General features: G+C 59.8%; 95 protein-coding genes, 3 tRNA genes, 1 other RNA gene and 4 pseudogenes (1 of these 103 running past the window's edge). 66 read left to right on the top strand and 37 right to left on the bottom strand.

Annotated features, from left to right (window positions below; genetic code table 11):
* The 6 genes from recC to yfiB form a co-directional block, all read left to right on the top strand.
* Positions 1-792, top strand: partial view of an exodeoxyribonuclease V subunit gamma gene (recC, locus tag HU806_RS15535; RefSeq protein WP_186612221.1) — the 3' end only. 2,661 nt of this gene lie to the left of the window's left edge; the window shows 792 of its 3,453 coding nt (coding positions 2,662-3,453); its start codon lies off the left edge, out of view; its stop codon occupies positions 790-792.
* A complete protein-coding gene (gene recB / locus HU806_RS15530; RefSeq protein WP_186612220.1) occupies positions 789-4,478 on the top strand; it encodes an exodeoxyribonuclease V subunit beta in 3,690 nt (1,229 codons plus the stop codon). The genes recC and recB overlap by 4 nt, the downstream gene beginning before the upstream one ends.
* Positions 4,475-6,571, top strand: a complete 2,097-nt coding sequence (gene recD / locus HU806_RS15525) for an exodeoxyribonuclease V subunit alpha (protein ID WP_186612219.1) — start codon at positions 4,475-4,477, stop codon at positions 6,569-6,571. The genes recB and recD overlap by 4 nt, the downstream gene beginning before the upstream one ends.
* Positions 6,572-6,705: 134 nt before the next feature.
* Positions 6,706-7,281 (top strand): regulatory sequestration protein YfiR, encoded by a 576-nt coding sequence (gene yfiR, locus HU806_RS15520; protein ID WP_186612218.1) that lies wholly within the window; start codon positions 6,706-6,708, stop codon positions 7,279-7,281.
* The gene (gene dgcN / locus HU806_RS15515) at positions 7,278-8,546 is read left to right on the top strand and encodes a diguanylate cyclase DgcN/YfiN (RefSeq protein WP_186612217.1); all 1,269 of its coding nucleotides are present in this window, start codon (positions 7,278-7,280) and stop codon (positions 8,544-8,546) included. Before yfiR ends, dgcN begins: the two co-directional genes overlap by 4 nt.
* A 4-nt stretch (positions 8,547-8,550) precedes the next feature.
* A complete protein-coding gene (gene yfiB / locus HU806_RS15510; RefSeq protein ID WP_186612216.1) occupies positions 8,551-9,054 on the top strand; it encodes an outer membrane lipoprotein YfiB in 504 nt (167 codons plus the stop codon).
* Here the strand turns inward: yfiB and HU806_RS15505 are convergent.
* Positions 9,051-9,998 carry a LysR family transcriptional regulator gene (locus HU806_RS15505; RefSeq protein ID WP_186612215.1) on the bottom strand — a complete coding sequence of 316 codons (948 nt, stop codon included), beginning with the start codon at positions 9,996-9,998 and terminating at the stop codon, positions 9,051-9,053. The genes yfiB and HU806_RS15505 overlap by 4 nt on opposite strands.
* Before the next feature lie 136 nt (positions 9,999-10,134).
* Between HU806_RS15505 and HU806_RS15500 the strand changes: the two genes are divergently transcribed.
* Complete coding sequence (locus HU806_RS15500; RefSeq protein ID WP_186612214.1) at positions 10,135-11,661, top strand: CoA-acylating methylmalonate-semialdehyde dehydrogenase; 1,527 nt, start codon at positions 10,135-10,137, stop codon at positions 11,659-11,661.
* A gap of 10 nt (positions 11,662-11,671) precedes the next feature.
* Positions 11,672-12,568 (top strand): 3-hydroxyisobutyrate dehydrogenase, encoded by an 897-nt coding sequence (mmsB, locus tag HU806_RS15495; protein WP_186612213.1) that lies wholly within the window; start codon positions 11,672-11,674, stop codon positions 12,566-12,568.
* 67 nt (positions 12,569-12,635) lie between these two features.
* On the opposite strand, the gene HU806_RS15490 is transcribed toward mmsB, so the two are convergent.
* Both HU806_RS15490 and HU806_RS15485 read right to left on the bottom strand, forming a co-directional pair.
* Positions 12,636-12,980 carry a cupin domain-containing protein gene (locus HU806_RS15490; RefSeq protein WP_003177747.1) on the bottom strand — a complete coding sequence of 115 codons (345 nt, stop codon included), beginning with the start codon at positions 12,978-12,980 and terminating at the stop codon, positions 12,636-12,638.
* 97 nt (positions 12,981-13,077) lie between these two features.
* On the bottom strand, positions 13,078-13,959 hold the full coding sequence (locus tag HU806_RS15485; protein ID WP_186612212.1) for a LysR substrate-binding domain-containing protein: 882 nt from the start codon (positions 13,957-13,959) through the stop codon (positions 13,078-13,080).
* Positions 13,960-14,045: 86 nt separating this feature from the next.
* On the opposite strand from HU806_RS15485, the gene HU806_RS15480 reads away from it, so the two are divergent.
* The gene (locus tag HU806_RS15480) at positions 14,046-14,810 is read left to right on the top strand and encodes a sulfite exporter TauE/SafE family protein (protein WP_186612211.1); all 765 of its coding nucleotides are present in this window, start codon (positions 14,046-14,048) and stop codon (positions 14,808-14,810) included.
* Here HU806_RS15480 and HU806_RS15475 read toward each other — a convergent pair.
* The gene (locus tag HU806_RS15475) at positions 14,800-15,114 is read right to left on the bottom strand and encodes a putative quinol monooxygenase (protein ID WP_186612210.1); all 315 of its coding nucleotides are present in this window, start codon (positions 15,112-15,114) and stop codon (positions 14,800-14,802) included. The genes HU806_RS15480 and HU806_RS15475 overlap by 11 nt on opposite strands.
* Before the next feature lie 199 nt (positions 15,115-15,313).
* Between HU806_RS15475 and mdaB the strand changes: the two genes are divergently transcribed.
* Both mdaB and HU806_RS15465 read left to right on the top strand, forming a co-directional pair.
* Positions 15,314-15,904 (top strand): NADPH:quinone oxidoreductase MdaB, encoded by a 591-nt coding sequence (mdaB, locus tag HU806_RS15470; RefSeq protein ID WP_186612209.1) that lies wholly within the window; start codon positions 15,314-15,316, stop codon positions 15,902-15,904.
* Between the two features lie 195 nt (positions 15,905-16,099).
* Positions 16,100-17,011 carry a LysR substrate-binding domain-containing protein gene (locus HU806_RS15465; RefSeq protein ID WP_186612208.1) on the top strand — a complete coding sequence of 304 codons (912 nt, stop codon included), beginning with the start codon at positions 16,100-16,102 and terminating at the stop codon, positions 17,009-17,011.
* 40 nt (positions 17,012-17,051) lie between these two features.
* Here HU806_RS15465 and HU806_RS15460 read toward each other — a convergent pair whose 3' ends face one another.
* Positions 17,052-18,497: a SulP family inorganic anion transporter gene (locus HU806_RS15460; RefSeq protein WP_186612207.1), complete on the bottom strand. Its 1,446-nt coding sequence runs from the start codon at positions 18,495-18,497 to the stop codon at positions 17,052-17,054.
* 302 nt (positions 18,498-18,799) lie between these two features.
* On the opposite strand from HU806_RS15460, the gene HU806_RS15455 reads away from it, so the two are divergent.
* From HU806_RS15455 to HU806_RS15440, 4 genes are all read left to right on the top strand, one after another.
* Entirely contained in the window at positions 18,800-20,149 is a 1,350-nt protein-coding gene (locus HU806_RS15455) for a GntT/GntP/DsdX family permease (protein WP_186612206.1), read from the top strand.
* Positions 20,150-20,173: 24 nt separating this feature from the next.
* Positions 20,174-21,034 (top strand): MurR/RpiR family transcriptional regulator, encoded by an 861-nt coding sequence (locus HU806_RS15450; RefSeq protein ID WP_186612205.1) that lies wholly within the window; start codon positions 20,174-20,176, stop codon positions 21,032-21,034.
* 1 nt (position 21,035) lies between these two features.
* A complete protein-coding gene (locus HU806_RS15445) occupies positions 21,036-22,502 on the top strand; it encodes an N-acyl-D-amino-acid deacylase family protein (RefSeq protein ID WP_186612204.1) in 1,467 nt (488 codons plus the stop codon).
* A 142-nt stretch (positions 22,503-22,644) separates the two neighbouring features.
* A complete protein-coding gene (locus tag HU806_RS15440; protein WP_186612203.1) occupies positions 22,645-23,013 on the top strand; it encodes a glyoxalase superfamily protein in 369 nt (122 codons plus the stop codon).
* 332 nt (positions 23,014-23,345) lie between these two features.
* Here the strand turns inward: HU806_RS15440 and HU806_RS26860 are convergent, their stop codons facing one another.
* From HU806_RS26860 to HU806_RS15415, 6 genes and pseudogenes are all read right to left on the bottom strand, one after another.
* Entirely contained in the window at positions 23,346-24,050 is a 705-nt protein-coding gene (locus HU806_RS26860; RefSeq protein ID WP_527251154.1) for a methyl-accepting chemotaxis protein, read from the bottom strand.
* A 201-nt stretch (positions 24,051-24,251) separates the two neighbouring features.
* Positions 24,252-25,130, bottom strand: a pseudogene (locus tag HU806_RS26855) (methyl-accepting chemotaxis protein); the annotation flags it as partial.
* Positions 25,131-25,444: 314 nt separating this feature from the next.
* Positions 25,445-26,386 (bottom strand): LysR family transcriptional regulator, encoded by a 942-nt coding sequence (locus tag HU806_RS15430; protein WP_186612201.1) that lies wholly within the window; start codon positions 26,384-26,386, stop codon positions 25,445-25,447.
* A 69-nt stretch (positions 26,387-26,455) separates the two neighbouring features.
* Complete coding sequence (locus tag HU806_RS15425; protein WP_186612200.1) at positions 26,456-27,985, bottom strand: tripartite tricarboxylate transporter permease; 1,530 nt, start codon at positions 27,983-27,985, stop codon at positions 26,456-26,458.
* Positions 27,982-28,515, bottom strand: a complete 534-nt coding sequence (locus HU806_RS15420; protein ID WP_186612199.1) for a tripartite tricarboxylate transporter TctB family protein — start codon at positions 28,513-28,515, stop codon at positions 27,982-27,984. The genes HU806_RS15425 and HU806_RS15420 overlap by 4 nt, the downstream gene beginning before the upstream one ends.
* A 52-nt stretch (positions 28,516-28,567) precedes the next feature.
* On the bottom strand, positions 28,568-29,584 hold the full coding sequence (locus HU806_RS15415; RefSeq protein ID WP_186612198.1) for a Bug family tripartite tricarboxylate transporter substrate binding protein: 1,017 nt from the start codon (positions 29,582-29,584) through the stop codon (positions 28,568-28,570).
* A gap of 415 nt (positions 29,585-29,999) precedes the next feature.
* Here HU806_RS15415 and HU806_RS15410 point away from each other — a divergent pair, with 415 nt between their 5' ends.
* From HU806_RS15410 to HU806_RS15385, 6 genes are all read left to right on the top strand, one after another.
* Positions 30,000-31,004: a 4-hydroxythreonine-4-phosphate dehydrogenase PdxA gene (locus tag HU806_RS15410; protein WP_186612197.1), complete on the top strand. Its 1,005-nt coding sequence runs from the start codon at positions 30,000-30,002 to the stop codon at positions 31,002-31,004.
* Between the two features lie 307 nt (positions 31,005-31,311).
* Positions 31,312-32,487 carry an L-rhamnonate dehydratase gene (locus HU806_RS15405; RefSeq protein WP_186612196.1) on the top strand — a complete coding sequence of 392 codons (1,176 nt, stop codon included), beginning with the start codon at positions 31,312-31,314 and terminating at the stop codon, positions 32,485-32,487.
* Positions 32,488-32,764: 277 nt separating this feature from the next.
* Positions 32,765-33,760, top strand: a complete 996-nt coding sequence (gene araD1 / locus HU806_RS15400; protein WP_186612195.1) for an AraD1 family protein — start codon at positions 32,765-32,767, stop codon at positions 33,758-33,760.
* Between the two features lie 21 nt (positions 33,761-33,781).
* Positions 33,782-35,362, top strand: a complete 1,581-nt coding sequence (locus tag HU806_RS15395; protein WP_186612194.1) for an aldehyde dehydrogenase (NADP(+)) — start codon at positions 33,782-33,784, stop codon at positions 35,360-35,362.
* 720 nt (positions 35,363-36,082) lie between these two features.
* Positions 36,083-36,916: an oxidoreductase gene (locus tag HU806_RS15390; RefSeq protein ID WP_186612193.1), complete on the top strand. Its 834-nt coding sequence runs from the start codon at positions 36,083-36,085 to the stop codon at positions 36,914-36,916.
* A gap of 22 nt (positions 36,917-36,938) precedes the next feature.
* The gene (locus HU806_RS15385) at positions 36,939-37,877 is read left to right on the top strand and encodes an AraC family transcriptional regulator (RefSeq protein WP_186612192.1); all 939 of its coding nucleotides are present in this window, start codon (positions 36,939-36,941) and stop codon (positions 37,875-37,877) included.
* A 191-nt stretch (positions 37,878-38,068) separates the two neighbouring features.
* On the opposite strand, the gene ssrA is transcribed toward HU806_RS15385, so the two are convergent.
* The 7 genes from ssrA to HU806_RS15350 form a co-directional block, all read right to left on the bottom strand.
* Positions 38,069-38,462: a transfer-messenger RNA gene (ssrA, locus tag HU806_RS15380) on the bottom strand.
* A 93-nt stretch (positions 38,463-38,555) separates the two neighbouring features.
* Entirely contained in the window at positions 38,556-38,846 is a 291-nt protein-coding gene (locus HU806_RS15375; protein ID WP_186612191.1) for a PA2433 domain-containing protein, read from the bottom strand.
* A 120-nt stretch (positions 38,847-38,966) separates the two neighbouring features.
* Positions 38,967-41,777, bottom strand: coding sequence for an FAD-binding and (Fe-S)-binding domain-containing protein (locus tag HU806_RS15370; protein ID WP_186612190.1), 2,811 nt, complete (start codon positions 41,775-41,777; stop codon positions 38,967-38,969).
* Positions 41,774-42,445 carry a LutC/YkgG family protein gene (locus HU806_RS15365; RefSeq protein WP_186612189.1) on the bottom strand — a complete coding sequence of 224 codons (672 nt, stop codon included), beginning with the start codon at positions 42,443-42,445 and terminating at the stop codon, positions 41,774-41,776. The genes HU806_RS15370 and HU806_RS15365 overlap by 4 nt, the downstream gene beginning before the upstream one ends.
* Complete coding sequence (locus tag HU806_RS15360; protein WP_186612188.1) at positions 42,445-43,899, bottom strand: LutB/LldF family L-lactate oxidation iron-sulfur protein; 1,455 nt, start codon at positions 43,897-43,899, stop codon at positions 42,445-42,447. Before HU806_RS15360 ends, HU806_RS15365 begins: the two co-directional genes overlap by 1 nt.
* The gene (locus tag HU806_RS15355) at positions 43,896-44,720 is read right to left on the bottom strand and encodes a (Fe-S)-binding protein (protein WP_186612187.1); all 825 of its coding nucleotides are present in this window, start codon (positions 44,718-44,720) and stop codon (positions 43,896-43,898) included. Before HU806_RS15355 ends, HU806_RS15360 begins: the two co-directional genes overlap by 4 nt.
* Positions 44,721-44,870: 150 nt before the next feature.
* A complete protein-coding gene (locus HU806_RS15350; RefSeq protein WP_186612186.1) occupies positions 44,871-46,565 on the bottom strand; it encodes a lactate permease LctP family transporter in 1,695 nt (564 codons plus the stop codon).
* A 262-nt stretch (positions 46,566-46,827) separates the two neighbouring features.
* Here HU806_RS15350 and HU806_RS15345 point away from each other — a divergent pair, with 262 nt between their 5' ends.
* Complete coding sequence (locus HU806_RS15345) at positions 46,828-47,595, top strand: FCD domain-containing protein (RefSeq protein WP_186612185.1); 768 nt, start codon at positions 46,828-46,830, stop codon at positions 47,593-47,595.
* 51 nt (positions 47,596-47,646) lie between these two features.
* Here the strand turns inward: HU806_RS15345 and smpB are convergent, their stop codons facing one another.
* Positions 47,647-48,129, bottom strand: coding sequence for an SsrA-binding protein SmpB (smpB, locus tag HU806_RS15340; RefSeq protein ID WP_047229073.1), 483 nt, complete (start codon positions 48,127-48,129; stop codon positions 47,647-47,649).
* Positions 48,130-48,247: 118 nt separating this feature from the next.
* Between smpB and HU806_RS15335 the strand changes: the two genes are divergently transcribed.
* The 3 genes from HU806_RS15335 to HU806_RS15325 are packed head-to-tail and all read left to right on the top strand — an operon-like array spanning position 48,248 to position 50,401.
* Positions 48,248-49,651 (top strand): sodium-dependent transporter, encoded by a 1,404-nt coding sequence (locus tag HU806_RS15335; RefSeq protein WP_186612184.1) that lies wholly within the window; start codon positions 48,248-48,250, stop codon positions 49,649-49,651.
* A gap of 7 nt (positions 49,652-49,658) precedes the next feature.
* Entirely contained in the window at positions 49,659-50,102 is a 444-nt protein-coding gene (locus HU806_RS15330; RefSeq protein WP_186612183.1) for a type II toxin-antitoxin system RatA family toxin, read from the top strand.
* Positions 50,099-50,401: an RnfH family protein gene (locus HU806_RS15325; RefSeq protein ID WP_186612182.1), complete on the top strand. Its 303-nt coding sequence runs from the start codon at positions 50,099-50,101 to the stop codon at positions 50,399-50,401. Before HU806_RS15330 ends, HU806_RS15325 begins: the two co-directional genes overlap by 4 nt.
* Before the next feature lie 60 nt (positions 50,402-50,461).
* On the opposite strand, the gene HU806_RS15320 is transcribed toward HU806_RS15325, so the two are convergent.
* Positions 50,462-50,989 (bottom strand): outer membrane protein assembly factor BamE, encoded by a 528-nt coding sequence (locus HU806_RS15320; protein ID WP_186612181.1) that lies wholly within the window; start codon positions 50,987-50,989, stop codon positions 50,462-50,464.
* A gap of 97 nt (positions 50,990-51,086) precedes the next feature.
* Here HU806_RS15320 and fur point away from each other — a divergent pair, with 97 nt between their 5' ends.
* A complete protein-coding gene (gene fur, locus HU806_RS15315; protein WP_186612180.1) occupies positions 51,087-51,491 on the top strand; it encodes a ferric iron uptake transcriptional regulator in 405 nt (134 codons plus the stop codon).
* 75 nt (positions 51,492-51,566) lie between these two features.
* On the opposite strand, the gene recN is transcribed toward fur, so the two are convergent.
* Positions 51,567-53,240: a DNA repair protein RecN gene (recN, locus tag HU806_RS15310; protein ID WP_186612179.1), complete on the bottom strand. Its 1,674-nt coding sequence runs from the start codon at positions 53,238-53,240 to the stop codon at positions 51,567-51,569.
* A gap of 240 nt (positions 53,241-53,480) precedes the next feature.
* Here recN and grpE point away from each other — a divergent pair, with 240 nt between their 5' ends.
* From grpE to HU806_RS15270, 8 genes are all read left to right on the top strand, one after another.
* Positions 53,481-54,047, top strand: a complete 567-nt coding sequence (grpE, locus tag HU806_RS15305) for a nucleotide exchange factor GrpE (protein WP_186612178.1) — start codon at positions 53,481-53,483, stop codon at positions 54,045-54,047.
* Positions 54,048-54,148: 101 nt separating this feature from the next.
* Positions 54,149-56,065 carry a molecular chaperone DnaK gene (gene dnaK, locus HU806_RS15300; RefSeq protein WP_186612177.1) on the top strand — a complete coding sequence of 639 codons (1,917 nt, stop codon included), beginning with the start codon at positions 54,149-54,151 and terminating at the stop codon, positions 56,063-56,065.
* A gap of 321 nt (positions 56,066-56,386) precedes the next feature.
* On the top strand, positions 56,387-57,511 hold the full coding sequence (gene dnaJ, locus HU806_RS15295; protein ID WP_030139779.1) for a molecular chaperone DnaJ: 1,125 nt from the start codon (positions 56,387-56,389) through the stop codon (positions 57,509-57,511).
* A gap of 9 nt (positions 57,512-57,520) precedes the next feature.
* Positions 57,521-58,327 carry a 4-hydroxy-tetrahydrodipicolinate reductase gene (dapB, locus tag HU806_RS15290; RefSeq protein ID WP_186612176.1) on the top strand — a complete coding sequence of 269 codons (807 nt, stop codon included), beginning with the start codon at positions 57,521-57,523 and terminating at the stop codon, positions 58,325-58,327.
* A 255-nt stretch (positions 58,328-58,582) separates the two neighbouring features.
* Positions 58,583-59,719, top strand: a complete 1,137-nt coding sequence (gene carA, locus HU806_RS15285) for a glutamine-hydrolyzing carbamoyl-phosphate synthase small subunit (RefSeq protein ID WP_186612175.1) — start codon at positions 58,583-58,585, stop codon at positions 59,717-59,719.
* 105 nt (positions 59,720-59,824) lie between these two features.
* On the top strand, positions 59,825-63,046 hold the full coding sequence (carB, locus tag HU806_RS15280; RefSeq protein ID WP_186612174.1) for a carbamoyl-phosphate synthase large subunit: 3,222 nt from the start codon (positions 59,825-59,827) through the stop codon (positions 63,044-63,046).
* 2 nt (positions 63,047-63,048) lie between these two features.
* Complete coding sequence (gene greA / locus HU806_RS15275) at positions 63,049-63,525, top strand: transcription elongation factor GreA (RefSeq protein ID WP_030139783.1); 477 nt, start codon at positions 63,049-63,051, stop codon at positions 63,523-63,525.
* Between the two features lie 28 nt (positions 63,526-63,553).
* Positions 63,554-63,958 (top strand): MFS transporter, encoded by a 405-nt coding sequence (locus HU806_RS15270; RefSeq protein WP_186612173.1) that lies wholly within the window; start codon positions 63,554-63,556, stop codon positions 63,956-63,958.
* 9 nt (positions 63,959-63,967) lie between these two features.
* Here HU806_RS15270 and HU806_RS15265 read toward each other — a convergent pair whose 3' ends face one another.
* Positions 63,968-64,276, bottom strand: coding sequence for a YhbY family RNA-binding protein (locus HU806_RS15265; protein ID WP_186612172.1), 309 nt, complete (start codon positions 64,274-64,276; stop codon positions 63,968-63,970).
* 108 nt (positions 64,277-64,384) lie between these two features.
* Here HU806_RS15265 and rlmE point away from each other — a divergent pair, with 108 nt between their 5' ends.
* The 16 genes from rlmE to HU806_RS15185 all read left to right on the top strand — a co-directional run bounded on the left by rlmE (position 64,385) and on the right by HU806_RS15185 (position 79,915).
* Positions 64,385-65,017 carry a 23S rRNA (uridine(2552)-2'-O)-methyltransferase RlmE gene (gene rlmE, locus HU806_RS15260; protein ID WP_186612171.1) on the top strand — a complete coding sequence of 211 codons (633 nt, stop codon included), beginning with the start codon at positions 64,385-64,387 and terminating at the stop codon, positions 65,015-65,017.
* A 199-nt stretch (positions 65,018-65,216) separates the two neighbouring features.
* Positions 65,217-67,127 carry an ATP-dependent zinc metalloprotease FtsH gene (ftsH, locus tag HU806_RS15255; RefSeq protein ID WP_186612170.1) on the top strand — a complete coding sequence of 637 codons (1,911 nt, stop codon included), beginning with the start codon at positions 65,217-65,219 and terminating at the stop codon, positions 67,125-67,127.
* An 8-nt stretch (positions 67,128-67,135) separates the two neighbouring features.
* Positions 67,136-67,987, top strand: coding sequence for a dihydropteroate synthase (gene folP / locus HU806_RS15250; RefSeq protein WP_186612169.1), 852 nt, complete (start codon positions 67,136-67,138; stop codon positions 67,985-67,987).
* 16 nt (positions 67,988-68,003) lie between these two features.
* A complete protein-coding gene (glmM, locus tag HU806_RS15245; protein WP_186612168.1) occupies positions 68,004-69,341 on the top strand; it encodes a phosphoglucosamine mutase in 1,338 nt (445 codons plus the stop codon).
* 66 nt (positions 69,342-69,407) lie between these two features.
* Positions 69,408-70,163, top strand: a complete 756-nt coding sequence (tpiA, locus tag HU806_RS15240; RefSeq protein WP_186612167.1) for a triose-phosphate isomerase — start codon at positions 69,408-69,410, stop codon at positions 70,161-70,163.
* 4 nt (positions 70,164-70,167) lie between these two features.
* The gene (gene secG, locus HU806_RS15235; protein WP_025211789.1) at positions 70,168-70,551 is read left to right on the top strand and encodes a preprotein translocase subunit SecG; all 384 of its coding nucleotides are present in this window, start codon (positions 70,168-70,170) and stop codon (positions 70,549-70,551) included.
* Positions 70,552-70,572: 21 nt separating this feature from the next.
* A tRNA-Leu gene (locus HU806_RS15230) sits at positions 70,573-70,658 on the top strand.
* A gap of 97 nt (positions 70,659-70,755) precedes the next feature.
* Positions 70,756-70,832 (top strand) — tRNA-Met (locus HU806_RS15225).
* 139 nt (positions 70,833-70,971) lie between these two features.
* Positions 70,972-71,430 carry a ribosome maturation factor RimP gene (rimP, locus tag HU806_RS15220; protein ID WP_025211790.1) on the top strand — a complete coding sequence of 153 codons (459 nt, stop codon included), beginning with the start codon at positions 70,972-70,974 and terminating at the stop codon, positions 71,428-71,430.
* 59 nt (positions 71,431-71,489) lie between these two features.
* Positions 71,490-72,971 (top strand): transcription termination factor NusA, encoded by a 1,482-nt coding sequence (gene nusA, locus HU806_RS15215; RefSeq protein ID WP_003177868.1) that lies wholly within the window; start codon positions 71,490-71,492, stop codon positions 72,969-72,971.
* A 27-nt stretch (positions 72,972-72,998) separates the two neighbouring features.
* Positions 72,999-75,518, top strand: a complete 2,520-nt coding sequence (gene infB / locus HU806_RS15210) for a translation initiation factor IF-2 (protein WP_186612166.1) — start codon at positions 72,999-73,001, stop codon at positions 75,516-75,518.
* A gap of 159 nt (positions 75,519-75,677) precedes the next feature.
* Positions 75,678-76,079, top strand: coding sequence for a 30S ribosome-binding factor RbfA (gene rbfA, locus HU806_RS15205; RefSeq protein ID WP_186612165.1), 402 nt, complete (start codon positions 75,678-75,680; stop codon positions 76,077-76,079).
* Between the two features lie 3 nt (positions 76,080-76,082).
* A complete protein-coding gene (truB, locus tag HU806_RS15200) occupies positions 76,083-77,000 on the top strand; it encodes a tRNA pseudouridine(55) synthase TruB (RefSeq protein WP_186612164.1) in 918 nt (305 codons plus the stop codon).
* Positions 77,001-77,144: 144 nt separating this feature from the next.
* Entirely contained in the window at positions 77,145-77,414 is a 270-nt protein-coding gene (gene rpsO / locus HU806_RS15195; RefSeq protein WP_003177875.1) for a 30S ribosomal protein S15, read from the top strand.
* A 194-nt stretch (positions 77,415-77,608) separates the two neighbouring features.
* Complete coding sequence (pnp, locus tag HU806_RS15190) at positions 77,609-79,714, top strand: polyribonucleotide nucleotidyltransferase (RefSeq protein ID WP_030139794.1); 2,106 nt, start codon at positions 77,609-77,611, stop codon at positions 79,712-79,714.
* Positions 79,715-79,842: 128 nt separating this feature from the next.
* Positions 79,843-79,915 (top strand) — tRNA-Thr (locus HU806_RS15185).
* Positions 79,916-79,937: 22 nt separating this feature from the next.
* Here the strand turns inward: HU806_RS15185 and HU806_RS15180 are convergent.
* Complete coding sequence (locus HU806_RS15180) at positions 79,938-80,279, bottom strand: type II toxin-antitoxin system HicB family antitoxin (RefSeq protein WP_053118365.1); 342 nt, start codon at positions 80,277-80,279, stop codon at positions 79,938-79,940.
* An 18-nt stretch (positions 80,280-80,297) separates the two neighbouring features.
* Positions 80,298-80,522, bottom strand: a pseudogene (locus HU806_RS15175) (type II toxin-antitoxin system HicA family toxin); the annotation flags it as partial.
* A gap of 353 nt (positions 80,523-80,875) precedes the next feature.
* On the opposite strand from HU806_RS15175, the gene HU806_RS15170 reads away from it, so the two are divergent.
* Complete coding sequence (locus HU806_RS15170; RefSeq protein ID WP_186612163.1) at positions 80,876-81,181, top strand: DUF6388 family protein; 306 nt, start codon at positions 80,876-80,878, stop codon at positions 81,179-81,181.
* 72 nt (positions 81,182-81,253) lie between these two features.
* Here HU806_RS15170 and nadC read toward each other — a convergent pair whose 3' ends face one another.
* Complete coding sequence (nadC, locus tag HU806_RS15165) at positions 81,254-82,102, bottom strand: carboxylating nicotinate-nucleotide diphosphorylase (protein ID WP_186612162.1); 849 nt, start codon at positions 82,100-82,102, stop codon at positions 81,254-81,256.
* A 234-nt stretch (positions 82,103-82,336) separates the two neighbouring features.
* Here nadC and HU806_RS15160 point away from each other — a divergent pair, with 234 nt between their 5' ends.
* From HU806_RS15160 to HU806_RS26845, 5 genes and pseudogenes are all read left to right on the top strand, one after another.
* On the top strand, positions 82,337-84,547 hold the full coding sequence (locus HU806_RS15160; protein WP_186612161.1) for a DUF1631 domain-containing protein: 2,211 nt from the start codon (positions 82,337-82,339) through the stop codon (positions 84,545-84,547).
* Positions 84,548-84,611: 64 nt separating this feature from the next.
* The gene (gene ampD, locus HU806_RS15155) at positions 84,612-85,172 is read left to right on the top strand and encodes a 1,6-anhydro-N-acetylmuramyl-L-alanine amidase AmpD (RefSeq protein WP_186612160.1); all 561 of its coding nucleotides are present in this window, start codon (positions 84,612-84,614) and stop codon (positions 85,170-85,172) included.
* The gene (gene ampE / locus HU806_RS15150) at positions 85,169-86,005 is read left to right on the top strand and encodes a regulatory signaling modulator protein AmpE (protein WP_186612159.1); all 837 of its coding nucleotides are present in this window, start codon (positions 85,169-85,171) and stop codon (positions 86,003-86,005) included. The genes ampD and ampE overlap by 4 nt, the downstream gene beginning before the upstream one ends.
* A gap of 332 nt (positions 86,006-86,337) precedes the next feature.
* A pseudogene (locus HU806_RS26850) lies at positions 86,338-87,477 on the top strand (HAMP domain-containing protein); the annotation flags it as partial.
* Between the two features lie 144 nt (positions 87,478-87,621).
* Positions 87,622-88,335: a methyl-accepting chemotaxis protein gene (locus tag HU806_RS26845; RefSeq protein ID WP_527251153.1), complete on the top strand. Its 714-nt coding sequence runs from the start codon at positions 87,622-87,624 to the stop codon at positions 88,333-88,335.
* Positions 88,336-88,360: 25 nt separating this feature from the next.
* Here HU806_RS26845 and HU806_RS15140 read toward each other — a convergent pair whose 3' ends face one another.
* Complete coding sequence (locus HU806_RS15140; protein ID WP_186612157.1) at positions 88,361-89,137, bottom strand: TatD family hydrolase; 777 nt, start codon at positions 89,135-89,137, stop codon at positions 88,361-88,363.
* Between the two features lie 20 nt (positions 89,138-89,157).
* Positions 89,158-90,153, bottom strand: coding sequence for a catabolite repressor/activator (cra, locus tag HU806_RS15135; protein ID WP_186612156.1), 996 nt, complete (start codon positions 90,151-90,153; stop codon positions 89,158-89,160).
* 289 nt (positions 90,154-90,442) lie between these two features.
* Between cra and ptsP the strand changes: the two genes are divergently transcribed.
* The 4 genes from ptsP to HU806_RS15115 all read left to right on the top strand — a co-directional run bounded on the left by ptsP (position 90,443) and on the right by HU806_RS15115 (position 97,656).
* Positions 90,443-93,307: a phosphoenolpyruvate--protein phosphotransferase gene (gene ptsP / locus HU806_RS15130; protein WP_186612155.1), complete on the top strand. Its 2,865-nt coding sequence runs from the start codon at positions 90,443-90,445 to the stop codon at positions 93,305-93,307.
* Positions 93,307-94,248 carry a 1-phosphofructokinase gene (pfkB, locus tag HU806_RS15125; RefSeq protein WP_186612154.1) on the top strand — a complete coding sequence of 314 codons (942 nt, stop codon included), beginning with the start codon at positions 93,307-93,309 and terminating at the stop codon, positions 94,246-94,248. The genes ptsP and pfkB overlap by 1 nt, the downstream gene beginning before the upstream one ends.
* A 13-nt stretch (positions 94,249-94,261) precedes the next feature.
* Entirely contained in the window at positions 94,262-96,007 is a 1,746-nt protein-coding gene (locus HU806_RS15120) for a PTS fructose-like transporter subunit IIB (RefSeq protein WP_186612153.1), read from the top strand.
* 107 nt (positions 96,008-96,114) lie between these two features.
* A complete protein-coding gene (locus tag HU806_RS15115; protein ID WP_186612152.1) occupies positions 96,115-97,656 on the top strand; it encodes an alkaline phosphatase D family protein in 1,542 nt (513 codons plus the stop codon).
* A gap of 55 nt (positions 97,657-97,711) precedes the next feature.
* Here the strand turns inward: HU806_RS15115 and HU806_RS15110 are convergent, their stop codons facing one another.
* Entirely contained in the window at positions 97,712-100,237 is a 2,526-nt protein-coding gene (locus tag HU806_RS15110; protein ID WP_186612223.1) for a PepSY domain-containing protein, read from the bottom strand.
* A gap of 594 nt (positions 100,238-100,831) precedes the next feature.
* Here HU806_RS15110 and HU806_RS15105 point away from each other — a divergent pair.
* Both HU806_RS15105 and HU806_RS15100 read left to right on the top strand, forming a co-directional pair.
* Positions 100,832-103,075, top strand: a complete 2,244-nt coding sequence (locus tag HU806_RS15105; protein ID WP_238350187.1) for an alpha-xenorhabdolysin family binary toxin subunit A — start codon at positions 100,832-100,834, stop codon at positions 103,073-103,075.
* 82 nt (positions 103,076-103,157) lie between these two features.
* Positions 103,158-104,036, top strand: coding sequence for a hypothetical protein (locus HU806_RS15100; RefSeq protein WP_186612151.1), 879 nt, complete (start codon positions 103,158-103,160; stop codon positions 104,034-104,036).
* A gap of 44 nt (positions 104,037-104,080) precedes the next feature.
* On the opposite strand, the gene HU806_RS15095 is transcribed toward HU806_RS15100, so the two are convergent.
* The 5 genes from HU806_RS15095 to HU806_RS15075 form a co-directional block, all read right to left on the bottom strand.
* On the bottom strand, positions 104,081-105,244 hold the full coding sequence (locus HU806_RS15095; protein ID WP_186612150.1) for a type III PLP-dependent enzyme: 1,164 nt from the start codon (positions 105,242-105,244) through the stop codon (positions 104,081-104,083).
* 422 nt (positions 105,245-105,666) lie between these two features.
* Positions 105,667-106,824, bottom strand: coding sequence for an osmoprotectant ABC transporter ATP-binding protein OsmV (locus tag HU806_RS15090; RefSeq protein WP_186612149.1), 1,158 nt, complete (start codon positions 106,822-106,824; stop codon positions 105,667-105,669).
* Complete coding sequence (locus HU806_RS15085; protein ID WP_186612148.1) at positions 106,821-107,474, bottom strand: ABC transporter permease; 654 nt, start codon at positions 107,472-107,474, stop codon at positions 106,821-106,823. Before HU806_RS15085 ends, HU806_RS15090 begins: the two co-directional genes overlap by 4 nt.
* Positions 107,475-107,489: 15 nt before the next feature.
* Positions 107,490-108,392, bottom strand: coding sequence for a glycine betaine ABC transporter substrate-binding protein (locus tag HU806_RS15080; RefSeq protein WP_186612147.1), 903 nt, complete (start codon positions 108,390-108,392; stop codon positions 107,490-107,492).
* 26 nt (positions 108,393-108,418) lie between these two features.
* Positions 108,419-109,135, bottom strand: coding sequence for an ABC transporter permease (locus HU806_RS15075; RefSeq protein ID WP_186612146.1), 717 nt, complete (start codon positions 109,133-109,135; stop codon positions 108,419-108,421).
* A gap of 421 nt (positions 109,136-109,556) precedes the next feature.
* On the opposite strand from HU806_RS15075, the gene HU806_RS15070 reads away from it, so the two are divergent.
* The 3 genes from HU806_RS15070 to HU806_RS15060 all read left to right on the top strand — a co-directional run bounded on the left by HU806_RS15070 (position 109,557) and on the right by HU806_RS15060 (position 112,049).
* Positions 109,557-109,913, top strand: coding sequence for a type II toxin-antitoxin system RelE/ParE family toxin (locus HU806_RS15070; RefSeq protein ID WP_186612145.1), 357 nt, complete (start codon positions 109,557-109,559; stop codon positions 109,911-109,913).
* Between the two features lie 4 nt (positions 109,914-109,917).
* Complete coding sequence (gene relB / locus HU806_RS15065) at positions 109,918-110,247, top strand: type II toxin-antitoxin system RelB family anti-toxin (protein WP_186612144.1); 330 nt, start codon at positions 109,918-109,920, stop codon at positions 110,245-110,247.
* Positions 110,248-110,459: 212 nt separating this feature from the next.
* Positions 110,460-112,049: a peptide chain release factor 3 gene (locus HU806_RS15060; protein ID WP_186612143.1), complete on the top strand. Its 1,590-nt coding sequence runs from the start codon at positions 110,460-110,462 to the stop codon at positions 112,047-112,049.
* A gap of 144 nt (positions 112,050-112,193) precedes the next feature.
* Here HU806_RS15060 and HU806_RS15055 read toward each other — a convergent pair whose 3' ends face one another.
* Both HU806_RS15055 and HU806_RS15050 read right to left on the bottom strand, forming a co-directional pair.
* Positions 112,194-112,553, bottom strand: a complete 360-nt coding sequence (locus HU806_RS15055; RefSeq protein WP_186612142.1) for a DUF6124 family protein — start codon at positions 112,551-112,553, stop codon at positions 112,194-112,196.
* A 615-nt stretch (positions 112,554-113,168) separates the two neighbouring features.
* On the bottom strand, positions 113,169-113,903 hold the full coding sequence (locus HU806_RS15050) for a hypothetical protein (RefSeq protein ID WP_186612141.1): 735 nt from the start codon (positions 113,901-113,903) through the stop codon (positions 113,169-113,171).
* Between the two features lie 447 nt (positions 113,904-114,350).
* On the opposite strand from HU806_RS15050, the gene HU806_RS15045 reads away from it, so the two are divergent.
* Entirely contained in the window at positions 114,351-114,602 is a 252-nt protein-coding gene (locus tag HU806_RS15045; protein WP_186612140.1) for a hypothetical protein, read from the top strand.
* 276 nt (positions 114,603-114,878) lie between these two features.
* On the opposite strand, the pseudogene HU806_RS15040 reads toward HU806_RS15045, so the two are convergent.
* Positions 114,879-115,063 (bottom strand): annotated as a pseudogene (locus HU806_RS15040) (oligopeptide/dipeptide ABC transporter ATP-binding protein); the annotation flags it as partial.
* Between the two features lie 34 nt (positions 115,064-115,097).
* Positions 115,098-115,343, bottom strand: a 246-nt coding sequence (locus HU806_RS15035; protein ID WP_186612139.1) for a hypothetical protein, incomplete at its 5' end; no start/stop codon positions are given.

The following is a 115,343-nucleotide window of genomic DNA, read 5'->3' as shown; positions in this document are numbered from 1 at the left end:
AGCTTGAGTGACAGCCTGCTCGAGGCCGCGCTCGTTCGCCTCGATCAACCGGATCTGGCCCTGGAGGCTCATGCCAGGAGGTTACAGAACAGCGGCCTGTTACCCATGGCTGGTTTTGGTGAATGCATGCAGCGTGAGTTGGTCGAGCCGCTGCCTGACCTGCTCCAGCGTTACCAGCAGCTCCTGGCGTTATGGCCAACCCCGCTGACAAGCGCGTTGCCTGTCAGCCTGCAACTGAACGATGTCAGCGTAGAAGGCTGGCTCAGCGGCTTGCACCAGCGATCCGATGGTGAAGTCCTGGCCATCACCGCGATCCCGAACAGCATTGGCTCTGCCAAGACCCGCAAATGGCATCGCCTGATACGCCCCTGGGTCAACCATCTCGTAGCCTGCGCCAGCGGACTTTCGATGACGACGGCATTGGTCGCCAGCGACGATAGTTTACTACTGGCGCCTTTTGAGGAGACGGTTGCGCGAAAGCTGCTCGGCGATCTGTTGCAAGCCTGGCAGAGCGGTATGCGCCAGCCTTTACCGATAGCGGTGAAGACGGCTTTCGCCTGGCTCGGCCAGGGCGACCCGGACAAAGCCGAGGCGGCGGCTCGAAAAGCCTATGAAGGCGACGGGTTGACGTTTGAAGGTGAGCGACGCGAAAGCCCGGCGCTAGCTCGACAATATGCCGACTTCGATGCCTTGATGGCTGACGAAACATTTCCCGATTGGTGCGATGCGCTTTACCGACCGCTAATCGAAGCCGCGTGGCGTTCATTGGCCGCCGAGGAAGGACGTTCATGAGCCGGCAAATCCCTTTGGCCCTGGCCTTTCCGCTACGTGGCAGCCAGTTGATCGAAGCCAGCGCCGGGACTGGCAAGACCTTTACCATCTCGGCGCTGTACCTGCGCCTGGTGTTGGGGCATGGCGGTCCGCAGAACCGGTTTGGTCGCGAGCTCCTGCCTCCGCAAATCCTGGTGGTGACTTTTACCGACGCCGCCACCAAGGAACTGCGTGAGCGTATCCGCACGCGCCTGGCAGAGGCGGCGCGGTTTTTTCGCGACGAAATTCCTGCCCCGGACTCGTTGATCGCGGCGTTGCGCGACGAGTTCGATGCAGAGCAATGGGCAGCCTGTGCGAACCGACTCGATATTGCCGCGCAGTGGATGGACGAAGCGGCTGTTTCGACTATCCATAGCTGGTGCCAGCGGATGCTGCGCGAGCACGCTTTCGACAGCGGCAGCCTGTTTACCCAGACCTTGGAAACCGATCACAGTGAACTGCTCGGCGAGGTGCTGCGCGACTACTGGCGACTGTTCTGCTACTCGATGCAGGGCGAAGCGTTGAGCTGGGTGCGCACTCATTGGGGCGGGCCCGCCGCGCTACTGCCGCGAGTTAGAGGGTTGTTTGCCAGCGCGCGCGGCAATGGCGATGGACTTGCCCCTGCAGAACTCATCGCCGCGTCCCTGCAGGAGCGCAGCGCCGCCTTGCTCGATCTCAAGGCGCCTTGGCGCCAATGGGCCGTGGAGCTATTAGAGATCTGCCGGCAGGGCGTTGCCAATAAAAGCGTCGACGGGCGCAAGATGCAGGCCCGTTACTTCGAGCCGTGGTTTCAGAAAATCACCGCCTGGGTGGAAGACGAAAGCCTCGAACTCCTGGATATCGGCACCGGCTTCACGCGATTGACGCCCGAGGGCATGGCAGAGGCCTGGAAAGGCGAGGTGCCCAATCATCCCGGACTGGACGCCATGTCGGGCCTCAAGGCCAGCCTGGATGCGTTGCCTACCCCGGAGGCCGCAGTGTTGCAGCATGCCGCGCAGTGGGTCGGGGCGCGCTTCGAAGCGGAGAAACGTCGCCGGGCGGAGATGGGCTTCGACGACATGCTGTTGCGCCTGGACGCGGCTTTGCAGGCTGAGGGCGGGGAGCGCCTGGCGAGCTTGATTCGCGAGCAGTTTCCAGTCGCTTTGATCGACGAGTTCCAGGACACCGATCCGGTCCAGTACCGCATCTTCGAGAGCATCTACCGCATTGAGGATAATGATCCCGAGACGGGGCTTTTCCTGATCGGTGATCCAAAACAAGCCATCTATGCTTTTCGCGGTGCCGACATCTATACCTACCTGCGCGCCCGGCAAGCCACGGCTGGTCGGTTGCATACGCTGGGAACGAACTTCCGCTCCAGTCATGCCATGGTCAGCGCGGTGAACCATGTTTTCCAGAGCGCCGAGTCGCGTCCGCAGGGGCGCGGAGCTTTCTTGTTCCGTGAGCCATCGGGTAGCAATCCAGTGCCGTTCCTGCCTGTCGAGTCCCAAGGACGCAAGGAGTCTTTGCGGGTCGCGGGACAGGCCGTGGCAGCCCTGAATATCTGGCACCTGGCTTCGGACCAGCCCATTTCCGGCGCGGTGTATCGACAGCATATGGCCGCTGCTTGCGCCAGTGAAATCACGGCGCTGCTGAACGGTGGCCAGTCGGGGCGTGACGGATTTGTCCTGGATGAAACAATGCGTCGCGGGATTCTGCCCGCCGATATCGCCATTCTGGTACGCGATGGCAAGGAAGCGCAGGCCGTGCGGGGCGAGTTGTCTGCTCGCGGTGTGCGCAGTGTGTATCTGTCGGACAAGGACTCGGTCTTCGCCTCGCAGGAAGCACGGGACCTGCTGACCTGGCTCAAGGCTTGCGCCGAGCCGGATGTCGAGCGACCGCTGCGGGCAGCGCTGGCCAGTATCACCTTGAATTTGCCACTGACAGAGTTGGAACGCCTCAACCAGGATGAGCTGGCCTGGGAAAGTCGTGTCATGCAATTCCGTGGCTATCGGATGGTCTGGCGCACACAAGGCGTGCTTCCCATGCTGAGGCGTCTGCTGCACGATTTCAAACTGCCCCAGGCGCTGATGACGCGCGATGACGGTGAGCGCGTGCTAACCAACTTGTTGCACTTGTGCGAGCTGTTGCAACAGGCGGCGGTCGAGCTGGATGGCGAACAAGCGCTGATTCGATATCTTTGCGAACACCTGGCATTGACCGGGCAAGCGGGAGAAGAACAAATCCTGCGCCTGGAAAGCGACGAGCAGTTGGTCAAAGTGGTTACGATCCATAAATCCAAGGGACTCGAATATCCGTTGGTTTTCTTGCCGTTCATTTGCTCGACGAAACCGGTCGACGGCAGTCGGTTGCCTTTGCATTACCACGATGAAACCGGCCAGGCGCAGATAAGTCTCTCGCCTACCCCCGAGCTGATTATCAAGTCCGATGACGAGCGTCTGGCCGAGGATCTGCGCCTCTTGTACGTAGCGCTCACGCGCGCGCAGCATGCGTGTTGGCTGGGTGTCGCCGATCTCAAGCGCGGCAGCAACAATCGTTCGATCCTGCATCTGTCTGCCCTGGGTTATCTGCTCGGCGCAGGCGCGCCGTTGACCGAGTCGATGGGACTGGGACGGTGGCTGGAAGATCTGCAACAAGGCAGCCAGGCGGTGAACTGCCTGGAGATGCCGCAGCCCAGCGCCGAACACTACCGGCCTGCCCGCAACGACGCGTTACTGCTCGAGCCCTTGCTGCCCGAGCGTAAGGCCAGTGAAAACTGGTGGATCGCGTCCTACAGCGCATTACGCTTCGGTGACAGCCTCAATGCGGGTAGCGACACCGCACCGGAGAATCCGCAGGCGCAGAAGCTGTTCGATGACGAGCGACTCGACCCGGACGCGCCGAGGGAAGCTGTCGCTGCCGGCGGCGATATCCACCGCTTTCCCCGCGGTCCCAACCCTGGCACTTTTCTTCACGGACTTCTGGAGTGGGCCGCCGGCGAAGGCTTTCCAACGACGCCGGCGATCATCGAGGACGCCATTGCCCGGCGCTGCAATCGTCGGGGCTGGAACGGCTGGATCAATACGCTTGGCGATTGGTTGTTGCACCTGATCACAACGCCTTTGCCGAGCGGTGCGGACCAGACTCCGGTGGTGTTGGGGCAGTTGGAACGATTCCAGGTCGAGATGGAGTTCTGGTTCGCCAGCCATAAGGTCGACGTGCTCAAGCTCGATAACCTGGTCTGCCGATCGACCCATGGTGGCGTGGCTCGCATCGCTGCGGAGCCGGTGTTGCTCAACGGTATGTTCAAGGGCTTCATCGACTTGACCTTCGAGCACGACGGTCGTTATTACGTGGCCGATTACAAATCCAATTGGTTGGGTATCGATGATGCGGCCTACACCGAGCAGGCCATGGAGCAATCGATCCTGGACAATCGTTACGATCTGCAATACGTGTTGTACCTGCTGGCCCTGCATCGCCAGCTCAAGGCGCGCTTGCCCAACTATGAATACGACCGGCACGTGGGTGGCGCGTTATACATCTTCCTTCGCGGAACGCGCGCAGCCAGCCAGGGCGTTTACTTCACCAAACCCCCACGAATCCTTATCGAGCAACTCGATCGCCTGTTCCAAGGGGCGCCCGAACCCAAGGCCGAGCCGGCGTGGGTGCAGGGAGAATTGTTATGAGTCGTTCTTTTGCCGATCTGCTGCCCAAGGCGTCCGATGACGAGAGCCTGATGAAACTGGCGCCCTTGGGCCACGCCAATGACCTTTTACTGTTGCTCACGCGGTGGGTGGAGCGCGGTTGGCTGCGGGCACTGGACAAGGCTTTTGTCGCGTTTCTCCATGAATTGGCGCCTGATGACGACCCGTTGGTCTTGCTTGCCGCGGCACTCACCAGCCATCAACTGGGCCACGGGCATGTCTGCCTGGACTTGTTCGAGACACTCAAGGAGCCGGATTTTGCACTGTCATTGCCCCCGGAAGGTGACCTGCAAAGCGGGGCACTGCTGCCGTCCCAGGTGTTGCGAACCCTGGAGGGGGCCCATTGGTGCAAGGTCCTGGCATCGAGCCGGCTGGTAGCCCTGGCTGTCGATAAGGGCGAGGAGGCGCAGCAACGCCCGTTGGTACTGTCCGGCAAGCGCCTTTACTTGCGTCGTTACTGGGGATACGAACGACGGATCGATGAGGCGTTGCGCCAGCGACTGGCCGAACATGAAACTGCTCCCGCTGACCTGGGCGAGCGCCTGGCCGGGTTGTTCGGGCCGGCCAGCAAGACAGCACCGATCGACTGGCAGAAACTGGCCTGTGCGTTGGCGACACGGAGCGCCTTCAGCATCGTCACCGGTGGCCCGGGCACCGGCAAGACCACTACGGTCGTGCGCCTGCTCGCCTTGCTGCAGGCACCGGCCGTCGAGGCTGGAAAACCGCTGCGCATTCGCCTGGCCGCGCCCACCGGCAAGGCAGCGGCACGCCTGACCGAGTCCATCAGCCAGCAGGTCCGCACGCTGGATGTGACCGATGCCGTGCGCGAACGCATTCCCTGCGAAGTCACCACGGTCCACCGGTTACTGGGCAGCCGTCCCGGTACCCGACATTTTCGTCATCATCGGGGCAATCGATTGCCACTGGATGTATTGGTGGTCGATGAAGCGTCGATGATCGACTTGGAAATGATGGCGAATTTGCTGGATGCGCTGCCGGCTCATGCGCGGTTGGTATTGCTGGGGGACAAGGACCAGTTGGCTTCGGTAGAGGCCGGTGCGGTACTGGGGGATTTGTGCCGGGATGCCGAGGAAGGCTGGTACAGCCCGCAGACCCTGGCCTGGCTCGAGTCCGTCAGCGGGGAAAACCTGACGGCCAGCGACCTGAAGCAGGACCTCGATGGTGCTCACCCCTTGGCCCAGCAAGTGGTAATGCTCAGGCATTCGCGGCGTTTTGGCGAGGGCAGTGGTATCGGCCAACTGGCTCGCAGGGTCAATGCGCAACAGCCTGAGCAAGCCCGTCAGTTGTTGTCGCAAGGCCAATATGACGACCTGTTTACCCTGGCCTTGAAAGGTGAGCACGACGGGACGCTTGAGCGTTTGTTGCTCGACGGCCTGCCAGCCGGGCCACAAGGATATCGGCATTATTTGAGCGTAATGCGGCAACTGCGCCCGGCCATTTCTCGCCCGTTGGAAGATCACTGTTGGGCCGATTGGGCGCGGGATGTCCTGTCGGCATTCGACGAGTTCCAGCTGCTTTGCGCCGTACGCAAAGGTCCGTGGGGCGTCGAAGGGCTGAATCTGCGAATCACCGCCGCACTGCTCAGGGCTCGCCTGATCGAAAATGATCACCTGTGGTACGAGGGGCGTCCGGTTTTGATGACCCGCAACGACTATGGGCTCGGATTGATGAACGGCGATATCGGCATTGCCCTCAAGCTGCCCGAGCGTGACGGGCCTGACGCGGGCAAACAGGTCTTGCGGGTCGCCTTCCCGCGTAACGATGGCCAGGGTGGCGTACGTTTCGTACTGCCCAGTCGCTTGAATGATGTGGAAACCGTGTACGCCATGACCGTACACAAGTCCCAGGGCTCGGAATTCACCCACACGGCATTGATTCTTCCCGATGCGTTGAATCCGGTATTGACCAAGGAACTGGTGTATACAGCCATTACCCGGGGCAAGCGCTGGTTCAGCCTGATAGAGCCGCGGGCGGAAATATTCGAGGAAGCGGTCCGGCGCAAGGTCAAGCGCTTGAGCGGATTGATGTTGGAATGGGAGCAGCTGAATGAATGATCAAGCTATAGCGGTGCAAAGTCTCGACCATGAAACGCCTGTTTCTTGTCGGAAGCCTCTATAGGTCATCGTCTCGCTGGCTTTTTGACACTGTGTTATCGTTCCGGCTCGTATCGACAGCCAAGAGATTGTCCATGACAACGACGCTATGGGAGACAGTTCGCAGGAAGCGATGCCGGCATTATTTGCCTGCTGCTCTCTTGTGTTTGCTGTCGCCTGTTGCTGTCGCTCAGGATCCACCGTCCACGACCCGAGCCGACCTGCGAGCCGAGGCGGTTGCGCAAGTCGTGATGGGCATTCTCAGCTACGCTCGCTGGCCTGTGGAGCCAACGCAGCTGCAACTGTGCATCGTCGGGCCGACCCAATACACGGACGATCTCGTCAAAGGCAACATCCAGGCCACCGGTCGGCCGGTGGTCGTGCAGCGAGTGCTGGCGGACCATCCAAGCATTCCCACCGACTGCAACGCCGTCTACATCGGCCAACTGACCGGCGATGAACGCGCCCGCCTGTTTGCCTCTTTGATCGGTAAACCGGTGTTGAGCATCAGCGAGGGCGGCGATCAATGCACTGTCGGCAGCCTGTTCTGCCTGCGGGTCGGTGATGAACAAGTGTCGTTCGAGGTCAATCTCGATTCGGTGGCCCGCAGTGGCGTGCGTATCCATCCGAGCGTGCTGCAGCTATCACGCCGCAGGCCTGCCGCACCATGAATTCGTCCAAACCACGGATTCGTCCTACGTTGGGCTCGGTCATCGGCCGCGGTCATTTGATCGTCGCGCTGGTGGCGATCACCATGGCCAGCGTTTCCCTGACGTTGCTGGGTGTACTTGCCTTGCGTGTCTATGCCGATCACAACTTGCACCTCATCGCCCGTTCCATCAACTACACCGTGGAAGCCGCCGTGGTGTTCGATGACGCGGCTGCCGCCACCGAAGCGCTTGCCTTGATTGCCAACACCGAAGAAGTGGCCGATGCCCAGGTGTTCAACGAGCACGGTCGATTGTTGGCCCACTGGCAGCGACCGGAAACCGGCCTGTTGTCGGAGCTGGAAATGCATATCGCCAAGGCCTTCCTGGAAAAGCCCATCAGCCTGCCCATCGTCCATCAAGGGCAGAATGTCGGCAGGATCCTGCTGGCAGGACATGGCGGCAGCCTGTTGCGTTTTCTGCTCAGCGGCCTGGCGGGGATCATTTTATGCACGGCGATCAGCGCCTGGGTCGCGCTGTTTCTGGCGCGACGTCAGTTGCGGGCGATCACCGGGCCTCTGCGCAGCCTGGCTGAAGTGGCTCACGCCGCGCGCTGCGAACGCGTCCTGGACCGTCGGGTGCCGCCGGCAGATATCGCCGAGCTGGACAATCTGGGCAATGACTTCAACGCGTTGCTCGCTGAACTTGAATCCTGGCAGACCCATTTACAAAGCGAGAACGAAACCCTGGCCCACCAGGCCAGCCACGACAGTCTGACGGGGTTGCCGAACCGGGCGTTTTTCGAGGGCCGGCTGATCCGTGCGTTGCGTAATGCCAACAAGCTCGACGAGCAAGTGGCCGTCCTGTATTTGGACAGTGATCGTTTCAAGGGCATCAATGACAACTTTGGTCACGCCGCCGGTGACGCGGTATTGACCGCCGTCGCGACCCGGGTCCGCGCGCAGCTGCGAGAGGATGACCTGGTGGCGCGCCTGGGCGGTGATGAGTTCGCCGTGCTGTTGTCGCCCTTGCACAAGATCGAGGACGCCGAACGTATCGCGGAAAAAATCATCGCCAGCATGGAGATGCCAATTCAATTGCCCGGCAATGCCTCGGTCCTGACTTCCCTCAGTATCGGCATTGCCGTTTACCCAGAGCATGGCGCCACGCCCGGCGCCCTGCTCAGTGCCGCCGATGCGGCGATGTATCAGGCCAAACGTCTCGCCCGAGGCGGCCAACACACGGCGGGGTCGGAGCACTCGGTCGCGGATCTTCAAACCAGGAGCTGATTGCATGCTTACAAATTCTCGTTTTCCTCTGCTGCGTTGCGCGGCATTTCTATGCATCGCGATTTTTACCCTGACTGCATGCCAGACGGCACCGCAGAAAGGGCTTTCCCCGGCACAGATAGCGGTCCTCAAGGAGCAGGGGTTCAAATTGACTGACGAAGGCTGGGCCTTCGGTCTTTCCGGCAAGGTGCTGTTTGGTAGCGACGTGGAAAGCCTCAACCCGGCCAGTACCGAGATCGTCGAGCGGATCGGCAAGGCGCTGCTGGGTGCAGGTATCGAGCGCGTACGCGTCGATGGCCATACCGACGCATCAGGCTCCCAGGCCTACAACGAACAATTGTCGATACGACGGGCCAACAGTGTCGGCAAAGTGTTGATCGGCGTCGGCATGCGCGAAGAAAACGTTCAATTACGCGGCCTCGGCAGCAGCCAGCCAGTCGCCTCCAACGACACCGCCAACGGTCGCACTGAGAATCGTCGCGTCGCCATCGTGGTCATCGCCGACTAGTCGGCGAACACCATCTCTCGGCTGGCGCCCATCAGCAATGGCTGGTTCTGTTCGGTCACCTCGCGGATGTAATCCCACAACAGGGTGATCCGCTTGAGCTTCCTCAGGTCTTCTCTACAGTACATCCAGAACTGCCGGGTCACGGTGATTTCCTCTGGCAGTACCGGCAGCAAACGCGGGTCTTGGGCGGCCAAAAAACACGGCAGGATTGCCAGCGACCGGCCTTGCTGCGCCGCCACGTATTGCGCGATCACGCTGGTGCTGCGCAGATGCGCATGCGCGCCGGGAAGCACGTTGGCCAGGTAGAGCAGCTCGGAACTGAACGCCAAATCGTCCACATAGCTGATGAACGAATGCTTGCCCAAGTCTGCCGGACGGTGAATGGGCGGGTGGTTGTCCAGGTATTGCTGGGTGGCGTAGAGCTGCAGCCGGTAGTCGCACAGTTTGCAGCATACATACGGGCCGTGTTCGGGGCGTTCCAGGGCGATGACGATGTCGGCTTCGCGCTTGGACAGGCTGATGAAGTGTGGCAGCGGCAGGATATCTACGGAGATCGCCGGATAGGCATCGACGAAGTGGCTCAACTGCGGCGTGACGAAGAAGCTGCCGAAGCCTTCGGTACAGCCCATGCGCACATGACCGGACAGCGCCACTCCTGAACCCGACACTTGCTCGCAAGCCATGTGCAGCGTGCTTTCGATCGACTCCGCGTAACCCAGTAATCGTTGGCCTTCGGCGGTCAGGACAAAACCGTTGGTCCGGGACTTCTCAAACAGCAGTGTACCCAGTGATGTTTCCAGCGAGCTGATGCGTCGGGACACGGTGGTGTAATCGACAGCCAGCCGTTTCGCCGCCGTACTGGCCTTGCGGGTGCGTGCCACTTCGAGGAAAAACTTGAGGTCGTCCCAGTTCAGCGACCCCAGGGAGGTGATGTTTTTTTGCATGATGGACCGGTTTTTATGTGCGTTCTTATTAGAAGTTTGCACATCTATACTCCAAAAACCGTCTCGTCACCAAGGTGTCTGTGTACCTTGGTCTTTGAACCAGCGCTCTCTTATAAGAACAATCCCGGAGGCCGGCATGAACGTTTCCCTTACGCCCAGCGATACCACTCTGCAAACCGTCAAGTTGTTGATCAATGGCGAGTGGGTTGAATCCCAGTCCAGCGAATGGCATGACATCGTCAACCCGGCCACCCAACAGGTGCTGGCGCGGGTCCCGTTTGCCACTGCGCCGGAAGTCGACGCTGCCATCGCCGCCGCTCAGCAAGCGTTCCAGACCTGGAAACTGACGCCCATCGGTGCGCGGATGCGCATCATGCTCAAGCTCCAGGCGTTGATCCGTGAGCACTCCAAGCGCATCGCCGCGGTGCTCAGCGCCGAGCAGGGCAAGACCATTGCTGACGCCGAGGGCGATATTTTCCGCGGCCTGGAAGTGGTCGAGCACGCCTGTTCCATCGGCACCCTGCAAATGGGCGAGTTTGCCGAGAACGTCGCCGGTGGCGTGGACACCTACACGCTGCGCCAGCCGATCGGTGTGTGCGCGGGCATCACCCCGTTCAACTTCCCGGCAATGATCCCGCTGTGGATGTTCCCAATGGCCATCGCCTGCGGTAATACCTTCGTGCTCAAGCCGTCCGAGCAGGATCCGCTGTCGACCATGTTGCTGGTAGAGCTGGCCATCGAGGCCGGCGTGCCGGCGGGCGTGCTCAACGTGGTGCATGGCGGCAAGGACGTGGTGGATGCGCTCTGCACCCACAAGGACATCAAGGCGGTTTCCTTCGTCGGTTCGACAGCGGTCGGCACCCATGTCTATGACTTGGCGGGCCGTCACGGCAAACGCGTGCAATCGATGATGGGCGCCAAGAACCACGCGGTCGTGCTGCCGGATGCCAATCGCGAGCAGACCCTCAATGCTTTGGTTGGCGCGGGGTTCGGCGCGGCGGGCCAGCGCTGCATGGCGACCTCGGTCGTGGTGATGGTGGGCGCGGCCAAGCAATGGTTGCCGGAGCTCAAGGCCCTGGCGCAAAAGCTCAAGGTCAACGCGGGCAGCGAGCCGGGTACCGACGTCGGCCCGGTGATTTCCAAGCGGGCCAAGGCACGCATCCTCGAATTGATCGAAAGCGGCGTGCAGCAAGGCGCGAAGCTTGAACTGGACGGTCGCGACATCAGCGTACCGGGCTTCGAGCAGGGCAACTTCGTTGGCCCGACGCTGTTTTCCGGCGTAACCACCGACATGCGCATCTACACCGAAGAAATCTTCGGCCCGGTGCTGGTGGTGTTGGAAGTCGACACCCTGGATCAGGCGATTGCCCTGGTCAATGCCAATCCCTTCGGCAACGGCACCGGCCTGTTCACCCAGAGCGGGGCGGCGGCGCGCAAGTTCCAGAGCGAAATCGACGTCGGCCAAGTGGGCATCAATATTCCAATCCCGGTGCCGGTGCCGTTCTTCAGCTTCACCGGTTCCCGCGGTTCGAAACTCGGTGACCTCGGTCCGTACGGCAAACAAGTGGTGCAGTTCTACACTCAGACCAAGACTGTTACCGCGCGCTGGTTCGATGATGACAGCGTCAACGACGGTGTGAACACCACCATCAATTTGCGTTGAGGAGCCGGACATGAATATCGCATTTATCGGCCTGGGCAACATGGGCGCGCCGATGGCGCGCAACCTGCTCAAGGCCGGCCATTCGCTGAATCTGTTCGACCTGAACCAGACCGTGCTGGCCGAGCTCGCGGCATTGGGCGGCACCATCAGCGCCTCGCCTCGTGATGCGGCGCAAGGCGCGGCGCTGGTCATTACCATGCTTCCGGCTGCCGCTCATGTGCGCAGTGTCTGGCTCGGTGAGGACGGCGTGCTCGCTGGCATCGCCGCCGGCACGCCGGCGGTGGATTGCAGCACCATCGATCCGCAAACCGCCCGCGACGTAGCGGCTGCCGCTGCCAGGCAAGGCGTGGCCATGGCCGATGCGCCTGTCTCGGGCGGCACCGGCGGCGCGGCGGCGGGCACCCTGACCTTCATGGTGGGCGCCACGCCTGAATTGTTCGCGACCTTGCAGCCTGTGCTGGGGCAAATGGGCCGCAACATCGTGCACTGCGGCGACGTCGGCACCGGGCAGATCGCCAAGATCTGCAACAACCTGCTGCTGGGGATTTCCATGGTCGGCGTCAGCGAAGCCATGGCGCTCGGTGATGCCTTGGGGATCGACACGCAAGTGCTGGCCGGCATCATCAACAGCTCGACGGGTCGTTGCTGGAGCTCGGACACCTATAACCCATGGCCCGGCGTGATCGAGACAGCTCCGGCGACGCGAGGTTACACCGGCGGTTTCGGTGCCGACCTGATGCTCAAAGACCTGGGCCTGGCCACCGAGGCCGCACGGCAGGCCCGTCAGCCAGTGATCCTGGGGGCGGTGGCGCAGCAGTTGTATCAGGCAATGAGCCAACGGGGCGAAGGCGGAAAGGATTTTTCGGCGATTGTGAACAGCTATCGCAAGCCGCAACAGGATCATTGATATCGAGAGGCTTTTGTGGCGAGGGAGCGGGCTCCCTCGCCACAGGTGGTCTCTCGTTTTTTTTGTTTCAGGCAAACACGAAGTATTTGCGCACGGTCTCGACCACTTCCCAGGTGCCTTTCATGCCTGGCTCAACGACAAAAATGTCACCGGCCCGCAGGTGAATCGGCGCCATCCCGTCCGGGGTAATCACGCAGTAGCCTTCCTGGAAATGGCAGTATTCCCACTTCACGTAATCCACACGCCATTTGCCAGGTGTGCAGATCCAGGTGCCCATGATCTTGCTGCCGTCTTCGCTGGTGTAGGCATTGAGGTTGACGGTATGTGGGTCGCCTTCGAGTTTTTCCCATTTGCAAGCATCGAGTACGGGCAGCGGATGGGTGTCGCGCAGGACGGTGATGGGGGCGGTCATGTGAGCTCCGAAAGGGGCAGAAAAGAACCTGCACCCTAGCGTGGCGCGAGACCTGGCAGATGCCTGTGCTCGACACCGGGCTGTCCAGAAGCGCGCGTCACTCGGCCAAATGTCTGGCCATGGCTTTGGCATACGCGGGCAAACGTTCGAAATTGCGCGCGCATAACAACAATGCCCGGTGTGCCCAGGCTTCCTGCAGCGGGACGCAATGAAACGCAGGCTCGCGCGGGCGGCGCTCAATTGCGGCGTTCGGCACGATGGCAATGCCAGCACCATGGGCCACCATGCGGATCACCCCGTCGAAACCGTCGGCGCGAATGCGGATCTGCATGCGTGAGCCGAGGTGCAGTGCTTGTTCTTCCAGGTGGATCGCCAGGGCGCTCGATGCGTTCAGACCGACATAATCGTGGCTGAGGGTTTCGCTGAAGCTCGGCGTGCGACCGTCCGCCAAGGGATGTCCGGCCGGTAGGATCAAAACCAATGGGTCGTCGCGAAAAGGCCAGGTCTGAAGGCCGCTGGTATCCACCGCGTCGGAAACGATACCCAGGTCCGCCGCGCCTTGGCGCAGTGCATGAGTGATTCGGGCGCTGGGCAATTCCTGTTGATCGATGTCGAGGTTCGCATGGGCCTTGAGGAAGCTCGCCAGCAACTCCGGCAGGTATTCGGTCATGGCGCTGGTGTTGCACAACAGCCGCACCCGCCCTTTGACGCCTTTGGCGTATTCGCCCAAGTCCTGCTGCAGATGCTCGGCGTGTTGCAGCAGGACCCGGGCATGCTGCGCCAAGGCTTTGCCCGCCGGCGTCGGGGTGACGCCGCGCCGCCCGCGTTCGAGCAAGGCGATGCCCAGGGAGGCTTCCATGGCTCGGACACGCGCGCTCGCCGCCGCCAGGGATAAATGGCTGTTGGCAGCGCCGGCGGTGATATTGCCGGTATCGAGGATGTTCAGGTAGAGCCGCAAGTCAATGAGGTCGAAGTGCATGGAAAGCTCCAGCCTCTTGCAGGGAGAGAGGCTGCCTGAGTATATGGCAGATTTTCAAGCAAACGCTCGCGGCGCAGGATACGCCCATGAATACACTTATCGCGTTTTATCAGAACCTCGGCCCGGCGCTGTCTCTATTGGTCATTGGCACCTTCCTGCTGGCCGGCACGATCAAGGGCGTGATTGGCCTTGGGCTGCCGACCATCTCGATGGGTTTGCTCGGGCTGGCTATGGCGCCAACGCAGGCTGCGGCGTTGCTGATCATTCCGGCAACGCTGACCAACGTTTGGCAATTGGCGTTTGGCGGGCATCTGCGAGCGCTTATCCGGCGTTTATGGCCGCTGCTGCTGGCGATTTTCATCGGCACCGGTCTCGGCACGCTGTGGATCGGCATGGTAGGCGGCGCCTGGGCGGTGCGGGCGCTCGGTGCCGCGCTGGTGTTGTATGCATTGAGTGGGCTGTTGTTGCCAACGCTGCGGGTCAACGCCAGCAGCGAACACTGGCTCGCTGCGCTCTGCGGCCTGCTTACCGGTGTGATCACTTCGGCGACTGGCGTGTTCGTCATCCCGGCGGTTCCATACCTGCAAGCGTTGGGCTTGAGCAAGGATGAGCTGGTGCAAGCCCTCGGCCTGTCATTCACCGTCTCGACACTGGCCTTGGCGACCGGCCTGCTATGGCGTGGCGCCCTGGGCGGCGGCGAGTTGAGCGCTTCGCTGCTGGCGTTGGTGCCGGCGCTGTTGGGGATGTGGCTGGGGCAATGGCTGCGCCAGCGAATCAGCGCCGTGCTGTTCAAACGGGTCTTTTTCGTCGGCCTCGGCGTGCTTGGCGGCCATCTGTTGATCAGCGGCTAGCCGAGGATCGACTGAGCATGTCGACGCGGCGGATATCGAAGTCGCGTTCCAGATAGTCCATGCGCTGCTCAAAGAACTGCTTCATATGCGGCAAGTCCGAATGCACGTCCAGGTCGGCCTCGGACGCCCAGATCTCATAGAAGATGAACAGCGTCGGGTCCTGCTGGTCGCGCAGCATGTGGTACTCGATACAACCGGGCTCGGCGCGGCTCGGTTCGACGTAGGCGCGAAACAGCGCTTCGAAGGCTTCGGCTTGTTCGGGACGGGTCTTGGCGTACAGGATAAAACCGTGCTGCTGGCTCATCGGAGGAGTCCTGAAATGACTGTTTGAGCGGATTTTACGGCAACAATCAGCGGCTCATTTTTGCGTATTGGTCAAATCAGTTTTGCTGTTGCAGTGCTTATTCCGCGCGTAAGTCCCCGATACTCTGCCGCCATCATTTTCAACCGTCCCTTCGCCACCCGCTCAATGGCGCACGCCAGGGGACCTGATGAGGCTCTTCATGAAAAAAGTCCTGCTGCTCAACGGCGGTAAACAATTCGCCCACTCAGACGGTCGTTACAACGCCACTCTTCATGACACGGCGGTCAGCGTATTGGACCGCGGCGGTTTTGATGTGAAAACCACCTTTATCGACGGCGGCTATGACATCAAGGAGGAAGTCGCCAAGTTTCTCTGGGCCGACGTGATCATCTACCAGATGCCGGGCTGGTGGATGGGCGCGCCATGGACCGTGAAGAAATACATCGACGAGGTCTTCACCGAAGGCCACGGCAGCCTCTATGCCAGCGACGGTCGCACCCGTTCCGACGCATCGCAAAAATACGGCAGCGGCGGCCTGGTGCAGGGCAAGCAATACATGCTGTCGCTGACCTGGAACGCCCCGCAACAAGCCTTCGACGACCCGACTGATTTCTTCGAAGCCAAGGGCGTGGACGCCGTCTATTTCCCCTTTCACAAAGCCAACCAGTTTCTCGGCATGACCGGCCTGCCGACGTTCCTCTGCGTGGACGTGATGAAGCGTCCCAACATCGAAGAGGATGTGGCGCGGTATGAGCGGCATTTGATTGAGGTTTTCGGCCTTTCGCGGTAATCCGGCTACTATCGGGACTTACCCGAAAGCAATCCCGCACCCAAGGCGAGCGGGCTTCTGTGGCGAGGGAGCTTGCTCCCGCTCGGGCGCGCAGCGGCCGCCTTTTTAGGGCTGCTACGCAGCCCAGCGGGAGCAAGCTCCCTCGCCACAAAAGCATCCTTCACACTGGATGTGCATTCCAACAAGAGGACGTCTGTGAAAGCCAGATCCGACGAGTTGCAGATCTTCGTCTGCGTGATCGAATGCGGATCCATCTCCGCCGCCGCCGAGCAGGTCGGACAGACGCCATCGGCGGTCAGCCGCACGTTGTCGCGCCTGGAAGCCAAGCTCGATACCACGCTGATCAACCGCACCACACGCCGCATGGACCTGACCGAGGAGGGGAAATATTTCTTCGAACAGGCCAAGGGCATTCTCGACCAGATGGAAGAGCTGGAAGAGCGTCTATCGTCCCGCCAGAAGAACCCTGCCGGGCGCTTGCGGATCAATGCCGCCTCGCCGTTCATGCTGCACGCCATCGTTCCGCACATCGAAGAGTTCCGCACGCTCTACCCGGACATCCAGCTCGAGCTCAACAGCAACGACCTGATCATCGATTTGCTGGAGCAAAGCACCGACGTTGCCATCCGCATCGGCACCCTCACCGACTCGACGCTGCACGCGCGGTCGCTGGGTTGCAGTCCGTTGCACATCCTGGCCAGCCCGGCGTACCTCAAGCGGCACGGCACACCTACAAGCGTCGCCGAGCTGGCCGAGCATTCGCTGCTGGGTTTCGCCCAGAACGACGGCCTCAACCAGTGGCCGCTGCGCCACGTTCACGGGGACCGCTGGCCGATCCAGCCGGCTATCAGCGCGTCCAGCGGCGAAACGGTGCGTCACCTGGCGCTGCAAGGGCAGGGCGTCGCCTGCTTGTCGGACTTCATGACCCGCGACGACATCAGCGCCGGCCGTCTCAAGGTATTGCTGGCCGATGCTAACAGCGGCTACCGCCAGCCGATCAACGCGGTGTACTACCGCAACTCCCAACTGGCATTGCGGATCCAGTGCTTTTTGGACTTCATCCAAGGCAAACTCGCCGGGTACGCTTCGCGAGAACTCCATGGCTGACTCGTGACTTCCAGGTCAATCAACCAACCAGGTGTTGGACTCAGTCGTGATGCACGCCCGCGCGCTTGAGCATCTGCTTGCAACGCTCCGACAGATGAAATACCCGCAGGTGCTTGCCTGCTTTGCTGTACCGCTCACGCAAGGTCTTCAGCGCGGCGATGGCCGAGTAATCGACGAAGCTCAGATGACGGCAATCCAGGGTCACCAGGTCCGGGTCGTTGGCCGGGTCGAACTGGTTGAGGAACGGCGTCGTCGAGGCGAAGAACAGCGTGCCGTGCAGGCGATAGAGCTTGCTGCCGTCTGCTTCCAGGTGCGCGTCGGCGTACAGCTCCCGAGCTTGTTGCCAGGCGAAATTGAGCGCCGCGATGACGATCCCGCACAGTACGGCCATCGCCAGGTCGGTGAACACGGTGATGGTCGTGACCGCAACGATTACCAGCACATCATTCTTTGGCACTTTGTTGATCACCCGCAGTGAGGCCCAGGCGAAGGTCTGTTGCGACACCACGAACATCACTCCCACCAGCGCGGCCAACGGAATGCGCTCGATCAGTGGCGACAGGAACAGCACGAACAGCAACACCATCACCCCAGCCACCACGCCGGATAACCGGCCGCGACCGCCGGAGCTGAGGTTGATCACGGTCTGGCCGATCATCGCGCAACCGCCCATCCCGCCGAACAGGCCGGACGCCAGGTTTGCCGCACCCAACGCCACGCACTCGCGGTCCGGGTAGCCACGGCTTTGAGTAATTTCGTCGGTCAGGTTCAGGGTCAGCAGCGTTTCCAGCAGGCCGACCATGGCCATCACCACGGCATAGGGCGCGATGATTTGCAGGGTTTCCAGGTTCCAGGGAATGTCCGGCAAGGCAAAGACCGGCAAGCCGCCGGCGATGTGCGCCATGTCGCCCAGGGTGCGGGTCGGCAGGCCGAGCAAGTACACCGCCAGGCCAACGCCGAGGATCGCCACCAGGGCCGGCGGCACGCTGCGGGTCAGGCGCGGCAGCAGGTAGACAATAACCATCGTCAGCGCCACGAGACCGGCCATCAGGTACAGCGGAGTACCGCTCAGCCAACTTCCGTCACTTTTGAAATGCTCCAATTGAGCCAGGGCGATGACGATGGCGAGGCCGTTGACGAACCCGAGCATCACCGGGTGCGGGACCATGCGCACCAGTTTGCCCAATCGCAACAGTCCGAACGCCATCATGATCAGCCCGCCCAACAGGATCGTGGCCAGCAAGTATTGCGCGCCGTGTTGCACCACCAGCGCGACGATCACCACCGCCATCGACCCCGCTGCGCCCGACACCATGCCGGGGCGTCCGCCGAACAGGGCGGTCAGCGTGCAGATGATAAACGCGCCATACAGCCCCATCAGCGGATTGAGGTGGGCCACCAAGGCGAAGGCGATGCATTCGGGCAGCAAGGCGAAAGAAGTGGTGAGGCCGGCAAGGGCGTCGGCGCGAAGACGTGCTGGTTTCATGGTTTACCTGACTGGGCGCCGGTTGAGAGTCGGCTGCCTGGAATGGAGCAAAAAAGCAGGGGGGCGATGGTACGGAATTGAGGGGCGGGCGGCCAGCCATCTGTGGCGAGGGGATAGATTTCCTCGCCACACGGGCAATGAAAGTCTCGCGAGGAATTTTCATCCACGCCGCGTCGCGATATCCGTCAGCGACATTTCTTGTCTGCGTACGAAAATTACTTTCAATGGGTTTGAAGAATCGTCGTCGAAATGATTTATGAGTTTCACAACACATCGACGTGACCCCATTCGAGGAGTAACGCATGGCACCTGCTTTCGGTTATTGGCTGTTGGTCTATGCGGCCATCGCGATCATTGCGTTGATCGTCCTGATCGCCCGCTATCGGTTGAATCCCTTCATCGTGATTACCCTGGTTTCCATCGGCCTGGCGCTGCTGGCAGGGATGCCGCCGTCCAGCGTCGTCGGCGCCTACGAGGCGGGCGTGGGCAAAACGTTGGGGCACATCGCGTTGGTGGTCGCATTGGGCACGATGCTCGGCAAGATGATGGCCGAGTCCGGCGGAGCGGAGCGGATGGCGCAGACGCTGATCGAGCGCTTCGGCGAGCGTAACGCTCACTGGGCAATGGTCTGCATCGCGTTCCTGGTGGGCTTGCCATTATTTTTCGAGGTCGGCTTCGTGCTGCTGGTGCCCATCGCCTTTACTATCGCCAGGCGTGTCGGTGTGTCGATCCTGATGGTGGGGCTGCCGATGGTCGCCGGGCTCTCGGTGGTTCATGCGCTGGTGCCGCCGCATCCGGCGGCGATGCTGGCGGTGCAGGCGTTCCAGGCCTCGGTGGGACAGACCTTGCTGTACGCGATTCTGATCGGCATTCCCACCGCGATCATCGCAGGTCCCCTGTACGCCAAATTCATCGTGCCACGTATCCAACTGCCGGCGGATAACCCGCTGGAGCGGCAATTCCTTGAGCGCGAACCCCGAGCCAACCTGCCAGGTTTTGGTCTGACGCTTGGCACGATTTTGCTGCCGGTGGTCCTGATGCTGATCGGCGGCTGGGCCAACCTGATCTCCACACCGGGCAGCGGCTTCAACCAATTTTTGCTGTTCATCGGCAACTCGGTGATCGCCTTGCTGCTAGCGACGATCCTAAGCTTCTGGACCCTGGGCCTGGCCCAGGGCTTCAACCGCGAATCGATCCTCAAATTCACCAACGAATGCCTGGCGCCGACGGCCAGCATCACCTTGCTGGTCGGCGCGGGCGGTGGTTTGAACCGGATCCTGGTGGACGCCGGGGTGACCCAGCAAATCGTTGGCCTGGCCCAGGAGTTCCAATTGTCACCGCTGGTCATGGGCTGGTTGTTCGCCGCGTTGATGCGCGTCGCCACGGGCTCGGCCACGGTGGCAATGACTACGGCGTCGGGCATCGTCGCCCCCGTGGCGATCGGCCTGGGTTACCCCCATCCCGAGTTGCTGGTGCTGGCGACCGGCGCTGGGTCGGTTATCTTTTCCCACGTCAACGACGGTGGCTTCTGGCTGATCAAGGAATACTTCAATATGACCGTCACGCAAACCTTCAAGACCTGGACCGTGCTCGAAACGCTGATCTCCCTGGTCGCGTTCGGCCTGACCCTCGGGCTTGCGCGCGTGCTCTGAGCGCGCTCCAACAGAGGTGCCGTCATGGACATTCTTTATCAGATCCGCTCCCGTCAGGATTCCTTCAGCGCCGGGGAAGGACGAATCGCCCGGCTGATGCTCGACGACGTCGGCTTTGCCGCCTCCGCCAGCCTGGATGAACTGGCCCAGCGCGCCGACGTCAGCAGCGCCACGCTGTCGCGCTTTGCCCGGACGGTCGGCTGCCGGGACCTGCGCGATCTACGCCTGCAACTGGCCCAGGCCAGCGGCGTTGGCAGCCGCTTCCTCGACCCCACCGGCGCGCCCGAACAATCGGCTTTTTATGGGCAGATCGTTGGTGATATCGAGTCGACCCTGCGCCAGCACTTGTCCGCGTTCGAGGAGTCACGGTTCGGCGACGCGGCGCGCATGATCGGTAAAGCGCGGATGATTCACGCGTTCGGGCTCGGTGGCTGGTCGGCGTTGTGCAGCGAAGAATTGCAGGTGCGCCTGGTGCGTTTCGGTTATCCGATCGCCGCGTGCCGCGACCCGGTGATGATGCGCATCACTGCCACTTCGTTGAGCGACCAGCATCTGGTCATTGCCTGCTCACTGACCGGTATCACCCCGGAACTGTTGGGTGCGGTCGAGTTGGCCCGCAGCTACGGCGCAGCGATCCTGGCGATCACCCGCACCGACTCGCCCCTGGCCCGCCTGGCCGATGTGCTGTTGCCGCTTCAGGGTGCCGAAACCTCTTTCATCTATAAACCGACGGCGGCGCGCTACGGCATGCTGCTGGCCATCGATGTGCTCGCCACTGAACTGGCGCTGGCCCATCCTGAAGATAATCAAGAGCGTCTGCGGCGGGTCAAGCTCGCCTTGGACGACTACCGCGGCGGCGATGACGATTTGCCGCTGGGAGACTGACATGCAGTACGACACGCTCATCCGCAACGCCCTGGTGATCGATGGCACCGACAGGCCCGGCTACCACGCCGACGTGGCGATCCGTGCCGCTCGCATCGCGCGCATCGGCGATCTGCGCGATGCCCGGGCGACTGAGGAAATCGACGCCGCCGGCCGTGTGCTGGCGCCGGGGTTTATCGACGTGCACACCCACGACGATACGGTGGTGATACGCCAGCCGCAAATGCTGCCCAAACTCAGCCAGGGTGTGACCACGGTGATTGTCGGCAATTGCGGGATCAGCGCCTCGCCGGTCAGCCTGCGCGGCGATCCGCCGGACCCGATGAACCTGCTTGGCACCGCCAGCGCGTTCGCCTACCCGCGCTTCGGTGATTATCGTTCGGCGGTGGAGGCCGCCGCTCCGGCGGTCAACGTGGCTGCGCTGGTCGGACACACGGCCTTGCGCAGTAATTATCTGGACGATCTGCTGCGCACCGCCAGCGCAGGAGAAATCGCCGCCATGCGTGAGCAGTTGCGCGAAAGCCTGGAGGACGGTGCGCTGGGGCTGTCCACCGGCCTGGCCTACGCCAACGCGTTTTGCGCGTCCACCGATGAGGTCATGCAACTGAGCGAAGAGTTGGCCGCGTTCGGTGCGGTCTACACCACCCATCTGCGCAGCGAGTTCGAGCCGGTGTTGGAAGCCATGGACGAGGCGTTCCAGATAGGCCGTCACGCACGCAGCCCAGTGATCATTTCCCACCTCAAATGCGCGGGCGCGGGAAATTGGGGCCGTAGTCCACAGGTGCTCGCCGCCCTGGAAAATGCCGCGAAGAACCATCCTGTCGGTTGCGACTGCTATCCCTACGCGGCGAGCTCGTCCACCCTGGACCTCAAGCAAGTGACCGATGCCCATCGCATCACCATCACCTGGTCGACGCCACATCCGCACATGGGCGGTCGGGATCTAATGAACATCGCCGCCGAATGGGACGTGCCGCTGATGGAAGCGGCGCGCCGCCTGCAACCGGCCGGCGCCGTTTATTACGGCATGGACGAAAGCGACGTAAGACGAATCCTTGCTCACCCGCTGTCCATGGTCGGCTCCGACGGTCTGCCCGAGGACCCGTTTCCCCATCCACGCTTGTGGGGCGCTTTCCCACGGGTGCTCGGACATTTCAGTCGAGATATCGGGCTTTTTCCATTGCACACGGCCGTGCACAAAATGACCGGGCTTTCAGCGGCGCGCTTCGGCTTGAAGGGCCGTGGTGAAGTGCGTGAAGGACATTGGGCGGACCTGGTGTTGTTCAACCGCCAGACCATTCGCGACGTTGCCGACTTCAACGAACCGCAAAGGGCCGCTGAGGGCATTGATGGCGTTTGGGTCAACGGCGCCCTGAGTTACCGCGATGGGCAAGCCAATGGACAAAGGGCGGGACGGTTCCTGGCGCGTGAAGGTGATTTGCGCCAAGGATTTTCAGCTGTTTTATAGCGATTGGAGGCGGTTAAGCAGCTGATTTTGCTTTAATTGACGCCACAATAATGGCATTGCGACACTAAAGAAGCCGGAATCAAGGCCGAAGCATTGGGGTCAACCCATCTAAACTGGGTCTATTTCAGCCAGGGAGCAACCCATGAGCTTCGGTAAAACCACCCCAATCCTGCGGATTTTCGATGAAGCCAAGGCGTTGGAGTTCTATGTCGACTTCCTGGGCTTTACCGTCGACTGGCAACACCGCTTTGGTGACGACTTTCCGCTGTACTTGCAGGTCTCCCGTGGCGATTGCGTGCTGCACCTGTCCGAGCACCACGGCGACTGCACACCGGGCTCGGCGTTGCGGATCGAGACCGATGAGCTCGAAGCGTTCCAGCAGCAACTGCTGGACAAGCCATACCGCTACGCCCGTCCACAAATCCAGGCCATGCCCTGGGGAAGCCAGGACATGACAATCAGCGATCCGTTTGGGAATCGGTTGGTGTTTACCAATGCGATCAGTGTGTAACAGGCAGGGCCGAACAGTGCAACGGCATGCTAGTCTCGTTTCCCCAATATGAAGGCGAAGGAGCGCGCGCATGATTGATCATCGCCCAGACTCTCAAGAGTCGTATGACTTGAAGACCGATGCCGAGCGTTCCAAGAGGAACGTTTGCCCAACTCCCGACAAAGAGCCGGAAGCTATTAATATGGTTTCGGGATTGGGGACACGAATCCACGGGCGGTTCCGAGACATCGGCGGAGTTGAGCTGGATTTACCCGCTCGATAATTCAACACCACACGAATGCTGGCGCGTGAACTGTTCGCCCGCTTCCTGTTGGAAGCGGGCGCTTTTGTAATCAAACCCTGAAATGGCTGACCATTTGCTGCAACTGACTTCCCAAGCGCGCCAGTTCGACACTCGACGCTGCCGTTTCTTCGCTGGCGGCGGCGGTCTGTTCGGACACGTCGCGCACGTTGATGATGCTGCGGCTGATTTCCTCGGCCACGGCGCTTTGCTGTTCGGCAGCGGCGGCAATCTGCTGGTTCATCGACTGGATGTTCGACACCGTGCGGGTGATGTTCTCCAGTGACACACCCGCCTTGCGCGTCAGCGCGACGCTGCTGTCAGTGAGGTTGCGACTGTTGTTCATCACGGCGGCCACTTGCTGGGTGCCGTTCTGTAGGCCGGCTACCAGGCCTTCGATTTCCTCAGTGGACTTCTGAGTACGTTGGGCCAGGCCACGGACTTCGTCGGCAACGACGGCGAAACCACGACCGGCCTCACCGGCGCGGGCGGCTTCGATGGCGGCGTTGAGCGCCAGCAGGTTGGTCTGTTCGGCCACGGCTTTGATCACGTCCATCACCGCGCCGATCTTGTCGCTTTCCTGTTGCAGCACGCTCATGGCGTCGGTGGAACGTTCCACTTCGCTGGCCAGGCGTTCAATCTGGGCGATGGCTTCGTTGACCACCTGGTCGCCGGCACGGGCCTCGCCGTCCGCGGCGGCTGCTGCCAGGGAGGCTTCTTCGGCGTTGCGAGCGACTTCCTGGACCGTGGCGGTCATCTCATGCATGGCGGTCGCCACCTGGTCGGTTTCGACTTTCTGGCTGTTGACCCCGGCGCTGGTCTGCTCGGTCACGGCGGACAGTTCTTCGGCGGCGCTGGCGATCTGGGTCACGCCGTCGCGGATGCCGCTGATCAGGTCGCGCAGGGTCACGCCCATGCGGGCGATGCCTTGCTGCAGCACACCCAATTCATCGCGACGGGTGACGATGACGTTCTGCGAGAGGTCGCCACTGGCGATGCGTTCGACCACGGCCAGGGTTTCGCGTAGCGGGCGGGTGATCTGGCGGGTGATGATGACGGCGGCGATGATGCCGACCAGCAACGCCAGCAAGGTGCTGACCAATTGCAACGTGCGGGCCTGGGCGCTTTCAGCGTCGCGACGGTCAAGCTGGATCTGGTACAGCTGTTCACTCAAGGACACGATGGTCGCGCCTTGATCGGTCATTTCCTTGCGCGCCTGCACCACATCGGCCATGGCCGATTTGAACGCCTGCACGGCGCTGCGGTATTGGACCAGGATCGCTTCCAGCTGACGCAGCTCATCTTGCCGAGTGCTGGCGAAATATTCATTGAGCGGCTTGAGCGAAGCGATGGCCGCGTCCAGTTGGGCGAAGGCCTTGCGTTCGGTATCGGCCGTGCTGTTGGCGGTGTAGCCGCGCACTTCGTAGCGGGCCAGCATGAAGGCCTGCTTGGCCTGGGTGATGGCCTGGAACGGAGCGAAGCGTTCCTCGCTGAGGGTCATTTGCTGCACATCGGCGTCGATCGCTTCGATCAGCTTGTAGGCCGCCTCGGCATTTGCGCCCATGGTGTCGCGGGCGCTATTGCCGGTGCGGTAGGCGCTGCGCATTTTGTTCAGCGACACCTGATAGGCGCTGATGGTCGCGCTTTGCTCTTTGAGCAGCTTGACGTTCTCGGGGCTCTTGAAACTGCTGAGCAACGCGTTCTGTTGCGCCACGAAACCGTCGAGGGCGGTCTGCACAGTCTGCGCAACGGTTTCGTCGCCGTTGGCCAGCATGTACTGCAGGCGGGTGACACGAAGTTTGGTCAGGCCGGCGTTGAGTTGGGTGATGTCGCTCATCCAGTTGCTGCGGTCGATCAGACCGCCCAGGCTGGTCCAACTGGTCAGGGCCAGGAGACAGGTCAGTACCAGCACCAGGCCAAAACCCAGGCCCAGTTTCATGTTGACGCTAATGTTGCCAAACCAGCTATTCATCAAATTCCTCCAGGAACGTTGCGCTGCTTGTCGTCAGTTGGCTGGAAGATTGTTGTTGTTAAGAGCCAGCAAAAACGTTTAACGGAGCTTTATCGGCGGCGTGGCCCGGATCTGTAAGATTTTTTTCATTCGATGACCGTCGCGGATACATAAACAGGGCTCCATCCTGGCGTGACCCTTCAGTTCAACAACGCGTGCTCGGCCCGTACCGAATTCATGAACGCCTGCATCGCGGATGATTGAATGCGATGGCGGCGGGTGATCAATCCGTACGGTGGCAACCGGGCTTCGAACTTGATCGGCAACACGGCGAGCAAATCACGACCTGGATAATCCTCGACGACCGATATCGGGGTGACGCCGAGCATGTCGGTCTGTTGGACCAATGAAAGCAAGGTCATGATCGAGGTGGTTTCGACGATGCTGCTGGGGATATCGACCCGGGCGTTGTGAAACACCTGATTGATGATTGCGCGCATCGGGCTTGGGTGTTGTTGCAACACCCAGGTCATGCTCTGTAGCTCGGCCCAGCCCAGTCGGGTCGCCTGCGCCAGTGGATTTTGCGCGCCGCAAATGACACACAGCGCCTCTTCCCCGAGGCTGTCGAAGAGCAACTCTTCGGCGCGGGCACCGGCGGGAATCCGGCCCAGGACAATGTCCAGTTGATCTTGCAGCAGCGCCTGCACCAGCACGTCGCTGGTGTCGACCTGGATGCTCATGGACAACCGAGGATGGCTTTGTTTCAGGGTCGCAATGGTGCGCGTCAGCAATCCTGAAGCGAGTGCCGGAATGGCGCCGACCGCCACCCGGCCGAGGTTGCCGGATTCGAGCGCCACCAGTTCTTCGCGCATGCCGCTGAGTTCGGCGAAGACCATGCGCGCGTAATAGATGACGGTTTCTCCAAACGGGGTGGAGCGCATGCCCCGAGGCAGGCGTTCGAACAACTCGACACCGAGCAAGTCCTCGGCTTCGTGCAGCATTTTGGTGGCAGCGGGTTGGGTCATGCCGATGTGGTCGGCGGCGCGGCGCAGAGAACCGAACTCCTGCAACGCCAGCATCAGCCGCAGTTGGCGTAGACGCAGTCGACTATGGATGACATTGGCAACAGGAATTCGGGTCATGGGCCGTGCTCGCAGGAAAGTCCGCGGCAAGCCTGACAATAAATGCCAGGCGTTGCCAGCGTCGCTGTGTCATGACACCGATTTTGCCTCGCAGACCTGGGTTTTACGCAGGCCCGGCAGCATGCGCAGTGCCTTGGAAATCAGCGGCCAGAACAGCATCAGCAGCGCGGCGGTGGTCAGGCTGCCCACCAATGGGTTGGACCAGAAGATGCCCAGCTGTCCGTCAGAAAACAGCATCGACTGACGAAATGCGTCTTCGGCCTTGTCCCCCAGAACGGCCGCCAGCACCAGTGGCGCAATCGGGTAGCCGAGCTTCTTGAACAAGTAACCCAGCGCACCGAAGCCCAGCATCAGTACCACGTCGAAAAACGAGTTGTGCACCGAGTACGCACCGATGGCGCAGACCATGATGATGATCGGCGCGATGATCGAGAACGGAATGCGCAGGATCGAAGCGAACAGCGGCACGGTGGCCAACACCACGATCAGGCTGACCACGTTACCCAGGTACATACTGGCGATCAGGCCCCAGACAAAGTCGTGTTGCTCGACGAACAGCGTCGGCCCGGGGTGCAGTCCCCAGATCATCAAGCCGCCGAGCATCACCGCTGCCGTGGCAGATCCCGGAATGCCCAGCGTCAGCATCGGCAACAGCGCGCTGGTGCCGGCAGCGTGATCGGCGGTTTCCGGGGCGATCACCCCTTCGATCTCGCCTTTGCCGAAGTTGTCGCGGTTTTTCGAGAAGCGTCGCGCCAGGCTGTAGCTCATGAACGATGCCGCCGTCGGGCCGCCGGGCGTGATGCCCATCCAGCAACCGACCAGCGTGCTGCGTACAATCGTCCACCAGTAACGCGGCAATCTGGCCCAGGTGCGCAAAATCACCATCGGTGTAATGCGCGCATGTTCGCCGCGAAACACCAGGCCTTCCTCGACCGTGCAGAGGATTTCGCCGATGCCGAACAGGCCGATCACCGCCACTTCAAAACTGATGCCGGTCATCAGGATCGGCTGGTCGAACGTCAGGCGCAGGTTGCCGGAAACCGTGTCCATGCCGACTGCCGCCATGGCGAAGCCGATCATCATCGCGACCACGGTTTTCAATGGCGGGTTCTTGCTCATGCCGATGAAGGTGCAGAACGCCAACAGGTACACCGCGAAGAACTCCGGCGAGCTGAAGGACATGGCGAACGCAGCGATTTTTGTCGACAGGAATGTCAGCAACAACACCCCGCACAATGCACCGATCAGTGCCGAGCTGAACGCGGCGGTCAACGCCTCGGCCGCGCGGCCTTCGCGGGCCATCGGGTAACCGTCGAAGGTAGTCGCCACCGAGGAAGGTTCACCGGGAATGTTGAACAGGATCGAGGTGATCGAACCGCCAAACAGCGCGCCCCAATACATGCACGACAGCAGGATGATCGCCGACACCGGCGACATGGTGAAGGTCAATGGCAGCAACAGTGCCACGCCGTTGGGAGCGCCGAGACCGGGCAGCACACCGACCAGGATGCCCAGCAGAACGCCGATCACCATCAGGCCGATGTGACCCGGGGTCAGGATCAGGTTCATGCCTTGCAGCAGGGAATCGAACTCGCTCATTTGAAGGTTCTCCCGGCCAGGGCAATCCAGTCGCCTATTGGGCCGGCATCCAGCGGGACCTTGAACCACAGCGCGAAAATCAGGTAGCTGGCGAGCGCCGCACCGAGGGAAACCGTACCGATCATCCACTTGCCGTAAGGCTTGGCGCGGACAGTGTCGCGCCACATGAACCAGGCAATGAAGCCGACCGACGCGAGGTAGATGCCGGTGAATGGCATTGCGCCGACGAACAGGGCAATGGGCACGAAAACCGACAGCACTTGCTTGAAGGCACTGCGGGTAAGGAATGCAACACTCAGAGCCTGCCAGCGCACCACGGTCAGCACCCCGTTGGCGATGCTCGCCGCGCTCAGTATCAGGCCGATGTAGAAGGGAAAGTAACCCGGTTCAGGGCCGGCATCGCCCCAGCCGATGCCTTGTTCGACACTGCCGAACATCACCACGGCACCGAGCAGGGTGGTGAACAACGTCAGGCCGAGCTCGACCCAACGGGTACCGACCAGCGCCGGTGAATCTGAAGAATGGGACATCAAACACCTCCAGTAGGTGACGACCGCCCTTGGGCGAGCGGCCCTGGCAACTTCAGTTTTTCAGCCAGCCGGCTTCCTTGAACACCGGGGTGACGCGGGCGACGTCTTTTTCGATGTAGGCGGTTAACGGTTCGCCTTCAAGGAAAGTCGGTACCAGCGCGTTCTGTTTGACGTAGGCCTTGAACTCATCGGTCTGCGTGATCTTGCGCATCAGCTCGACATAAAAGGCCCGTTGTTCGGCGCTGATATCGCCGGGCATGAACACGGTGCGCGGGAAGCGGTACTGATCGATGCCCAGGCCCTGTTCGTGACAGGTCGGAACGTCGGCCCAGGCTTTGTTCCCGGCGACTTTCTCGGTGTAGCTCATGCGCTCCCTGCTGAATACGCAGAGCGGTTCGACTTGATCACCGCGCCATTGGCTGATGCTTTCACTGGGGTTGTTGACGTTGGCCGCGATGTGTTTGCCGGCCAATTGAGTCGCGGCCTCGCTACCGCTTTTGAAAGGGATGTACACCAGTTTGCTGTTGTTGGTCTGGTTGAGCAGCAGGGTCAGGGTCTGGTCGACATCCTTGGACTGGCTGCCCCCCATGCGCAGCTTTGCCGGGTCGGTCTTGGCTGCTTCGTAGAAACTTTTCGCGTCTTTCCATGGCGCGTCCTTATAGCTCCAGAGGATAAAGTCATCCTCGGCCACGGCGGCAATCGGGGTCAGTTCCTGCCATTGGTAGCCGAGCTTGGAAACCAGCGGCAGCAGGTAGACGTTATTGGTGGCGATCACCAGTTTCTCTGCATCGCCCTTGTTCATCTTCATGTCGAGGAAAGCCTCGGCACCGTTGCCGCCACCCTTGTTGAGGACGATGGTGTTGACGTCGAGCAGCTTGTGGGTGGTGATGATCGACTGGATCAGCCGGCCGAGCTGGTCGGTTCCGCCACCCGGGCCGCCGGCGACGACGATTTCGACGTTCTTGTCCGGTTGCCAGGCGGCGTGAGCGAGGTCGGGAAGGGTGCCGGCGGCAATCAGGGCGCCGCCTAGAAGAAGACGCGATGTGCGACGGACGAATGCATTTCGCATGATGGGCCTCGTTTTTGTCGTTGTTATGAGTGACTTGTCTGCGCGATGAAGCCGCAAGCCTGGCCTGAGTGTGGAAAGGTGCCGGCGCCGCGTCTAGTCAAAACAATACATACACCGATAGCCTGGGGTTATAGCTAGTGATAAGGAGCGGTGGCGATCGTCCAGAGAGTCGAGCGCTGGGGCTTTTTTTGAAACAAGTAGAAATAGAACGCGAGCACGCTATGCCATAACTCGAAGCTATCACCTGATTTCAAGTTTTGATTAGACGGTTATCGCCAAGCCTCCGATAGTGCTCGGCAACGTCTTCAGGCCGACGGCATTTTTTACAACAATAACAAACGGGGTACACGCCGTGGCTCAGGACGAGAGCTTTGCGTCATGACCGGGCGTGGCGTGGACCCTTGAGGAGTGAAACATGAAAAAAACCACTATCGCCATGGTCCTGGGTGACCCGGCGGGCATTGGCCCGGAATTGATTGCACGCTTGCTCGCCGAGCCCGAGGTACGAAGCAAGGCCAACGTCATCCTGATCGCCGACGAAGCGGAAATGCGTCGCGGCATGCGCATCGCCGGCAGCGAGTTTCCCTATCGTCGGGTGGAGACGCTGGACGGATTGGAATTTGTCGATGACACACCATTGTTCCATGACTTTCGCGGCGATACGGTCGGTGAGTTCCCCCGTAGCGAGGCCAGTGTGATTGGCGGTCGCTACAGCCTCGACACCCTGGAAAAAGCCCTGCGCCTGACCGAAGCCGGGACCACCGACGCGATCCTGTTCGGTCCGCTGAACAAGACCTCGCTGCACATGGCCGGTATGGCCCACAACGATGAACTGCACTGGTTTGCCGAGCTGTTGGGCTTCCACGGACCGTTCTGCGAATTCAACGTGCTCGACAATTTATGGACCTCACGCGTGACCTCCCACGTGGCCCTGTCCGAAGTGCCGGGCCTGCTCAGTGAGCAGCGGGTGGTGGAAGCGATTCAACTGATCGACACCGCCCTCAAGCGCAATGGCCTGGAGCAACCGCGAATCGGCGTTTGCGGCTTGAACCCGCACAACGGCGACAACGGTTCGTTCGGCCGCGAGGAGCTGGACATCATCGGCCCGGCCGTACGCTCGGCGCGGGCGCTGGGCATCGCGGCGCAAGGGCCGTATCCGGCAGACACGATCTTTCTCAAGGTCCAAGGCGATGCGAATGCCTTCGACGCTGTCGTGACCATGTATCACGACCAGGGCCAGATCGCGATCAAGTTGATGGGCTTTTCCCGTGGCGTGACGGTGCAGGGCGGCTTGCCGATCCCGATCACCACCCCGGCCCATGGCACCGCTTTCGATATCGCGGGGCAGGGCAAGGCCAACGTCGGCGCTACGCGCCAGGCCTTCGAAATCGCTTGCCGAATGGGTGCCAACAGCTACTGATCCGATCATTTTCCGCGGGAGCTGGCTTGCCAGCGATGACGGCCTGACAGACACCTTGAAGTGACTGTCGGGCCGCGATCGCTGGCGATTCCGCTCCTGCGGTTGCATGTAATGTCCGATAACCCGTTCCACCCGATAAGTCCTTTTTCCTATCACTCCAGGTTATCGCCGGATACGCATAAGTGATTATCCGCAGTCCTTGGACGCTGGCTAAAGTCGCCCCATCGGATGCCGGAGCCTTTCCCTGAAAAGGCTCTGTGCACACGACCGACAATGACAAGAAGCACAGCCCAAGGAACTGTATTTCATGAAAATCAAAGCGATCCGTACCCGTGTTTTCGAGTGGAAGGGCAAAGTCGTCCCGCCCCAGGCGCACTTCTGTACCAACGCCAGCGACATCCTGTTCGAGCGCGGCGACGCGATGGGCTCTTTCCGTTTCCACGGCTGGCTGGTGGTGGAAGTCGAGACCGACAATGGCCTCGTCGGTATCGGCAACTGCGCCCTGGCACCGCGTGTGGCCAAGGAAATCATCGACACCTACCTGGCACCGATCGCCATCGGCGAAGACCCTTTCGACAACGAATACATCTGGCAGAAAATGTACCGCCAGAGCCACGCCTGGGGCCGAAAAGGCATTGGCATGGCGGCGATCTCGGCGATCGACATCGCAATCTGGGACATCATGGGCAAAGCCGTCAACAAGCCGGTCTTCAAATTGCTCGGCGGTCGCACCAAGGAAAAAATCTGGACTTACGCTTCCAAGCTCTACGCCAACGACAACCTCGATCTGTTTCTTGAAGAGGCCCAGGGCTATCTCAACCAGGGTTTCACCGCGCTGAAAATGCGCTTTGGCTACGGCCCGAAAGACGGCCCGGCAGGGATGCGCCGCAACATCGAACAAGTGCGTGCCCTGCGAGAACTGGCCGGCCCAGATGTCGACATCATGCTCGAATGCTACATGGGCTGGACCCTGGAATACGCCAGGCGCATGTTGCCGAAACTGGCCGAGTTCGAACCGCGCTGGCTGGAAGAGCCGGTGATTGCCGACGACATCGAAGGCTACGTCGAGCTGAAGAAGATGGGCATCATGCCGATCTCCGGCGGCGAGCATGAGTTCACCTCCTACGGCTTCAAAGACCTGTTGGAACGCCGCGCCGTCGACGTCATCCAGTACGACACCAACCGCGTCGGCGGCATCACCGCCGCGCGCAAGATCAACGCCATGGCCGAAGCCTGGTCGGTGCCGGTCATTCCTCATGCCGGGCAGATGCACAACTACCACTTGACGATGTCCACCACCGCCTCGCCGATGGCCGAGTTCTTCCCGGTGTTCGACGTCGAGGTCGGCAACGAACTTTTCTACTACGTGTTCAAGGGCGAGCCGCAACCGGTCAACGGTTACATCCAGCTCGACGACAACACCCCGGGCCTTGGCCTGGAAATCTCCGATGAATACCTGAGCGACTTCAACATCATCGAGTGACCTGGACGCGCCGTACATGAGCGTAATGCTGTTCACGTAAGGAAAGATGATGGACCTGTGGCGAGGGAGCTTGCTCCCGCTGGGCCGGGCTGGCGCTCCAGCGCGAAGCGGCCCCATACCTACCGAATGCGGAGCGTCAGGCACATCGCGCCCGCCGGCCTACGACTGCTTCGCAGCCGAGCGGGAGCAAGCTCCCTCGCCACGGGTTGGTCGATTGCCTTGAGTGAACAGTGTCATGTACATGAGCGGCGCCTACCCTGACTATCTGGAGGCCACCATGCGCCTGATCCAATTCGAAAACGCCGCCGGGGAGCGCCAGGTTGGCCTCGTCGACGGGGCACATGTTCAAGTGCTCCGAGGTACCCGCAATACCCGTGAACTGGCACTCGCAGCGATCCGCGGACATCGCAGCCTGCGAGAAGAAGTCGCTTCGCGCGGCACCGAGCCGGGCCCGGATTACGCAGAGCTGTTGCACCAAGGCAAAGTCCTGCCGCCGCTGGATCATGAAGACCCGGCCCATTGCCTGATCAGTGGCACCGGCCTGACGCATCTGGGCAGCGCCTCGGCGCGGGACAAGATGCACCAGCATGACGGTGCAATCGAAGCCGGCATGACCGACACCATGCGCATTTTCAAATGGGGAATCGAGGGCGGCAAGCCAGCGCCGGGACAGGTCGGTGCGCAACCGGAATGGTTCTACAAAGGTGATGGCAGCATCGTCGTGCGCCCCGGCGCGGACTTCCCGGTGCCTCCGTTTGCCGAAGATGCCGGCGAAGAGCCCGAGCTGACCGGCCTCTATGTGATTGGCGACGATGGCCTGCCGTATCGCATCGGTTATGCCTTGGGCAATGAGTTCTCCGACCATGTCATGGAGCGGCGCAATTACTTGTACCTCGCTCACTCGAAACTGCGCAGTTGCTCCTACGGGCCGGAACTGCGCGTCGGTGAGTTGCCCAAGCATCTGGTCGGCACCAGCCGCATCGAGCGCAATGGCGAAGCAATCTGGGAGAAACAGTTTCTCAGCGGCGAGGACAACATGTGCCACAGCCTGGCCAACCTCGAGTTCCACCACTTCAAATACGCGCAGTTTCTGCGGCCAGGTGATGTGCATGTGCATTACTTCGGCACCGCTACCCTGTCGTTCGCCGACGGCGTGAAGACACAGCCGGGGGATCGCTTTCGGATCAGCCTTGATGAGTTCGGTGCGCCATTGGTCAACGGCATCGGTGAGAGTGCTCAGCCACTGCCCATCGGCCAGGTGCGTGCGCTCTAAGTCTTCAACAGGAAATGCCTCATGACATTGGACCATGGACACAACTACATCGGTGGCCGCCGCAGCGCCAACGGCACCCTGCAACTGCAAAGCTTCGATGCGAGCACCGGCGAGCCTTTGCCCGGCACTTTCTTTCAGGCATCCGAAGCCGAAGTGGATGCCGCCGCCAAGGCTGCCGCTGCGGCTTATCCGGATTACCGCAATTTGAGCGGGGAAAAGCGCGCTTCGTTTCTCGATGCAATCGCCGATGAAATCGACGCACTGGGCGATGACTTCGTCGCCACCGTGTGCCGCGAAACCGCATTGCCTGCCGGGCGTATTCAAGGGGAGCGCGGTCGCACCAGCAGCCAGCTGCGTCTGTTTGCCAAGGTGCTCCGTCGCGGCGACTTCTACGGCGCGCGCATTGACCGTGCCTTGCCCGATCGCCAGCCGGTGCCGCGTCCGGATTTGCGTCAATACCGCATCGCCCTGGGGCCGGTGGCGGTGTTCGGTGCCAGCAACTTTCCTCTCGCATTTTCCACGGCTGGCGGTGATACCGCTTCGGCGCTGGCAGCGGGTTGTCCGGTGGTATTCAAGGCTCATAGCGGCCACATGGCGACTGCCGAGTGGGTGGCGGACGCGATCATTCGTGCCGCCGAACGTACAGAAATGCCGGCCGGTGTGTTCAACATGATTTATGGCGGGGGTGTCGGTGAATGGCTGGTCAAGCATCCGGCCATTCAGGCGGTGGGCTTCACCGGTTCGCTGAAGGGAGGCAACGCCTTGAGCCATATGGCCGCCACCCGGCCGCAGCCGATTCCGGTGTTCGCGGAAATGTCGAGCATCAATCCGGTGTTCCTGCTGCCCGAAGCGTTGGCGGTACGCGGCGAGCAGATCGCGGCGCAGTTGGCCGGTTCGGTGACGTTGGGATGCGGTCAGTTCTGTACGAATCCGGGCCTGGTCATTGGCCTGCGCTCGCCGCAGTTCAGCCTGTTTCTGGAAAGCTTCTGCGCGAGCATGAACCAGCAACCGCCGCAAACCATGCTCAACTTGGGCACCCTGGCCAGTTACGGTCGCGGTCTCGGTGAACTGCACGAACATCCGGGCCTGACGCACCTGGCGGGCAAACCGCAACAGGGCAACCAGGCGCAGCCGCAAGTGTTCAAGGCCGACGTCAGCCTGTTGCTCAAGGGTGATGCATTGCTTCAGGAGGAGGTGTTCGGACCGACTACCATCGTCGTCGAAGTCGAGGATCGGAAACAGTTGGCGGTGGCGTTGCACGGCCTGCGCGGACAATTGACGGCGACGTTGATCGGCGAGGCTGACGAATTGCTGGAGTACCGTTGGCTGACAGAAGTACTGCAAGAAAAAGTCGGGCGGATCCTGCTCAACGGCTATCCGACCGGGGTCGAGGTGTGCGAGGCGATGGTGCACGGCGGACCGTATCCGGCGACATCCGATTCACGGGGAACGTCAGTGGGCACTTTGGCCATCGATCGCTTCCTGCGACCGGTGTGCTTCCAGAATTATCCGGATGCGTTGTTGCCCCCGGCATTGCAGAACGGCAATCCGCTAGGGATTCGGCGGTTGGTGGACGGGGAGGTGACTGATCGAGCGTTGTAAGCGGTCGTATCGGCGCGGTCCTTGAGTCTGAAGTTTTTTTCACATCGCTTTCACTGCCTGCCCACGTCCGCTTCTCTACTGTCGCGCCATCAACCATTACCTCAAGGGCCACACCAGCATGTACTGCCCGGTGGAAATGCGCAGGCTGCTCCATGAATCGCAGGCAAAAAAAAGCCCGCGGGAGAGCGGGCTAAAACCTTAGTTTCTTGAATGAGCGAGGGGACTGTAACGGATCCTGCAGGGGCGTGGGGTGAAGAAAAGTTCATGCGATGCGGCTTTATTTGGCTCCCAACGTTGGGAGTGATTTCCTGATTGGCCTACTGATGCCTGCATACGGTTTTGCCGTCGCACATGTGGCTGGAGGATGCCGCTACTGATGAAACCGTCAGTAAGCGCCTGCGCTAATAAGCATGTGAAAGAACCGGGCGGCCCCAAAGGCCCCCCGATTCTCAATTATTCGGCAGCCTGAGCCAGCAGTCGATCAGCAGGGTAGCGGGGGCGCAGTCGACGCCGGTGATGGGCATGTATCGATTCATTGGTAGTACCTCAGTTGAAAGGAGCTACCTCGCTATCGAGTCGCCAAACCCGAGTCGCCATGCGGCGACGGGGAACTACGTATGACGCGCTGATAGGAATAGGCAATCCCCCAAGGCAAACCGGCATAGGTGGGGCATTTCTCCATCGTTACCATGGCCTCCCGCTTATTCATTGGAGTTCGCCATGCATGACAGAAAAACACTTTTCATCACCGGCGTGAGCAGCGGCTTGGGTAACGCCCTGGCGCAAGAAGCGCTTGCTGCGGGCCACCGAGTCATCGGCACGGTGCGTAGTGAGGAGGCGCTGCTGGCCTTCGAGTCGCTTTCCACGGACCGTGCCCATGGCGTCATCCTGGACGTCACCGAGTTCGACCGGATCGACAGCGTCGTGGCGGCGATGGAAGCCGCCCACGGCCCGGTCGATGTGCTGGTCAACAATGCCGGCTATGGCCACGAAGGCATCTTCGAAGAGTCGCCACTGGAGGAAATGCGTCGTCAATTCGACGTCAACGTGTTTGGCGCGGTTGCGGTGACCAAGGCCTTCGTGCCGTATTTTCGCCAGCGCCGTACCGGCCATATCCTCAATATCACCTCCATGGGCGGCACGATTACCATGCCGGGCATCTCCTATTACTGCGCAAGCAAGTTTGCCCTCGAGGGCCTCTCCGATACGCTGAGCAAGGAGCTGCTACCGTTCAACATCTTCGTTACGGCGGTTGCGCCGGGTTCGTTTCGCACTGACTGGGCGGGTCGCTCGATGCAGCGCACGCCAAGGAGCATTGCCGACTACGACGCCAGTTTCGACCCGATACGCAAGGCGCGTGAAGAAAAAAGCGGCAAGCAACTGGGCGATCCCCGCAAAGCGGCGCAAGCGATATTGCAGGTCATTGCCAGCCCGACGCCGCCCACACACTTGCTGTTGGGCAGTGACGCACTGAAACTGGTGCGTGAAAAGCTGAGCCGGGCGGCCAGTGAGATTGACCGATGGGAAGCCCTGACCCGTTCGACCGACAGTTGAACGGCCAGCAACGAGGACCTCAATGATTCCGGCCGATTCCCGCACCGCGCGCATGGTGCAGTTGATGGAACAGCTGGCGCCGGTCGAGGGCTACAACCTCTGCGCGCTGGACGACATCCGCTTCCTGCGCTCGAACCGACCACTGACGCGCACACCGGTTTTGTATGAACCAGGCATCGTCATCCTCTGCCAAGGGCGCAAGCGCGGTTATCTGGGCGACAATATCTATGTGTACGACGCCCAGCATTATCTGGTGGTGTCTGTCCCCGTCCCATTCACCATGGAGACTGACGCCAGCGCGTTGGAGCCCATGCTGGCGGTCTACATGCGCCTCGACTTGCGGTTGGCCAGCGAGCTGATGATGCAAGTCGATGAGATCCTCGGCCCCAGCGATGCCCTACCCAAGGGCATGTACGCCTCGCCCATGGATGATCTGCTGCGCGCCTCGACGCTGCGCTTCCTGGAGGCCATGAGCCGTCCGGGCGAGGCGCAAATATTGGGGCCGTCGTTGATACGGGAAATCTACTACCGAATCCTGACCGGCGAGCAGGGCGGCTCGATGCGCGCCGCGCTTAGCCGCCGGGGGCACTTCGGCAAAATCACCCGGGCGATACGCAAGATCCACAGTTGTTACCACGAGCATCTGGATGTCGAAACCCTGGCCCAGGAAGCCGGCATGAGCGTCCCCAACTTTCACCTGCATTTTCGCAACGTGACAGACTCATCACCCATGCAGTACCTGAAGTCGACACGCTTGCACCAGGCGCGATTGCTAATGCTGCGCCACACCCTGAGCGCCTCGGCAGCAGCGTTCAACGTCGGCTACGAAAGCGCCTCGCAATTCAGCCGCGAGTTCAAGCGGATGTTCGGCCGGACGCCGCAGGCTGAGGTGGAATGGATGAAGGCGACTTATGCGTTGCCGGAGGGGGTGGCGGTGTCGGGTTATGTTTCTTCGCATTAGGAGTGTCTCTGGCAGCACGAGCGTCTGTTCGCTCAGCGGGAATTAGCACCAGAAAGCCTGAGATACATTTGGAATACCAAAACGAGCGGAACTCAAAATTCGTCCACGGAAGCCAATAGCCCTGAAACCCTTGATTTCACTGGATTCCAGACACAAAAAAAGACGTCCGTGGACGTCTTTAGATGATGAAGTGGTGGAGCCGGGGGGATTTGAACCCCCGTCCGCCAGTACTCCGCTGTCGGTACTACATGCTTAGCCGTGTCTATTAAGTTAACCCTCAGCGACCCGACTGGCAGGGTGCTTTGGGCGAGTTGTGTAAGTTTTAGCCGCTTCGTCCACAACGTACTGCACGGCGATTCCGTTCTATATGACAATCACTTTGGGTTTACGGACATCCCCTGGTGATTGCTGGACCCGAAGGTACCAGAAGGGAAGGGCTAAGGCTGCTTACGCAGCGAGAGCGTATTCCCCGTAGGTTTCGTCATTGGCAACTATAGGAAGTTGCAACAGTGGATTTACGAGTTCTGTTACCAACTCGGCATGCACCTAAAGTTTCGCAACCGGCGTCGAATCCTAAACGGCCCCGAACCTGGCACTCTGTGAGTCTGTAGAGCGACAGGCCTGCGTAGTGTACGCCAAAACGCATCAGGGGCCAACCCGAAGGTTGGCCCACTGCATTCAGGAGTTTTTACCGTCTTTGTTGGTCTTCTGCATCTCTTGGATGGTCTGGGTGGTTTCAGAGATGCATTTCTTGGTGCCTTCCTCGGTTTTCGAGGCTTGATGGGCCTTCGCCTGCTGGAGGCTCGCCTCGATCTTGCTTTGCGAATCCGAGCCTTGGTACTGGGTCTTGGCATTCTCAATGGTTTTGATGTTGGTGTCGCAGAGACTGTCCGAATCGCCGGCGGCAAACGAGGGAGATGCCAGCATCGAGGCAGTGACAAACAGACCTAACAGCACAGAGCGTTTCATATGTCTCTCCTTGACCCAAGGGCCGCATTTGCTGGCCATCAGGACTACCAATTGAGGAAGCCCTGCGTTTGCAGGACCTGATCAATGGACTGCCGTCGTTCGTCAGGGTTCTATTTTTCTTCAGTTCGCCCTGGCCCGTGTCACTCGGTCGACCAGATAAACCAGTCCGTGGTAGTCAATCGCACCGTGTTGCGTAAGACCGATTTCACAGGTCCGGCTGGTGGAAATCCCTTCGCTGCAATGCTGTACCGCGTCCTTGAGCCTGCGTAACGAGTGGGCGTTCAATTCCGGCGTGGTGAAGCCTTTGTCGCCGGCAAAACCGCAACAATGGATGCCCTCCGGTATGACTACGTTTGTGCTGCACCTGCGCGCCAGGTCGATCAACGCCTGGCTTTCGCCAAGGTGTTGCGTGCTGCAGGTGACGTGCACCGCGATGGGAGCTTCCTGCGGTGTGAACTCGAGGCGATCCATCAGGTGCGTGCGAATGAAACGCACCGGATCGTAAAAATCCAGGCGTACCTCTGCGAGGTCCTGAACCAGGCGCAGGGTGCATGGGCTGGTGTCGCAGTAGATCGGGTCGAGCCCGCCGCGACTGGCATGCAACAGCGCGCCGATCAGTTCCTGGCGCTTGTGTTCGGCCTGTTCGGCGTAGCCTTTGGATGCAAAGGGCTGGCCGCAGCAAAGGCTGTCTACGTTTTCCGGAAAAACCACTTGGTAGCCGGCTTTTTCCAGCAGGCCTCGGGTCTTGTCGTGCAGCGACATCTGTTCCCTGTCCCCTGCCGCGGGGCCCATCACCCGCGAGACGCAGGCCGCCAGATAAACCACCCTGGGGCGTTCGTCCGACACGGCGGGACTGAACCGAATAGCCTTTTCTGGCTGCGGCATGGCGCTGGTCCACTGGGGCACTTGTCCTTTGGACAGCCGCGTCAGTCCAGCGGAAAAACGAGCTAGGCGCGGTGCTCCCAACATCATTCGCGCACCGTTGGCGACGTGCAGGGTAAAGCGCGCCCCTTGCAATGCCGTGGCGAAATTGCTGGCAAGCCAATCGGCGGTTTTCGTACGCGTCGCAGTACGGCTGCGGAGTTTTTTCACCAGTTCGCCGGTGTTTATTCCGACAGGGCAGCGTTGGGCGCAAAGCCCCGTGGCGGCACAGGTGTCAATGCCCTGGTATTGAAAGGCCGCTTCCAGCTCGGAGGTGTCGACGCCTGCGCGCTTTTTCGCCTGGATGTCCCGCCAGATGACGATGCGCTGACGTGGGCTCAAGGTCAGGTCCTTGGACGGACACACCGGCTCGCAGAAGCCGCACTCGATGCACTTGTCGACGATTTCATCGGCTGCCGGCAATGGCTTGAGGTGCTTGAGATGGATCTGCGGATCCTCGCTGAGCACCACGTCCGGGTTGAGGATGCCGTTGGGGTCGAGCAGGCGCTTGAGTTGCCACATCAACTGGTAGGCATCGCTGCCCCATTCCAGCTCGACGAACGGCGCCATATTGCGGCCAGTACCGTGTTCAGCTTTCAGCGAGCCGCCGAATTCCACGGCCACCAGTTGCGCGACGTCGTCCATGAACGCTTGGTAGCGTGCGACTTCTTCAGTGCTGTTGAAACCTTGGGTGAAGACGAAGTGCAAATTGCCTTCGAGCGCGTGCCCGAACAGGATCGCTTCGTCGTAGTGGTGTTTTTCGAACAACGCAATCAGGCGATTCACGCCGACTGCCAGTTGCTCCACAGGGAAGGTGACGTCTTCGATGATCACCGTGGTTCCGGTCTTGCGCACCGCGCCGACGGCGGGAAAGGTGTCTTTGCGGATGGCCCAGAGCCGGGCGTTTTCCCGTGGGTCTTCGGTAAAGTCGACCTGCTTTTCCACTGGGAAGCGGGCCAGGGAGGTCATGATCCGCGTCAGCTGCTCTTGCAGTAACGACGACGAAGCGGCGCGGGATTCAATCAGCAGGGCGCAGGCATTGGTCGACAGGTGCTGTACGAAATCCGGCATGCCCGGTTTGTCCTGCACTGAGCGCAAGCTGCGGCGGTCCAGCAGTTCCACGGCCGAGACTGGCTGGCTTTTCAGCACGGTGACGGCGTTGCAGCAAGTTTCCACATCTGGGAATACGATCAACGCCGAAGCCTTGTTCGGATGGTCGATGACGGTGTTGTAGGTCACGGCGCTGATGAAACCCAGAGTGCCTTCGGACCCCACCAGCAAGTGGCTCAAGATATCCACAGGCTCGTCGAAGTCCACCAGGGCGTTGAGCGACAGGCCAGTGGTATTTTTCAGACGGTATTTGTGGCGGATTCGGGCGGCCAAATCGGTGTTGGCGCGGGTTTCGCGACCCAGAGTGCCCAGGCGTTCCAATAGTTCGTTATGGCTCGCCCGAAATGCCGCCACGCTGGCAGGGTCTTCGGTGTCCAGGCGCGTGCCATCGGCGAGCACCAGGCGAATGCCGGCCAGGGTGTGATAAGTGTTTTGCGCCGTACCGCAGCACATGCCGCTGGCGTTGTTGGCAACGATGCCGCCGATTTTGCAGGCATTGATCGACGCCGGATCCGGGCCGATCTTGCGCCCGAACGGGGCCAGCCAGGCGTTGGCCTGGGCGCCGATCACGCCGGGCTGCAAGCGGATCTGCATGCCCTGCCCGCGGATCTCGCGTCCGTTCCAGTTATCCCCAAGCACAATCAGCACCGAGTCGCTGATGGCTTGCCCGGACAGACTGGTGCCGGCCGCACGGAATGTCACCGGAATCCGGTCGCGCTGGGCCAGTTGCAGCAGTGCGACTACTTCATCTTCGGTTTCGACGCGCACCACCAGTTTCGGAATCAGCCGATAGAAACTGGCGTCGGTGCCGAAGGCCAGCGTTGACAGCGGATCGTCAAAGCGTCTGTTTTGTGGGATCAGTTGTTGTACGTCGCGCAGAAAAGGGGCCGGAAGCGTCATTGGTCCTCCAGGATCAAGACCACCAGATCCTTCGGGCCGTGGGCGCCGTAGGCCAGGACCTGTTCGATGTCGGCGGTCTTCGACGGACCCGAAACCAGCAGGGCGTTGGTGGGCATGCCTTGGGCCCATCTGAATTCCTGTTGCACTTCATAAAAGTTGTCGCGGATCTCGCTGGCCTTGAGCAGGGCAAAATGTACCGGTGGTACCAGGCTCATCAGGCGTGGTTCTTCCCGAGTCGGCCAAAGAATCAGGCTGCCGGTCGCGGCGATGGCACCGAGGGTCCCGGTCAGGCTCGCGGGCGTGTCGTTGAACAGCTCGGCTTTCCATTCTTCAACCGGCCGGTCGTAGGCTTTAAGGGGCGGTAAGCCCGGATTGTTCGCCCAGAACTGTACGATCTTTTGCCCGTGAGGCGTTGCCGGGGCGATGAGCAGGCTCGGCAGTTGGCGGTCGCGCAGCAATTGCGCGAGCAACGCGGGCCAGCCTTCGCCGGATGTGAGATGGATTTCGGTGTGGACCGCTTCCATCAGCTTGCGCAGCTGCGGGATGCGTTCTTCGGCCGCGTAGCGGTAGGTCTGCGTCACCAGTTCGACGTCGAAGTTGTCGGCAACGGGCGTGGTGCCGGTCAGGCTTTTACGCAGCTTGGCGAGGATATTTTCCTTGGTGCTCATCAGCGGTCTCCCTGCGAATTCTGGTGGTCGCGGGCCAGGTCATGCAGCGATCGGGCGGCGGGTTTCGGGGCGCTGTGGTTTTGCGTCCAGGGGCCGACGTTTTGGGGCGTCAGGGCGCGAAGGCGTGTGGCGAAGAAGGCGAATAACCGGTACAGCCGCGGCGAGCTGTTGAGCCGCGCCCAGGCATTCCAGATGAAGCGTTCCTTGGCCGAGTATTTGCTGCCCTGGCCGCGCATCACCGGGCTGGGGCTGTCTGGTGCCTTGACGTTTTCTTCGCGCAGTCGTCGCAGCAGGGCCGGGATCGGGATCTTCACCGGGCACACCTCACCGCAAGCACCGCACAGCGACGACGCACTGGGGTGATCGGGCACCTTGGCCAGGCCGACCATGTGCGGCGTAATGATCTTTCCGATAGGCCCCGGGTAAACCTCGCCGTAGGCATGACCGCCGATTCGGGTATAGACCGGGCAATGATTCATGCACGCGCCGCAGCGGATGCAATTGAGGGTCTGGCGCAGTTCGCTATCGGCAAACGCCTGGCTGCGGCCATTGTCCAGCAAGACCAGATGGACTTCTTGCGGGCCGTCCAGTTCATCGACCTTGCGCGGGCCGGAGATCATATTGACGTAGGTGGTGATCGGCTGGCCCAGGGCCGAGCGGGTCAGCAGCGACAGCAGCGGCACGACGTCCCGCAGGTTTTCCACGACTTTTTCGATGCCCGTCACGGCAATATGCACGGGGGGCACGGTGGTGGACATCCGTCCGTTGCCTTCGTTTTCCACCAGCAGCAGCGTGCCGGTTTCGGCAACCGCGAAATTGACGCCGGAAACGCCGATGTCGGCTTCGAAGAATTTCTGCCGCAAGACTTTGCGACCGATTTGAATGAGTTGGTCAACGTCCTTGGTGTACTCCACGCCAAGTTTGTCGTGGAACAAGGACGCGACCTGACCGGCATTCTTATGGATCGCCGGCATAATGATGTGTGAAGGCTTCTCGTGGTCGAGCTGGACGATGTATTCCCCCATGTCGGATTCGAGACATTCAATGTCCCGCGCCTCGAGGAAGTGGTTCATCTCCATTTCTTCGCTGACCATCGATTTGCCCTTGATCACTTGCCGCGCCTCGTGAGCGCGGATGATCGAGAGGACGATGCCATTGGCTTCGTCCACCGTCTCCGCCCAGTGCACTGTCACACCGTTGCGGGTCAGGTTGGTTTCAAGTTGCTCGAGCAGGTCGGGCAGCTTGGAAAGCGCGCGGGCGCGGACAGCATTGCCCAGCACCCGAAGATGTTCTCTTTCGTGGGCATCGCTGAAAGACGCTGCCCGCTTGGTCATCAGTGAATCCATCGCAGTGCGAAAGTTGTTTCGCAGTTGCGTGTCGTCCAAAGCCTTGTGGGCTCGGGCGCGAAAATCGTCCTGCACCTCAACGGTCGGAATCAGCGTCGGCGTGCTCATGCGGCACCTCCGGTTCGCTGCCAGAGGAAGCTTGCCAGATGCTGGCCGCGTAATACCTCCTGCTGCTTTTCCAAGGCGCCGTTGATGTTCATCAGGCAACCGCAGTCGGCGCTGACCACCTGATGCGCGCCGGATTCCGTCAACGCCCGAGTCTTGTCGGCCACCATCGCGCCGGAAATATCCGGCATGCGCACGCTGAAGGTCCCACCAAAACCACAGCATTCACTTTCATGGCTGTGATCGACTCGTTCCACATTGCGCAGCTGTGCCAATAATGCACGACCATGCAGGTGGGTGTTCATTTCACGTCGTGCCGAGCAGGACGTATGCAGCGCAACCTTCGTCGGCGTGCCCCTGTCGTTCAACTGCACCTTGCAGACGAACAGCAGGAATTCGGCAAGCTCATAGGTCCTGGCTGCCAGGGCCTGGACCTGCTTTAGCGTTTCGGGCTCGTCCTTGAACAAGTCCGCGTAATGTTCGCGCAGCATGCCGGCGCAGGAGCCCGACGGCACGACCACCGGATAATCCCCGGCAAACAACGCCAGTTGCGCTCGCGCCACTGCCCGCGCCTGTTCCGTATAGCCCGACGTATAGGCCGGTTGCCCGCAACAGGTCTGGCCCTGCGGGTATTCAACCTCGATGCCTTCGCGTTCGAGCAGATGAATCGCATCCATCCCGGCTTCGGGATAGAACAGATCCACCACGCAGGTTCCGAACAGATAGACCCGTTGGGGTTTCTCGCGGGGATACTGGCGGGGCTCAGGCAATGGCGGTGCGACACGGGTCGCGTTCGGCACAGCGTTGTAAAAAAGCTCGCTCATCAGGCGTGTCTCCGGGTGGTCCCGGTTATCCGTCCGCTGAGGCTGCTGAATATAGAGAGGAAATCTTTCAGCAGCCTTGCAGACCCGGTTGTGAATAGCGGACGCCGAATCACGGTTCGGCGTCGGTTTTTTCGATGTTGCTTGTAGGACTTAGTGAACCAGCATGCCGGTAAACCAGTAGGCCTGGGCCAACGTGATCAAGCCGACGATCGTTGCAAAGAATAGGCTGTGTTTCAGGGTGAAACGGAACAGATCCGACTCCTTGCCCACCAACCCGGTTGCCGCGCAGGCTACGGCGATCGATTGTGGCGAAATCATCTTGCCGGTCACGCCGCCGCTGGTGTTGGCCGCTACCAGCAAAGTGTCGTTGACACCGATCTGGTGTGCGGTGGTCGCTTGCAGCGAGCCGAACAGCGCGTTGGACGAAGTATCGGAACCAGTGAGGAACACGCCGAGCCAACCGAGGAATGGCGAGAAGAACGGAAACGCTGCACCAGTCCCGGCCAATACCAAGGCCATGGTCGAGGACATGCCCGAGAAGTTGGTGACGAAGGCAAACGCCAACACCATGCCGATGGACAGGATAGGCCAGCGCAGTTCGTAGAAGGTCTCTTTTAAAGTGGTAAGACCAGTTTTAAAGTTGATCTTCAATACCAGCATCGAGATGAGTGCCGAGAAGAAAATCGCCGTGCCGGTGGCGGAAATCGGATCAAGCTTGAACACCGCCGGGATGGCGGTCGGGTTGACGACGATGGGCGCGACTTTGATCACCATCTGGTTCAGGTGTGGAATGGCGAAGTTGAATACCCAGCCGTACATCGAGCCACCCGCGGCGAACATCGCCTTGAACGGCTTCAAGGTCCAGATCGTCACCAGCACGGTGAGGATCAGGAACGGTGACCAGGCCTTGATGATTTCCCCCATGCTGTAGGGCGAAACCACGGTGCTGCGGGGCTGGCCGAAACCGCCGACGCTGGCGGTGATGGCTGCGCTGGAGGTGGCGCCGGCTATCTGCGCGCCTGCGGTGCGCTTGGGTTGCCAGACTTTCAAGAACAACGTCAGGGAAATCAGGCTGGCCAGGGCCGAGGTGATGTCCGGCAATTCCGGGCCGATGAAGTTCGACGTGAAGTACTGGGTGATGGCGAAACTCAGGCCCGCCACCAAGGCGGCCGGCCAGGTTTCCCGCACGCCGCGCAGGCCATCCATCATAAACACCAGCCAGAACGGTACAAACAACGACAGCAAGGGCAATTGGCGCCCGGTCATGGCGCCGATCTTGAACGCGTCGATCCCGGTTACCTGGCCCGCTACGATAATCGGGATGCCCAGCGCGCCGAAGGCCACCGGAGCGGTGTTGGCGATCAGGCACAGGCCGGCGGCGTAGAGAGGGTTGAAACCCAGGCCCACCAGCAGCGCGGCGGTAATCGCGACCGGGGCACCAAAGCCGGCGGCTCCCTCCAGGAAAGCGCCGAAGCAGAAGCCGATCAGCAGCACTTGCAGGCGCTGGTCATCGGTAATCGACAGCACCGAGCTGCGGATGATTTCGAACTGGCCGCTCTTGACCGTCAGTTTGTAGAGAAACACCGCGGCGACGATGATCCAGGCGATAGGCCATAGACCGTAGGCAAAGCCATAGCCGGCGGCGGCGAATGCCATGTCGGCTGGCATTTGGAAGGCGAAAATGGCGACGGCAATCGCCAGCGCCAGGGTGATGCTGCCGGCCACATGCCCCTTGAGGCGAAACACCGCCAGGGCGAGGAAGAAAAACACGATGGGAATGACGGCCGCGAGTGCGGACAAGCCTAGGCTGCCGAGCGGGCTGTAAAGCTGTTGCCAGGTTTGCATATTGGGTGAGCCCCTAATTGTTGTTGGTCAGGCACTGGTCAGCGTTCTGGCTAATTGGTAATACCAATTTACAAGCGCTGTCGGCTAGGGTAAAAGCCTTGGTTGTCGTGTGTCAATTTGCCGCCCTGAAACTTTCGTCGAATAAACGCTGCAGAAGGCATCTGATCTGCTGGCATTGATGGTTATTGGAGGGTGTGGACGGGGCCCGGATGAGCCAGAATAGAGGGCCCGGCGAGCCGTCGGGTCCGTGGAGAGTCGAGTTATGGGGTTTGATCAGATTCGTCAGCGCCGTTTGTCTGACGATATTGTCGAGCGGCTTGAAGGCATGATCCTGGAGGGCACGTTGAAGTCCGGCGAGCGGCTGCCGGCCGAGCGGACCTTGGCCGAACAGTTCGGTGTATCACGCCCTTCTTTGCGCGAGGCGATCCAGAAACTGGCGGCGAAGGGGCTGCTGGTCAGTCGTCAGGGTGGGGGGAACTATGTCGTGGATTCCCTGGGCTCGACATTCAGCGACCCGCTGCTGCAATTATTGGAGAGCAACCCCGAAGCGCAGCGTGACTTGCTGGAGTTCCGCCATACGCTGGAAGCGTCCTGTGCCTACTACGCGGCGCTGCGGGCCACGGATGTCGATCGCGAGCGGCTGACGGCGGCATTCGACGAGTTGCAGGATTGTTATTCCCGCCACGACGAAGTGAGCCGGGCGGAAGAGGGGGCGGCGGATGCCCGGTTCCATCTGGCGATCGCCGAGGCCAGTCATAACGCGGTCTTGCTGCATACCATTCGCGGCTTGTTTGACCTGCTCAAGCGCAACGTCGTCACCAACATCGGCGGCATGTACAAGCAGCGCAGCGAGACCCGCGACATGCTGATCAGTCAGCATCGGGAGCTGTATCAAGCAATCATGGATGGGCACGCCGAGCTGGCGCGAGAGGTGTCCAGTCGACATATCCTGTATGTGCAGGAAGTGCTGGAAGAGGTTCGTCAGGAAGTACAGCGCGTGGCGCGAGCAGAACGACGCAAAGGAATGTAGACACGCAGCGGATGCCGTGGGAGCGAGCCTGCTCCCACAGATAATCCCGGGCTAATCTTCCTTGCCCTTGTTGCGCACCGCGCGCTGCAGTTCGCGACCGGCATCGCGTTCGCGTTCGGTATCGCGCTTGTCGTATTCCTTCTTGCCCTTGCCCAGCGCGATCTCGCACTTGATCAAGTGTTTGCTCCAGTACAGCGACGTGCAGACGCAGGCGTAACCTTTCTGCTGCACGGACGCGAAGAGCTTTTCCAGCTCCCGCTTGTTGAGCAGCAGCTTTCGCGAGCGCGTCGGGTCGGCGATGACGTGGGTGCTGGCGGTGGTCAGCGGCGTGATATGACTGCCGAGCAACCAGGCTTCGCCGTCCTTGAGCAGGACATAACTGTCGACCAGTTGCGCCTTGCCGGCACGCAAGCTCTTTACTTCCCAGCCGGCCAGGACCATGCCAGCCTCGAAACGTTGTTCGATGAAGTAATCGTGTCGCGCCTTTTTGTTTTGCGCGATGGTCCCTGTGGGGTGTTTCTTCTGTTTAGCCATAGGGGCGGCATTATAGGCAGTTGCGTGCGTGTCGGCTACGGTGAAGCTGCGTGCTTGAGCAGGTTGAATGAATCCCGGACAATGCGGCCTCTTTTTTGAACGCTTGGGCGTGATTACGATGTCGACAGACAAGGTTTCTGTCCACGGCAGTTGGGCTAGCCGCTGGGTCTTCATATTCGCCGCGACCGGTTCGGCCGTGGGCCTGGGTAGTATCTGGAAGTTTCCGTACATGGTCGGCGTCTATGGAGGCGGCGCCTTTGTACTGATGTTCCTGGCCTGCATTGCGCTCATTGGCGCGCCGGTCATGCTGGCGGAAACGCTGATCGGTCGTCGCGCCCGGCAAAGCCCGGCCAACGCCTTGAAGGTGCTGGCGCTGGAGGCGGGTCATTCGCCGAAGTGGTCCTGGGGCGCGTTCGCCGGAATGGTCACCGCGCTGCTGATCTTGTCTTTCTATAGCGTGGTCGGTGGCTGGTCGCTGGACTACATCATCGATATGGGTCGTGGGGATTTCCAAGGTGCGACGCCCGATCAGGTCGGCGCGTACTTCGGCGATGTGATTGCCGATCCTTGGCGGCTGACACTCTGGCACACACTTTTCATGGTGCTCTCCGCCGTGGTGATTGCCCGAGGTGTGGTCGCGGGGCTTGAGCGCAGCCTGCGGATCATGATGCCGCTCCTTTTCGTGATGATCCTGGTCCTGCTGGGCTACAGCATGACCACCGGGCATTTCATGGAAGGCGTGCATTTCATGTTCGATTTCAAACCGGAAAAAGTCATGGAGGGTCTGCTGCCGGCCATGGGGCACGCGTTCTTCTCCCTGAGCGTGGGGGTTGGCTCGATCATGATCTACGGGGCCTATATGCCCAAGAGTGCGTCGCTGACCAAGACAGTTGTCGGCGTTGCGTTGCTTGACACCTTTGTGTCGCTGCTGGCTGGGGTGGCATTGTTTCCGATCGTGTTCGCCGCTGGCCTGAACCCCAGCGAGGGACCCGGGCTGATGTTCGTCAGCTTGCCGTTTGCCTTTGGCAGCATGGCGTTCGGTCAAGTAATGGGCGTGGTGTTTTTTGTCCTGGTGGCGATTGCCGCCTGGAGTTCGGCCATTTCCCTGCTGGAGCCGATGGTGGCCTATCTGGTTGAGCGAACCCGCCTCAGTCGCGCCTGGGTCACGTTCTGGCTGGCTTTCACCTGCTGGTTCGTGGGGTTGGGGACCGTATTTTCCTTCAACATTTGGAAGCAGGCCAAGTTTTTCGTGAACGAAGACGGGCTGTTCCATCTCTATCAGTGGGGAGCAAGCGGAGGGCTGGATTTCTTCGGCGTGATCGATTTCTTTACATCACGGATCATGCTGCCGCTGGGTGGTTTGTGCTTCGTGGTGTTTGCGGGTTGGATCATGGGTCGTGAAGCCGTGCGTGATGAATTGTCACTGCGCAGTCCTGTATTGTTCGCCTTGAGCCTGTTCTTGATGCGCTATGTGGCGCCCATCGGCATCCTCGTAGTGTTTGCCGCCCAGCTGTGGAAGTGACGCTTACATGACGACACATATTCAACGCTCAGCGTTGCTGCCCTACCCGGCGCAGGCGCTGTACGACTTGGTCAATGACGTGGCGAGTTATCCGGAGTTCCTGCCCTGGTGTTCGTCCGCCGAGGTGCTCGAAAGCTCAGAAACCCATATGCGCGCCAGCCTCAATGTCGCCAAGGGTGGATTGAGCCAGCACTTCGTCACGCGCAACACCTTGGTGCCTGGGCAGTCCATCGAGATGAACCTTGAAGAGGGGCCGTTCAATCAGCTCCATGGCGTCTGGGTGTTCAAGTCACTGGGCGAAAAGGCCTGCAAGATCAGCCTGGATCTTTCGTTCGATTACGCCGGGCCGCTGGTGCGCGCGACATTGGGGCCGCTGTTCAACCAGGCGGCCAATACCCTGGTCGATGCGTTTTGCCAGCGTGCCAAGCAAAATGCTGAGCTCAAGCGGTGATCGAGATAGAAGTGGTGTATGCCAGCGCCGAGCGCCAGATCCTCCGCGCGTTCGCTGTGCAGGGGGGTACGAGTGTTCGCGCCGCGCTGGCGGCATCGGGCATCGCAGAAGCGTTTCCAGAGTTGGATCTGGCCACTGTCCCTGTCGGGATCTTCGGCAAAGTGGTTGCGGATCCGGAGCGGCAGGTCGTGCAAGCAGCTGATCGACTCGAAATTTATCGGCCTTTGTTGGCTGATCCGAAAGAAATCCGTCGCCTGCGAGCGGCCAAGGCTGCCCAGGCGCGTCAGGCAGATCAATGACCTGATCTGGATCGCAGGCAATAAAAAACCCGGCAATGCCGGGTTTTTTATTGCCGCAATTTATTGCGGTGAGGTATCCAGAGGTTCTGGTGTCGGGACAGGTACGGTCTCGACGTTGTCCACGTCCTTCTGAATCTGGTCCAGCAACGAACCTGGCTTGGCCGGCTTTTCCGGTTTTGGCTGTTCGGCATTCTGGGTCGGATCGGTGACTGTGGTGCCACTGTCCTTGCCCATGATGGCCTCATCACGGCTCACGCCAGGCATGAAATCGCCCGACAGGCTGACGAGCTGGTCGTCAGGACTGAAGATAACGCTGATGCGTTCTTGTTGCCGCTCACCGCCACCTGGCTGCAAGCTGTACAGGTAATCCCAGCGATCGGCATGGAACGTGTCGGTCAGCAGGGGGTTGCCCATGATAAACCGTACTTGCCGGCGGGTCATTCCCGGGCGTAACTGGTCTATCATGTCCTGCGTGACGACATTGCCCTGCTGGATGTCGATTTTGTAAACCCCGGGGAATGAACAACCGGCGAGTGCGAGCAGTCCCACAAAGGTGAAACTGGTTAGCAAGAGCTTGGTGTTTTGCATCGGTGGGCGACTTCCACTATCTTGGCTGGGACAACGTAAACGCCGATCATACCCGCATTAAGAGAAGCTGCGAAGCAGCATCGCGAGAAAGCTGACCATGGTTGAAAATAGCGAACTACGCAAAGCCGGCCTCAAAGTGACCCTGCCAAGGGTCAAGATTCTGCAAATGCTCGATTCCGCCGAGCAACGCCACATGAGTGCCGAAGACGTCTACAAGGCGCTCATGGAAGCTGGCGAGGACGTCGGTCTGGCCACGGTTTACCGTGTCCTGACTCAATTCGAGGCTGCGGGGTTGGTGGCACGTCATAATTTTGATGGCGGTCATGCTGTCTTTGAATTGGCTGACGGGGAGCACCACGACCACATGGTGGACGTTGAAACCCGGGAAGTTATCGAGTTCATCAGTCCTGAAATCGAAAAACTGCAACAAGCGATTGCTGATGAGTATGGTTTCGAGCTGATCGATCACCATCTCGTCCTGCATGTACGCAAGCGCAAATAAGTTCGTCGCGTGGGTGAAAGCCCCCAAAACGAAAGAAGGCGACCCTCGGGTCGCCTTCTTGCTTTATGGCGTCTCCTAGATTTTCGCCGCCACCACCATTTTCTTGGCGTGCGCCAAGGACTCTTTGGTCAGGTCGATGCCTCCGAGCATCCGGGCCACTTCTTCCACGCGCTCGTTCTTGTTCAGCTTGGACACGGCGGTACGAGTCGCGTCCTCGCCACGCACCTTATGGACAAATAGATGCTGGTGCCCCTGGGCGGCGACTTGAGGCAGGTGGGTCACTGTCAGAACCTGTCCGCGCTCGCCCAGCCTGCGTAGCAACTGGCCGACGATTTCCGCCGTAGGGCCGCCGATGCCCACGTCCACTTCGTCGAATACCAACGTCGGCACCCGCGAGGTTTGCGCTGTAATGACCTGGATCGCCAGGCTGATGCGCGACAGCTCACCCCCGGAGGCAACTTTGGCCAGGGCCTTGAGCGGTTGCCCGGGGTTGGCGCTGACCAGCAACTCCACCTGCTCCAGCCCATTGGGTTGGAGCTCGTCACCGGAGTTGGGTCGCAGTTCGATGGCGAAGCGTCCGCCCGGCATGCCCAGGCGCTGGATTTCCTGTTCTACGGCGCTGGCCAATCCGGTTGCAGCTTGTCGGCGCAGTTCGCTGAGTTCGTTGGCCTTTTCCTGGTAATGGCGCGCGTAGGAGGCCAATTCGTCCCCGAGGCGTTCGATGGATTCATCGTTGGCGTTAAGGGTTTCCAATTCTTCCAGCAGGCGTTGCTGCAGTTCGACGACATCGGTTGGCTGGATACGGTGTTTGCGCGCCAGTGTATAGATAGTGTCCAGGCGTTCTTCCAGGTATTGAAGCCGCGCCGGGTCGGCGTCGAAATGATCAAGGAACCGGTTCAGCTCCCCAACGGCTTCCTCGACCTGGATCTGCGCGCTAGTCAGCAGGTTGGTCGCTTCGTTCAGGGCACCCACCGAATTGTTCACGCTGGACAACCGGTTCAGGCTCGCTGTCAGCGCATTGAGCACATTGCCCGAATCGCTCTCGCTGCATTGCTCGACCACTTGCCGGCAAATGCCTAGCAATGCTTCGGCGTTGGTCAGGTTCTTGTGCTCTTGCTCCAGTTCCTCCAACTCGTTTTCACCCAGGGCCAGGTTTTCCAGTTCTTCGAGCTGGTAGCTCAGCAACTGGTGGCGAGCGCGTTGCTCGTCGCCGGAGTTGGAGAGGCGATCCAGTTCCTGCCGGGTCTGGCGCCAACGCTGGGCTGCCAGATGAACCTGGCGGGCCAGGTCGGTGGCTCCGGCGTACTCGTCGAGCAAACGCCGATGGGTGTCGGTCTTGAGCAGGGATTGGTGTTCATGCTGGCTGTGGATGTCGATCAGCAATTCACCGAGGGCCTTGAGGTCTCCCAGCGGGCAGGGCGTGCCATTGATGTAGCCTCGGGAGCGGCCTTCGGCGGTGATGACCCGGCGCAGGATGCACAGGCCGTCGTTGTCCAGGTCGCGTTCGGCCAGCCAGGCGCTGGCTTCGGGAATGTCGATCAGGTCAAACGTTGCCAGGATGTCGGCCTTGTCCGCGCCAGGGCGTACCACGCCGTTGTCGGCGCGATCGCCGAGGGTCAGGCCCAAGGCATCGAGCATGATCGATTTGCCGGCGCCGGTTTCACCGGTTATCACGCTCATGCCCCGGTCGAGTTCGAGGTCGAGGTGTTCGACGATGGCATAGTTGTGTACGGACAGGTGCACCAGCATAAGGCCGCTCCCAGGCATTAGGTCTGGTTATTTATACAGTGTTTTGTTTCTGGCTGACAATGCCCTCGCTTAGCTCGATTTGCTTGGATGATCGAAATTCTTAGCGCCGAAGCGAAGGATATGCAGCTGTTTTTTGTAAGGTTAATTCGTCACGCGGCCCTTGAAGCTGGAAAAGCTGGCCCCATATATCCGGGCAGAAGCGCGAGTCGAGCTCGCGGACGAAGTTGAAAGGAGAAATCTATGGCAGACGAACAGACGCAGGACACGCAAAATCTAGACGCCAATCAGGCTCCCCAGGATTCGGGCGAAGACCTGGCGGCACGTGTACAAGTGCTCGAAGAGCAACTGGCCGGTGCGCAGGATCAGGCGTTGCGTGTAGCTGCCGACCTGCAGAATGTCCGCCGCCGCGCCGAGCAAGACGTGGAAAAAGCCCACAAATTCGCCCTGGAGCGTTTCGCCGGCGACCTGCTGCCGATCATCGACAGCCTGGAGCGCGGCCTGGAGCTGTCCAACCCGGACGACGAGAACATCCGTGCGATGCGTGAAGGCATCGAGCTGACCCTGAAAATGTTCCAGGACACCCTCAAGCGTTATCAGCTTGAAGCGATCGATCCACACGGCGAACCCTTCAATGCCGAGCACCATCAGGCCATGGCGATGCAGGAAAGCGCAGACGTCGAGCCGAACAGTGTGCTGAAAGTATTCCAGAAGGGCTACCTGCTCAACGGTCGCCTGTTGCGCCCGGCCATGGTCGTGGTGAGCAAGGCGCCAGCACCGGTTTCGCCTTCTATTGATGAGCAGGCTTGAAATCGGGCGCAGCGGCCCCATTAAGAAGTCAAGCGTTTAAGTGCTACCGCAGTTAGCCACCACTGCTGCGGCAACAAAATCCAAGTTCCGGGAGAGTTAACATGGGCAAGATTATCGGTATCGACCTGGGGACCACCAACTCGTGCGTCTCCGTGCTGGAAAACGGCAAGGCCAAGGTTATTGAGAACGCTGAGGGTGCGCGCACCACGCCGTCCATCATTGCGTACGCCAACGATGGCGAGATCCTGGTGGGCCAGTCCGCCAAGCGTCAGGCTGTGACCAATCCGCATAACACCCTGTATGCGGTGAAGCGTCTGATCGGTCGCAAGTTCGACGAAGAAGTCGTTCAGAAAGACATCAAGATGGTGCCTTACAAAATCGCCAAGGCTGACAACGGCGACGCTTGGGTTGAAGTGAACGGCCAGAAAATGGCACCGCCACAGATCTCGGCTGAAATCCTCAAGAAAATGAAGAAAACCGCCGAAGATTACCTCGGCGAAGCGGTGACTGAGGCGGTCATCACTGTTCCAGCATACTTCAACGACAGTCAGCGCCAGGCGACCAAAGACGCCGGCCGCATCGCGGGCCTGGACGTAAAACGTATCATCAACGAACCAACCGCGGCCGCTCTGGCCTACGGTATGGACAAGGCCAAGGGCGATCACACCGTGATCGTTTACGACCTGGGCGGTGGTACCTTCGACGTCTCCGTGATTGAGATCGCTGAAGTGGATGGCGAGCACCAGTTCGAAGTGCTGGCTACCAACGGTGACACGTTCCTCGGCGGTGAAGACTTCGATATTCGTCTGATCGACTACCTCGTCGACGAATTCAAGAAAGAAAGCGGCATGAACCTCAAGGGCGACCCGCTGGCCATGCAGCGCCTGAAAGAAGCCGCCGAAAAAGCTAAGATCGAACTGTCCTCGAGCCAGTCGACCGACGTGAACCTGCCGTACATCACCGCAGACGCCACCGGTCCTAAGCACTTGAACGTGAAGATCTCCCGCGCCAAGCTCGAAGCGCTGGTGGAAGACCTGGTTCAGCGCACCATCGAACCTTGCCGCATTGCCATGAAGGATGCCGGTATCGACGTTGGTTCGATCAACGACGTCATCCTGGTCGGCGGCCAGACCCGTATGCCGCTGGTCCAGAAGCTGGTGACCGATTTCTTCGGTAAGGAAGCACGCAAGGACGTGAACCCGGACGAAGCCGTTGCCATGGGTGCTGCCATCCAAGGCGCCGTTCTGGCCGGTGACGTGAAAGACGTTCTGCTGCTCGATGTCAGTCCGCTGACCCTGGGTATCGAAACCATGGGCGGCGTAATGACCGCGCTGATCGAGAAAAACACCACGATTCCTACCAAGAAATCCCAGGTGTTCTCGACGGCTGACGACAACCAGAACGCCGTGACCATCCACGTGCTGCAGGGTGAGCGCAAGCAGGCTACCCAGAACAAGTCCCTGGGCAAGTTCGACCTGGCCGAGATTCCGCCAGCGCCACGCGGTGTGCCACAAATCGAAGTGACCTTCGACATCGACGCCAACGGCATCCTGCACGTCGGCGCGAAAGACAAGGCTACTGGCAAGACCCAGTCGATCGTGATCAAGGCCAACTCCGGTCTGTCCGAGGAAGAAATTCAGCAAATGGTTCGCGACGCTGAAGTCAACGCCGAGGAAGACCGCAAGTTTGAAGAGCTGGCCAGTGCTCGTAACCAGGGCGACGCCTTGGTTCACTCGACTCGCAAGATGGTTGCCGATGCCGGCGACAAAGTGACCGCTGAAGAGAAGACCGCGATCGAAGCTGCCGTGGTTGCCCTTGAAGCTGCCGTCAAAGGCGACGACAAGGCCGCCATCGAAGCGAAGATCGAAGAGCTGTCTAAAGTCTCCGCGCCGGTGGCTCAGAAGATGTATGCCGAGCAGGCCCAGCCAGCTGAAGGTGCGGCGCAGCAAGGCGAATCGGCCCAGAAAGCCGATGACGTCGTCGACGCTGAGTTCGAAGAAGTGAAAGACAACAAGTAACTGCTTGTTGGTCGGCCGGTTGACTGCGTTTGTGCGGTGGCTGGTAGGATGTCGCCGCGCGGGAGCTTGCTCCCGCGTTGGCGTGTCTGGAGCCAGTGAATTTTTACAGCATGCGACAAGCTCGGGTGCTGGCGGTGTGTTCGGGGATGCTCCTGCTTTCCGGGCAATGCGCACCGCATTTTGGCCGGGTCCCTGGCTGAAAGATTTATGACCAGGATCGTTGAATCGACGTGAGTTGGGTCCGGGCCTGTATTGGGGCTCAACGAGTTTGGCGAGGCTCAGGAGGGGTTTGCCGAACGTCCTATAAGAGTGCAAAGACTAATGGCAAAGCGTGACTTTTACGAAGTATTGGGTGTTGAGCGGGGGGCCAGCGAGGCAGAGCTGAAGAAGGCCTATCGCCGTCTCGCGATGAAGCACCACCCTGACCGTAATCCCGGCGACAAGGCATCGGAAGAGATGTTCAAGGAGGCTAACGAGGCCTATGAAGTCCTGTCCGACTCCAGCAAGCGCGCGGCTTACGACCAGTACGGTCATGCCGGTGTCGACCCGAGCATGGGCGGTGGCGGTGCCGGTTTTGGCGGCCAGAATTTTTCCGACATTTTCGGCGATGTGTTCAGCGATTTCTTCGGCGGCGGTCGTGGCGGTGCCCGTGGTGGTGCTCAGCGTGGCAGCGATCTGCGCTACACCCTGGAGCTGAACCTGGAAGAGGCGGTGCGCGGTACCACGGTCAATATCCGGGTTCCGACGCTGGTCAACTGCAAGCCATGTGACGGTTCGGGTGCCAAGAAGGGTTCTTCGCCCGTTACTTGCCCCACCTGTGGTGGCATTGGCCAGGTCCGCATGCAACAGGGCTTCTTCTCGGTCCAACAGACCTGCCCACGTTGCCACGGCCAAGGCAAGATTATTTCCGATCCGTGCGACTCCTGCCACGGCGAAGGGCGTGTCGAAGAGTACAAGACGCTGTCGGTGAAAGTGCCGGCCGGTGTCGATACCGGTGATCGCATTCGCCTGTCCGGCGAAGGTGAGGCGGGTGCCCAAGGTGGGCCGACTGGCGACCTGTACGTGGTCATCAACGTGCGTGAGCACGCGATCTTCCAGCGCGACGGCAAACATCTGTTCTGCGAAGTGCCGATCAGTTTCGTCGATGCGGCATTGGGTGGCGAGCTTGAGATTCCGACCCTCGATGGTCGCGTCAAACTGAAGATTCCCGAGGGGACGCAAACCGGCAAGCAGTTCCGGATCCGCGGCAAAGGCGTAGCGCCAGTGCGGGGCGGTGGTGCGGGCGACCTGATGTGTCGCGTTGCGGTGGAAACGCCGGTGAACCTGAGCCGGCGCCAGCGGGAATTGCTGGAAGAGTTCCGCAGCTCCCTAGCGGATGACAACAGTCACTCGCCGAAAACCACCGGTTGGTTCGAAGGCGTGAAGCGCTTCTTCGGCGACCTGTAAGGAGTGGGCATGCGACGTATAGCTGTGATGGGCGCCGCGGGGCGCATGGGCAAGGCGCTGGTCGAGGCGGTGCAGCAACGTTCGCCGCTTTCGGGTCTGACGGCTGCCATTGTCCGGCCCGACAGTACGCTGGTAGGGGCTGATGCTGGCGAGTTGGCTTCGATTGGGCGTATCGGCGTACCGATGTCCGGTGGGCTGGAAAAGGTGCTCGATGAGTTCGATGTATTGATCGATTTCACCCTGCCTGAAGTCATGCTGAAAAACCTCGCCATCTGCCGCAAGGCCGGCAAGGCCATGGTTATCGGTACGACCGGCCTGGATGCGGCACAAAAGGAATTGTTGGCCGAGGCCGGCAAGGATATTCCGATCGTGTTCGCGGCGAATTTCAGCGTGGGCGTGAACCTGTCGCTGAAGTTGCTGGACCTGACCGCTCGGGTCTTGGGCGATGATGCGGATATCGAGATTATCGAGGCGCATCATCGACACAAGATCGACGCGCCTTCAGGAACCGCGTTGCGCATGGGTGAAGTGATTGCCGATGCGCTGGGTCGTGACCTGCAGGAAGTGGCCGTATACGGGCGCCAGGGGCACACCGGTGCGCGGGAGCGCGACACCATCGGTTTCGCGACCGTGCGTGGCGGTGACGTAGTAGGTGATCACACCGTGCTGTTCGCCACTGAAGGCGAACGCCTGGAGATTACCCATAAAGCGTCGAGTCGGATGACCTTCGCCAAGGGCGCCGTACGGGCTGCGCTGTGGCTGGATGGTTGCGAGCCTGGCCTGTACGACATGCAGGACGTTCTCGACCTGCGTTGATGCCATTAATAGCGGGGTTCAGGTTATACTGAGCCCCGTTTTAAACCGCTTCGCGACGTCCTGTCGCATTCCCTTGCCTTTCAGGCTCATTAGCGGTGGACCAAAAAAGCCTTTTTCTGTAAGCTACAGCTTTAGTGTGTCCACTAAAAGCGCGCAGAATAATTCAGTGAACAAGCGGGGTGACGTGTCCATACGTCACTCCGCTTTTTTACAACCTGCGATCGCCCTTTCAGGCTTTATTTACGGGAGGTCTTCTTGACTAAGCCAGCCATACTCGCCCTTGCTGATGGCAGCATTTTTCGCGGCGAAGCCATTGGAGCCGACGGTCAGACCGTTGGTGAGGTGGTGTTTAACACCGCAATGACCGGCTATCAGGAAATTCTTACCGATCCTTCCTACGCCCAACAAATCGTTACCCTGACTTACCCGCATATCGGCAATACCGGCACCACGCCGGAAGATGCCGAGTCCGATCGTGTCTGGTCCGCTGGCCTGGTCATTCGCGACCTGCCGCTGGTAGCGAGCAACTGGCGTAACAAGATGTCCTTGTCCGACTACCTGAAAGCCAACAATGTCGTGGCGATCGCCGGTATCGACACCCGCCGCCTGACCCGCATTCTTCGGGAAAAAGGCGCGCAGAACGGCTGTATCATGGCCGGTGACAACATTTCCGACGAGGCCGCCATTGCCGCTGCCCAGGGTTTCCCAGGGCTCAAGGGCATGGACCTGGCGAAAGTCGTCAGCACCAAGAAACAGTACGAGTGGCGCTCCTCGGTCTGGGATCTGAAAACCGATAGCCACGCGACGATCGAGGCTTCCGAGCTGCCGTATCACGTGGTTGCCTACGATTACGGCGTCAAGCTGAACATCCTGCGCATGTTGGTAGCGCGCGGTTGCCGCGTCACCGTGGTGCCGGCCCAAACCCCAGCCGCCGACGTCCTGGCCCTCAAACCCGACGGTGTGTTCCTGTCCAACGGCCCGGGTGACCCGGAGCCTTGCGACTACGCGATTCAGGCGATCAGGGACGTGCTGGAAACCGAGATTCCGGTCTTCGGTATCTGTCTGGGGCACCAGTTGCTGGCCCTGGCTTCGGGCGCCAAGACCCTGAAAATGGGCCACGGCCACCACGGTGCCAACCACCCGGTTCAGGACCTGGACACCGGCGTCGTCATGATCACCAGTCAGAACCACGGTTTTGCGGTTGACGAGGCGACCCTGCCGGCCAACGTGCGGGCCATCCATAAATCGCTGTTCGACGGCACGCTGCAAGGCATCGAGCGTACCGACAAGAGCGCGTTCAGCTTCCAGGGTCACCCTGAGGCGAGCCCGGGCCCGAACGATGTGGCGCCGCTGTTCGATCGCTTCATCAATGAGATGGCCAAGCGACGCTGACCGCGTGAAGCCTGAGGGTGGCCCCGAAACCGGCGGCCCCCATGGGCGCTTCAAAGATTGTTCGACGGCCTAGCCGACTGACCTGCGGATTTGAGTGACAAACCCATGCCAAAACGTACAGACATAAAAAGCATCCTGATTCTCGGCGCTGGCCCGATCGTGATCGGCCAGGCCTGCGAATTCGACTACTCCGGCGCCCAGGCCTGTAAAGCCCTGCGCGAAGAGGGCTACCGCGTCATCCTGGTGAACTCCAACCCGGCCACCATCATGACCGACCCGTCGATGGCCGACGCCACCTACATCGAGCCGATCAAATGGCAGACCGTTGCCAAGATCATCGAGAAGGAACGTCCGGACGCGCTGCTGCCGACCATGGGTGGCCAGACCGCGCTGAACTGCGCCCTGGACCTGGAGCGCGAAGGCGTCCTGGAAAAATTCGGTGTGGAGATGATCGGCGCGAACGCCGACACCATCGACAAGGCCGAAGACCGTTCGCGCTTCGACAAGGCGATGAAGTCCATCGGCCTGGACTGCCCACGCTCGGGCATCGCCCACAGCATGGAAGAGGCCAACGCCGTCCTGGAACGCCTCGGCTTCCCGTGCATCATCCGTCCGTCCTTCACCATGGGCGGCACCGGTGGTGGCATCGCCTACAACCGTGAAGAATTCGAAGAAATCTGCGCCCGTGGTCTCGACTTGTCGCCGACCAAGGAACTGCTGATTGACGAATCCCTGATCGGCTGGAAAGAATACGAAATGGAAGTTGTCCGCGACAAAAAGGACAACTGCATCATCGTCTGCTCCATCGAGAACTTCGACCCGATGGGCGTGCACACCGGTGACTCGATCACCGTGGCGCCGGCCCAGACCCTGACAGACAAGGAATACCAGATCCTGCGGAACGCCTCCCTGGCGGTGCTGCGCGAGATCGGCGTGGAAACCGGCGGCTCCAACGTCCAGTTCGGCATCTGCCCGAACACCGGCCGCATGGTGGTCATCGAGATGAACCCGCGCGTGTCCCGTTCGTCGGCCCTGGCCTCGAAAGCCACCGGTTTCCCAATCGCCAAGGTCGCCGCCAAGCTGGCCGTCGGCTACACCCTGGACGAACTGTCGAACGATATCACCGGCGGCAAGACCCCGGCGTCCTTCGAACCGTCCATCGACTACGTAGTGACCAAGCTGCCGCGTTTCGCCTTCGAAAAATTCGCCAAGGCTGACGCCCGCCTGACCACCCAGATGAAATCGGTGGGTGAAGTCATGGCCATCGGCCGGACTTTCCAGGAATCCCTGCAAAAAGCCCTTCGTGGCCTGGAAGTGGGTGTCTGCGGTCTCGATCCGAAGCTGGACCTGAGCAAGCCGGAAAGCATGAGCGAGCTCAAGCGCGAGCTGACCGTGCCGGGCGCCGAGCGTATCTGGTATGTGGCGGATGCCTTCCGCGCCGGCATGACTGTCGAGCAGATTTTCGACATGAACATGATCGACCCTTGGTTCCTGGTACAGATCGAAGACCTGATCAAGGAAGAAGAGAAGGTCAAGACCCTGGGCATGTCCAGCATCGACCGCAACACGATGCTGGGCCTCAAGCGCAAGGGCTTCTCCGACATGCGCCTGGCCAAGCTGCTGGGTGTGACCGAGAAGAGCCTGCGCACTCATCGTCACAAGCTGGAAGTCTTCCCGGTCTACAAGCGCGTCGACACCTGCGCGGCTGAGTTCGCCACCGACACTGCCTATCTGTACTCCACGTACGAAGAAGAGTGCGAAGCCGCGCCTTCGACCCGGGACAAGATCATGATCCTGGGCGGCGGTCCCAACCGGATCGGCCAGGGCATCGAGTTCGACTACTGCTGCGTACACGCAGCACTGGCGCTGCGCGATGATGGTTACGAAACCATCATGGTCAACTGCAACCCGGAAACCGTATCCACTGACTACGACACCTCTGATCGCCTGTACTTCGAGCCTGTGACCCTGGAAGACGTGCTGGAAATCGTCCGCGTCGAGAAGCCAAAAGGCGTGATCGTCCAGTACGGTGGGCAGACCCCTCTGAAGCTGGCCCGCGCCCTCGAAGCCGCCGGCGTGCCGATCATCGGCACCAGCCCGGATGCCATCGACCGCGCTGAAGACCGCGAGCGCTTCCAGCAGATGGTCGAGCGCCTGAACCTGCGCCAGCCGCCAAACGCCACCGTGCGCAGCGAAGACGAAGCGATTCGTGCGGCCGCCAAGATCGGCTACCCGTTGGTGGTGCGTCCGTCCTACGTGCTGGGCGGTCGTGCGATGGAGATCGTCTATCAGGAAGACGAACTCAAGCGCTACCTGCGCGAAGCCGTCCAGGTCTCCAACGACAGCCCGGTGCTGCTCGACCACTTCCTCAACTGCGCCATTGAAATGGACGTGGATGCGGTCAGCGACGGCAAGGACGTGGTGATCGGCGCGATCATGCAGCACATCGAGCAGGCCGGCGTTCACTCCGGTGACTCCGCTTGCTCGCTGCCGCCTTATTCGCTGCCGGCGCACATCCAGGATGAGATGCGCGAACAGGTCAAGAAAATGGCCTTGGAGCTGGGCGTCATCGGCTTGATGAACGTGCAACTGGCCCTACAAGGCGAAGACATCTACGTCATCGAAGTCAATCCGCGCGCTTCCCGTACCGTGCCGTTCGTTTCCAAGTGCATCGGTGTTTCCCTGGCAATGATCGCCGCCCGGGTCATGGCGGGCAAAACCCTGAAAGAGCTGGGTTTCACCAAGGAAATCATCCCGAACTTCTATAGCGTGAAAGAAGCGGTGTTCCCATTCGCCAAGTTCCCGGGCGTCGATCCGATCCTCGGCCCGGAAATGAAATCCACCGGTGAAGTGATGGGCGTGGGTGATACCTTCGGTGAAGCCTTCGCCAAGGCCCAGATGGGCGCCAGTGAAGTGTTGCCGACGGGCGGCACGGCGTTCATCAGCGTGCGTGATGACGACAAGCCACTGGTTGCAGGCGTGGCCCGTGATCTGATCAACTTGGGCTTCGAAGTGGTCGCCACTGCCGGTACTGCCAGGCTGATCGAAGCCGCAGGCCTGAAAGTGCGCCGCGTGAACAAGGTGACCGAGGGGCGTCCGCACGTGGTCGACATGATCAAGAATGACGAAGTCACGCTGATCATCAACACCACCGAAGGTCGTCAATCGATCGCCGATTCCTACTCCATTCGTCGCAATGCGCTGCAGCACAAGATCTACTGCACCACGACCATTGCTGCGGGCGAAGCGATCTGCGAAGCGCTCAAGTTCGGTCCCGAGAAGACCGTGCGTCGCTTGCAGGATCTACATGCAGGATTGAAGGCATGAGCATAACCAAGTACCCGATGACTGTTCAGGGCGCGAAGGCCCTGGAAGAAGAACACGCTTTCCTGACCAAGGTCGAGCGCCCGCGCTTGAGCCAGGCTATCGGTGAAGCGCGTGAGCTGGGCGATCTCAAGGAAAACGCCGAATACCATGCTGCCCGAGAAGAGCAGGGCATGGTCGAGGCGCGTGTACGTGACATCGAAGGCCGCATGCAAAATGCGGTGATCATCGACGTCACGACGATCCCGCACACCGGCAAAGTGATTTTCGGCACTACCGTGGAAATCGCCAACGTCGAGACTGATGAAAGCGTCACTTACCAGATCGTTGGTGAGGATGAGGCGGACATCAAGCTCGGCAAGATTTCAGTCGGCTCGCCCATCGCCCGCGCCTTGATTGCCAAGGAAGAGGGTGATGTGGTTGCCGTGAAGACACCTGGTGGTGTCATTGAGTATGAGATTGTCGAAGTCCGTCATATCTGAACGAAGGCACCCGCTGCGTGCGGGTGCCATGATCTGGCAGCTCACCCAGATGTTATGGGTGGGCGGCGTCTGGTTGTTGCACATCGGTCTGCTGCCGGTGCTGGGCCGAATCGGCCTGGCTCCGCTGCTCATCGATGAAATCGGGGGTATGCTGACGGCGCTGCTGGTAGGGTTTTCCGCAGCGTGCATATTGTTTCAGGCTTTGGTGCTGGTTCAGGCCGAGGGCCTTGGCAGTCTATGGCGCGACATCCGTGGGCAATTGCTGCTCATGGCCTTGTACGCTTGCGGGATGTTCCTGGCGGTGCGTCTCGGCTGGCCGGACGCCAGTCAATGGCAGGTATTCAGTTACCTGGTGTTGGGGTTTTCTGGCCTGGTGCTGGTGTTACAGCCGGTTCCCGGTTGGGGCGGCAGGGTGCGCGAAGCACACCCTTGACCCTTTGTATCACTTGAACCGGTGAACGTTCGACAGTTGCTTGTTGACGCTGAAATTCTTGCGATAAATCAGTGCCATTTTGCCGATGACCTGCACCAGGTCTGCCTTTGCGACTTTGCACAACTCGGCAACGGCAGCCAGGCGGGCTTCGCGATCCAGGATGTTGAGCTTGATCTTGATCAGCTCATGGTCACCCAGGGCGCGTTCCAGTTCGGCGAGTACACCTTCAGTCAAACCGTTATCAGCCACAGTCAAAACCGGTTTCAGATGGTGGCCAATGGATTTGTATTGTTTCTTCTGCTCTTGAGTGAGCGGCATAATCTGACCCCTGCGTCTGATCTTGTAAAAAGCGGCGGCCAGTTTACCCGAGCGAGTCCGGGACCGCCCAGTTAATCACGACCCGATTTAATATTTCAGAGGTGGCCCGTGGCCCGTTCCAAGACAAGTCTTAAATGGCTGCAAGAGCATTTCAACGACCCATTCGTGAAAATGGCGCAGAAAGACGGCTATCGCTCCCGTGCCAGCTACAAGCTGTTGGAAATTCAGGAAAGAGACCGTTTGATCCGGCCAGGCATGAGCGTGATCGACTTGGGCGCCGCCCCGGGTGGCTGGTCCCAAGTGACCAGTCGTCTGATTGGTGGGCAAGGCACACTGATCGCTTCCGATATCCTGGAAATGGACAGTATCCCGGATGTGACCTTCATTCAGGGCGACTTTACCGAGGACGCCGTACTGGCGAATATCCTTGAAGCGGTCGGAAAAAACGAGGTGGACCTTGTGATTTCCGATATGGCCCCCAATATGAGTGGGCTGGCGTCTGTTGATATGCCGCGGTCGATGTTTCTGTGCGAGTTGGCACTGGATCTTGCGACTCGGGTGTTGAAGCCAGGTGGTGATTTTTTGATCAAGGTCTTCCAGGGTGAAGGCTTCGACGAATACCACAAGAGCGTGCGCAAGCAGTTCGAGAAGGTCACGACGCGTAAACCGAAATCATCGCGTGATCGCTCTCGTGAGCAGTACCTGCTAGGCCGTGGTTTCCGCGGTCGCAGTGAGGAATAAGAGGTTTTTCGACCGGGGCGATAGGTTTTTCGTATTTCGTCCCGTGAGCATTAGCGAATATTGTGTAGAAAGTGTTTCACAAAGGGTTACAGACGGCGCCTGCCAAGTCGTAGGTAATGTAGTAAGTTAGGCCGGTGAATATCATGCGAAGCGCGCGCCAGTAGCGGAGCTTGCTTCAGAGGGTAGTTAATTGAACGATATGGCAAAGAATCTGATCCTGTGGTTGATCATCGCTGCAGTCCTTGTGACCGTGATGAACAACTTCTCCAGTCCTAACGAGCCGCAGACCCTCAACTATTCCGACTTCCTCCAGCAGGTCAAGGAAGGCAAGGTCGAGCGCGTAGCCGTAGATGGCTATGTGATTACCGGCAAGCGCACCGATGGTGACAACTTCAAGACCATTCGTCCGGCGATCCAGGACAACGGCCTGATCGGCGACCTGGTGGATAACCATGTCGTGATTGAAGGCAAGCAGCCTGAGCAGCAAAGTATCTGGACCCAGCTTCTGGTTGCGAGCTTTCCTATCCTCGTCATCATCGCGGTGTTCATGTTCTTCATGCGCCAGATGCAGGGCGGAGCCGGAGGCAAGGGCGGGCCGATGAGTTTCGGCAAGAGCAAGGCTCGGCTACTGTCCGAGGATCAGGTCAAAACCACATTGGCCGACGTCGCGGGCTGCGACGAAGCCAAGGAAGAGGTGGGTGAGCTGGTTGAGTTCCTACGCGATCCGGGCAAATTCCAGCGCCTGGGCGGTCGTATTCCGCGCGGCGTACTGATGGTCGGGCCACCCGGTACTGGTAAAACCTTGCTGGCCAAGGCGATTGCCGGTGAAGCGAAAGTGCCTTTCTTCACGATCTCCGGCTCCGACTTCGTCGAGATGTTCGTCGGTGTGGGCGCCAGCCGTGTTCGTGACATGTTCGAGCAGGCCAAGAAGCACGCCCCCTGCATTATCTTCATCGACGAAATCGATGCCGTCGGTCGTCATCGTGGCGCGGGCATGGGCGGTGGTCATGATGAGCGCGAGCAGACCCTCAACCAGTTGCTGGTAGAGATGGACGGTTTCGAAATGAACGACGGCATCATCGTGATTGCCGCCACCAACCGTCCGGACGTGCTTGACCCTGCGCTGTTGCGTCCGGGCCGTTTTGACCGCCAGGTCGTTGTGGGGCTGCCGGACATCCGCGGTCGCGAGCAGATCCTCAAGGTTCATATGCGCAAGGTTCCGATGGGCGACGATGTCGCTCCAGCGGTCATCGCTCGTGGTACGCCGGGGTTCTCCGGTGCTGATCTGGCGAACCTGGTAAACGAAGCGTCGCTGTTCGCTGCCCGTTCCGGCAAGCGCGTCGTGGAAATGAAAGAATTCGAGTTGGCCAAAGACAAGATCATGATGGGCGCCGAGCGCAAATCGATGGTCATGTCGGAGAAGGAAAAGCAGAACACGGCTTACCACGAGGCGGGGCACGCTATCGTTGGTCGCGTAGTGCCTGAGCATGACCCGGTGTACAAGGTCTCGATCATCCCGCGTGGTCGTGCGCTTGGCGTGACGATGTTCCTTCCGGAAGAAGATCGCTACAGCCTGTCCAAGCGTGCGTTGATCAGCCAGATCTGTTCGCTGTACGGCGGCCGTATCGCTGAAGAAATGACACTGGGCTTCGATGGCGTAACGACGGGTGCGTCGAACGACATCATGCGGGCCAGCCAGATCGCCCGAAACATGGTCACCAAGTGGGGCTTGTCCGAGAAGCTGGGGCCGTTGATGTATGCCGAAGAAGAGGGCGAAGTGTTTCTCGGTCGCGGTGGTGGCGGCCAGCATGCAAGCTTCTCGGGTGAGACGGCCAAGCTGATCGACTCTGAAGTTCGCAGCATCATTGACCAGTGCTACGGGACGGCCAAGCAGATCCTCACGGATAACCGCGACAAGCTGGACGCCATGGCTGATGCCTTGATGAAGTACGAAACCATCGATGCCGAGCAGATCGACGACATCATGGCGGGCCGCACGCCGCGTGAGCCTCGCGATTGGTCTGGTGGCACGGGTACCTCCGGTACGCCGCCGGCGGTGCAGGGCGAGCGTCCGGAAACACCCATCGGCGGTCCGGCTGCCGACGTCTAAGGCTTGAAATGACTTCTGTCCAGTCCTCGACCCGGTTGCCTTGCGGCAACCGGGTTCTTGATTTAGCCCATACGCATGTCATGGGCATTCTTAATGTCACTCCCGATTCCTTTTCCGATGGCGGACGATTCAGCCAGCTCGACGCTGCATTGCGGCATGCCGAGGCCATGGTATCGGCCGGGGCAACGCTGATCGATGTAGGTGGTGAGTCGACCCGTCCCGGTGCGCGTGCGGTTTCGCCTACCGAGGAGCTGGAGCGAGTGGCGCCAATTGTCGAACGCATACATCACGAGCTGGATGTCATCATCTCAGTCGATACGTCCACGCCTGCGGTCATGCGCGAGGCGGCGCGCTTGGGGGCGGGATTGATCAATGATGTTCGCTCGTTGCGGCGTGATGGCGCGTTGGATGCTGCTGCTGCCACGGGGTTGCCGGTGTGCCTGATGCACATGCTTGGCGAGCCCGGAACGATGCAGAATGACCCGCACTACGGCGATGTAACCCGTGAAGTCGGTGAGTTCCTGGCGGAGCGCATGAGCCAGTGTGCCGGCGCGGGCATCCCGGCCGAGCGGATCATTCTCGATCCCGGGTTCGGTTTTGCGAAGACATTGGCGCACAATCTGAGCCTGTTCAAGCATATGGAAGCGTTGCATGCCCTGGGCCGGCCGCTGTTGGTCGGTGTCTCGCGAAAGAGCATGATAGGCAATGCGTTGGGTCGTCCGGTGGGAGAGCGCCTGCATGGCGGTCTGGCACTCGCCGCCTTGGCTATTACAAAAGGTGCGCGCATATTGCGGGTGCATGATGTAGTCGAAACAATGGATGTCGTGCGGATGATCGCAGCAGTGGATTCAGCCGAATAAGAATGATGGAGCACTTATGAGCAAAAAATATTTTGGCACCGACGGGATTCGTGGTCGGGTCGGCGAATACCCCATTACCCCTGATTTCATGCTCAAGCTCGGCTGGGCCGCTGGGATGGCGTTCCGAAAAATGGGCGCGTGCAAAGTGCTGGTTGGCAAGGACACGCGTATATCCGGGTATATGTTCGAATCGGCGCTGGAAGCCGGCCTGACATCGGCGGGTGCCGATGTCATGCTGCTCGGGCCGATGCCTACGCCAGCCATCGCCTACCTGACTCGGACATTCCAGGCGCAGGCAGGCATTGTGATCAGCGCTTCGCATAATCCTCATGACGACAACGGCATCAAGTTTTTCTCTGGCAAGGGCACCAAGCTACCGGACGAAATCGAGCTGATGATCGAGGAGTTGCTGGACACGCCAATGACCGTGGTCGAGTCGAGCAAGATCGGCAAGGTGTCTCGGATCAACGATGCGTCGGGTCGCTACATCGAGTTCTGCAAGGGCAGTGTTCCGACCGGTACCAGTTTTTCCGGTCTGAAGATCGTTGTCGACTGTGCTCATGGGGCAACCTACAAGGTCGCGCCAAGCGTCTTTCGTGAGCTGGGTGCCGAAGTGGTGGTGCTCTCGGCCCAGCCTAATGGGCTGAACATCAACCACAACTGCGGTTCTACTCATACCGAGGCTTTGCAGGCGGCTGTATTGGCCGAGCATGCCGATCTCGGTATCGCCTTCGATGGCGACGGCGACCGCGTGCTGATGGTCGATCACACTGGCACGGTCGTTGATGGTGATGAGCTGCTGTTCATCATCGCGCGCGACCTGCACGGGCGCGGCAAGCTGCAGGGCGGGGTTGTTGGAACATTGATGAGCAACCTCGGGCTCGAGTTGGCCCTGGCGGACCTGGACATACCCTTTGTGCGCGCCAATGTGGGTGACCGCTATGTCATCTCGGAGCTGCTGGAGCGCAACTGGGTGATTGGTGGTGAGAACTCGGGGCACATCGTCTGCTTCGACCATACCACCACTGGTGATGCAATTATTGCCGCCCTGCAAGTGCTGATGGCCCTCAAGGCACGCAACGAGGGTCTTGCGCAGTCGCGACAGGCATTGCGCAAGTGTCCGCAGGTACTGATCAACGTACGTTTCGGCGGCGGTGCAAATCCTATCGAGCACCCGACGGTCAAGCAGGCCAGCGAGGGTGTAACCCAGGCAATGGCTGGGCGTGGGCGCGTGTTGTTGCGCAAGTCGGGCACGGAGCCTTTGGTGCGCGTCATGGTCGAAGGCGAGGATGAAGCGCAGGTCCGCGGTTACGCTGAAGAGCTGGCAAAGCTTGTTACTGAAGTTTCTGCCTGAATTCGGCTTGCCAGTCATGAATCGGTTGGGTAACATCTGCGCCCACTTTGACCGACGAGGTACAGCATGCGTCGCCCTATGGTAGCTGGTAACTGGAAGATGCACGGTACCCGCGCCAGCGTCGCTGAGCTGATCAAAGGCCTTCGCAATCTGGCCTTGCCAAGCGGTGTTGATGTCGCGGTATTCCCGCCTTGCCTGTATATCAACCAAGTGGTTGATGGCTTGAAAGGCAAGTCGATTTCGGTCGGCGCGCAGAACTCTGCGGTGGAATCCATGCAGGGCGCGTTGACCGGTGAGATTGCGCCGAGCCAGCTCGTCGATGCAGGTTGTTCCTTGGTCCTGGTCGGGCACTCCGAGCGCCGCATGATCATGGGCGAGCAGGACAAGGCCTTGATCCGTAAATTTGCGGCAGCACAGGCCTGCGGTCTGATTCCGGTGTTGTGCGTAGGGGAAACCCTCGAGCAGCGCGAGTCCGGAAAGACGCTTGAAGTTGTCGGGCGTCAGCTGGGCAGCATCATCGAGGACCTGGGTGTCGGTGCTTTTGCAAAGGCAGTCATCGCTTACGAGCCAGTCTGGGCCATCGGTACCGGGCTGACTGCTTCGCCGCAACAGGCGCAGGATGTGCACGCAGCCATCCGCGCGCAGTTGGCGGCAGAAAATTCTGAAGTGGCACGAGGTGTGCGGCTTCTATACGGCGGCAGCGTGAAGGCGGCCAATGCGGTCGAACTGTTCGGCATGCCGGATATCGATGGGGGGCTCATTGGTGGAGCTTCCCTGAATGCAGATGAGTTCGGTGCGATCTGTCGCGCCGCGGGAAACTGAAAAAATGCTGGAAACAGTCGTAGTCGTTTTTCATCTGCTGGGCGCGCTGGGTGTAGTCGCTCTCGTATTGCTGCAGCAGGGTAAAGGTGCGGATGCTGGTGCGTCTTTCGGTGCAGGTGCTTCAAATACTGTATTCGGAAGCCAAGGTTCCTCTACCTTTCTTAGTAAGTTTACTGCTATACTTGCCGCCGGTTTCTTCATAACCAGCTTAGGGTTAGGTTACTTTGCTAAAGAGAAAGCTCATGAGCTGACTCAAGTAGGTTTGCCAAACCCAGCGGTATTGGAAGCGCCAAAGCAACAACCGGCTTCTGATGATGTCCCGGTGCTTCAAGAGCAAAAGTCGGCCAATCCGGCGACTGACGTGCCTCCAGCTCAAGAGCAGAAGTAAGAAGGTTTCAAACGCTGTATTGCCGAGGTGGTGGAATTGGTAGACACGCAACCTTGAGGTGGTTGTGCCCATAGGGTGTAGGGGTTCGAGTCCCCTTCTCGGTACCAATTATCAGGAGAGCCCGCGATTGCGGGCTTTCTTGTAGGTGGAAGGGTTACATTGACCCTGTAAGGGATCAGTCGTATACTTCCGCCCCAGCTTTGTCGCGGGATGGAGCAGCCTGGTAGCTCGTCGGGCTCATAACCCGAAGGTCGTCGGTTCAAATCCGGCTCCCGCAACCAGTTTCAGGGCCCCTTCCAAGGGGCTTTTTGTTAGCTGGACACTTTACAACGCCGCTGTTCGACGGCGTTTCAGGGATGGGCGATTCGCCCATTTTTTTTTATTTGCACAGCATGCACAAACATGCACGAGGGGGTTCAGGTGTCGAGCAAGCTAGAACAGTTGCAGGCCTTGTTGGCCCCGGTGGTCGTGGCCCTTGGCTATGAATGCTGGGGTATTGAGTTTTCGGCTCAAGGTCGCCACTCACTGTTGCGCGTTTATATCGATAAGGAAGGCGGTGTGTTGGTGGATGATTGCGCCATCGTCAGCCGTCAGATCAGCGGTGTACTGGATGTTGAAGATCCAATCACCTCCGAATACACCCTGGAAGTTTCCTCGCCTGGCATGGAGCGCCCCCTGTTCACACTTGAACAGTTCGCTTCGTTTGCCGGTGAACAAGTGAAGATCAAGCTGCGCTCGCCTTTCGAAGGCCGACGCAACTTTCAAGGCCTTCTACGCGGTGTAGAAGAGCAGGACGTCGTGGTGCAAGTAGAAGACCATGAGTTCCTGTTGCCGATCGATATGATCGACAAGGCCAACATCATTCCCAGTTTTGACTGATACGTGCCGGATACTGCGGATCCCGCGGATCCAATGGCTTGCGAAAGGCGAGGCGTACGATGAGCAAAGAAGTACTGCTGGTTGTTGAGTCGGTATCCAATGAAAAGGGCGTACCGGCTAACGTTATTTTTGAAGCGCTTGAGCTGGCTTTGGCCACTGCTACCAAGAAGCGGTTCGAGGACGAAGTTGATTTGCGTGTGGAGATCAATCGCCACACCGGTGCCTATGAGACATTCCGTCGCTGGACGGTGGTCGAAGAAGCCGACCTGGACGATCCGGCCATCGAAACCTGGCCGAGCAAGGTTGCTGAAACGCATCCTGGCGCCAAGGTAGGTGATGTCGTCGAAGAAAAGATCGAATCCATCGAGTTTGGTCGCATCGCTGCGCAGACTGCCAAGCAAGTCATCGTGCAGAAAGTTCGCGAAGCCGAGCGCGCGCAAGTCGTTGATGCCTATCGCGAGCGCCTGGGGGAGATCATCTCCGGCACCGTGAAAAAAGTGACCCGCGACAACGTGATCGTCGATCTGGGCAACAATGCCGAGGCATTGCTGGCTCGTGAAGACATCATTTCTCGCGAAACTTTCCGGGTTGGCGTGCGTTTGCGTGCGCTGCTCAAGGAAATCCGCACCGAGAACCGTGGCCCGCAGTTGATCCTGTCGCGTACCGCGCCGGAAATGCTGATCGAGTTGTTCCGTATCGAAGTGCCGGAAATTGCTGAAGGCCTGATCGAAGTCATGGCAGCCTCCCGTGATCCGGGTTCGCGCGCCAAGATCGCGGTCCGCTCCAAGGACAAGCGCATCGACCCGCAAGGTGCCTGCATCGGCATGCGTGGTTCGCGTGTCCAGGCCGTATCCGGCGAGTTGGGCGGCGAGCGTGTGGACATCGTCCTGTGGGACGATAACCCGGCTCAGTTCGTGATCAATGCCATGTCGCCTGCTGAAGTGGCGGCAATTATCGTCGACGAAGATGCCCACGCCATGGACATCGCCGTTGGCGCAGACAATCTCGCTCAGGCCATCGGTCGCGGTGGTCAGAACGTGCGTCTGGCTAGCCAATTGACTGGCTGGACACTGAACGTGATGACCGAATCGGACATCCAGGCTAAGCAGCAAGCTGAAACCGGTGACATCCTGCGCAACTTCATCGAAGAGCTTGAAGTCGATGAAGAGCTGGCGCAGGTGCTGGTGGATGAAGGCTTTACCAGCCTGGAAGAGATTGCCTACGTACCGGTGGAGGAAATGCTCAACATCGACGGCTTTGACGAGGAGATCGTCAACGAGCTTCGCGCTCGGGCCAAGGATCGTTTGTTGACCAAAGCCATCGCTACTGAGGAAAAGCTGGCAGACGCCCATCCGGCCGAAGACCTGCTCTCGCTTGAGGGCATGGACAAGGATTTGGCGATGGAACTGGCGGTGCGCGGCGTAATTACCCGCGAAGACCTGGCCGAGCAGTCTATTGACGATCTGCTCGACATCGACGGCATTGACGATGATCGTGCCGGCAAGTTGATCATGGCCGCCCGAGCCCACTGGTTCGAGTAATTAGGCGCGGCCTGAGGAGAGAAGTGCATGACGCAAGTCACGGTGAAACAACTGGCCGATGAGGTCAAAACACCGGTAGAGCGCCTGTTGCAGCAGATGCGTGAGGCAGGTCTGCCGCACACCGCCGCCGAGGAACATGTGACCGACAGTGAGAAGCAGTCCCTGCTGACTCACTTGAAGAGCAGTCACAAGGCGAAAGTGGAAGAACCGCGCAAGATCACTCTGCAGCGTAAAACCACCAGCACCCTGCGTGTTGCCGGTAGCAAAAGCATCAGCGTTGAAGTACGCAAGAAGAAAGTCTTCGTACAGCGCAGCCCGGAAGAAATCGAAGCCGAGCGTAAACGCGAGCTGGAAGAGCGTCGCGCAGTAGAAAATGCTGCACGTCAGAAGGCTGAAGAAGAAGCCAAGCGTCGCGCCGAAGAAGAAGCGCGTCGCCAGCCTGCTGCTGGGCAAGCCGCTCCGGTAGAAGCCGTCGAGGCTGTTGCCCCGGTAGCTGAACCTGTACGCGAAGCTGCTCCGGTCGTTGCGCCAGCTCCAGCCCCTGCCGATACTCGCAAGCGCGACGAACAGCGTCGTCCGGACAAGCCACGTGCCGACGACAACCGTCGTGGCAGCGGCGATGGTGAGCGCAAGAACGCGCCTCATCGTGCTTCGGTCAAGGAAAAGGCGCCAGCACCTCGTGTTGCGCCACGTACCACTGACGAAGAAAGCGACGGTTTCCGTCGTGGCGGTCGCGGCAAGGCCAAGCTGAAGAAACGCAACGCCCACGGTTTCCAGAGCCCTACCGGCCCTGTCGTGCGTGAAGTGAAGATCGGCGAGACCATCACTGTGGGCGATCTGGCCCAGCAGATGTCGGTCAAGGCTGCTGAAATCATCAAGTTCATGTTCAAGCTGGGTACGCCAGCCACCATCAACCAGGTACTGGACCAGGAAACTGCCCAACTGGTTGCTGAAGAGCTGGGCCACAAAGTGACCCTGGTCAGCGACACTGCCCTGGAAGATTCCCTGGCCGAGTCCCTGAAGTTCGAAGGTGAGGCGGTTTCCCGTGCTCCGGTCGTGACCGTCATGGGCCACGTTGACCACGGTAAAACCTCGCTGCTCGACTATATTCGTCGTGCGAAGGTTGCGGCAGGTGAGGCTGGCGGTATTACCCAGCACATCGGTGCCTACCACGTTGAAACCGACCGTGGCATGGTGACGTTCCTCGATACCCCAGGTCACGCCGCGTTTACCGCGATGCGTGCCCGTGGTGCCAAGGCGACCGACATCGTGATCCTGGTGGTTGCAGCGGACGACGGCGTGATGCCGCAAACCATCGAAGCCGTTCAGCATGCCAAGGCTGCTGGTGTGCCGCTGGTGGTTGCAGTGAACAAGATCGACAAGCCGGGCGCCGATCTCGATCGCATCCGTAGCGAACTGTCGGTTCACGGCGTGACCTCCGAAGAGTGGGGTGGCGACACTCCATTCGTTCCGGTCTCGGCGAAGATGGGTACCGGCGTTGACGAACTGCTCGAAGCCGTTCTGTTGCAAGCCGAGGTCTTGGAACTGACCGCTACTCCGTCGGCTCCTGGCCGTGGTGTTGTGGTTGAATCGCGCCTCGACAAGGGCCGTGGCCCGGTTGCAACGGTCCTGGTCCAGGACGGTACGCTGCGTCAAGGCGACATGGTGCTGGTCGGCTCGAACTATGGCCGCGTGCGCGCCATGCTCGACGAGAACGGCAAGCCTATCAAGGAAGCCGGTCCGGCTATCCCGGTCGAGATCCTCGGCCTGGATGGTACCCCGGACGCTGGCGACGAGATGAGCGTGGTGGCTGACGAGAAGAAAGCCCGTGAAGTCGCGCTGTTCCGTCAAGGCAAGTTCCGCGAAGTCAAACTGGCTCGTGCTCACGCCGGCAAGCTGGAAAACATCTTCGAGAACATGGGTCAGGAAGAGAAGAAGACGCTCAACATCGTCCTCAAATCCGACGTCCGTGGCTCGCTGGAAGCGTTGAACGGCGCCTTGAATGGCCTGGGTAACGACGAAGTGCAGGTGCGTGTGGTCGGTGGCGGTGTCGGTGGTATCACCGAATCCGACGCCAACCTGGCACTGGCCTCCAACGCTGTACTGTTCGGCTTCAACGTGCGTGCCGATGCTGGCGCTCGCAAGATCGTCGAGCAGGAAGGCCTGGATATGCGTTACTACAACGTGATCTACGACATCATTGAAGACGTCAAGAAAGCGTTGACCGGTATGCTGGGCAGCGACGTTCGGGAGAACATCCTGGGCGTGGCCGAAGTTCGCGACGTGTTCCGTTCGCCGAAGTTTGGTGCCATCGCCGGTTGCATGGTGATCGAAGGTGTCGTTCACCGTAACCGTCCGATCCGTGTACTGCGTGAAGACATCGTTATCTTCGAAGGCGAGCTGGAATCCCTGCGTCGCTTCAAGGATGACGCTTCCGAAGTGCGTGCCGGCATGGAATGCGGTATTGGCGTCAAGAGCTACAACGACGTCAAGGTTGGCGACAAGATCGAAGTCTTCGAGAAGGTCCAGGTTGCTCGCAGCCTCTGACTCGCGCACTTCAAGAGCCGCACCGGGCAGCCGCATGAACATGCGCTGCCTGGTTGGCGGACTCTAAACGCAACGCCCGGTCTGGCTTTTGCCAGGCCGGGCGTTTGCCGCTTTCAGACCACACGGGTTTGACCGTGGGGCAGTAACAGGTAACAAGACATGGCAAAAGAATACAGCCGTACCCAACGAATCGGCGATCAGATGCAGCGTGAGCTGGCCCAACTGATCCGCCGCGAAGTCAAGGATCCGCGTGTCGGCCTGGTCACCATTACCGCAGTGGAAGTCAGCCGTGACGTTGGTCACGCGAAGATTTTCATCACCGTGATGGGCCAGGACAGTGCGGAAGAAATCGCCCAGAGCATCAAGGTGCTCAACTCGGCCGCTGGTTTCCTGCGCATGCAACTGGCTCGGGAAATGAAACTGCGCAGCGTTCCACAGCTGCACTTCCACTACGACGAAAGCGTCGTGCGGGGTGCGCATCTGTCGGCCCTGATCGAGCGCGCCGTGGCTGAAGACAGCCAGCACCCGGCGGCGTCTGAACCCGAAGACACCAAGGAGTAAACGGTGGCTCAGGTCAAACGTATCCGTCGTAACGTCAGCGGTATCATTCTGCTCGACAAACCGTTGGGGTTTACCTCCAACGCGGCGTTGCAGAAGGTTCGCTGGCTGCTCAATGCCGAGAAGGCCGGGCACACCGGGAGTCTCGATCCGCTGGCCACCGGCGTGCTGCCGCTGTGCTTCGGCGAGGCGACCAAGTTTTCACAATATCTGCTCGATTCCGATAAGGGTTATGAAACCGTCGCCCAGTTAGGCAAGACCACCACCACGGCGGACGCCGAGGGTGAGGTTTTGCTGGAGCGCCCGGTGACCGTTGGTCAGGCTGATGTGGAAGCTGTGTTGCCAGCTTTTCGCGGGAAAATCAGTCAGATACCGCCGATGTACTCTGCTCTCAAGCGTGATGGCCAACCACTGTACAAGCTAGCTCGCGCAGGCGAAGTAGTGGAGCGTGAACCGCGTTCTGTTACTATTGCGCGCTTGGAATTGCTGGCCTTTGACGGTAATACTGCGCGGCTTGCGGTGGATTGCAGCAAAGGCACCTATATCCGCACCTTGGTGGAGGATATTGGTGAGCAGCTCGGCTGTGGCGCGTACGTGGCAGAATTGCGACGGACCCAGGCCGGGCCTTTCACCTTGGCCCAGACGGTCACACTGGAAGAGCTGGAAGCGGTGCATGCCGAAGGCGGCAACGAAGCGGTCGACCGTTTCCTGATGCCATCGGACAGCGGCTTGCTTGACTGGCCACTGCTGCAGTTCTCCGAACACAGCGCGTTCTACTGGCTCAATGGCCAGCCAGTACGTGCCCCGGATGCGCCGAAGTTCGGTATGGTCCGGGTGCAGGATCACAACGGTCGCTTCATCGGTATCGGTGAGGTGAGCGAAGACGGGCGCATTGCGCCGCGTCGACTGATTCGGTCGGAATGACCGGAACCAGCCTGTGTAACAACAGGTTGGCGAGTGTGGCTGTTAACAGGCACGGTCACTACTCATTTATAGATACAGGGATTTGTCCCTGGCCTGTTGAAGCTGTTTCCTTGGAACAGTTTCCTGACTAGAAAGGATTGCCTCATGGCTCTCGACGTTCAAGAAAAAGCTCAAATCGTAGCTGACTACCAGCAAGCTGTTGGTGACACTGGTTCGCCAGAAGTGCAAGTTGCACTGCTGACCCACAACATCAACAAGCTGCAAGGTCACTTCAAGGCCAACGGTAAAGATCACCACTCCCGTCGTGGTCTGATCCGCATGGTAAACCAGCGTCGCAAGCTGCTGGACTACCTGAAAGGCAAGGATCTGGGTCGTTATCAGACTCTGATCGGTCGCCTGGGTCTGCGTCGCTAATCAGCGATTGCGCTAGAGGTTGGTGGTCTGTCGTACGTCAGTGGGTTTCCCGCTGGCGCATGGCAGGCTCCCAGCCTCAAGTTTTATCTGGATACACGTTTTACCCTGGACAGGCGTCGGGCCGACTCCCGCCATTGCCCAAGAATTTCGCAAGAAGACAAGTTCCCCAAGAGCCACAAAGAAGGTAGGACACCGTGAACCCGGTAATCAAAAAATTCCAATTCGGTCAGTCGACCGTTACCCTCGAGACTGGCCGTATCGCCCGTCAGGCCTCCGGCGCAGTGCTGGTCACCGTTGACGACGACGTCAGCGTGTTGGTGACCGTTGTCGGTGCCAAGCAAGCCGATCCAGGCAAAGGCTTCTTCCCTCTGTCCGTCCACTACCAGGAAAAGACTTACGCTGCCGGTAAGATCCCTGGCGGTTTCTTCAAGCGCGAAGGCCGTCCTTCCGAGAAAGAAACCCTGACTTCCCGACTGATCGACCGTCCGATCCGTCCGCTTTTCCCTGAAGGCTTCATGAACGAAGTGCAGGTTGTCTGCACCGTCGTCTCCACCAGCAAGAAAACCGATCCGGACATCGCTGCGATGATCGGTACCTCGGCTGCCCTGGCGATCTCCGGCATTCCTTTCGATGGTCCGATCGGCGCCGCCCGCGTCGCGTTCCACGAAAGCACCGGCTACCTGCTGAACCCGACCTACGAGCAACTGAAGGCTTCCAGCCTGGACATGGTCGTGGCCGGTACTTCCGAAGCCGTGCTGATGGTTGAATCCGAAGCCAAGGAGCTGACCGAAGACCAGATGCTGGGCGCCGTGCTGTTCGCCCACGACGAGTTCCAAGTGGTGATCAACGCCGTCAAGGAACTCGCTGCCGAAGCCGCCAAGCCAACCTGGACCTGGGCTCCGCAGCCAGAAGCCACCGAGTTGCTGGGTGCGATCCGTGCCGAGTTCGGCGACGCGATCTCCCAGGCCTACACCATCACCATCAAGGCCGACCGTTATGCGCGCCTGGGTGAGTTGAAAGACCAGGTCGTTGCCAAGTTCTCCGGCGAAGAAGGCCAGCCATCGGCTAGCGACGTCAAGGCTGCATTCGGTGAAATCGAATACCGCACCGTTCGCGAAAACATCGTCAACGGCAAGCCACGTATCGACGGTCGCGACACCCGCACCGTACGTCCGCTGAACATCGAAGTCGGCGTCCTGCCGAAGACCCACGGTTCGGCCCTGTTCACCCGTGGCGAAACCCAGGCGCTGGTCGTTGCAACACTGGGCACCGCCCGTGACGCGCAACTGCTGGACACCCTGGAAGGCGAAAAGAAAGACCCGTTCATGCTGCACTACAACTTCCCTCCGTTCTCGGTGGGCGAGTGTGGTCGCATGGGTGGCGCCGGTCGTCGCGAAATCGGTCACGGCCGTCTGGCCCGTCGTTCGGTCCAGGCCATGCTGCCAGCCGCTGACGTGTTCCCGTACACCATCCGCGTGGTCTCGGAAATCACCGAATCCAACGGTTCGAGCTCGATGGCTTCGGTCTGCGGCGCTTCCCTGGCCCTGATGGACGCTGGTGTGCCGATGAAGGCACCGGTTGCCGGTATCGCCATGGGTCTGGTTAAAGAAGGCGAGAAGTTCGCCGTCCTGACCGACATCCTGGGTGACGAAGACCACCTGGGCGACATGGACTTCAAAGTGGCCGGTACCGCCAAGGGCGTCACCGCACTGCAGATGGACATCAAGATCAAGGGCATCACCGAAGAGATCATGGAAATCGCCCTGGGCCAAGCCCTGGAAGCGCGCCTGAACATCCTCGGCCAGATGAACCAGATCATCGGTCAGTCCCGTACCGAGCTGTCGGAAAATGCTCCGACCATGATCGCGATGAAAATCGACACCGACAAAATCCGTGATGTCATCGGTAAAGGCGGCGCGACCATCCGTGCGATCTGCGAAGAAACCAAGGCTTCGATCGACATCGAAGACGACGGTTCGATCAAGATCTTCGGCGAAACCAAGGAAGCGGCAGAAGCAGCACGCCAGCGCGTCCTGGGCATCACCGCGGAAGCCGAGATCGGCAAGATCTACGTCGGCAAGGTTGAACGCATCGTCGACTTCGGCGCGTTCGTCAACATCCTGCCGGGCAAGGACGGTCTGGTTCACATCTCCATGCTGAGCGATGCTCGCGTCGAGAAAGTAACCGACATCCTCAAGGAAGGCCAGGAAGTGGAAGTGCTGGTTCTGGACGTGGACAACCGCGGCCGTATCAAGCTGTCCATCAAGGACGTCGCAGCAGCCAAGGCGTCGGGCGTTTAATCATTCCCTCGCTTAGCCGCTGAAACAAGCAAACGCCCCGACTGGTTCGGGGCGTTTTGCTGTGTGCGCAAAAATCATTTTTGTCACAGGTTGCCTGCCCTCTGGCTCAATGCTAGGTTTAGCCCCACGCCCGTGTAGCTCAGTCGGTAGAGCAGCGCACTCGTAACGCGAAGGTCGCAGGTTCGATTCCTGTCTCGGGCAAAAAGCTTTTTCGCCAGCGATTTTATGCGTGGTGCTGTAGGTATTCGTTCAGTGCTTGGCGCGTCAGATCATTCAGGGACACATTTTGGCGGGTTGCCGCCAAAGCGGCTGCTAGATGCAGATCGTGACCAATACGAACATTGAACGATCCTTTGCACGGGATTTCTGGCTTCTGTCCGAGCTGCTGGCAGGTTTGTAGATAATCATCTACCGCCTCGCGAAAAGCTGTTTCCAGTTCAGCTACCGTTTGTCCCTCATAACTCACCAGCGCCCTGATGAATAAGAGCTTTCCAAACAGGCATTTGTCCTCGGTGCTTGCTTCAATTGAGCCGACATAGCCTTTGTATTGCAGCTGGGAGTTCATGGAATCAGGCCTCCTGTTTTGCTCAATAACCTGGCGTCTTACATAGGCTTTGAGCTCATTACCGGGATGCGGCTTGTGCAGGTTGATCATTGCACTCGGGTCTCCATTGTCGAATTTGACCCTACTGCCCGATCCTTCTAACTGGGAATAGCCAAGCCGACATAACAGCGTGACAAGCTCCGACCAAGTGAATGCGCTTTGCCCGTTGAGTAGCTTTGCGAGAATTTTTTCATTCTTTGACATGAATGCCTTTTCTTGCAACTGAATATAGTTGCATGTTCTTCGACGGTCAATGTGAAGGCCTCTGTTCGTCGAAACCTGGGAGAGGAAGGTGGAAATTTATACGGGATGAATTCCGGGTATGGAAACGAGAAACTGTAAGCGCGCACATACCTCGCACCTGCATTTGATTCCGGTTGTTGCACTGGCTTTCGTCTCTGTTAGGATTCCTTGTCCCAAAAAACAAACACCGTTGTTTTCAGATGATCCACGAATGGTTCTGAAGGCCAGATAAACCGGCGTTACACGGTTTTTTGCGTCAGAGAGATCCTTGATGATCCAGATCCATCTTCCATTCCCAGATCAGCGAGAACGCCATGACCGCTAAAGAATTGTCCCAAGAAGCCAGACACAAAAAAGCCCTGGATAAGTACCTCGAAGAAACACCGCAATTACGGGAAGAAATCAAGGACTTGTCCGCTGACGATCAGAAAGACCAGATCCAATGGGCATTCGAGGACGAGGCCGAAGCCCAGGGGCTGCAGCCTTGGGAGCTGACGCTCAAGTACACCAGCACGCCGGAAGAGTTCGAGGCGCAGCGCCTGGCCTTGCATAAGGAAGCGGCCGAGGTGCTGGGTGTGGAATGGGAGGAGTACTGCGAGATGAATAATCTCGTCGTTTAAAGCAGCTACAAGCTACAAGCTGCAAGACAAGCACAGAGCGGCTTGAAGCTTGCAGCTTGAGGCTTGAGCTGCTCAGAGACTGAGCCGCATCGAAAGATCCACGGCTTTCACGTCCTTGGTCATCGCGCCAATCGAGATGTAGTCGACGCCGGTCTCGGCAATCGGGCGCAACGTGTTTTCGTTGATCCCACCGCTGGCTTCCAGTTTCGCCTTGCCGCCATTCAGGCGCACGGCTTCGCGCATATCGTCCAGGCTCAGTTCATCGAGCATGATGATGTCGGCCCCAGCCGCCAGCGCCTCTTTCAGTTCCGCCAGGCTTTCGACTTCGATTTCGACCGGTTTGCCCGGCGCGATCTTGTGGGCGGCGTTGATGGCCTGCGCGATTCCACCACAGGCGGCGATATGATTTTCCTTGATCAGGAAGGCGTCGTAGAGGCCGATGCGGTGGTTATGGCAACCACCGCAGGTGACCGCGTATTTCTGAGCCAGCCGCAGCCCTGGAAGCGTTTTGCGGGTATCGAGTAGCTTGACCTGTGTGTCCGCGACGAAATCAGCCAAGTAACGGGCCCGAGTGGCGACGCCCGATAGCAGCTGCAAAAAATTCAGCGCGCTACGTTCACCGGTCAGCAACGAACGGGCCGGGCCTTCGAGGTGGAACAGTGCCTGGTCAGGATTCACCCGGTCACCGTCGCGGACTTGCCAGTGCACCGCGACGCGGGCGTCCAGTTGCCGAAACACCGCATCGACCCAGGCCGTGCCACTGATGATCGCGGCATCTCGAGTGATGATGGTGGCCTTGGCCAGGCGTTCGGTGGGAATCAGTTGCGCGGTGATGTCGCCACTGCCGACGTCTTCGAGCAACGCGCGGCGCACATTGGCTTCGATTTCAGCGGTCAGGTCGGCGAGACGTAGATTCGGCATAGCGGGCTCCACAAACAAAGTGGCCCGATTATATCTACTTGGGACTGATTGGCTTGTATTTGGTCGCGTCCGCGCAACATTTCCCCGTTTTGCCGGTCACTTATTGCGATCTATTTGAGCTTGGTCACAGCGCGCCGCTGGTGTGACTGACGTCTTTTACCCGATAATCCGCCTTTCGATTGACGTCATGACTTTGACGTCGCGAACCGAAGAATGCCGTTTCAGGAGGCCAGGATGCATAACGACGGAAATGTGGTGCCTTTGCACAAGGTGCCTAGCGACCAGGCGACTCGTTCGCCGCTCGCCCGCCTGCCTGTGATTCTGCTTCAGGTTCGCGACAAGGCGGCCCAACAGTTGCGCGTTGGCTTGCAGGGGTTGTTCGATAACGCCGACGACACGCTGTTCGAAATGGCCGATCGGGCGCGCAACGATGTCGAGCAGAATCTCTATTTCGAGGCCATGCGCGACTTGCGGCTCAAACGCAAAAGTATCGAGCGCGAATTTATCGAGCAGTTTTTCGAGGCATTCGTCAGCCTCGCCCAATACGACCTTACCCAGGCCACACTGGCTCCCGTGCTGGGTGCAATCCCCAGCCAGCCAAACCATGACGAGCTGGAGCGTCGCCTGGCGGTCGAAACAATGGTCGCGCGGGTCCTCAGCCGCGACGGCGTTTCGCTCGATCAGCTCACGGCCCGTCTCAGTGCGTTGCTGGCCCGACCGTTGACCAACCAGCAGAACCCGTTGAGCCCGGCATTGCTGTGCGAGCACTTTCTACAGGCCGGGCGCAACCTGGGCGTGGGGATCAAGGTCAAGTTGATCCTGCTCAAGCTCTTCGAGCGTTATGTGCTTAGCGAATGCGACCAGCTCTACGCCGAGGCCAATCAGTTGCTGGCTGCCACGGGCATCTTGCCGGATCTCAAGGCCTCTCCGTCGCGGCGGGCCTCGGATCGCGTCGAAGAGGTCTCTCGACCCAAGGCCGCTGGCGCGACAAGGCCAAGGATCGACGACGTCGATGACAGCGTGCACGAAGTGTTCGCCGCGTTGCAGAAGCTGTTGGTCCAGGTGCGCGGCAGTGTCGCGCCAACTCTGGAGGCCAGCGCGCCGGCCCAGCCAATCTCGACACGAGACCTGCTGCGACTGTTGTCTCATCTGCAGCAATATGTGCCGTCGCCCACGGTCCAGGATGATTTCGATCTGCGCAGCCAGTTGGAACAGTTGCTGACCCGGGTCAGCGTCAAGAGCGGCAGATCCCGGGTCGTTGACGGCGCCGACGAAGACGTGATCAATCTGATCGCGATGATGTTCGAGTTCATTCTCGAAGACCATAACTTACCGGATGTCCTCAAGGCCTTGATCGGCCGACTGCAGATTCCGATGCTCAAGGTCGCCGTGCAGGACAAGAGTTTCTTCAGTCGTGGTAACCATCCGGCCCGCCGGCTGCTCAATGAAATCGCCGCAGCTGCGATGGGCTGGGGCGATTGCGACGATCATCAGCGTGACGCCCTGTACCTGCGCATCGAGCAAGTGGTGCAGCGTTTGTTGAACGATTTTGTCGACGACCCGGCGATCTTTTCCGAGGTGCTGGCCGAGTTCCTGGCGTTCACCAGTGACGAGCGTCGCCGCAGTGAGTTGTTGGAACAACGCATTCGAGACGCTGAAGAGGGGCGGGCAAAGGCCGAACTGGCGCGCCAGCGAGTCGAAGGCGCGCTGAACCAGGTCATGCTGGGCAAGCTCTTGCCCCAGGCCGTGGTGGACTTTGTACAACAAGCCTGGAGCCAGGTACTGCTGCTGACCGGCTTCAAGCATGGCGAGCATTCAGTTGAATGGAAGGCAGACGTGCTGACGCTCGAACAATTGATCTGGAGCGTCCAGCACCACGAAGAGTCCGACGCGGGCTTGCGTTTGCTGGCGATGGTGCCGGAATTGCTCAAGGCCTTGCGCGAGGGCTTGAGCCGCTCGGCGTTCGATCCGTTCGCCACCAGCGAATTTTTCAGCGAACTGGAAGTGCTTCATGTCCAGGCTCTTCAGCGGATGGGCCAGGCACCCGAGCAGGCTGAACCGGCCGATTCGCCGGTCATGGTCGAGGTAGCGGAGCCTATCGTCCTGCGGACTGCGCCGAAAACGCCCATGGAGGAGACGACTGTTCGTCTGCCGGCCGACGATGTGGGCCTGCTCCAGGTCGACCAATTGCGCCTGGGGAGCTGGGTCGAATTCCAGGAGGACGAGGACAATAGCCTTCGTTGCAAGCTCGCGGCGATCATCCAGGCTACCGGCAAGTTTGTCTTCGTCAACCGCACCGGCCTCAAGGTCCTGGAGCACAGTCGCACCAGCCTGGCCTTGGAATTCAGCCGGGGAGCGGCGCGGCTGTTGGACGATACCTTGCTGTTCGATCGGGCGCTGGAATCGGTCCTCGGCAATCTGCGCCAGCTCAAACGCGGCAAGTGATCGCGCAGCCGAGGTCGATCGCGGCATACTGACGGCATTCACCGTCGTCATCGAAGGAACCTGTATGCAGCTGGACCCCGCAAGCGGTTGGTGCGATGGCGCGCGTCATTGCCCATCGCCTAATTTCAATGCGCGCCCCGAGGGCGAAATTTCCCTGCTGGTGATCCACAACATCAGCTTGCCACCGGCACAGTTCGCGACGGGCAAGGTGCAGGAATTTTTCCAGAATCGCCTGGATGTCACGGAACATCCCTATTTTGCCGGTATCGCAGACCTGCGCGTCTCTGCGCATTTCCTGATTGAACGTGACGGCGTCGTCAGCCAATTTGTCTCCTGCCTGGATCGTGCCTGGCATGCGGGCGTTTCATGCTTCGAAGGGCGAGAGACGTGTAACGATTTTTCCATTGGCATCGAACTTGAAGGCACCGATGATCTGCCATTTACCGACGCACAGTATGTCGCGCTGGTGGATCTGACCCGGCAGTTACAGGCAGCGTTCAAGGCGATCACCGTGCAACGAATCTGCGGGCACAGCGACATCGCTCCGGGGCGCAAGACCGATCCGGGACCGGCATTCGACTGGGCGCGCTATCGTGCGGCCCTGATAGAAGGGGAAGGACAATGAGTTTTCTGGTGTTGCTGCTGGCGGTCTGGATCGAGAAGTTCTCGGCCTTGCGCCAGCGGGTCCAGCGTGATGGCGGCTGGCTGGGCGAGCTGAACAAGCTGGAGGCGAACCCACGCTGGGTCAATCGGCCCTGGTTGGTGCTGGTGGTCATGGTCCTGCTGCCAGTGGCGCTGCTGGCACTGTTGCTATGGGTGTTGGAACCGGTGGCCTATGGGTTGCTGGCATTGCCGGTGCATGTGTTGGTGGTGATCTACAGTCTGGGGCGCGGCGACCTGTTGGCTGACCTGGGTCCGTTTCGCGATGCCTGGCGTCGGGAAGACCTGCAAGCGGCCGCTCATGTCGCCAAGCGGGACCTGGGCATCGACGCCGATGACGGCGAGCAGTTGCTGGAACGGGTCCAAGGTCATTTGCTGTGGGAGGCTTACCAGAGTTTTTTTGCGGTCATTTTCTGGTACTTCCTGCTCGGCCCCGTGGCTGCGCTGAGCTATCGATTGCTGGCGCTGGCCGCCGACCACAGCCACAACCCCGGCGTGGCCGAGCGGGCGGCGCAACTGCGCCATGCCTTCGACTGGGTGCCGGTACGGTTGCTGGCGGCGAGTTTCGCCCTGGTGGGCAACTTCGTGGCGGTCAGCCGCGTCATGCTGCACGAACTGCTCAATTGGAACATCAGCGCCGCCGACCTTATCGACAAGGTTGGACTGGTGGCGGGCGAGATTCCGAAACCAGTCGCCGGCCCGGACGGCATCAACAGCCTGGATCGGCTCTGGGAACTGTTGCTGCGCGCTGCGGTGCTCTGGTATGCCGGGTTTGCGTTGTGGACGGTGTTGGCCTGATCAACGCGTACAGGGTTGTGGCCAGTGCTTTTGTGGCGAGGGAGCTTGCTCCCGCTCGGCTGCGCAGCAGCCGCAATCCTGGAAAAGGCAATCTTGCTGAAGAAACCTTGGGGCCTGCTTCGCAGGCCAGCGGGAGCAAGCTCCCTCGCCACGATGGTCTGCGGCCAACCTCTCGTTAACCTTAAGTTACAAATCTCCCTGGCGATTTAGGCTATACAGACGCAGCGCCCGCGTAGTGGCTTTCTGCTGTTTCTGCGTGCCTGCCCCATAAAAATAAAAAGCTATCGGGAGACTTCCTTGTGAAGAGTTTGCTCTGGCCCGCCGTTGCCCTGATGAATCGCCTGAGCTTCGGCATGAAGTTCAGCTTGATCAGCGTGCTGTTCCTGCTGCCGATGCTGGTGACCAACTTCTTTCTGGTGCGCGACTCCTATCGGGAGTTTCAGGGCACGCAAGTGGAGCTGCAAAGCCTCGACCTGCTGGGCAGCAGCCTGACCTTGCGTCGAGACCTGGAGACGCTGAACAACCTGGTACAAATCAACGCCAGCTTGGGCCAGTCGGGCAAGGCCGGCGATTTGGAAGCGAAAATCACCGCCCTTGAGCACCAGTTGCTCTCGCGCCTGCAAAGCATGAGCGCCATGGCCGTGGAGCCAGAGCACGTCAGCGCTTTCGATGCCAAGCGCGACGAAATGATCGCTGCCTTCAAGGCCCAGCAGGCCGAAAGCTCTCTGCAAAGCAAAAGTGCCTTGATTGGTAAATTGCTCAATAACGCGCAGATGTTTGGCCAGATCATCGCCAGTCAGGCGGGCTTGAGTCGGGACAACCAGGGCGACATTCGCCAGCTCAGCGATCTGATTATTGGCGTAACGCCCAAGGTCACCCAGATTCTGGGTGAAGGTCGCGCGTTGGGTGCTTCGTCCTTGGGGCAGGGTTTTCTCAATTCGGCGTCGAGCACCCGGTTCGACGAGTTGCTGGTGCAGATCGAAAAACTCCAGGGCGAATATGACCTGAAACTGCAGGATGCCCTGGGCTCCAGCCAGGCGGCAGGGCAGACGTTGGTCGACCAGGCCGGCGGCAGCAAGAGCACGCTCAAACAGGCCGCCGAACTGATCGAAGAACAAGTGGTGATGGCGGACACGCTGGATGCGCCTTGGCCGGCGTTTTTTGAGCAGGTCAGCGGCTTGATGGAACAGACCTATCGGTTGAATGAAGCAACCCTGGGCTTTCTCGATGTGCAGTTGCAGCATCGCCTGGAGCAGAACCGCAGCCACATGGTGCTGCAAGCCGCCGCATTGGCGGCCGTTTTCCTATCGATTTTTTATCTGTACGCCGGCTTCTACGCCTCGACGCGCACCACCCTCAAACATTTGGGCGCGATGATGGATAAGGTCGCGGCAGGCGACATGACGGTCAACTTCGTGGCCCGCAGCAAAGATGAACTGGGCGAGCTGGGTGAAGTGTTCAACGGCACGGTGGCGAAGATCCATGACTTGATCGAGCAAGTCGGCCGCACCGTTGCCGAGGTTGAGCGTCAGGCCGGGCAGGTGGAAGCGGTGTCGGCCCAGAGCAATCAGGCCGTTGCCGGGCAGCGCAGCCAGATCGAGCTGGTCGCCACGGCGATGAACCAGATGTCCGCCACCGCCCAGGAAGTTGCCCGCAGTGCCGCCGCGGCGGTCAGCAGCGCTCACAGTGTCAACGACGAAACCCTCAGCGGGCGCGGCCTGGTGGAGTCCCAGCAAGGCAGCATCGCCCGGTTGGCCAATGAGATCGATCAGTCGGTGCAGGTCATCAATCAGCTGGCGACCGACAGCCAGGCCATCAGCCGTGTGCTGGACGTGATCAAAAGCATTGCCGAGCAGACCAACCTGTTGGCGCTCAACGCCGCTATCGAAGCGGCCCGGGCCGGAGAGCAAGGACGCGGCTTCGCAGTGGTGGCCGATGAAGTGCGAACCCTGGCCAAGCGGACCCAGCAATCGACCGAAGAAATCGAAGCAATGATCAGCCGTCTGCACGGTGGCGTGGGCGCAGCGGTCAAAGCGATGGGCACCAGTCACGAGATGGCCAGCGGCACCGTCAATCAGTCGGAAAAGGTCCAGCAGGCATTGGAGAATATCCTCGGCGCGGTCGGCATGATCGTCGACCAGAACCAGCAGATCGCCGCTGCCGTGGAGCAGCAAACAGCCGTGGCCCATGACATCGATCAGAACATCGTCGAAATCAACCGCGCCGGCGAACGCACCGCCGAGGGCGCGCACCAGACTGAAGACGCCAGTCGCGAACTGTCCGCCCAGGTAGTGCAGCTCAAGCAGCTGATCAATGCGTTTCGGGTGTGAAACCTAGGTCTGCCACACAGCGGGTCTACCAGTTGAACAGTTGGCAGGCGTTTGTCGTGCTGGCCTCGGCCAGTCGCTCGGGGCTGACATTCATGATCCCCGCCAGCGCCTCGCAAATCGCTGGCAAATGGGCCGGGCTGTTGCGCTGACCGGGGAACATCGCTGGCGCCATGTCTGGTGAGTCGGTTTCCAGCACCACCGCGTCGAGCGGCAGTTTTGGCAGCACCCGGTGCATGCGCAGGGCCTGGGGCCAGGTAGCGGCACCGCCGAGACCGAGCTTGAAACCGAGCTTGATGTACTCGCGAGCCTCTTCGAAGCTGCCGGCGAACGCGTGAATGATGCCGGCCCGCTCGGGACAGATACGTTTAAGCGTGGCGATCACTGCGGCGTGACTGCGGCGCACATGGATCAGCGCCGGCAATTGAAACTCCACGGCCAGCTCCAGTTGCGCTTCGAACAGTGCTTGCTGGCGATCACGGTCCAGGGTTTCGACGTAATAGTCCAAGCCGATTTCCCCCACCGCACACAACTGCCGATGCCCGACCAGGCGGCTCAGCCATTGGTGTAACAGGGCTAAATCTTCGTGGCGATGCTGGTCAAGGTAAACCGGATGCAGGCCCAGCGCGGCGTACAAGTCCGAGTCGCTTTGCACCAGGTCCCAGACCCGCTGCCAATTGTCCCGATACACCCCCAGCACCACCATTTGTCGGACCCCCGAGGCGCGACTTTCGGCCAGCAGCGCCGGACGATCCGCATCGAAGTCGGGGAAATCCAGGTGGGTGTGGGTGTCGATCAGTTCCATGCTTCGATCCGCGGGAGCCTTCAGCCTTGGTGGATACGTTGCTTGAACGTACGGGCAATCGCCTGTACACCGGGTTGATAGTCATTGTTTTCGATGGCTGCCAGCGCCAGCGCCAGGGCTTTTTCAGCGATCAGTTGGTGCTGTTGGGACATCGCGTTGACCGGCAGCGGCAGGAAATCCAACAGTTGCGTGTCGCCAAACGTGCCCAGGCGCAGCGGCCGCGACTTGAGCGGGAAGTCATGCAGGGCGTCGAACACTCCTTGGAGCAACACGTAGGAGGTGGTGATCAACGCGTCGGGCAAATGCCCCAGCCGCGCGAGCATTTCGTCCATAAGCTGTCGACCGCATTCCCGACTGAAAGATTCGCCATGCTCGATCAACACCTGGCCATCGAACCCGGCAAGCGCCTCGCGAAAACCGGCGGTCCGTTCCTGGCTGATGCTCAGTTCGGGACGTGCGCTGATCAACGCGATCTGCTGTGGGTGGGTCTCCAGCAGACTGCGGGTCAACTGCAGGCTGGCTTGGCGGTCATCGCTGATCACCGAGCAGAAATGCGTGGGTTCCATCACCCGGTCGATGGCGATGATCGGAATGCCCTTGGCCTGCAACTGACGATAACTGTCGTCTTCGGCGGGCAGGCAACTGGCGACAATCAGCGCATCGCAGCGCCGCGCGCGGAACAGTTGCAACAGTTGTCGCTCGCTGTCGGGCGCGTCGTCGGAGCTGGCGATCAATAGCTGATAGCCTCGGGCGCGGGCGCCTTGTTCCAACAGCTTGGCGATGCGCGCGTAACTGGGGTTTTCCAGGTCCGGCAGGATGAAACCCAAGGTGCGGGTATGCCGGCTGCGCAGCCCGGCGGCCTGGGGGTTGGGCGTGAAGCCGTGTTCCTCGACCACCGCCCGCACCCGTTCGACGGTCGCGTTGCTGATGCGTTGCTGTTCGGCCTTGCCGTTGATCACGTAGCTGGCGGTGGTCACGGACACACCGGCAAGTTGGGCGATATCACTGAGTTTCAACCCGGTTTTCCTTGTTTTTTCGAGAGTGTCCCGACAATGAAGGCTCATCCTACCCGATTCGCAGCGATGGTCATCCCACGAGCCGTTTCGACAAGTTGCACTTCAAGGATGAGAGATTATCGAGTAACGTGCCAATCTTTCTAGATTAAACGTTTCAGCAAGCGTATTTTCAAGGCTCTAAGGATTTTTGGCCGCACTGCCGCGATACCGCCAAAAGCTGTCCTGCAACGCTAAGCTGATTCATTCAAAACAATACCTGGCGCCCACCGGACGCCAAAAAGGAGAAAGCATGCTCGAGCTCACTCTAGAGCAGATATCCATGGCCCAGGTGGCTGTGGATAAAGACGCCGCGCTGCAATTGCTCGCTGACAAACTAGTGGCCGATGGCTTGGTAGCCGAGGGCTATCTTGCCGGGTTGCAGGCCCGCGAGGCCCAGGGCTCGACCTTTCTTGGCCAAGGTATTGCAATTCCCCACGGCACCCCGCAAACCCGCGACCTGGTGTATTCGACTGGCGTGCGCTTGCTGCAGTTTCCCGATGGCGTGGATTGGGGCGATGGTCAGATCGTTTACCTGGCCATTGGCATCGCGGCCAAGTCCGATGAACACCTGCGCCTGCTGCAACTGTTGACCCGCGCCCTCGGCGAGACCGACCTGGGCCAGGCTTTGCGCCGCGCCGGTTCCGCCGAAGCGTTGTTGAAACTCTTGCAAGGTGCGCCGCAGGAACTGGCGCTGGACGCGCAAATGATCGGTCTTGGCGTGTCGGCCGACGATTTCGAAGAACTGGTGTGGCGTGGCGCTCGCCTGTTGCGCCAGGCCGATTGCGTGAGCAACGGTTTTGCCGGTGTGTTGCAGCAAGTCGATGCGCTGCCCCTGGGTGATGGCTTGTGGTGGCTGCACAGCGAACAGACCGTCAAGCGGCCGGGCCTGGCTTTCGTCACACCGGACAAACCGATCCGCTACCTCGGCCAGCCCCTGAGTGGATTGTTCTGCCTGGCCAGCCTCGGCGAGGCTCACCAAGCTCTGCTGGAAAGACTCTGCGCTTTGCTGATCGAAGGTCGTGGCCATGAACTGGGCCGTGCCACCAGCAGCCGCAAGGTCCTGGAAGTGCTCGGCGGCGAGTTGCCCGCCGACTGGCCCAGCGCACGTATCGGCCTGGCCAATGCCCACGGGTTGCACGCGCGCCCGGCGAAAATTCTCGCGCAGTTGGCGAAAAGCTTCGAAGGCGAGATCCGTGTGCGCATCGTCGACGGCCAGGACAGCGCCGTGTCGGCCAAGAGCCTGAGCAAATTGTTGAGCCTGGGCGCCCGTCGCGGCCAGGTCCTGGAATTCATCGCCGAGCCGAGCATTGCCGCCGATGCGTTGCCAGCGCTGCTGGCCGCCATCGAAGAAGGCCTGGGTGAAGAGGTCGAACCGCTGCCGCCACCGAGCGCGCCGCGAGAGACGCCCATGGCTGAAATCGCCAGCGTGATGCTCGCGCCGGAACCGGGGAGCCTGATCCAGGCTGTCGCCGCCGCACCGGGTATCGCCATCGGTCCGGCTCATATTCAAGTGTTGCAGGATATCGACTACCCGCTGCGCGGCGAGTCACCGGCCATCGAGCGCGAACGGCTGCAAAAAGCCTTGAGCCAGGTTCGCCGCGACATCGAAGGTTTGATCGAACGCGCGAAGGCCAAGGCCATCCGCGAGATCTTCATCACTCATCAGGAAATGCTCGACGACCCGGAACTGACCGACGAAGTCGACACCCGCTTGAAGCTCGGCGAGAGCGCGCAAGCGGCGTGGATGGGCGTGATCGAAGCCGCCGCGAAAGAGCAGGAAGTCTTGCAGGACGCGTTGCTTGCCGAGCGTGCGGCCGATTTGCGCGACGTCGGTCGTCGGGTGCTGGCGCAACTGTGTGGCGTCGAAACCCCGAACGAACCCGATCAACCCTATATCCTGGTGATGGACGAAGTCGGCCCGTCCGACGTGGCCCGCCTGGACCCGACGCGGGTGGCGGGGATTCTCACCGCCCGTGGCGGCGCCACCGCCCACAGCGCCATCGTCGCCCGGGCCCTGGGCATTCCGGCGCTGGTAGGCGCCGGTGCGGCGGTGTTGCTGCTGGCGCCGGGCACCTCCTTGCTGCTGGACGGTCAGCGCGGTCGCCTGCATGTCGACCCGGATGCCGCCACGTTGCAGCGGGCCAAGGAAGAACGCGACACCCGCGAGCAGCGCCTCAAGGTCGCCGCCGAACAGCGGCATCAGCCGGCGGTGACTCGCGACGGTCACGCGGTGGAGGTGTTTGCCAACATCGGCGAAAGCGCCGGCGTCACCAGCGCGGTGGAGCAGGGCGCCGAAGGCATTGGCCTGTTGCGCACCGAACTGATTTTCATGGCCCACAACGAGGCCCCGGACGAAGCGACCCAGGAAGCCGAATACCGCAAGGTGCTCGACGGCCTCGCCGGTCGGCCGCTGGTGGTACGTACCCTCGACGTGGGCGGTGACAAGCCGCTGCCGTACTGGCCCATCGCGAAAGAAGAAAACCCCTTCCTCGGCGTGCGCGGCATTCGCTTGACCTTGCAGCGCCCGCACATCATGGAAGCGCAGTTGCGCGCGTTGCTGCGTTCGGCGGACAACCGTCCGCTGCGGATCATGTTCCCCATGGTCGGCAGCGTCGATGAATGGCGCCAGGCCCGGGACATGACTGAGCGCCTGCGCCTGGAAATTCCCGTGGCGGACTTGCAACTGGGGATCATGATCGAAGTGCCGTCCGCCGCGCTGCTGGCGCCGGTGCTTGCCAAGGAAGTCGATTTCTTCAGTGTCGGCACCAACGACCTGACCCAGTACACGCTGGCGATCGACCGCGGTCACCCGACCTTGTCGGCCCAGGCCGATGGCTTGCATCCGGCGGTGCTGCAATTGATCGACATCACCGTGCGGGCCGCCCATGCCCACGGCAAATGGGTGGGCGTATGCGGCGAGCTGGCCGCGGACCCGCTGGCGGTGCCGGTGCTGGTGGGCCTGGGCGTCGACGAGCTGAGCGTTTCGGCCCGCAGCATTGCCGAGGTCAAGGCGCGGGTTCGCGAGCTGAGCCTGGCGCAAGTACAAACCCTGGCCCAAGAGGCATTAGCCGTGGGCAGCGCCGATGACGTGCGCGCATTAGTGGAGGCGCTGTAATGGCGAAGATTCTTACCCTGACCCTCAACCCGGCGCTCGACCTCACGGTGGAATTGGCGCGCCTGGAGCCGGGACAGGTCAACCGCAGCGACGCCATGCACGCCCACGCCGCCGGCAAGGGTGTGAACGTGGCCCAGGTGTTGGCCGATCTCGGCCACACCCTGACGGTCAGCGGCTTTCTCGGCCAGGACAACGCCCAGGTGTTCGAGACGCTGTTCGCCCAGCGGGGCTTTGTCGATGCCTTTATCCGTGTCCCCGGCGAAACCCGCAGCAACATCAAGCTGGCCGAACGGGACGGACGCATCACCGATCTCAACGGTCCGGGGCCGGTGGTCGATGAAGCCGCGCAGCAAGCGTTATTGACGCGACTGGAGCAAATCGCCCCCGGCCACGATGTGGTGGTCGTGGCGGGCAGCTTGCCCCGTGGCGTCAGTCCGCAATGGTTGCAGGCGTTGATTACGCGCTTGAAACGGCTCGGCCTGAATGTGGCCCTCGACACCAGTGGCGAGGCCTTGCGCGTGGCTTTGGCGGCTGGGCCTTGGCTGATCAAGCCGAACACCGAGGAACTGGCCGATGCGCTGGGCTGCGAGGTGGTCACGGAGTTGGCTCAAGCCCAAGCGGCCGAGCGGCTGCATGCCCAGGGCATCGAGCACGTGGTGATTTCCCACGGCGCTGACGGGGTCAACTGGTTCAGTGTTGGCGCGGCGCTGCACGCCTCGCCGCCCAAGGTCAGCGTCGCCAGCACCGTGGGCGCCGGGGATTCGTTGCTCGCCGGAATGCTGCATGGATTGCTCAGCGCCGACACTCCGGAGCAGACCCTGCGCACTGCCACGGCCATCGCCGCCATGGCAGTCACCCAGATCGGTTTTGGCATCCACGACACCGCGTTGCTGGCGTCGCTTGAACAGGGCGTGCGCGTGCGCCCCCTGACAGAACAATAAGAGGGTTCGCAAGATGAAATTAGCCATTGTGACGGCCTGCCCGAACGGCATGGTTACCAGTGTGTTGTGCGCCCGCCTGCTGGATGCGGCAGCCCAGCGCCACGGCTGGAGCACCAGCGTCGAAGTCCATGACGCCGCCCATCCGGAGCGTCAATTGTCAGCCGCCACGCTTGAAGCGGCCGAGTGGGTGTTGCTGGTCGCCAGCGGCCCGGTGGACTTGTCGCGGTTCGTTGGCAAGCGCGTGTTCCGCAGCACCCCGGCCGTGGCTTTGCAAGACGTTGATGCGGTGCTGCGGCGCGGTGCCGAAGAGGCCCGGGTGCTGGCCGAAGCCGACTTGCTCGCCGAGGAACCGCCGGCGTCGACGGAGCGCGCCCCACGCCTGGTGGCGATCACCGCTTGCCCGACCGGCGTTGCTCACACTTTCATGGCCGCCGAAGCCTTGCAGCAGGCCGCCGCCCGATTGGGCTACGACCTGCAAGTGGAAACCCAAGGCTCGGTGGGTGCGCGCAATCCCCTCAGCTCCCAGGCGATTGCCGAGGCTGACGTGGTGCTGCTGGCCACCGATATCGAAGTCGCCACCGAGCGCTTCGCCGGCAAGAGAATCTACCGCTGCGGCACCGGCATCGCCTTGAAGCAGGCCGAAGCCACGTTGCAAAAAGCCTTGGCCGAAGCCCAACAGGAAACCGCTGCGAGTGGCGCGTCCGGGGGGCCGGCGAAGGCGGAAAAAAGCGGTGTCTACAAGCATCTGCTAACCGGCGTGTCGTTCATGCTGCCGATGGTGGTGGCCGGTGGCTTGATGATCGCCTTGTCGTTCGTGTTCGGCATCGAGGCCTTCAAGGAACCAGGCACCCTCGCGGCGGCGCTGATGCAGATCGGCGGCGACACCGCGTTCAAACTGATGGTGCCGCTGCTGGCGGGCTACATTGCCTATTCCATTGCCGACCGGCCGGGCCTGGCGCCAGGGATGATCGGCGGGATGCTGGCAAGCACCCTCGGCGCTGGCTTCATTGGCGGGATCATCGCCGGTTTCCTGGCTGGTTATGCGGCCAAGGCGATCAACCGCTACGCGCGCCTGCCCCAGAGCCTGGAAGCGCTCAAGCCGATCCTGATCATTCCGTTGCTGGCGAGCCTGTTCACCGGCCTGGTGATGATTTACATCGTCGGCAAACCGGTGGCGGGCATGCTTGAAGGCCTGACCCACTTCCTCGACAGCATGGGCACCACCAACGCGATCCTCTTGGGCGTGCTGCTGGGGGCGATGATGTGCGTCGATCTTGGCGGGCCGATCAATAAGGCTGCCTATGCGTTTTCGGTGGGGTTGCTGGCGTCGCAAAGTTACGCACCGATGGCCGCGACCATGGCCGCCGGCATGGTGCCGCCAATTGGACTGGGCATCGCTACGTTCATCGCCCGCCGCAAGTTCGCCAAGACCGAGCGCGAGGCCGGTAAAGCGGCGTTGGTGTTGGGGCTGTGCTTCATTTCCGAAGGGGCGATTCCGTTCGCCGCCAAGGATCCGTTGCGAGTGATCCCGGCCAGCATCGCCGGTGGCGCGTTGACCGGTGCGCTGTCGATGTATTTCGGCTGCAAGCTCATGGCGCCCCACGGCGGGTTGTTCGTGATGCTGATCCCCAACGCCATCAACCATGCGTTGCTGTACTTGCTGGCGATCGTCGCGGGCAGTCTGGTCACGGCGGTGGCGTACGCGCTGCTCAAGCGGCCGGAAGTAGTGGAAATGGCGATGGAGCCGGCCAAGGCCTGAACCCACCATCCTCGTGGGGGCGGGCAAGCCGCTCCCGCGTCACCTCACCTCTGTTACATCCGATTCACACAGCCATGCTTAAGTTTTTTCCATTTGGGAGAAACATCATGAGCGAATTCGACCTGGGCCGTCGTCGAGTGATGCAAGCCGTGGGCGCGGGGTTATTGTTGCCCGGATTGGCGCCAGCGGTGATAGCGTCGGTCAAGGATCGACCATTACTCACCGACGGCGTGCAGTCCGGCGATTTGCAGGGCGACCGGGCGATGATCTGGAGTCGCAGCGATCGTCCCTCGCGGATGGTGGTGGAATGGGACACCCGTAGCCAGTTTTCCAATCCTCGACGCTTTGTCTCGCCGGTGGCTGACAGCCGCAGCGATTTCACCGCTCGGGTCGAACTCACCGGCCTGCCGCCCGACCAGGCGATTTTCTATCGCGTGCATTTCGAAGACGCCCAAAGCGGCGTAGCCAGCGAGCCCTGGCTCGGTCATCTGCGCAGCGTGCCGCAACTCAAGCGCAACATCCGTTTTGTCTGGAGCGGTGACACCGTCGGGCAGGGCTTCGGCATCAATCCGGACATCGGCGGCATGCGCATCTACGAAGCCATGCGCCTGCGCCTGCCAGATTTCTTTATCCACAGCGGCGACACCATTTATGCCGACGGCCCGGTGCCTGCGCAGCTGACCACCGAGGGCGGACGTATCTGGCGCAACCTCACCACCGAGGCCAAGAGCAAGGTGGCCGAGACGCTGGACGAGTATCGCGGCAACTACCGCTACAACCTGATGGACGAAAACGTGCGCCGCTTCAACGCCGAAGTGCCGCAGATCTGGCAGTGGGACGATCACGAGGTGGTCAATAACTGGTCGCCCGGCAAGCAACTGGACGAGCGCTACCAGACAAAAGATATCCACAGCCTGGTAGGTCGTGCACGGCAGGCGTGGCTGGAATACGCACCGATGCGCTTGCAAAAAGGCGATGGCGCAGGACGCATCTACCGCAAGCTCGGTTATGGGCCGATGCTGGATGTATTTGTACTGGACATGCGCAGCTACCGTGAAGCCAATGATGCCAATCTCGGCGCGGCCAAAGCTTTCCTCGGACGTGAGCAACTGGATTGGCTCAAGCGCGAATTGAAGCAATCCCGGGCGCAGTGGAAAGTCATCGCCGCCGACATGCCCATCGGCCTCGGCGTGCCGGATGGCGAGGTCAGCCCTGGCGTGCCGCGCTGGGAAGCGGTGGCCAACGGCGACCCGGGCGTTGCCCAGGGGCGCGAGGTGGAAATCGCCGAGTTGCTCGGCTACTTGCGCAAAAATCAGGTGCGCAATTACGTCTGGCTCACGGCCGATGTCCATTATTGCGCCGCCCATCACTACCATCCCGAACATGCCGCGTTCCAGGATTTCGAACCGTTCTGGGAGTTTGTCGCGGGGCCGTTGAACGCCGGCAGTTTCGGGCCTAACGCCTTGGACAAGACCTTTGGCCCTGAAGTGGTCTTCCAGAAAGCTCCGCCGGCCCAGAACACTTCGCCGTTTGCGGGGTATCAGTTTTTCGGCGAGGTGAACATCGACGGGCAGAGCGCGGAGATGAGCGTGGTATTGCGGGATCTGGAAGGGACGGCGGTGTTCGAGAAAAAGTTGCAGCCGGTTTGAGCGCACTGATCGTTCCCGCGCGTAACGTGGGAACGATCAGAAGAGCGGTGGACTGTCAGTAGACATCCCTTCGATAACGTCCCTGCTCGATCAGCCGTTCCACTTCCTCGCGCCCCAGCACCAGGTTGAGCACGTGATCCACCCCCGAGGCCATCCCTTTCAGGCTGCCGCACACGTAGATCACCGCGCCGTCGGCCAGCCATTGCTTGAGCAACGCCGCCGATTCCAGCAGGCGGTCCTGGACGTAGATTTTCCGTTCCTGATCCCGTGAGAACGCCAGGTCCAGGCGTTCCAGATCGCCGGAGGTAAGCCATTCCTGCAGCTCATCGCGGCAGTGGAAATCGTGCTCGCGGTTGCGCTCGCCAAACAACAGCCAGTTGCGCTGCATGTTTTCGGCGACGCGGGCCTTGAGCAAGCTGCGCAGGCCGGCCAGGCCGGTGCCGTTGCCCAGCAGAATCATCGGCACGCCTTGGGGCGGCAAATGGAAGCTGCTGTTGCGCCGCACACGCAGGCTGATGGCGCTGCCCAACGGTGCGTGTTCGGTGAGCCATCCGGAGCCGACGCCCAGGCTGCCGTCGGCATGACATTCCTGGCGTACGATCAGCTCCAGGACACCGTCGGCCGGGATCGATGCGATGGAGTATTCGCGCATGCCGAGAGGCGCCAACGCATCCACCAGGGCTTGGGCATGCAGGCCCACCAGATGGGTGCGATTTGCCGGCAGTTGGCGCGTCGCGAGGGCTTGTTCGAGCGTCTGCTGCAAACCATCGACCTGTACCCGAGCGACCCCGGCGATGCCCAGGCCATCGAGGAAATGTTCGATGGCCCACGGGTCGTTGCGTGGCAGGACTTCCACCAGGTCACCGGCCAGCCAACTGCTCGGGCTGGGGGCGGTGAGGCCCAGCAGGTAGACGCCTGAACCACTGCTGTCGGGATTGAGCAAGGTGCGTTGGCTCAGCGTCCAGTTCTCGAAGCTCGGTGGCTGCCAGGTATTCGCCGGGGCCTGGCCGGTCAATTCGGCCAGTTGCTGTTGCCAATGACGCAAGGCGTAAGGGTCGCCACTGTCGACTTCCACCGGCGCGAACAACGTCTTGCCGCCGTGTTCCGCCAGCCAGGCGTGCAGGCGCCGGGCGAAGCCGCAGAAGTTTTCATATTGCCGGTCGCCCAGGCCCAGCACCGAGTACCGCAGGCTTTCCAAGCTCAGGGCGCGGCCCAGCACCTTGCGTTCGAAACCGCGAGCGCTGTCGGGGCCCTCGCCGTCGCCAAACGTACTGACCACGAACAAGGCACGGGTGGAAGTGCTCAGGTCCTGCTCGCTGACGCCGGCCAGCGGCCGCACCTTCACCGGCAACCCGGCGGCCTGCAGTTGGCCGGCAGTCTGCCAGGCCAGTTGCTCGGCGAAACCGCTCTGGCTGGCGAAGCCGATCAGCCACGCCGGGGCATCGCCGGGAGGGCTGGCGAGCGCCTGGCGAGCCTGCCGGACCTGGCGTTTTTTGCGCCGACGATCCAGGTACAGCAACCAGCCGGTGATGAAAAACAGCGGCATGGCCAGGGCGGCGACGGTCACCAGAATCCGTCCAACCAGGCCGAAATAGCTGCCGACATGCAGCGCATAGATGCTGGTCAGCAGTTGCGCCTTGAAGCTTTTATCGCTGTAGCGGCTGTGACGGCTGATCACACCGGTGGCCGGGTCGAGCATGATCTGGTTCAGCGCCCGGTCGTGGGGCGAGTTCTTCAGCAGATAGAACACTGTCGCCGGTTGACCCGCCACCGGCGGCATGCGCACGTTATACGCGGACAGGCCGGGACCGGCGGCGCTGTAGATGCTGCTCCACATTGCCCGATAATCGGCGATCGGCGCCGGGCCGCTCGGTGCGGGACCACGGGTACGCACGCGCTCTTCGTTGGGCGAGTCGGAGAGCAGGCGGGTCACGCCGTTGCTGTACCACTCGTAAGACCAAGTCAGCCCGGTCAGGGCGGCCAACAGATAAAAGACCAGGCACCAGGTGCCCGCAACCGAATGCAGGTCCCAGTTGAAGCTGCGGCCCTTCTTCGCCCAATCGAGGGTCAGCCAGGCGCGCCAGTTTTTCCACTGGCGCGGCCAGCGCAGGTACAGCCCGGACAGGCAGAAGAACACCAGGATCAGCGTGCACGCGCCGGTGATCTGCCGGCCGATGTCGTCCAGAGTCAGGACGCGGTGCAGCCTGAGCATCAGGCCGAAGAAATCCTGACCCACTACATCACCCATGAACTGCGCGTTGTAGGGATTGAAGTAGCGCATCGGTCCGCGTTTCTCTCCGGGCGGGGCCGTGAAAATCGCCCGCGCGGCGTTGCCGCTGTCGGTCTCGACCCAGAGCATGGCGACGGTTTTGCCGGTCGCGGCTTCAATTTGTTCCACCAGTTCGGCGGGCGGCAGCACGCCAGCCGGTTGCTTCTCAACCGTCAAAACCTGAGGGTTCAGCGCCCGCAGGATCTCGTCCTGGAACGACACCACCGCACCGGTAACGCCCATCAACGCCAGGACTAGCCCGGCACTGATGCCGAAGAACCAGTGCAACTGGAACAGGGATTTCTTCAACACGTTGCCCGCCTCGTTCATTCGTTACATTCATCACGGCGTGCATTATGCCGTGTGTTATCGAGAACCATTCATAAACGCACCAAAAAGTCCCGGTCATTTGCGTGAGCGGTTTTTTTGCCTACCGCTTTCCCTGTGGCAAGGGAGCTTGCTCCCGCTCGGCTGCCCAGCAGTCGTCACCCAAGGAGGGGGCCGCTTTGCGGCCCAGCGGGAGCAAGCTCCCTCGCCACAGGATCGGGCTGGCTTAGAAGTGAAAGTTGGTGCTCAGCACAGCGCAGCGCAAATCACGCTGAACTACGCACCATGGCCTGTGCCTATCGGCGTCGACTCGCTCAGTTCACCGGCGGTCACCAATTACTGTAACTCGACTTGCCACCCTGTTTTTTCCATTGAGAAGTTCTGTGGCGATAAAGCGATCGATTTCTAATTTCAGAGTTTTTACAGGTCGAGTCAAATGATTTGCTCCTTGGTGTGCCTGACTGTTTTGTTTGTTAATACTTGAGGAGTTGTGGCGTGTCGCAGGAATATCCTAGAGTCTTTTTGCGCGCTTTGATAATTGGCGTATTAAATAATGATTAACTTAATGACAGGAAGTCTATGATGGAAGTCGAGTTGGATGACAAGATAGTCAAGGCGGCCGCGGAGGCGCCTGAGGTGTTTGTAAAAGCGTCCCTCGGTGAGGGCGAAGAAAATAACAGGCAACCGGGGATACAGCTAACCAAGGAACAGATCATCAGCCTGAAGAAATATGAAGTGCTGGGTTTATCGCTTCCTGTTCGTATACAAGATGTGGAAGTGTACTTGAATTATGGCGCGGGTGACGTGGGCGGACGGGGGCTCAGGGCCGTTGACTTTCAGAAGACATTCGCCACCACGTATGATCATGCCAAACGTTGGACGCCTTTGCGTGAGAATATCATGCAGACGGGAAATCATCTGAGCAGCTTCTCGAGGAAAGTCACCAGATACGGCAGGGGAATAATTAATGTCTATGAGTATCTTGAAGTTTCGAAGTATTTAACGGAGCATAAAATCAACACAGTCGAAGCGTATTTCGAGCTCATGCGCACCCTGCCCAATCTTCCGGACTTGACGGTGGAAAGGGCGGATATCGATGAAATACAAGATTATCTTAAGGAGATGTTGTTCGAAGTCCGAAGCAATCATGTGAAGGCCGAACAGGTGAGGCGCGAGCTTGATAGTTTTGGTGCCGATATGCGCGAGAAGGTGCTGCCGGAGGTCAAGTTGCGATTAAAAGCGGTCAGCGACAATACCTATAAGCAGGATATTCAAATCATTCAGGATGTAATCGATCAGCGTGCCGCTCGTATTGACGATCTCAATCGGCAATATGCCGAGATGGTTAAAGAGGCGATTATCGCCGCAGCGACCATGAATATCGGCGGATTGATTATGGGTATCTATCAAGGCGTCAAGGCTGAAGAGCTGCGCAAAGAACGCAATCGATTGAAAGGCGAACAGGATGACGATATTCAGACGCTGGCGAGTAAAAGTCAGACGCTAACTTCGTTGAATCGTGTGCGCGGCGATCTTCAAAATCTAAGTGCTGTAACGATTGAGGCGGAGGCGGCGACGCAGAACCTCATGTTGATGTGGAACTCGCTAAGCAAATTTATCGAGGCGTCTTCGGAACATGTTGAAAAAGTAGAAAACGCCATCAGGCTGCGCATGTTCATTATCCAGATTGAGTTGGTGGTTTCGCCTTGGGAGGATGAGATTCAACATCGTTCCGATGCGCTGCTGGCGATTTTTGACGCGGCCGAGAAGGAGTATCAAGCGGGTAACTTAATTAAACCAAGGATGGCGAGAATGTACTCCATATCGAATGAATCGTACTATCCACAACCGGATGTCAGTGCGTTGTTGGGCTCTAATGAGGGCATGCAGAGGTCTAGGACACAGGCGCAGTTACTTGTAGAGTTTCACGATTATTTGCCCGATGTGGTAAGAACAATGACGGGGTTGGCATCCGTAGCAAATATCGAGACGGCAGAACTTCGCAAACGCGCACAGACGACAATTTTCAATCTGGAGCGCACCGCAAAAAATCTTGAAACGTATAAAGCTCAAATCGACCGATATGATGATGAGGAAGATAAGGAGGCTTTTCGCTCGGAGATTGAAGTCGAACTTAATAAGATTGATAACTCAATCAGTCAAGAGGCCAGGGACTTGGGTGAAACTCAGCTGAGACTGAGTACTCACTTTGACAGGTCGGCATCGAAAGAATGGGTGCTTGTACTGGAACAGGATCTAGCCTTTACAGAGAAGCAGAAAGCTAGGGCACAAGCCAAGCGTGTCGAGCTGGATGAGCACGCCAAATCAGTTTCTGAAGCGATTGAGACGATCAGGAGAAATGGCATCGAAAAAATTGGTAAGGAGGCCCAGCTGACAGTGGAAAGCCTGACGGCGATGGGGATGGCGCCACCTCAGGTACAAGTCGCACTGCTGGCGATGGACACACTGAAAAAACTGGTCGCTGGTATTGGCGAAACGATTTCCTATATGAGTATGGTGGATGGGAACAACGCGCTTAAGGAAAGAATCCGTCAGCTTGGTATCGACATTGACGTGCAGGACAAGGAGATCGCCGTCATACAAGGGAAAATGGAGCTGGTTAAAAGCCTGGATAGCTTGGATGGTTTTCGCTTGGACTATGTCAAGGAGTTCGCAAATATCGCTGGCGCGTATGAGAGGTTCGCCAAGGTTTTTGCTCGTGAAAAAGCGCTGCCTATTGAAGAGCATACCCAGAACGTTCTCTCCGCTGTTCCCGGCTTTATTCAATATTTGCGCCCCCTTTCCAACCAATGGGCGATTTAAGATAGATTCGGCGTGAGCCGACTACGAATGTTAACTGATAAAACGTTGGCGGCCCGAGAGGCCGCCATCATCAAGGCATATCATGGACTCATTAAAAAGTAGTTTTACTGAGACTCAGCGCAGGACTCTAGATCGCCGCATATATTTTCTCGATACGCTGCGCTCGGTCTTTGACAAGATTCCGCTCGTCTTGGAGCGACGTCGCATAAGCGGTCATCAATCCGTTACATTGGCTGCGGATACACGTTTGAACAATGCGTACTTTCATGCGAAGTATCTTTTGGCACTGGAGCAAGACGTTAATGCTATTAGGGTGTCCTGCGGCGCCCATACGCAGGAGCTGAGAGTGTTCACCCAGGAGGCGCTGGGTATCACGGCGCAGACCTCAGGGCGGCAACTCCTCGCCGACCTGGATTTCCGACAGTTCAGTTTTTCCCGTTCCGAGCGCTGGATGATTGCACCACCGATGAAGATCGGGGACTTGGTCCATGAGTTTTTCATGCGTTTCATTACCGTCAGGAGCTCAATCAGACAGCTCTGGTTCAAGTTCAACGAGCTGAACAATGAGTCGTTTGGTGTGACCGCGGTGTTTACCAGTGCCATGGAGCATCGGTCCTGTCATTGTCATGCTCAACCGACGCTGGTGCAGGCGTTGTTTCAAGAGGCCGATACCACACCGCCCTGGGATATTGTTTATTCCTCCCGGGATGCCTCGGTCAGGGCTGCGGAGTACAAGGCTGATATCGCATCCTTGTCCAATGCGTTCGTCAATTTGAATTCACACATGAGCTTGTTGACCCAGGCGCTGTACCAGCAGATGCAGAGCGTAGAGAACGAACTCGATCGAGCGATTTCCTCGCGCACCTTGGGAGAGCTGAATCTGAAATTGGATACGGCGATAACAACGCTCGACCATTGCTTGACTGAGTTGAAGGATTTTGAAACCTGGCTACGAAAATAAAAAAAGGTCCATGATTGCATGGACCTTCTCTTTGACTGTCGGGGTTACACGTAAAACGACTTCAACGGCGGAAACCCATTGAACTCCACCGCGCTGTAGCTGGTGGTATAGGCCCCGGTCGACAACCAATACAGGCGATCACCGATGGCCAGGTTCAACGGCAAGCCGTACTTGTAGTTTTCGTACATGATGTCGGCGCTGTCGCAGGTAGGGCCGGCGATGACCACTTCTTCCATCTCGCCTTTCTTCTCGGTCCAGATCGGGAACTTGATGGCTTCGTCCATGGTTTCGATCAGGCCGGAAAACTTGCCCACATCCGTGTACACCCAACGCTCGACCGCGGTGCGGGATTTACGCGCCACCAACACCACCTCACTGACGAGGATACCGGCGTTGGCGATCAACGAACGGCCCGGCTCCAGGATGATTTCCGGCAGCTCGTCGCCGAAGTCTTCCTTGAGGAAGCGGATGATTTCCTCGGCGTAGGTTTCCAGGCTGTTGGTGCGGGTGATGTAGTTGGCCGGGAAGCCGCCACCCATGTTGATCAGCTTCAAGACAATGCCGTCTTCTTCCTTCAAACGTTCGAAGATCACCTTGACCTTGGCGATGGCCGCGTCCCAGACGCTGATGTCGCGCTGTTGCGAGCCGACGTGGAACGAAATGCCGTAAGGCACCAGGCCCAGGTCGCGGGCCAGGATCAGCAGGTCCATGGCCATGTCGGTCTGGCAGCCGAACTTGCGCGACAACGGCCAGTCAGCGGTGGTCGAGCCTTCAGTGAGGATTCGCACATAGACCTTCGAGCCCGGCGCGGCCTTGGCGATGTTGCGCAGGTCGGCTTCGGAGTCTGTGGCGTACAGGCGCACGCCCTTCTCGTAGAAGTAGCGAATGTCGCGGGATTTCTTGATGGTGTTGCCGTAGCTGATCTGATCCGGGCCGACGCCACGGCTCATGACCTTATCCAGCTCGTAGATGGAGGCGATGTCGAAGTTCGAGCCTTTTTCCTTGAGCAGGTCGATGATTTCCACCGCCGGGTTGGCCTTGACGGCGTAGTAGACCTTGGCGAAATCGAAACCGGCGCGCAGGTCGTCATAGGCCTTGGAGATCATCGCGGTGTCGATCACCACGAACGGGGTTTCCTGCTTGTCGGCGAACGCTTTCATTTTCTGGAAAGTTTCGCGCGCGAAATAATCTTCGACCTGGATCGACATACTTGGGACTCCTACTGGCAAACATCAGGATCAATGGGTGTGAGGGCAAGCAGCCCCCGTGAACGTCCTCCGTATCCCCACTTTGGTTCGCCTACTTCCCAAGGCATGTCGCCGAAAGCAAAAAGGCCATGGGATACATGATTCCCTTGGCCTTGCTGTCTCGTCGTCAGTACTTGAGCCGGATGGATCGTTTCCAGCATGGACGTTCGGCGCGAACTTTAGGGCGTGAGGGGCCTGAGATCAACTAAAAATGTCGCGTTTCTGCACACATCCGTCGTGCGGCCTGCGACAGCTCATGATGTAACCGACCGGTGTGACAGGTTGATGTTCCCTCGGATCTGTCTCCGAGCCTGTTGAATGTCGCGCTTGCCCTTGTGGCGAGGGAGCAAGCTCCCTCGCCACAAGGGCAGTCTCGCCGCCGCCTAGGCCGACGCGGCTTCGGCCGGCGAGACAATGCTGGTCTTGCCGCCGCGTGAGCGCCCCGAGCTCAGGTACTCGGCAATCGATTCCTGGGTCACCTCCCCAAGGAACACCCGCTCGGCATCCAGCACCGGCAGCCACGAACGGTTGAACTCGTACATGCGCGACAACAGGATCCGCAGGTGCTCGTCGTAGGCGGCGGTGGCGTTGAACTCGCGCAGGTATTGTCCGCAGGTGCCGGTCTGGCGATGCAGGTCGCGACGGCGGACGTAGCCCAGGGCCTTGTTCTCGGCGCAGGTGACCACCACGTAGCGCCGGTCATGTTCGTCCATCAGCTCCAAAGCCTCGCTCACCGGCGTTTCGGGACTGACCGACGGGGCGTTGTCTGCCGCGTCTTCGGCCTTGACCAGCAACAGCCGCTTGAGCGTGCTGTCCTGGCCGACGAAATTGCTGACGAACTCATCGGCCGGGTGCGCCAGCAGCGTGTCGGGGTGATCGCACTGGACCAGCTTGCCGGCGCGGAAGATTGCGATCTTGTCCCCCAACTTGATGGCCTCGTCGATGTCGTGGCTGACCATGATCACGGTCTTGTTCAGCGCCCGTTGCATCTCGAAAAACTCGTTCTGGATCATCTCGCGGTTGATCGGGTCGACCGCGCCGAACGGTTCGTCCATCAGCAGCAGCGGCGCATCGGCCGCCAAGGCGCGGATCACGCCGATTCGCTGCTGCTGGCCGCCGGACAGTTCACGCGGATAGCGATGCAGGTATTGCTTGGGTTCGAGCTTGATCATGCTCATCAACTCGCGGGCGCGGTCGTGGCACTTCTGCTTGTCCCAACCCAACAGGCGCGGCACCACGGTGATGTTTTCCTCGATGGTCATGTTCGGGAACAGGCCGATCTGCTGGATCACGTAGCCGATGTTGCGGCGCAGGGTCACTTCGTCGAGGCCGGTGGTGTCTTCACCATTGATCAACACCTTGCCCGAAGTGGGCGGGATCAGCCGATTGATCATCTTCAGGGTGGTGCTCTTGCCACAGCCCGACGGCCCGAGGAACACGCAGATCTCGCCTTCGTTGACGATCAGGTTCACCGAGTCCACGGCCTTGACGTCCTTGCCGTTGCTCTTGAAGGTTTTGCTGAGGTTTTGAAGTTCGATCATTTGAGAAGTCCTTTAGGAGTCAGCGAGCGTTGCAGCCATTGCAAAAGCAGGTCGGCGAAGATGGCCAGGAGACTGACCAGTACGGCGCCGACGATCAGCATCGACATGTCGCTGCGGCTGATGGAAGCGAGGATGAGCACGCCCAGGCCACCGGCGCCGATGGTGGCGGCGATGGTCATGACGCCGATGTTCATGACCACGGCGGTGCGCACGCCGGCGAGGATCACCGGCACGGCGATGGGCAATTCGACCATGCGCAGACGTTGGCCGAACGTCATGCCAATGCCGCGAGCGGCTTCACGGATACCCGGTTCGACGCCGGTCAAGGCCAAATAGGTGTTGCGCATGATTGGCAGCAGGGAATAGAGGAACACGGCGGTGATCGCCGGCATCGGCCCCAAGCCCTGGCCGAACTTGGAATAGAACGGCAGCAACAGGCCGAACAGCGCAATCGACGGAATCGTCAGCAGCACCGTGGCGCTGGCCTGCAAGGGGCCGGCGAGCGACGGGAAGCGGGTCATGAAAATGCCCAGCGGCACGCCGACCATAATTGCCAGGGTCACGGCGATGCCCACCAGGGTGATGTGCTGCCAGGTCAGGTGCAGCACCAGCGGCCAGTCCAGATGGGAAAAGGCGTCAAGAAAATCCATGGCTTTTCCTCCAGGTCATTGGGTTGAGAGCAGCGAATGCTGGCGCAGGAAATCGGCGGCAACGGCTGAGGGGCTTTCATGGTCGACGTCCACACGGGCGTTGAGCTGGCGCATGGTTGCGTCATCAAACAGCTCGGCCAGCGGCTTGAGCTGCGCGGCCAGCTGCGGGTGCGCATCGAGGAATGCCTGACGCACCACCGGCGCGGCGGTGTAGTCGGGGAAGTAGTGTTTGTCGTCTTCCAGCAACTTCAGTTTGAACGCGTTCAAGCGCCCGTCGGTGGTGTACACCAAGCCGGCGAATACCTGGCTGTTACGCAGGGCGGTATAGACCAGGCCCGCGTCCATCTGCCGGATGTTCTTGCGGGTCAGGTTCATGCCGTACTGTTCGACCATGCCGGCCAGGCCGTCGGAGCGGTTGGCGAACTCGGTGTCCAGGGCCACCAGATGGTTCTCGTCGGCCTCGGCCTGCAACACGGTGTTCAACTGGCTGATGGAATTGATCTGCGGGTACTTTTTCGCAACTTTTTCCGGCAGCGCCAAGGCGTAGGTGTTGCTGAATTTCGACGGCGCCAGCCAGACCAGGCCCTTTTTCGCGTCGAGTTCTTTCACCCGGGCGTAGGACTGGGCGCTGTCGAGTTTTTCCGTGACGTGGTTGTAGGACACGAGCGACACGCCGGTATATTCCCACAGTAAATCCAATTGCCCGGTCTCATGAGCGCTACGGGCCAGGTTGCTGCCCAGCCCGCCGGTGACTTGCGCGTCGTAACCTTTATCGCGAAGGTATTGCGCAGTGATTTCCGCCAGCAACGTCTGCTCGGTGAACACCCGGGCGCCGAGGCGGATCAGCGGTTTTTCCGCGGCTTGGGCAAACCCTGCGAACAGCAGCAGGCAGCCCAGGATCAAGCTCAACTTCTTCATAAACGATTTCCTTTATCCAGCCAGGCTCAGGACGGGCGCAAGCCACGTTCCAGCCAGAGGCGGCTGGCGAGTGTCACCAGACCGTCGAGCAGCAATGCCAGCAGCGCCGTGCAAGCGGCGCCGAGCAACAATTGCGGCTGGTTGTTCAAGGCAATGCCGGGGAAGATCAGGCTGCCGAGACTGTTGGCACCGATCAGGAAAGCCAGTGGTGCGGTGCCGACGTTGATCGCCAACGCTACGCGCACGCCACCGACGATGATCGGCACGGCGTTGGGCAACTCGACTTTCCACAGCACCTGGCGCGGGGTCATGCCGATGCCGACGGCGGCTTCCTTGAGCGAGCCCTGGACATTCTTCAAGCCTTCATAGGTGTTGCGCACGATGGGCAGCAGCGAGGCGAGGAACAGGGCGAAGATGGCGGGTCCGCTGCCGATGCCCAGGATGCCCAGGGCAATGGCCAGCACGGCCAGGGGCGGCACGGTATTGCCGATATTGAACACTTGCATGAAGCGTTCGGCGCGCCCGACCATGCCGGGGCGGCTGAGGGCGATGCCGGCGGGGATGCCGACGATCAGGGCCGCCAGCATGGAGGCCAATACAAGCATCAGGTGCGCTTGCAGGTAAAACAGCAGGTCGTCGCGGTAACGGTGGATCGTATCGATGCCGATCCAGTGGACCAACAGGGCCAGGAGGGCGACGACGACCGCACCCCCGATAAGCCCTTTGCCATAGCGGATAGCCACAGGCGGACTCCTTTGTCTTTCAGTCGGCGCACGCTGTCCCGGGCGACAAACCGTCACGGGCTGCCGGGAAAACGTTCGCGAGAAGCAGCTCTTTTTCGGGGCCGGTAAACGGCCGTGAATTGAGCCATGAGCGCAGCCTCGTCAGGCTAACTTGCTGATTTTTCAGACCCTGACGGTTGCGCGTATCAGGGGGGTGGACGTCTCCACGGGGCAAAAGGTTCCCATGTGCGGCAGCATCTGGCCACCCTTGATGTGCTCAACGGTTCGGTTCCTGGCTCAAGTTGGGCTATAGTTTCTGCCCTTTTTTTGAATCACCTGCCAGGCGATTGCCCGTGATAAAACAGGCCGTATGGAATCGGCCGGGATCGGGCAGGGTTGAATTATATACTTGACGGAATATTCTCTTAAGGACATATTTGCAATGCCATGGATTGTCGAGTTTTGTGATGAGTTTGAGCCGGAATTCGGGGCCATGGCCGAGGCGGTTCAGGATGAACTGCTGGCCCAGCTCAAAGTACTCGAGCGATTTGGTCCGGAACTAGGGCGCCCGCAGGTGGACACTCTTAACGGCTCAAAGCACGCCAATATGAAAGAGTTGCGTTTCAAGGCGGATGATGGGGTCTGGCGTGTGGCCTTCGCGTTCGATCCGGAAAGGAAAGCTGTCCTGCTGGTTGGTGATGACAAGTCAGGCGGTAGCCAGAAGAAGTTCTATAAGGACTTGATCAAGACAGCAGATGTCCGCTTTGACCGGCATCTGAGCACACTGAAGAAAGGGTAAGGCAATGGCTAAGTCAATCGACGAGATTATGAAAGGGCTTCCCGCTGCCCGTCGACAAAAGATCGAACAGCGCGGCGCGGAGCTCATTGCAGAACAGATGACCTTGCAGGAACTGCGCAAGGAGCTGAATCTCACCCAGGAGACTATGGCTGGTCTTCTCCACATGAAGCAAGGCAACGTCTCTAAAGTGGAGAAGCGTACCGACATGCTGCTCTCTACGCTGCGTGAATATGTTGAGGCTATGGGGGGAACACTGGAATTGGTTGCCCGGCTTCCCGGTCGTGGCCCCGTGAAGCTGGAAGGATTTCGTGACCTGAACACGGACTGCCAGTAAGAAAAAAGGCCATCCAGACGAATGGCCTTTTGGTTTGCAGTCACCTCTTTCGGTGAGGGCGCAGTCCCAGCCAAGCGCTATCGGCCATCGTACCGAGCGCTCCCGCCCACCCTTTGTTACAATGCGCGGTTCCCTGTACTGGCCTGTGCAATCGGCCAAAAGCAAATTTTTCAGTGTGTGCATAACAGCATGCACAATCGAGATTTTGAACGATGTCCGACAGCAAAATTGTCAATGAAGTCAATGCCAGACGCACTTTCGCCATTATTTCCCACCCCGATGCCGGTAAGACCACCATCACCGAAAAGCTTTTGCTGATGGGCAAGGCGATTGCGGTGGCCGGCACGGTGAAATCCCGCAAGTCCGACCGCCATGCCACCTCCGACTGGATGGAAATGGAAAAACAACGGGGTATCTCCATTACCACGTCGGTCATGCAATTCCCGTATCGCGATCACATGATCAACCTGCTCGACACCCCGGGCCACGAAGACTTCTCCGAAGACACCTACCGCACCCTGACCGCGGTGGACTCGGCCTTGATGGTCCTCGACGGCGGTAAGGGCGTCGAGCCACGGACCATTGCGCTGATGGACGTCTGCCGTCTGCGGGACACGCCGATCGTCAGCTTCATCAACAAACTCGACCGCGACATCCGCGACCCGATCGAACTGCTCGACGAGATCGAAGCGGTCCTGAAGATCAAGGCCGCGCCGATCACCTGGCCGATCGGTTGCTACCGCGACTTCAAGGGCGTGTACCACCTGGCCGACGACTACATCATCGTCTACACCGCCGGTCACGGTCATGAACGCACCGAAACCAAGATCATCGAGAAGCTCGACTCCGACGAAGCCCGCGCGCACCTGGGCGATGAGTACGACCGCTTCGTCGACCAGTTGGAGCTGGTTCAGGGCGCCTGCCATGAGTTCAACCAGCAGGAATTCCTCGACGGCCAACTGACCCCGGTGTTCTTCGGCACCGCCCTGGGCAACTTCGGCGTGGACCATGTGCTCGACGCAGTGGTTGACTGGGCCCCGCGCCCGCTGGCACGGGTCGCCAACGAGCGCACCGTGGAGCCGGTGGAAGAAAAGTTCGCCGGCTTCGTGTTCAAGATCCAGGCGAACATGGACCCCAAGCACCGCGACCGCATCGCCTTCATGCGCATCTGCTCCGGCAAGTACGAAAAAGGCATGAAGATGCGCCACGTGCGCACCGGCAAGGACGTGCGCATCGGCGACGCCTTGACCTTTTTCTCGTCAGAACGCGAGCAACTGGAAGAAGCCTTCGCCGGTGACATCATCGGCCTGCACAACCACGGCACCATCCAGATCGGCGACACCTTCACCGAAGGCGAGGCCCTGGGCTTCACCGGTATCCCGCACTTCGCCCCGGAACTGTTCCGCCGCGTGCGCCTGAAGGACCCGCTCAAGTCCAAGCAACTGCGCCAAGGTTTGCAGCAACTGGCCGAAGAGGGCGCCACCCAGGTGTTCTTCCCGGAGCGCAGCAACGACATCATCCTCGGCGCCGTCGGTGTGCTGCAGTTCGACGTCGTCGCCAGCCGCTTGAAAGAGGAATACAAGGTCGAGTGCTCCTACGAGCCGATCACTGTGTACTCCGCCCGCTGGATTGAATGCGACGACAAGAAAAAACTCGAGGAATTCTCCAACAAGGCTGTGGAAAACCTCGCGCTGGACGGCGGTGGGCATTTGACCTACCTGGCGCCAACACGGGTCAACCTGGCGCTGATGGAAGAGCGCTGGCCGGATGTGAAATTCCGCGCGACCCGTGAGCATCACTAAGCGCTGAACGTTGAAACCGAAACCTGTGGGAGCAAAGCTTGCTCGCGATAGCGGTGGGTCGGCTTGCATGGGGCGGCGAGCTGGCGACCTTGTAGTCGAGGCGTCTACAAGTGCCAGCCAGCCCTTTCGGTTTGGGGCGAGTTGCTAGCGTGGATCGGCAATATCCAGCGCCCGATTCGCCAGCAGCTCACTTACCTCAATCATCTGCAGGATCCCCATCGCAACATGCCGGCGAGAACCCTCAAGATCAAACACCAAGTCGCTGATCATGGCGTTGGCCGAGGCCAGGTTTTCGCTGAGGTTGGCGAGCAGGCTTTCAGTATCGATGCTCTCGACGACTGTGAAGAGCTGACTTGCTGGTAGATCTTTCTTGGGCTTGGCCTGTTCCGGCTTCAAATAATAATCGAGCGCCCGCTCAGTGGCTTCGTGGAATTTTTCCGGGTCGAGGCTTGAGTAGGACGAGGTGGGGTCTGATTCTGGTGGGTTGGGTGTGGCTTTGAACATGATGACGCTCCTATGGGGAATGGGAGCCGCCAATACCTGTCGCTAAACAGAATGGTGGCGACTGCACGCAGGTTAGCGAACCGGACATAGGCACCCGGCAGACCCGAAGGTCTCCCACATACAGCCGCCATAACGTAGTTGCGGTGAGATCCCGCAATAAAGCATGGCTGCTTACGTGCCTATGGTTCAGGTCGCTAAACCCGACCGCTGATTTTCAGCGACCCGGTAACCATAGAGTCCCGGCCCAAGGCGCACAAGCGGGCGGATTCTGGCTTAGTTGTAGGCAAAGGCGCAAGGCAATGTAGCCTCGAGACTAGCGCTCCTGCCTATTCAGAGCTAGCTTTTCTTGAACACTGTCGTGTCCCGGCTTTATCCGGAAAGAAGGATTCTTTATCAGTTATTGTGCACGACTGAAAGTCTTGAGAAATTTCGTTGGGGGGCAAAAATTAGAAGGCATCCAGCCGTTTTTATTTACGCGGCCATGAGCGCTTCGGGTTAATAAAGTGTAAGGGAAGGCGGCGCGTATATACGCCGCTTTTCTCTGGGTCGTTTTAATTTTCAATACCTGTTGTGATCGACTAATCCTGTCCTCAATGCTATAAATTGGTATATTTGCTATTTTGAAGTTATGATCTGCAGCGTAATATCTTTTAATGGTATGGATGTTATTCTAGAAATATTACCCTTGATTTCCTCAGGGTTTCCTGTTATTGAGCCCTCTAATCGTACTGCTATCTCAGTCTCTGAAATGCCTAATTTGAACATGGGTGCATTTACAGTTATAAGATATTGACGTAGGTCTTTTAATTTAGGGTCCTGAATTCTGATGCTATCTCTAGAGAGATCTTTTGCTAGAAAAACATGCTTTCTGAGTATGCAAGTCCACTCAGTATAGACAGGCCCAGTGCCAGATGGAAAAACTAAAAAGCTGCTCCCTTCCGCCCTAGTATAGCCGTAAGAAACATCTGAGTTCTTTTGAGTTACTAAGACCTTTACGGCGGGGTTTGCAATTATGCGCTCCACATTAGTTATTATTTCTTCCTCTGTAGCTCTAGTTCCAGGCATGTTAATCATTAAATTGTCTACGTTGTTTATCTTTTTGTATCCAAAGAATATGCCATAGCCTACCGTACTATCCGACCAAGTTATCAGGCGACTTATTTCTCCCATTGCTGGCAGTCTCAAGGGGCCTAAACAATGTATGGGGTCATACCCGTTAAATTCCAACCCTGCTGGTTCTTGTCCGGCAAGTGTTGTTTCTATATATGTTCTCTGGTTCATTTCTTTTATAGTCAATAATCCAATTATATTTTTGTTTTCTAATTCTTTGTTTGCTGAGTCTATGTTCATTGCCATATTCCTATTTTTAAAGGTTGATTGGCTAGCCAGGTTTGTCCTTTAACTTAAGAAGCAACTCCCTTCGCAGGTCGTCCAGCAGTAGTGCGAGGACCGATGCTGAACGAGGGAGCGTCGCCACGTACGGCGAAACACCAGCGTGGCACGGGTTCGATAGTAAGTCCGCGCATGCCGTCCGTATACTGTCAGGACTGACAGGTGTCGACGAAGGTCAGCTTGCCTGGATGCTGGATGTGCCACCGTCATCGCGAGCAGGCTCGCTCCCACATTGTTTTTGGAAGTTAGCTGGTTTGGAGATAACGCTTATTCGAAACCAATCTGTAGGGCGGGGGGCATTTTGGGTGGTTCGGCAGCGTCCTATCTGGTGAACCGGCCTGTTCAGAACTAGATTTCTTGAGCGCCGTCGGGCTCCGGCTTTATCCGGAACAGAAGGAATGGGTTATGAATAAGCTGCTACGCATGATGTTTTTGCTAAAGGTGTTGGTGATGTCGTCCCTCGGTTCCACCGCTGCGTGGGCTGAGTGCGATGAGCATGAAAAGCACGCGTCGAGTGGCTCGGTGGCGCAGGGTGAGTTGATGCTTGCCGCGACCGATGCGGATGCAGGTGATCCGGACGATGGCGAGGATGATTATGGTTCGCCCGTCGATCCGCCGGACGGTGATGAGGATGAAGAGGGCGATAGCCAGACGTAGGTTCTGGCCTGAACAAAACCTCTCCAGCCTCCACTGAGATTCAGTCGGGGCTGGAGGGGTTTTTCATGTCGGGTGCATGACCCAAGGCGAAGTTATAACCCCTGTGGCGAGGGGATTTATCCCCGTTGGGCTGCGCAGCAGCTCCAACAGCAACGACCCCGATCTTACTGGCACACCGAGTTGTCTGGGTGGGGGCCGCTGCGCAGCCCAACGGGGATAAATCCCCTCGCCACAGGTGCTCTATCTGTCTTTTCCTTATGCCTTATGCCTTATGCCTTATGCCGCGCCGTCGAGGAATCGCTCGGCGTAGTGACACGCCACCAGCCGGTTATCGAGCGGGCGCAACGCCGGTTCTTCGGTCTTGCATCGCTCGGTCGCGTACGGGCAGCGCTTGTGAAAGGCGCAGCCGGACGGTGGGTTGAGCGGGTTGGGCAGTCGCCGACGATCTTGATCATCGGCTTGTTCAACAGTTCCTCTTCCTGATCTTTGGCGACGTCAACCCTGCAACGCAGCTCTCTTGCGTTCTTCGCGGGCGCGGGCAGCCGCCAGCAGTTGTTCGGCTATGCGCATTTCCAGACGCTCCTCACCGAGCCGGATGAACAACGGATGGCCGACAATGGTCGCGTCGAGTTCATAACCGCGTCCTTCGAGTTCTCGCATCCAGTAGTTGCCATCAATCAGCGTACGCCGCAGCTCCACCACATCGCTTCGCAGCATGGGGGCGTATTGGGTTTTCCATTG

This window comes from Pseudomonas sp. SWRI154 (genome assembly GCF_014268645.1).
Taxonomy (GTDB): Bacteria; Pseudomonadota; Gammaproteobacteria; order Pseudomonadales; family Pseudomonadaceae; genus Aquipseudomonas; species Aquipseudomonas marvdashtae.
The sequence above is the reverse complement of the archived record's forward strand: the minus strand, read 5'-3'. Positions and strand labels throughout refer to the sequence as shown.

Bases quoted from the DNA above. Each gene is read 5' to 3' on its own strand.
- recB (WP_186612220.1), top strand. From the start codon at position 789: ATGAGCCGGCAAATCCCTTTGGCCCTGGCCTTTCCGCTACGTGGCAGC.
- recD (WP_186612219.1), top strand. From the start codon at position 4,475: ATGAGTCGTTCTTTTGCCGATCTGCTGCCCAAGGCGTCCGATGACGAG.
- yfiR (WP_186612218.1), top strand. From the start codon at position 6,706: ATGACAACGACGCTATGGGAGACAGTTCGCAGGAAGCGATGCCGGCAT.
- dgcN (WP_186612217.1), top strand. From the start codon at position 7,278: ATGAATTCGTCCAAACCACGGATTCGTCCTACGTTGGGCTCGGTCATC.
- yfiB (WP_186612216.1), top strand. From the start codon at position 8,551: ATGCTTACAAATTCTCGTTTTCCTCTGCTGCGTTGCGCGGCATTTCTA.
- HU806_RS15505 (WP_186612215.1), bottom strand. From the start codon at position 9,998: ATGCAAAAAAACATCACCTCCCTGGGGTCGCTGAACTGGGACGACCTC.
- HU806_RS15500 (WP_186612214.1), top strand. From the start codon at position 10,135: ATGAACGTTTCCCTTACGCCCAGCGATACCACTCTGCAAACCGTCAAG.
- mmsB (WP_186612213.1), top strand. From the start codon at position 11,672: ATGAATATCGCATTTATCGGCCTGGGCAACATGGGCGCGCCGATGGCG.
- HU806_RS15490 (WP_003177747.1), bottom strand. From the start codon at position 12,980: ATGACCGCCCCCATCACCGTCCTGCGCGACACCCATCCGCTGCCCGTA.
- HU806_RS15485 (WP_186612212.1), bottom strand. From the start codon at position 13,959: ATGCACTTCGACCTCATTGACTTGCGGCTCTACCTGAACATCCTCGAT.
- HU806_RS15480 (WP_186612211.1), top strand. From the start codon at position 14,046: ATGAATACACTTATCGCGTTTTATCAGAACCTCGGCCCGGCGCTGTCT.
- HU806_RS15475 (WP_186612210.1), bottom strand. From the start codon at position 15,114: ATGAGCCAGCAGCACGGTTTTATCCTGTACGCCAAGACCCGTCCCGAA.
- mdaB (WP_186612209.1), top strand. From the start codon at position 15,314: ATGAAAAAAGTCCTGCTGCTCAACGGCGGTAAACAATTCGCCCACTCA.
- HU806_RS15460 (WP_186612207.1), bottom strand. From the start codon at position 18,497: ATGAAACCAGCACGTCTTCGCGCCGACGCCCTTGCCGGCCTCACCACT.
- HU806_RS15455 (WP_186612206.1), top strand. From the start codon at position 18,800: ATGGCACCTGCTTTCGGTTATTGGCTGTTGGTCTATGCGGCCATCGCG.
- HU806_RS15450 (WP_186612205.1), top strand. From the start codon at position 20,174: ATGGACATTCTTTATCAGATCCGCTCCCGTCAGGATTCCTTCAGCGCC.
- HU806_RS15445 (WP_186612204.1), top strand. From the start codon at position 21,036: ATGCAGTACGACACGCTCATCCGCAACGCCCTGGTGATCGATGGCACC.
- HU806_RS15440 (WP_186612203.1), top strand. From the start codon at position 22,645: ATGAGCTTCGGTAAAACCACCCCAATCCTGCGGATTTTCGATGAAGCC.
- HU806_RS26860 (WP_527251154.1), bottom strand. From the start codon at position 24,050: ATGACCGCCACGGTCCAGGAAGTCGCTCGCAACGCCGAAGAAGCCTCC.
- HU806_RS15430 (WP_186612201.1), bottom strand. From the start codon at position 26,386: ATGACCCGAATTCCTGTTGCCAATGTCATCCATAGTCGACTGCGTCTA.
- HU806_RS15425 (WP_186612200.1), bottom strand. From the start codon at position 27,985: ATGAGCGAGTTCGATTCCCTGCTGCAAGGCATGAACCTGATCCTGACC.
- HU806_RS15420 (WP_186612199.1), bottom strand. From the start codon at position 28,515: ATGTCCCATTCTTCAGATTCACCGGCGCTGGTCGGTACCCGTTGGGTC.
- HU806_RS15415 (WP_186612198.1), bottom strand. From the start codon at position 29,584: ATGCGAAATGCATTCGTCCGTCGCACATCGCGTCTTCTTCTAGGCGGC.
- HU806_RS15410 (WP_186612197.1), top strand. From the start codon at position 30,000: ATGAAAAAAACCACTATCGCCATGGTCCTGGGTGACCCGGCGGGCATT.
- HU806_RS15405 (WP_186612196.1), top strand. From the start codon at position 31,312: ATGAAAATCAAAGCGATCCGTACCCGTGTTTTCGAGTGGAAGGGCAAA.
- araD1 (WP_186612195.1), top strand. From the start codon at position 32,765: ATGCGCCTGATCCAATTCGAAAACGCCGCCGGGGAGCGCCAGGTTGGC.
- HU806_RS15395 (WP_186612194.1), top strand. From the start codon at position 33,782: ATGACATTGGACCATGGACACAACTACATCGGTGGCCGCCGCAGCGCC.
- HU806_RS15390 (WP_186612193.1), top strand. From the start codon at position 36,083: ATGCATGACAGAAAAACACTTTTCATCACCGGCGTGAGCAGCGGCTTG.
- HU806_RS15385 (WP_186612192.1), top strand. From the start codon at position 36,939: ATGATTCCGGCCGATTCCCGCACCGCGCGCATGGTGCAGTTGATGGAA.
- HU806_RS15375 (WP_186612191.1), bottom strand. From the start codon at position 38,846: ATGAAACGCTCTGTGCTGTTAGGTCTGTTTGTCACTGCCTCGATGCTG.
- HU806_RS15370 (WP_186612190.1), bottom strand. From the start codon at position 41,777: ATGACGCTTCCGGCCCCTTTTCTGCGCGACGTACAACAACTGATCCCA.
- HU806_RS15365 (WP_186612189.1), bottom strand. From the start codon at position 42,445: ATGAGCACCAAGGAAAATATCCTCGCCAAGCTGCGTAAAAGCCTGACC.
- HU806_RS15360 (WP_186612188.1), bottom strand. From the start codon at position 43,899: ATGAGCACGCCGACGCTGATTCCGACCGTTGAGGTGCAGGACGATTTT.
- HU806_RS15355 (WP_186612187.1), bottom strand. From the start codon at position 44,720: ATGAGCGAGCTTTTTTACAACGCTGTGCCGAACGCGACCCGTGTCGCA.
- HU806_RS15350 (WP_186612186.1), bottom strand. From the start codon at position 46,565: ATGCAAACCTGGCAACAGCTTTACAGCCCGCTCGGCAGCCTAGGCTTG.
- HU806_RS15345 (WP_186612185.1), top strand. From the start codon at position 46,828: ATGGGGTTTGATCAGATTCGTCAGCGCCGTTTGTCTGACGATATTGTC.
- smpB (WP_047229073.1), bottom strand. From the start codon at position 48,129: ATGGCTAAACAGAAGAAACACCCCACAGGGACCATCGCGCAAAACAAA.
- HU806_RS15335 (WP_186612184.1), top strand. From the start codon at position 48,248: ATGTCGACAGACAAGGTTTCTGTCCACGGCAGTTGGGCTAGCCGCTGG.
- HU806_RS15330 (WP_186612183.1), top strand. From the start codon at position 49,659: ATGACGACACATATTCAACGCTCAGCGTTGCTGCCCTACCCGGCGCAG.
- HU806_RS15320 (WP_186612181.1), bottom strand. From the start codon at position 50,989: ATGCAAAACACCAAGCTCTTGCTAACCAGTTTCACCTTTGTGGGACTG.
- fur (WP_186612180.1), top strand. From the start codon at position 51,087: ATGGTTGAAAATAGCGAACTACGCAAAGCCGGCCTCAAAGTGACCCTG.
- recN (WP_186612179.1), bottom strand. From the start codon at position 53,240: ATGCTGGTGCACCTGTCCGTACACAACTATGCCATCGTCGAACACCTC.
- grpE (WP_186612178.1), top strand. From the start codon at position 53,481: ATGGCAGACGAACAGACGCAGGACACGCAAAATCTAGACGCCAATCAG.
- dnaK (WP_186612177.1), top strand. From the start codon at position 54,149: ATGGGCAAGATTATCGGTATCGACCTGGGGACCACCAACTCGTGCGTC.
- dnaJ (WP_030139779.1), top strand. From the start codon at position 56,387: ATGGCAAAGCGTGACTTTTACGAAGTATTGGGTGTTGAGCGGGGGGCC.
- dapB (WP_186612176.1), top strand. From the start codon at position 57,521: ATGCGACGTATAGCTGTGATGGGCGCCGCGGGGCGCATGGGCAAGGCG.
- carB (WP_186612174.1), top strand. From the start codon at position 59,825: ATGCCAAAACGTACAGACATAAAAAGCATCCTGATTCTCGGCGCTGGC.
- HU806_RS15270 (WP_186612173.1), top strand. From the start codon at position 63,554: ATGATCTGGCAGCTCACCCAGATGTTATGGGTGGGCGGCGTCTGGTTG.
- HU806_RS15265 (WP_186612172.1), bottom strand. From the start codon at position 64,276: ATGCCGCTCACTCAAGAGCAGAAGAAACAATACAAATCCATTGGCCAC.
- ftsH (WP_186612170.1), top strand. From the start codon at position 65,217: ATGGCAAAGAATCTGATCCTGTGGTTGATCATCGCTGCAGTCCTTGTG.
- folP (WP_186612169.1), top strand. From the start codon at position 67,136: ATGACTTCTGTCCAGTCCTCGACCCGGTTGCCTTGCGGCAACCGGGTT.
- glmM (WP_186612168.1), top strand. From the start codon at position 68,004: ATGAGCAAAAAATATTTTGGCACCGACGGGATTCGTGGTCGGGTCGGC.
- tpiA (WP_186612167.1), top strand. From the start codon at position 69,408: ATGCGTCGCCCTATGGTAGCTGGTAACTGGAAGATGCACGGTACCCGC.
- secG (WP_025211789.1), top strand. From the start codon at position 70,168: ATGCTGGAAACAGTCGTAGTCGTTTTTCATCTGCTGGGCGCGCTGGGT.
- nusA (WP_003177868.1), top strand. From the start codon at position 71,490: ATGAGCAAAGAAGTACTGCTGGTTGTTGAGTCGGTATCCAATGAAAAG.
- infB (WP_186612166.1), top strand. From the start codon at position 72,999: ATGACGCAAGTCACGGTGAAACAACTGGCCGATGAGGTCAAAACACCG.
- rbfA (WP_186612165.1), top strand. From the start codon at position 75,678: ATGGCAAAAGAATACAGCCGTACCCAACGAATCGGCGATCAGATGCAG.
- rpsO (WP_003177875.1), top strand. From the start codon at position 77,145: ATGGCTCTCGACGTTCAAGAAAAAGCTCAAATCGTAGCTGACTACCAG.
- HU806_RS15180 (WP_053118365.1), bottom strand. From the start codon at position 80,279: ATGAACTCCCAGCTGCAATACAAAGGCTATGTCGGCTCAATTGAAGCA.
- HU806_RS15170 (WP_186612163.1), top strand. From the start codon at position 80,876: ATGACCGCTAAAGAATTGTCCCAAGAAGCCAGACACAAAAAAGCCCTG.
- nadC (WP_186612162.1), bottom strand. From the start codon at position 82,102: ATGCCGAATCTACGTCTCGCCGACCTGACCGCTGAAATCGAAGCCAAT.
- HU806_RS15160 (WP_186612161.1), top strand. From the start codon at position 82,337: ATGCATAACGACGGAAATGTGGTGCCTTTGCACAAGGTGCCTAGCGAC.
- ampD (WP_186612160.1), top strand. From the start codon at position 84,612: ATGCAGCTGGACCCCGCAAGCGGTTGGTGCGATGGCGCGCGTCATTGC.
- ampE (WP_186612159.1), top strand. From the start codon at position 85,169: ATGAGTTTTCTGGTGTTGCTGCTGGCGGTCTGGATCGAGAAGTTCTCG.
- HU806_RS26845 (WP_527251153.1), top strand. From the start codon at position 87,622: ATGAACCAGATGTCCGCCACCGCCCAGGAAGTTGCCCGCAGTGCCGCC.
- HU806_RS15140 (WP_186612157.1), bottom strand. From the start codon at position 89,137: ATGGAACTGATCGACACCCACACCCACCTGGATTTCCCCGACTTCGAT.
- ptsP (WP_186612155.1), top strand. From the start codon at position 90,443: ATGCTCGAGCTCACTCTAGAGCAGATATCCATGGCCCAGGTGGCTGTG.
- pfkB (WP_186612154.1), top strand. From the start codon at position 93,307: ATGGCGAAGATTCTTACCCTGACCCTCAACCCGGCGCTCGACCTCACG.
- HU806_RS15120 (WP_186612153.1), top strand. From the start codon at position 94,262: ATGAAATTAGCCATTGTGACGGCCTGCCCGAACGGCATGGTTACCAGT.
- HU806_RS15115 (WP_186612152.1), top strand. From the start codon at position 96,115: ATGAGCGAATTCGACCTGGGCCGTCGTCGAGTGATGCAAGCCGTGGGC.
- HU806_RS15105 (WP_238350187.1), top strand. From the start codon at position 100,832: ATGATGGAAGTCGAGTTGGATGACAAGATAGTCAAGGCGGCCGCGGAG.
- HU806_RS15100 (WP_186612151.1), top strand. From the start codon at position 103,158: ATGGACTCATTAAAAAGTAGTTTTACTGAGACTCAGCGCAGGACTCTA.
- HU806_RS15095 (WP_186612150.1), bottom strand. From the start codon at position 105,244: ATGTCGATCCAGGTCGAAGATTATTTCGCGCGCGAAACTTTCCAGAAA.
- HU806_RS15090 (WP_186612149.1), bottom strand. From the start codon at position 106,824: ATGATCGAACTTCAAAACCTCAGCAAAACCTTCAAGAGCAACGGCAAG.
- HU806_RS15085 (WP_186612148.1), bottom strand. From the start codon at position 107,474: ATGGATTTTCTTGACGCCTTTTCCCATCTGGACTGGCCGCTGGTGCTG.
- HU806_RS15080 (WP_186612147.1), bottom strand. From the start codon at position 108,392: ATGAAGAAGTTGAGCTTGATCCTGGGCTGCCTGCTGCTGTTCGCAGGG.
- HU806_RS15070 (WP_186612145.1), top strand. From the start codon at position 109,557: ATGCCATGGATTGTCGAGTTTTGTGATGAGTTTGAGCCGGAATTCGGG.
- relB (WP_186612144.1), top strand. From the start codon at position 109,918: ATGGCTAAGTCAATCGACGAGATTATGAAAGGGCTTCCCGCTGCCCGT.
- HU806_RS15060 (WP_186612143.1), top strand. From the start codon at position 110,460: ATGTCCGACAGCAAAATTGTCAATGAAGTCAATGCCAGACGCACTTTC.
- HU806_RS15055 (WP_186612142.1), bottom strand. From the start codon at position 112,553: ATGTTCAAAGCCACACCCAACCCACCAGAATCAGACCCCACCTCGTCC.
- HU806_RS15050 (WP_186612141.1), bottom strand. From the start codon at position 113,903: ATGAACATAGACTCAGCAAACAAAGAATTAGAAAACAAAAATATAATT.
- HU806_RS15045 (WP_186612140.1), top strand. From the start codon at position 114,351: ATGAATAAGCTGCTACGCATGATGTTTTTGCTAAAGGTGTTGGTGATG.